This window comes from Burkholderia sp. AU38729, assembly GCF_020419725.1.
In the GTDB taxonomy this organism is placed as follows: domain Bacteria; phylum Pseudomonadota; class Gammaproteobacteria; order Burkholderiales; family Burkholderiaceae; genus Burkholderia.
The window spans coordinates 1-115343 of the sequence record NZ_JAIZQO010000002.1 but is presented as its reverse complement, the minus strand read 5'-3'; the positions used below and the strand labels follow the sequence as shown (position 1 = coordinate 115343).

General features: G+C 67.0%; 96 protein-coding genes and 4 pseudogenes (1 of these 100 running past the window's edge). 64 read left to right on the top strand and 36 right to left on the bottom strand.

The features are described from left to right. On the bottom strand, positions 1 to 54 hold the beginning of the coding sequence (locus LGM56_RS05585) for a hypothetical protein (protein WP_089496995.1). 381 nt of this gene lie to the left of the window's left edge; the window shows 54 of its 435 coding nt (coding positions 1–54); its start codon is at positions 52 to 54; its stop codon lies beyond the left edge, outside the window. 525 nt (positions 55 to 579) lie between these two features. On the opposite strand from LGM56_RS05585, the gene LGM56_RS05580 reads away from it, so the two are divergent. Both LGM56_RS05580 and LGM56_RS05575 read left to right on the top strand, forming a co-directional pair. After that, entirely contained in the window at positions 580 to 834 is a 255-nt protein-coding gene (locus tag LGM56_RS05580) for a DUF3562 domain-containing protein (protein ID WP_124576801.1), read from the top strand. Between the two features lie 336 nt (positions 835 to 1170). After that, positions 1171 to 2970 (top strand): methyl-accepting chemotaxis protein, encoded by a 1800-nt coding sequence (locus tag LGM56_RS05575; protein ID WP_226203396.1) that lies wholly within the window; start codon positions 1171 to 1173, stop codon positions 2968 to 2970. 30 nt (positions 2971 to 3000) lie between these two features. On the opposite strand, the pseudogene LGM56_RS05570 reads toward LGM56_RS05575, so the two are convergent. Beyond that, positions 3001 to 4048, bottom strand: a pseudogene (locus tag LGM56_RS05570) (sigma-54 interaction domain-containing protein). A gap of 385 nt (positions 4049 to 4433) precedes the next feature. Here LGM56_RS05570 and LGM56_RS05565 point away from each other — a divergent pair. Together LGM56_RS05565 and LGM56_RS05560 are read left to right on the top strand one after the other, a co-directional pair. Further along, positions 4434 to 6425, top strand: coding sequence for an ATP-binding protein (locus LGM56_RS05565; protein WP_226203394.1), 1992 nt, complete (start codon positions 4434 to 4436; stop codon positions 6423 to 6425). Positions 6426 to 6531: 106 nt separating this feature from the next. Then, positions 6532 to 7143, top strand: coding sequence for a DUF4142 domain-containing protein (locus tag LGM56_RS05560; RefSeq protein ID WP_226203391.1), 612 nt, complete (start codon positions 6532 to 6534; stop codon positions 7141 to 7143). Positions 7144 to 7156: 13 nt separating this feature from the next. On the opposite strand, the gene LGM56_RS05555 is transcribed toward LGM56_RS05560, so the two are convergent. The 3 genes from LGM56_RS05555 to LGM56_RS05545 form a co-directional block, all read right to left on the bottom strand. After that, positions 7157 to 7672, bottom strand: a complete 516-nt coding sequence (locus LGM56_RS05555; protein ID WP_226203389.1) for a PRC-barrel domain-containing protein — start codon at positions 7670 to 7672, stop codon at positions 7157 to 7159. 59 nt (positions 7673 to 7731) lie between these two features. Continuing rightward, positions 7732 to 8163 carry a CBS domain-containing protein gene (locus LGM56_RS05550; protein ID WP_089442497.1) on the bottom strand — a complete coding sequence of 144 codons (432 nt, stop codon included), beginning with the start codon at positions 8161 to 8163 and terminating at the stop codon, positions 7732 to 7734. A gap of 340 nt (positions 8164 to 8503) precedes the next feature. Further along, the gene (locus LGM56_RS05545; RefSeq protein WP_089427509.1) at positions 8504 to 8752 is read right to left on the bottom strand and encodes a hypothetical protein; all 249 of its coding nucleotides are present in this window, start codon (positions 8750 to 8752) and stop codon (positions 8504 to 8506) included. A gap of 143 nt (positions 8753 to 8895) precedes the next feature. On the opposite strand from LGM56_RS05545, the gene LGM56_RS05540 reads away from it, so the two are divergent. From LGM56_RS05540 to LGM56_RS05520, 5 genes are all read left to right on the top strand, one after another. Continuing rightward, positions 8896 to 9195, top strand: coding sequence for a hypothetical protein (locus tag LGM56_RS05540; RefSeq protein WP_226203388.1), 300 nt, complete (start codon positions 8896 to 8898; stop codon positions 9193 to 9195). A 323-nt stretch (positions 9196 to 9518) separates the two neighbouring features. Further along, positions 9519 to 9830, top strand: a complete 312-nt coding sequence (locus LGM56_RS05535) for a hypothetical protein (RefSeq protein WP_226203386.1) — start codon at positions 9519 to 9521, stop codon at positions 9828 to 9830. A 205-nt stretch (positions 9831 to 10035) separates the two neighbouring features. Further along, positions 10036 to 10914: a MipA/OmpV family protein gene (locus LGM56_RS05530; RefSeq protein ID WP_226203384.1), complete on the top strand. Its 879-nt coding sequence runs from the start codon at positions 10036 to 10038 to the stop codon at positions 10912 to 10914. A gap of 96 nt (positions 10915 to 11010) precedes the next feature. Then, complete coding sequence (locus tag LGM56_RS05525) at positions 11011 to 12705, top strand: VRR-NUC domain-containing protein (RefSeq protein WP_226203382.1); 1695 nt, start codon at positions 11011 to 11013, stop codon at positions 12703 to 12705. Then, positions 12702 to 15002: an ATP-dependent DNA helicase gene (locus LGM56_RS05520; RefSeq protein WP_226203380.1), complete on the top strand. Its 2301-nt coding sequence runs from the start codon at positions 12702 to 12704 to the stop codon at positions 15000 to 15002. Before LGM56_RS05525 ends, LGM56_RS05520 begins: the two co-directional genes overlap by 4 nt. Positions 15003 to 15107: 105 nt before the next feature. On the opposite strand, the gene LGM56_RS05515 is transcribed toward LGM56_RS05520, so the two are convergent. Further along, positions 15108 to 15881, bottom strand: coding sequence for an IclR family transcriptional regulator C-terminal domain-containing protein (locus tag LGM56_RS05515; RefSeq protein WP_226203377.1), 774 nt, complete (start codon positions 15879 to 15881; stop codon positions 15108 to 15110). Between the two features lie 162 nt (positions 15882 to 16043). Between LGM56_RS05515 and LGM56_RS05510 the strand changes: the two genes are divergently transcribed. The 3 genes from LGM56_RS05510 to LGM56_RS05500 all read left to right on the top strand — a co-directional run bounded on the left by LGM56_RS05510 (position 16044) and on the right by LGM56_RS05500 (position 17379). Then, a complete protein-coding gene (locus LGM56_RS05510) occupies positions 16044 to 16277 on the top strand; it encodes an AbrB/MazE/SpoVT family DNA-binding domain-containing protein (RefSeq protein ID WP_089462651.1) in 234 nt (77 codons plus the stop codon). Beyond that, the gene (locus LGM56_RS05505; protein ID WP_226203375.1) at positions 16264 to 16677 is read left to right on the top strand and encodes a PIN domain-containing protein; all 414 of its coding nucleotides are present in this window, start codon (positions 16264 to 16266) and stop codon (positions 16675 to 16677) included. Before LGM56_RS05510 ends, LGM56_RS05505 begins: the two co-directional genes overlap by 14 nt. 213 nt (positions 16678 to 16890) lie before the next feature. Continuing rightward, a complete protein-coding gene (locus tag LGM56_RS05500) occupies positions 16891 to 17379 on the top strand; it encodes a hypothetical protein (RefSeq protein WP_226203373.1) in 489 nt (162 codons plus the stop codon). An 87-nt stretch (positions 17380 to 17466) separates the two neighbouring features. On the opposite strand, the gene LGM56_RS05495 is transcribed toward LGM56_RS05500, so the two are convergent. Both LGM56_RS05495 and shiA read right to left on the bottom strand, forming a co-directional pair. Next, the gene (locus tag LGM56_RS05495; protein ID WP_089496984.1) at positions 17467 to 18768 is read right to left on the bottom strand and encodes a UDP-N-acetylglucosamine 1-carboxyvinyltransferase; all 1302 of its coding nucleotides are present in this window, start codon (positions 18766 to 18768) and stop codon (positions 17467 to 17469) included. A 217-nt stretch (positions 18769 to 18985) separates the two neighbouring features. Then, positions 18986 to 20292: pseudogene (gene shiA, locus LGM56_RS05490) on the bottom strand (shikimate transporter). Between the two features lie 355 nt (positions 20293 to 20647). On the opposite strand from shiA, the gene LGM56_RS05485 reads away from it, so the two are divergent. Next, entirely contained in the window at positions 20648 to 21775 is a 1128-nt protein-coding gene (locus LGM56_RS05485; RefSeq protein ID WP_226203370.1) for a 4-hydroxyphenylpyruvate dioxygenase family protein, read from the top strand. A 66-nt stretch (positions 21776 to 21841) separates the two neighbouring features. On the opposite strand, the gene LGM56_RS05480 is transcribed toward LGM56_RS05485, so the two are convergent. Next, positions 21842 to 23077 carry an NADH:flavin oxidoreductase gene (locus LGM56_RS05480; RefSeq protein WP_089496980.1) on the bottom strand — a complete coding sequence of 412 codons (1236 nt, stop codon included), beginning with the start codon at positions 23075 to 23077 and terminating at the stop codon, positions 21842 to 21844. A 265-nt stretch (positions 23078 to 23342) separates the two neighbouring features. Here LGM56_RS05480 and LGM56_RS05475 point away from each other — a divergent pair, with 265 nt between their 5' ends. Continuing rightward, complete coding sequence (locus LGM56_RS05475; RefSeq protein WP_226203368.1) at positions 23343 to 24527, top strand: DUF2252 family protein; 1185 nt, start codon at positions 23343 to 23345, stop codon at positions 24525 to 24527. 26 nt (positions 24528 to 24553) lie between these two features. On the opposite strand, the gene LGM56_RS05470 is transcribed toward LGM56_RS05475, so the two are convergent. The 4 genes from LGM56_RS05470 to LGM56_RS05455 form a co-directional block, all read right to left on the bottom strand. Beyond that, positions 24554 to 25888 carry a type II toxin-antitoxin system HipA family toxin gene (locus LGM56_RS05470; RefSeq protein ID WP_226203366.1) on the bottom strand — a complete coding sequence of 445 codons (1335 nt, stop codon included), beginning with the start codon at positions 25886 to 25888 and terminating at the stop codon, positions 24554 to 24556. A 2-nt stretch (positions 25889 to 25890) separates the two neighbouring features. Then, entirely contained in the window at positions 25891 to 26319 is a 429-nt protein-coding gene (locus LGM56_RS05465) for a helix-turn-helix domain-containing protein (RefSeq protein ID WP_226203364.1), read from the bottom strand. Between the two features lie 152 nt (positions 26320 to 26471). Then, the gene (gene ribBA / locus LGM56_RS05460; protein WP_226203362.1) at positions 26472 to 27596 is read right to left on the bottom strand and encodes a bifunctional 3,4-dihydroxy-2-butanone-4-phosphate synthase/GTP cyclohydrolase II; all 1125 of its coding nucleotides are present in this window, start codon (positions 27594 to 27596) and stop codon (positions 26472 to 26474) included. Continuing rightward, positions 27593 to 28531, bottom strand: coding sequence for an alpha/beta hydrolase (locus LGM56_RS05455; protein ID WP_226203360.1), 939 nt, complete (start codon positions 28529 to 28531; stop codon positions 27593 to 27595). The genes ribBA and LGM56_RS05455 overlap by 4 nt, the downstream gene beginning before the upstream one ends. Before the next feature lie 281 nt (positions 28532 to 28812). Between LGM56_RS05455 and LGM56_RS05450 the strand changes: the two genes are divergently transcribed. Beyond that, positions 28813 to 30003, top strand: a complete 1191-nt coding sequence (locus LGM56_RS05450) for a helix-turn-helix transcriptional regulator (protein ID WP_069251570.1) — start codon at positions 28813 to 28815, stop codon at positions 30001 to 30003. Between the two features lie 182 nt (positions 30004 to 30185). Here LGM56_RS05450 and LGM56_RS05445 read toward each other — a convergent pair whose 3' ends face one another. Together LGM56_RS05445 and LGM56_RS05440 are read right to left on the bottom strand one after the other, a co-directional pair. Next, complete coding sequence (locus LGM56_RS05445; RefSeq protein ID WP_226203358.1) at positions 30186 to 30851, bottom strand: cation diffusion facilitator family transporter; 666 nt, start codon at positions 30849 to 30851, stop codon at positions 30186 to 30188. A 201-nt stretch (positions 30852 to 31052) separates the two neighbouring features. Continuing rightward, positions 31053 to 31583 (bottom strand): hypothetical protein, encoded by a 531-nt coding sequence (locus LGM56_RS05440; protein WP_144023107.1) that lies wholly within the window; start codon positions 31581 to 31583, stop codon positions 31053 to 31055. Positions 31584 to 31997: 414 nt separating this feature from the next. Here LGM56_RS05440 and LGM56_RS05435 point away from each other — a divergent pair, with 414 nt between their 5' ends. The 6 genes from LGM56_RS05435 (at position 31998) to LGM56_RS05410 (ending at position 39759) form a co-directional block, all read left to right on the top strand. Further along, positions 31998 to 34538 (top strand): hypothetical protein, encoded by a 2541-nt coding sequence (locus LGM56_RS05435; RefSeq protein ID WP_226203356.1) that lies wholly within the window; start codon positions 31998 to 32000, stop codon positions 34536 to 34538. 237 nt (positions 34539 to 34775) lie between these two features. Beyond that, complete coding sequence (locus LGM56_RS05430; protein WP_226203353.1) at positions 34776 to 35849, top strand: hypothetical protein; 1074 nt, start codon at positions 34776 to 34778, stop codon at positions 35847 to 35849. 103 nt (positions 35850 to 35952) lie between these two features. Next, positions 35953 to 36426 (top strand): GNAT family N-acetyltransferase, encoded by a 474-nt coding sequence (locus LGM56_RS05425; RefSeq protein WP_046548532.1) that lies wholly within the window; start codon positions 35953 to 35955, stop codon positions 36424 to 36426. A gap of 679 nt (positions 36427 to 37105) precedes the next feature. Beyond that, positions 37106 to 37903, top strand: a complete 798-nt coding sequence (locus LGM56_RS05420) for a response regulator transcription factor (protein WP_089496970.1) — start codon at positions 37106 to 37108, stop codon at positions 37901 to 37903. 106 nt (positions 37904 to 38009) lie between these two features. Continuing rightward, positions 38010 to 39269, top strand: a complete 1260-nt coding sequence (locus tag LGM56_RS05415; protein WP_226203351.1) for a hypothetical protein — start codon at positions 38010 to 38012, stop codon at positions 39267 to 39269. Between the two features lie 58 nt (positions 39270 to 39327). Continuing rightward, entirely contained in the window at positions 39328 to 39759 is a 432-nt protein-coding gene (locus LGM56_RS05410) for an outer membrane protein assembly factor BamE (protein WP_179254895.1), read from the top strand. Positions 39760 to 39796: 37 nt separating this feature from the next. Here the strand turns inward: LGM56_RS05410 and LGM56_RS05405 are convergent, their stop codons facing one another. Further along, complete coding sequence (locus tag LGM56_RS05405) at positions 39797 to 40426, bottom strand: GNAT family N-acetyltransferase (RefSeq protein ID WP_226203349.1); 630 nt, start codon at positions 40424 to 40426, stop codon at positions 39797 to 39799. A 223-nt stretch (positions 40427 to 40649) separates the two neighbouring features. On the opposite strand from LGM56_RS05405, the gene LGM56_RS05400 reads away from it, so the two are divergent. Next, entirely contained in the window at positions 40650 to 41504 is an 855-nt protein-coding gene (locus tag LGM56_RS05400) for a methionyl-tRNA formyltransferase (protein WP_089458199.1), read from the top strand. A gap of 49 nt (positions 41505 to 41553) precedes the next feature. Here the strand turns inward: LGM56_RS05400 and LGM56_RS05395 are convergent, their stop codons facing one another. The 11 genes from LGM56_RS05395 to sctU form a co-directional block, all read right to left on the bottom strand. Continuing rightward, entirely contained in the window at positions 41554 to 42009 is a 456-nt protein-coding gene (locus LGM56_RS05395; RefSeq protein ID WP_046547806.1) for a CesT family type III secretion system chaperone, read from the bottom strand. 123 nt (positions 42010 to 42132) lie between these two features. Further along, positions 42133 to 42336, bottom strand: a complete 204-nt coding sequence (locus LGM56_RS05390; RefSeq protein ID WP_046547807.1) for a hypothetical protein — start codon at positions 42334 to 42336, stop codon at positions 42133 to 42135. 93 nt (positions 42337 to 42429) lie between these two features. Then, complete coding sequence (locus LGM56_RS05385) at positions 42430 to 42660, bottom strand: hypothetical protein (protein WP_046547808.1); 231 nt, start codon at positions 42658 to 42660, stop codon at positions 42430 to 42432. A 30-nt stretch (positions 42661 to 42690) separates the two neighbouring features. Next, positions 42691 to 43800: a secretion protein gene (locus LGM56_RS05380; protein WP_226203347.1), complete on the bottom strand. Its 1110-nt coding sequence runs from the start codon at positions 43798 to 43800 to the stop codon at positions 42691 to 42693. Positions 43801 to 43964: 164 nt separating this feature from the next. Beyond that, entirely contained in the window at positions 43965 to 44786 is an 822-nt protein-coding gene (locus LGM56_RS05375; protein ID WP_226203345.1) for a hypothetical protein, read from the bottom strand. A gap of 12 nt (positions 44787 to 44798) precedes the next feature. Next, complete coding sequence (gene sctS, locus LGM56_RS05370) at positions 44799 to 45062, bottom strand: type III secretion system export apparatus subunit SctS (protein WP_046547810.1); 264 nt, start codon at positions 45060 to 45062, stop codon at positions 44799 to 44801. An 11-nt stretch (positions 45063 to 45073) separates the two neighbouring features. Next, the gene (gene sctR, locus LGM56_RS05365; protein ID WP_089458202.1) at positions 45074 to 45724 is read right to left on the bottom strand and encodes a type III secretion system export apparatus subunit SctR; all 651 of its coding nucleotides are present in this window, start codon (positions 45722 to 45724) and stop codon (positions 45074 to 45076) included. Then, a complete protein-coding gene (sctQ, locus tag LGM56_RS05360; protein WP_226203342.1) occupies positions 45708 to 46874 on the bottom strand; it encodes a type III secretion system cytoplasmic ring protein SctQ in 1167 nt (388 codons plus the stop codon). Before sctQ ends, sctR begins: the two co-directional genes overlap by 17 nt. An 80-nt stretch (positions 46875 to 46954) precedes the next feature. Continuing rightward, entirely contained in the window at positions 46955 to 47605 is a 651-nt protein-coding gene (gene sctP, locus LGM56_RS05355; protein ID WP_089496963.1) for a type III secretion system protein SctP, read from the bottom strand. Between the two features lie 9 nt (positions 47606 to 47614). Further along, complete coding sequence (gene sctV / locus LGM56_RS05350) at positions 47615 to 49708, bottom strand: type III secretion system export apparatus subunit SctV (RefSeq protein ID WP_226203340.1); 2094 nt, start codon at positions 49706 to 49708, stop codon at positions 47615 to 47617. 8 nt (positions 49709 to 49716) lie between these two features. Continuing rightward, the gene (gene sctU, locus LGM56_RS05345) at positions 49717 to 50778 is read right to left on the bottom strand and encodes a type III secretion system export apparatus subunit SctU (protein ID WP_089496961.1); all 1062 of its coding nucleotides are present in this window, start codon (positions 50776 to 50778) and stop codon (positions 49717 to 49719) included. A gap of 311 nt (positions 50779 to 51089) precedes the next feature. Here sctU and LGM56_RS05340 point away from each other — a divergent pair, with 311 nt between their 5' ends. The 10 genes from LGM56_RS05340 (at position 51090) to sctC (ending at position 60640) form a co-directional block, all read left to right on the top strand. Further along, positions 51090 to 51662, top strand: coding sequence for an HrpB1 family type III secretion system apparatus protein (locus tag LGM56_RS05340; protein ID WP_226203338.1), 573 nt, complete (start codon positions 51090 to 51092; stop codon positions 51660 to 51662). Positions 51663 to 51680: 18 nt separating this feature from the next. Then, positions 51681 to 52073, top strand: a complete 393-nt coding sequence (locus LGM56_RS05335) for a type III secretion protein HrpB2 (RefSeq protein WP_046547815.1) — start codon at positions 51681 to 51683, stop codon at positions 52071 to 52073. A gap of 72 nt (positions 52074 to 52145) precedes the next feature. Beyond that, a complete protein-coding gene (gene sctJ, locus LGM56_RS05330; RefSeq protein ID WP_089496959.1) occupies positions 52146 to 52928 on the top strand; it encodes a type III secretion system inner membrane ring lipoprotein SctJ in 783 nt (260 codons plus the stop codon). A gap of 3 nt (positions 52929 to 52931) precedes the next feature. After that, on the top strand, positions 52932 to 53702 hold the full coding sequence (locus tag LGM56_RS05325) for a type III secretion protein HrpB4 (protein WP_226203336.1): 771 nt from the start codon (positions 52932 to 52934) through the stop codon (positions 53700 to 53702). Beyond that, positions 53687 to 54535 (top strand): type III secretion system stator protein SctL, encoded by an 849-nt coding sequence (gene sctL / locus LGM56_RS05320; RefSeq protein ID WP_226203333.1) that lies wholly within the window; start codon positions 53687 to 53689, stop codon positions 54533 to 54535. The genes LGM56_RS05325 and sctL overlap by 16 nt, the downstream gene beginning before the upstream one ends. Next, entirely contained in the window at positions 54532 to 55878 is a 1347-nt protein-coding gene (gene sctN, locus LGM56_RS05315) for a type III secretion system ATPase SctN (RefSeq protein ID WP_046547818.1), read from the top strand. The genes sctL and sctN overlap by 4 nt, the downstream gene beginning before the upstream one ends. Next, positions 55878 to 56393, top strand: coding sequence for a hypothetical protein (locus LGM56_RS05310; protein ID WP_047849990.1), 516 nt, complete (start codon positions 55878 to 55880; stop codon positions 56391 to 56393). Before sctN ends, LGM56_RS05310 begins: the two co-directional genes overlap by 1 nt. Before the next feature lie 6 nt (positions 56394 to 56399). Beyond that, positions 56400 to 57227, top strand: coding sequence for a type III secretion system export apparatus subunit SctT (sctT, locus tag LGM56_RS05305; protein ID WP_226203331.1), 828 nt, complete (start codon positions 56400 to 56402; stop codon positions 57225 to 57227). 134 nt (positions 57228 to 57361) lie between these two features. Beyond that, complete coding sequence (locus LGM56_RS05300) at positions 57362 to 58825, top strand: helix-turn-helix transcriptional regulator (protein ID WP_089458214.1); 1464 nt, start codon at positions 57362 to 57364, stop codon at positions 58823 to 58825. Between the two features lie 39 nt (positions 58826 to 58864). Beyond that, a complete protein-coding gene (gene sctC / locus LGM56_RS05295; protein WP_226203329.1) occupies positions 58865 to 60640 on the top strand; it encodes a type III secretion system outer membrane ring subunit SctC in 1776 nt (591 codons plus the stop codon). A gap of 57 nt (positions 60641 to 60697) precedes the next feature. On the opposite strand, the gene LGM56_RS05290 is transcribed toward sctC, so the two are convergent. Continuing rightward, entirely contained in the window at positions 60698 to 61990 is a 1293-nt protein-coding gene (locus tag LGM56_RS05290; protein ID WP_226203327.1) for a hypothetical protein, read from the bottom strand. On the opposite strand from LGM56_RS05290, the gene LGM56_RS05285 reads away from it, so the two are divergent. Further along, on the top strand, positions 61962 to 62807 hold the full coding sequence (locus tag LGM56_RS05285) for a phage tail tip lysozyme (RefSeq protein WP_226203325.1): 846 nt from the start codon (positions 61962 to 61964) through the stop codon (positions 62805 to 62807). The two genes, LGM56_RS05290 and LGM56_RS05285, sit on opposite strands and share 29 nt — an antisense overlap. Positions 62808 to 63317: 510 nt before the next feature. Continuing rightward, complete coding sequence (locus LGM56_RS05280) at positions 63318 to 64340, top strand: DNA-binding protein (RefSeq protein WP_089496950.1); 1023 nt, start codon at positions 63318 to 63320, stop codon at positions 64338 to 64340. A gap of 124 nt (positions 64341 to 64464) precedes the next feature. Here LGM56_RS05280 and LGM56_RS05275 read toward each other — a convergent pair whose 3' ends face one another. Next, positions 64465 to 66036: a hypothetical protein gene (locus LGM56_RS05275; RefSeq protein ID WP_226203323.1), complete on the bottom strand. Its 1572-nt coding sequence runs from the start codon at positions 66034 to 66036 to the stop codon at positions 64465 to 64467. A 306-nt stretch (positions 66037 to 66342) separates the two neighbouring features. Here LGM56_RS05275 and LGM56_RS05270 point away from each other — a divergent pair, with 306 nt between their 5' ends. From LGM56_RS05270 to LGM56_RS05235, 8 genes are all read left to right on the top strand, one after another. Next, positions 66343 to 66963, top strand: coding sequence for a TetR/AcrR family transcriptional regulator (locus tag LGM56_RS05270; RefSeq protein WP_226203321.1), 621 nt, complete (start codon positions 66343 to 66345; stop codon positions 66961 to 66963). Positions 66964 to 67197: 234 nt separating this feature from the next. Then, on the top strand, positions 67198 to 68256 hold the full coding sequence (locus LGM56_RS05265) for an NADP-dependent oxidoreductase (RefSeq protein WP_226203319.1): 1059 nt from the start codon (positions 67198 to 67200) through the stop codon (positions 68254 to 68256). A 100-nt stretch (positions 68257 to 68356) separates the two neighbouring features. Beyond that, entirely contained in the window at positions 68357 to 68656 is a 300-nt protein-coding gene (locus tag LGM56_RS05260; protein ID WP_226203317.1) for a putative quinol monooxygenase, read from the top strand. Positions 68657 to 68791: 135 nt separating this feature from the next. Further along, positions 68792 to 69247 (top strand): (2Fe-2S)-binding protein, encoded by a 456-nt coding sequence (locus LGM56_RS05255; RefSeq protein ID WP_226203315.1) that lies wholly within the window; start codon positions 68792 to 68794, stop codon positions 69245 to 69247. Between the two features lies 1 nt (position 69248). Then, positions 69249 to 71471, top strand: a complete 2223-nt coding sequence (locus tag LGM56_RS05250; RefSeq protein WP_226203313.1) for a xanthine dehydrogenase family protein molybdopterin-binding subunit — start codon at positions 69249 to 69251, stop codon at positions 71469 to 71471. A gap of 15 nt (positions 71472 to 71486) precedes the next feature. Continuing rightward, entirely contained in the window at positions 71487 to 72785 is a 1299-nt protein-coding gene (locus LGM56_RS05245) for a c-type cytochrome (RefSeq protein WP_226203311.1), read from the top strand. Positions 72786 to 72938: 153 nt separating this feature from the next. Continuing rightward, positions 72939 to 74384 carry an NAD-dependent succinate-semialdehyde dehydrogenase gene (locus LGM56_RS05240; protein WP_089427485.1) on the top strand — a complete coding sequence of 482 codons (1446 nt, stop codon included), beginning with the start codon at positions 72939 to 72941 and terminating at the stop codon, positions 74382 to 74384. Between the two features lie 378 nt (positions 74385 to 74762). Next, positions 74763 to 76241 carry a diguanylate cyclase gene (locus LGM56_RS05235; protein ID WP_226203309.1) on the top strand — a complete coding sequence of 493 codons (1479 nt, stop codon included), beginning with the start codon at positions 74763 to 74765 and terminating at the stop codon, positions 76239 to 76241. A 54-nt stretch (positions 76242 to 76295) separates the two neighbouring features. On the opposite strand, the gene tagH is transcribed toward LGM56_RS05235, so the two are convergent. Beyond that, complete coding sequence (gene tagH / locus LGM56_RS05230) at positions 76296 to 77768, bottom strand: type VI secretion system-associated FHA domain protein TagH (RefSeq protein WP_226203307.1); 1473 nt, start codon at positions 77766 to 77768, stop codon at positions 76296 to 76298. Positions 77769 to 77812: 44 nt separating this feature from the next. Next, positions 77813 to 78199 carry a TssQ family T6SS-associated lipoprotein gene (locus LGM56_RS05225; protein WP_089442474.1) on the bottom strand — a complete coding sequence of 129 codons (387 nt, stop codon included), beginning with the start codon at positions 78197 to 78199 and terminating at the stop codon, positions 77813 to 77815. A gap of 58 nt (positions 78200 to 78257) precedes the next feature. Between LGM56_RS05225 and LGM56_RS05220 the strand changes: the two genes are divergently transcribed. From LGM56_RS05220 to LGM56_RS05130, 19 genes are all read left to right on the top strand, one after another. Then, positions 78258 to 78752: a hypothetical protein gene (locus tag LGM56_RS05220; protein WP_226204242.1), complete on the top strand. Its 495-nt coding sequence runs from the start codon at positions 78258 to 78260 to the stop codon at positions 78750 to 78752. Between the two features lie 77 nt (positions 78753 to 78829). Next, positions 78830 to 79345: a type VI secretion system lipoprotein TssJ gene (tssJ, locus tag LGM56_RS05215; RefSeq protein ID WP_226204199.1), complete on the top strand. Its 516-nt coding sequence runs from the start codon at positions 78830 to 78832 to the stop codon at positions 79343 to 79345. Then, complete coding sequence (gene tssK, locus LGM56_RS05210) at positions 79342 to 80760, top strand: type VI secretion system baseplate subunit TssK (RefSeq protein ID WP_226203305.1); 1419 nt, start codon at positions 79342 to 79344, stop codon at positions 80758 to 80760. The genes tssJ and tssK overlap by 4 nt, the downstream gene beginning before the upstream one ends. 15 nt (positions 80761 to 80775) lie before the next feature. Next, positions 80776 to 82098 carry a DotU family type VI secretion system protein gene (locus tag LGM56_RS05205; protein ID WP_089496940.1) on the top strand — a complete coding sequence of 441 codons (1323 nt, stop codon included), beginning with the start codon at positions 80776 to 80778 and terminating at the stop codon, positions 82096 to 82098. 2 nt (positions 82099 to 82100) lie between these two features. After that, entirely contained in the window at positions 82101 to 85727 is a 3627-nt protein-coding gene (gene tssM / locus LGM56_RS05200) for a type VI secretion system membrane subunit TssM (RefSeq protein WP_226203303.1), read from the top strand. Beyond that, positions 85709 to 86404, top strand: coding sequence for a type VI secretion system-associated protein TagF (tagF, locus tag LGM56_RS05195; RefSeq protein ID WP_226203301.1), 696 nt, complete (start codon positions 85709 to 85711; stop codon positions 86402 to 86404). Before tssM ends, tagF begins: the two co-directional genes overlap by 19 nt. A gap of 83 nt (positions 86405 to 86487) precedes the next feature. Continuing rightward, entirely contained in the window at positions 86488 to 88884 is a 2397-nt protein-coding gene (locus tag LGM56_RS05190; protein ID WP_226203299.1) for a serine/threonine protein kinase, read from the top strand. Beyond that, positions 88871 to 89986 carry a type VI secretion system protein TssA gene (gene tssA / locus LGM56_RS05185; RefSeq protein WP_226203298.1) on the top strand — a complete coding sequence of 372 codons (1116 nt, stop codon included), beginning with the start codon at positions 88871 to 88873 and terminating at the stop codon, positions 89984 to 89986. The genes LGM56_RS05190 and tssA overlap by 14 nt, the downstream gene beginning before the upstream one ends. A gap of 73 nt (positions 89987 to 90059) precedes the next feature. Continuing rightward, entirely contained in the window at positions 90060 to 90614 is a 555-nt protein-coding gene (gene tssB / locus LGM56_RS05180; protein ID WP_226203296.1) for a type VI secretion system contractile sheath small subunit, read from the top strand. After that, the gene (gene tssC / locus LGM56_RS05175; protein ID WP_226203294.1) at positions 90607 to 92115 is read left to right on the top strand and encodes a type VI secretion system contractile sheath large subunit; all 1509 of its coding nucleotides are present in this window, start codon (positions 90607 to 90609) and stop codon (positions 92113 to 92115) included. The genes tssB and tssC overlap by 8 nt, the downstream gene beginning before the upstream one ends. Positions 92116 to 92186: 71 nt before the next feature. Then, positions 92187 to 92678 (top strand): Hcp family type VI secretion system effector, encoded by a 492-nt coding sequence (locus LGM56_RS05170; RefSeq protein WP_027791618.1) that lies wholly within the window; start codon positions 92187 to 92189, stop codon positions 92676 to 92678. A gap of 16 nt (positions 92679 to 92694) precedes the next feature. Continuing rightward, entirely contained in the window at positions 92695 to 93261 is a 567-nt protein-coding gene (gene tssE, locus LGM56_RS05165; RefSeq protein ID WP_226203292.1) for a type VI secretion system baseplate subunit TssE, read from the top strand. Between the two features lie 4 nt (positions 93262 to 93265). Then, positions 93266 to 95137, top strand: a complete 1872-nt coding sequence (gene tssF, locus LGM56_RS05160) for a type VI secretion system baseplate subunit TssF (protein WP_226203290.1) — start codon at positions 93266 to 93268, stop codon at positions 95135 to 95137. An 8-nt stretch (positions 95138 to 95145) separates the two neighbouring features. Then, entirely contained in the window at positions 95146 to 96225 is a 1080-nt protein-coding gene (gene tssG / locus LGM56_RS05155; RefSeq protein ID WP_413226753.1) for a type VI secretion system baseplate subunit TssG, read from the top strand. Positions 96226 to 96237: 12 nt separating this feature from the next. After that, positions 96238 to 98901: a type VI secretion system ATPase TssH gene (tssH, locus tag LGM56_RS05150; protein ID WP_226203286.1), complete on the top strand. Its 2664-nt coding sequence runs from the start codon at positions 96238 to 96240 to the stop codon at positions 98899 to 98901. Then, positions 98898 to 101102: a type VI secretion system tip protein TssI/VgrG gene (tssI, locus tag LGM56_RS05145; protein ID WP_226203284.1), complete on the top strand. Its 2205-nt coding sequence runs from the start codon at positions 98898 to 98900 to the stop codon at positions 101100 to 101102. The genes tssH and tssI overlap by 4 nt, the downstream gene beginning before the upstream one ends. 15 nt (positions 101103 to 101117) lie before the next feature. Beyond that, entirely contained in the window at positions 101118 to 102383 is a 1266-nt protein-coding gene (locus tag LGM56_RS05140) for a hypothetical protein (protein ID WP_175238653.1), read from the top strand. Between the two features lie 15 nt (positions 102384 to 102398). Next, positions 102399 to 107042, top strand: coding sequence for an RHS repeat-associated core domain-containing protein (locus LGM56_RS05135; RefSeq protein ID WP_226203282.1), 4644 nt, complete (start codon positions 102399 to 102401; stop codon positions 107040 to 107042). 41 nt (positions 107043 to 107083) lie between these two features. Further along, complete coding sequence (locus LGM56_RS05130; protein ID WP_226203280.1) at positions 107084 to 107428, top strand: hypothetical protein; 345 nt, start codon at positions 107084 to 107086, stop codon at positions 107426 to 107428. Between the two features lie 399 nt (positions 107429 to 107827). Here the strand turns inward: LGM56_RS05130 and LGM56_RS05125 are convergent, their stop codons facing one another. Beyond that, positions 107828 to 108853, bottom strand: a complete 1026-nt coding sequence (locus LGM56_RS05125) for a DUF262 domain-containing protein (RefSeq protein WP_226203277.1) — start codon at positions 108851 to 108853, stop codon at positions 107828 to 107830. 1 nt (position 108854) lies between these two features. Next, the gene (locus tag LGM56_RS05120; RefSeq protein WP_226203275.1) at positions 108855 to 109442 is read right to left on the bottom strand and encodes a hypothetical protein; all 588 of its coding nucleotides are present in this window, start codon (positions 109440 to 109442) and stop codon (positions 108855 to 108857) included. A gap of 884 nt (positions 109443 to 110326) precedes the next feature. Between LGM56_RS05120 and LGM56_RS05115 the strand changes: the two genes are divergently transcribed. Continuing rightward, positions 110327 to 111580, top strand: a complete 1254-nt coding sequence (locus LGM56_RS05115) for a PIN domain-containing protein (protein ID WP_226203273.1) — start codon at positions 110327 to 110329, stop codon at positions 111578 to 111580. 82 nt (positions 111581 to 111662) lie between these two features. On the opposite strand, the pseudogene LGM56_RS05110 reads toward LGM56_RS05115, so the two are convergent. Continuing rightward, a pseudogene (locus LGM56_RS05110) lies at positions 111663 to 112599 on the bottom strand (phage portal protein). Between the two features lie 164 nt (positions 112600 to 112763). On the opposite strand from LGM56_RS05110, the gene LGM56_RS05100 reads away from it, so the two are divergent. Together LGM56_RS05100 and LGM56_RS05095 are read left to right on the top strand one after the other, a co-directional pair. Continuing rightward, on the top strand, positions 112764 to 113441 hold the full coding sequence (locus LGM56_RS05100; RefSeq protein ID WP_226203271.1) for a hypothetical protein: 678 nt from the start codon (positions 112764 to 112766) through the stop codon (positions 113439 to 113441). Between the two features lie 217 nt (positions 113442 to 113658). Beyond that, positions 113659 to 114159, top strand: a pseudogene (locus LGM56_RS05095) (IS3 family transposase); the annotation flags it as partial. A 59-nt stretch (positions 114160 to 114218) separates the two neighbouring features. Here the strand turns inward: LGM56_RS05095 and LGM56_RS05090 are convergent. Next, entirely contained in the window at positions 114219 to 114578 is a 360-nt protein-coding gene (locus LGM56_RS05090) for a hypothetical protein (protein WP_175238652.1), read from the bottom strand. Between the two features lie 115 nt (positions 114579 to 114693). Continuing rightward, positions 114694 to 115161: an IS21 family transposase gene (locus tag LGM56_RS05085; protein ID WP_226203269.1), complete on the bottom strand. Its 468-nt coding sequence runs from the start codon at positions 115159 to 115161 to the stop codon at positions 114694 to 114696. Positions 115162 to 115343: the final 182 nt, after the last annotated feature.

Here is a 115343-nt window from a genome sequence, read left to right as displayed (position 1 = left end):
TTTGCCCGACGCGCGTCGCTGGCCGTCCCGGCCCGGTAAGTTGCGATGTGCCATGGTTGGTCTCCTGCGCCAGGCCCCGCATGCCGGCTCGACGGCCGGCTGAGCGATGACCCGTATGAACGTTTCGTCCATGTCACCAGTATCGTGTCGCGCCCGTGCGCTGCCAAGCAGCGCGCGCTGAAGTCGCTGTCAGGTAATGCGCGGCACCTATAGGAATCCGCTGACACGCCGGCCCGTTCGTTCGGACGAATGGGGCGCGCGCGGAGGGGATCGCTTGACGCATGATTTCGGCCGGTCTAACTTGGCCAGTGCATCGGCGTCGGGCAACGTTCCATCGTTGGCCTGTGTCAGCCGGTGCCGCGCCCCGGGGTGGCGTGGCAGGGTTTCCAGTCTCGTTCGCGGGCAGTTTGCGCCGCGAATCTTGCGCGGCCGGTTCGGGGACGGATCGGCACGGCGGCACGCAACGTGCCGTTGATCGCGCACAAACATGCGCCGGCGCATCGCACGCCGCGCCGCCGTTCAGTCTTTAAGCTTCCGGTACCTTCTTCTTTTCGTTCCTCGACCGTCAGGAGTCCGTCGATGTCCAAGGACAGTTTGCTCGATTCACTCAAGGAAGCCGCCAAACAGCGTGCGATCGGTTCGGATCAGTTGCGCGCGATGCTCGACGACGAAGTCCGCGCGCTGTCGTCCGACGCGCGGGTGCACGACTACATCCACGTATTCGCGATCCGGCACCTGCGCGAACGGATGCGCCGGCAGGACGATCTCCACGACGACTCGCGTGCCGATGCGCCGCCCGCGGACGCCGATCCGCGTCCGAGCCATCGCCTGTGACGGGCGAGCGGCGCGGCGGATGCGCGGACGTGACACGATCCGTGGCCGGGGCCGGATCCTGATCGACATTCATGAGTCGGTCGGCAGCAAACCGGCCTGTTCCAACGCGCTTGTTGATCGCCGTGCCCGGGATCGACGGGGCCGTCGTCGCTTCCGCAGGCGGTGCGCACACGGCGCCGCACAGCACAGTCATCCTGACGATCCGCTAACAACCTGCCTTACGTTTCGTCATACTTTCACTGAATTGTCACGGCGGTCTCAAGTAAGTGGCGCGATTGCCGTTTACCCGGTGAATTCGTCCACCGGGCGTTCGCGCTCCCTTACCGAGTCGTTGCCATGCTCTCGTCCATCCGCGCCCGCATCCTCGCCGCGTGCGTCGCCATCGTCGTATTCGCGCTGGTCGCCACCACGCTCATCAACTATTTCATCGCGCGCTCGTACAACGACGACGCGATCGACCGCAACCTGACCTCCGTCGCCAGCGGCCACGTGGTCGGGATCGCCGACTGGGTCGCCACCCGGAGCCGGATGATCGCGTCGCTGCAGGATGCCGCGCTGACGCCCGATCCGCTGCCGGTGTTCAAGCAGATGGCCACGGCCGGCGGTTTCACGAACGTCTACGCGGGCTACGCCGACAAGGCGTTCCACTTCTCCGACCCGACCGGCATTCCGCCCGACTACGATCCGACCGGCCGCCCGTGGTACAAGCAGGCCGCGCAGGCCGGCAAGCCGGTCGTCACGCCGCCGTACGTCGACGCCGGCACGGGCAACCTCGTCGTCACGTTCGCGGTGCCGATCCTGCGCGATGGCGCGGTCAAGGGCGTCGTCGCGGCGGACGTCTCGATGGACACCGTGATCGCGAACGTGAAGACGATCCACCCGACGCCCGCGAGCTTCGGGATGTTGATCGACAGCAGCGGCCACGTGGTTGCCCACCCGGACGCGAAGCTCACGCTGAAGCCGGTCGCCGACGTGTCGCCCGAACTCGGCGCGACGAACGGCGCGACGATCGCGGCCGCGGCCGCGCCCGTCGAGGTGACGGTCGGCGGCGACGCGAAGCTGGTGCGCGCGCGCCCCGTGCCGGGCACGGACTGGTACGCGCTGGTGCTGCTCGACAAGAACGAAGCGACGGCCGGGATGCGCTCGCTGCTGACCGCGTCGCTGATCACGCTGCTCGTGATCGTCGGCGTGGCGTCGCTGATCATCGGCGCGATCACCGCGACCGCGTTCCGCCGCCTGTCGCAAGTGCGCCAGGCCATGGCCGCGATCGGCTCGGGCGCCGGCGACCTGACGCAGCGCCTGCCGGCCGACGGACGTGACGAAGTGGCCGACATCGCCCGCTCGTTCAACAGCTTCGTCGACAAGCTGAACGACGTGATGCGACAGATCCGCGATGCGAGCGAATCGGTGCGCACGGCCGCGAACGAGATCGCGGCGGGCAACCAGGACCTGTCGTCGCGCACCGAATCGGCGGCGGCGAGCCTCGAGGAAACGGCCGCGTCGATGGAAGAAATCACCGCGACGGTGGGCCAATCGGCCGCCGCCGCCGGCCAGGCCGACGAACGCGCGGCGGCCGCGTCGCGGATCGCGTCGCACGGCGGCGTGGTCGTGTCGGACGTCGTTGCGACGATGGAGAAGATCGAGGAAGCCTCGGGCCGCATCGGCGACATCATCGGCGTGATCGACGGGATCGCGTTCCAGACCAACATCCTTGCGCTGAACGCGGCCGTCGAAGCGGCGCGCGCGGGCGAGCAGGGCCGCGGCTTCGCGGTCGTCGCGCAGGAGGTGCGCAGCCTCGCGCAACGCAGCGCGCAGGCCGCACGCGAAGTGAAGGTGCTGGTCGAATCGACGGTCGCGAGCGTGTCGGCCGGGTCCGGGCAGGTGCGCCAGGCGGGCGACACGATGCGCGAGATCGTGTCCAACGTGGCGAACGTGACGACGATCATCTCCGAGATCACGCACGCGGCGAACGAGCAAACGCGCGGCATCCAGGAAGTGAATCGCGCGGTCACGCAGCTCGACGAAATGGTGCAGCAGAACGCGGCGCTCGTCGAACAGTCGACCGCCGCCGCGACGGCCTTGCAGTCGCAGGCGAACGCGCTGGCGACCACCGTCGGGCGATTCAAGGTTGCTTGACGCGGTGCGTGGGAAAGACGGCCGCGCCGCTCAGGAGTGGCCGTTGTCGCGCATCAGCGCGAGCCGGTTGTAGAGCGTTTTCAGGCTGATCCCGAGCGCTTTCGCGGCGCGCGGCTTGTTGCCGTCGAAGTGGCGCAGCGTGGCCGCGATGAAGCGCTGCTGCGCATGGTGCAAGGTCGCGCCGAGCGGCAGCGCCATCGTGTTCTCCGACAGGCGCTCGGGCGGCATCGCCGGCTTCGGCAGCGTGACGTCGATGCCTTCATCCGCCAGGATGTACGCGCGCTCGATCGTGTTGTGCAGCTCGCGGACATTGCCGGGCCACGAATACGCGCGCAGCGCGGCGATTGCCGCGTCGGTCAGCCGCTTGTGCGCGTGGTGCCGCGCGTTGAGCGCGTCGACGAATTCCAGTGCGATCGTCTCGATGTCGCTGTCGCGCTGGCGCAGCGGCGGCACGTACAGCGCAAACGCGGCGAGACGATAGAACAGGTCCTCGCGCAGCCGGCCGTCGCGCACGGCTTCGGCCGGGTTGTGGCGCGTGGCCGACACGATGCGCACGTCGAGCGCAATCGGCTCGGTGCCGCCCACCCGCACGATCACGTTCGATTCGATCGCCCGCAGCAACTTCACCTGCAATGACGCGGGCATTTCCGCGATCTCGTCGAGCAGCAGCGTGCCGCCGCGCGCGGCTTCGAAGAAACCTTCGCGCTGCGCGATTGCGCCCGTGAAACTGCCTTTCTCGTGCCCGAACAATTGCGATTCCGCGATATCGGGCGGAATCGCGCCGCAGTTCACGGGGACGAACGGGCCGTCGCAGCGGGCACTGAGATCATGCAGCCGGCGTGCGACGATATCCTTGCCGACCCCGCTTTCGCCGGCAATCATCACGCTGGCGCGGGTCGGGGCGATCTTCTCGATGCGGCCGAGCAGCGTGCGCATCGCGGTGGACCGGCCGGACAACCGGCGGCCGTCCGCACGTTGCTTCGACCGGTTTGCGGTTTCTCCCATTGGCATGGATCGGCATGGGTGGGGCCGTTTTGAAAATCGGCACCACACGCTCCGTTGATTGCAATATTTTCATCGACAGCGAAACGACCACGAAGGTGCCGCGAAATAGAAATTTTCAATGTACGCGGCGGGGACGGAAGAAACAGGCCATCGATTCCTGACACGCACCGCGGCATCGCAGTGCCATCCAGGGTCGTATCGGTGCTTTTTTACAGAATTCCGATGAAAAATCCGGTCGTGACCATTTTGCGTTGATGCGGCGCCCGACACCGGCCGGTGCTCAACCTGTTACGGCGCACCCGACAGCCGCGGAGTCAGGCCGGCGGCCATCCACGGCCCGCGCCGGGCATGCCGCTTGCGGATGCCATCAGGCTCGCCCGGCACGCTCGACGGCAGGCCGGATGGTCGACTTGCGGCATGACGCCGTGCGACCGGAGCCGGCGCGAGGCAAGGATGCAATGAGGACCCTGACCCGTGAGCTGTTACGGCAGGGTGCATGGATCGTGCTGGCCGTCGGGCTGGCGTCCGCGCTGCAGGCGTGGGCGGTTCGCGTCGTCGGCGAGCACGCGCCATTTGCGCCGCTGCCCTTTTATGCAGGCGTTGCGGCTGCCGCCTGGCTGACGTCGTTCGGCGGTGGGCTGGTCGCGGCCGCGTTGAGCGTGGCCGTGATCGGCACGCTGTGGTGGCGCGATGCGCCGCTGGCCGCGCTGCTCACGCAAGCCGGTGCGTTCGTCGCGATCAGCTTCGTCGAGTGCGTGCTCGTGATGGCCGTGAAGCCGCTGCTCGCGAACGATCGCCTGCGCGAACCCGATGACAGCGGCGATGCCGACGCCCGCGAGCCGCATCGCGAACCGGCGCCGGTCGCACCTGTGCCGGTACCCGACGACCGCCTGCTGCGCCGTGTGGTCGACGCTTCGCCCGATGCGATCGTCGGGGTCGATGCCGCACGCCGGATCACGAGCTGGAATCCGGCCGCGCGGCGGATCTTCGGCATCGACGCGGCGCAGGCCGCCGGGCGCGACATCGCCGCGATGATCGCGCCGCGCTGGTTGCGCCGCCATCCGTTGCCCGCATCGTTCGCGAACCTGCACGCGCCGGTCGGTCCGCTCGACGTGCTGTGCGTGCGACGCGACGGGAGCCGTTTTCGGGCGACCTTCGCCGCCTCGCCGATGGTCGATGCGCAGGGCAACTGCACGGGCCTGTCGATGACGCTGCGCGACGCGCACGAACGACGCCGCGACGAGCGGCGCAACCTGCGCTCGCTGCGCGGCGCACGCGACGCACGCGCCCAGGCGGACACGTCGAACCGGCTGAAGGACGAACTGCTGGCCACGGTGTCGCACGAGCTGCGCACGCCGCTGAACGTGATCTACGGCTGGGTCGAGGTGCTGCGCAACATCGACGGCCAGGGGCTCGCGCAACAGGCCGTCGACGCGATCGATCGCAGCGCGCGGTCGCTGTCGCACATGGTGGCCGACCTGCTCGACGCGTCATCGCTCGCGACCGGCCGGTTGCGTCTCGAGCGCGTGCCGGTCGATCTCGTGCGGATCGTGCGCGATGCCACGCGTGAACTCGACGCGACGGCACGGGCGAGCGGGCTCGAGCTGTCGACCCACTACGCGATGCCGACCTGCGTGATTCCGGCGGACCGCGAGCGCGTGCGCCAGCTCCTGTCGAACCTGTTGTCGAATGCGATCAAGTTCACGCCGCCGGGCGGGCGCATCGTCGTGTCGCTGGCCCGGGCAGGCGAGCGCGTGCGGCTGTCGGTCGCCGATACGGGGCAGGGCATTGCGCCAGAATACCTGCCGCACCTGTTCGAGACGTTCAGCCGGCCCGAACGCGCATTCGCGTCGCCGGCGCGCGGCCTCGGGCTCGGCCTGTCGATCGTGCGCCACATCGCGCAGCTGCACGGCGGCGATGTCGTGGCGACGAGCGCGGGCACCGGGCGCGGGACGACCGTCACGGTCACGCTGCCGGCTGGCTGGGACATCGACGATCCGGCCGACAACCTGCTGCAGGCAGCAGGCACGCCGGAGCCGGTGACGCTCGACGGCCAGCGCGTGCTCGTCGTCGACGACGACGCGACATCGCGCGCGAGCCTCGCCGCGGCCCTCGAAACGATGGGCGCTCAGGTATCGACCGCGCAGTCGGGGCACGACGCGCTCGACGCGGTGGAGCGGCAGGCGCCGAACGTCGTGCTGTCGGATCTCGCCATGCCGGACGGTGACGGCTTCTGGCTGCTCGACCGCATCCGTCATTTGCCGGGCAGCAGCGGGCATCTGCCCGTCGTCGCCGTCACGGCCCACGCCGGCAACGCCGACCGGCACCGCGTGATGGCGGCCGGGTTCGACGCGTATCTGCGCAAGCCGGTGGACATGCCGACGCTGGCGAGCGTGATCGCCGATGTCGCGCCGGACGCCGCGCACGATCGGAAAGGGCGCGGCCGCTAGCAGCCGGCGTGGCGGCTCGCCCGGTCATGACGAAGGGAGGCGGCGCGACGGACGCAACGGCAACCCGCGCGGCCGGGCCGCCCCGTCGCGACACACGGAGGTTCGGATGAAAACGAATCGACTGCATCGGCCGGCGGCGATCGTGCTGGCCGCGACCGTCGGCGCATCGATCGCCGTACTCGCTCATGCGCAGGCGTTACCCGCTTCGTCGGCCCAGGTCGCGCCGGGCGTCATCCGCCCCGGCACGACGCCCGACGAGGCCGGCATGACTCAGCGGCCGACCGGCATCGATGTCGAATTCATCGACAAGGCCGGCATGATCGGCAAGGCGGAGCGGCAGGCCAGCCAGCTCGCGCTCGATCGCTCGTCGAACCCCAACGTGAAGGCGTTCGCGCGCCGGATGGTCGACGATCACGAACGGCTCGCAGCCGAATTGCGGGAGCTTGGCGCGACCAAGGGCGTACCGGTCCAGTCGCGGATGCTCGTCGATCCGGCCGTGACCGCGTTGCGAACCAAGGAAGGTCATGCGTTCGACACGGCCTATGTCGCGCTGGCGGGCCCGCGCGCGCATGAAGAAGCGATCCGGCTCTACGAAACAGAGGCGCGCAACGGCCGCGATCCGCAGCTTCGCGCGTTCGCGGCCAACGCGTTGCCGATGCTGAAGGCGCACCTGACCGCCGCCCGGCAACTCGCGCAGACGGTGGCGGCCGCACACTGAGCGCCGATCCGCGCTACCGCTTGCCGCCGTCAGGGCTTTCAGGGGTGTCGGGGCCACCCGGCGACGCCTCGTACGGCGGCGAGTCGAGCGCTGTTTCGCCTTCCTCGATCAGCCAGTACGGCGAACTGCCGTAGTACGCATGCAGCGCCTCGGCCCACGCCGGATCGGCCATGGCGGGCCAGCGGTCCCTGTCGAAGCCGGGGGCTTCGCGCACGCGTCCGGTGGCGACGGGCAACACGAAGCAGCGGCGCTCGACGTCGAGCACGAGCACGTTCCACGGCACCGCGAGCAGCTTGTCGCCGCTCCCGGGCGGGTTGCCCGCCGACACGACCGCGTACGCGATCCGGCCGGAGCGCACGTCGAGCATGATGTCGGCGATCTGGCCGATGTCGTCGCCGTCCATCGTCAGCACGCGATCGCCTTCGAGCGTGCGGGCGGCCATCACGTCGGGCCCCGGCCCGCCGCCGGTCGTGCGGCGATTGCCGCCGACGATGCGCGTGTCGTCACGCGACGGTCTGTCCGTTGTCATCGAACACCTCCTGGTCGAAGCGGCACCCGGGCGGGCCACGCGGTATCAACGGGCGCCGGTCAACGCCGGCGCGGCAGCGACACGTCCTCGAGCGTATTGGCCAGCTCGTCGCGCTCGGGGCCGCCGGCGCGCGTCGCGATGTCGCCGAGCGACACGATGCCGACGAGCCGCCGGTTGCGGTCGAGCACCGGCATCCGATGCAACTGCACGTCGGCCATCCGCTGCTGGACGTCGCCGACACCGTCGTCCTCGACGCACCACTGCACGGGTTGGGACGCGACCGCCTGCACGGGCGTATCGGACGAATGGCCGTGCGACAGTCCGCGCACCGCGAGGTCGCGGTCGGTCACGATCGCGACGAGTTCGGCGCCGTCGCAAACGGGCAGCACGCCGATATCGAAGCGCCGCATCAGTTCGGCCGCGTGGCGAATCGTGTCGGTCGGCGCGACGCACACCACGTCGCGCGACATGATCTCGGTGACGCGATACATGAACGTCTCCTTCGTGAGCAAGACTATCGGGGAGCAGAAGGCGTGCCGCGCGCGGGCCGCACACGCCGGGCCTGGCCGGCGAGGCGACGGAGAAATTTGCCAGCCCGCTTGTACATCTTCCACGGCGACAGCCGCGAGCGGGCGGGGCAGGACCTCAGTGGCCGATGCCCGTCATCGCGACGATCGCGAGCACCACCGCGCTTTCGATCGCCGCCAGCGCGGCGACGCCGGCGGCACCGCTGACTTCATGCCATCTGCGTTCAAGGCGTTTCATCAGATCAACTCCGGATTGCTCCGGCACGCCGCTGCGCCGCCGCGCAGCGCGGGCCGGTTGCCGCCGTCAGCCGTGATCGCGGGGCGGTGAAGGGACGTCCGGCGAGCGGCGTTCGTGCTTGCCGGATGGCTTGGCAGGATCGATACGGGTCGCGCCGCCCACGGCGGGCGGGTCGCTGGCCGGAAACGTCTCCTCGAGGCCCTCGTCGATGCGTTCCTCCGTCTTGTCTTTGGACGGCGGACGCGACGTGGCGAGCCAGAGCAGTCCGGCAGCCGGTGACACGGCGTCGTGGCGGCCGGGGGCGTGAACGGTCATGGTCGAACCTCCTTGGTCATGGATAGAGGCGCAAGCGCCATGCCTGCGCGGGCCGACGGCACGACGGCACGACGGTTGCGCGTTGGCGAAACCGCACGCTGCGCAGCCACGCGCGCCGTCGGCGTGGACGAGAGGACATCGTGATGAATGCATCCAGAGAAAGAATACGTTACGACGCGAACGTATGCGGCGGCGATTTCGCCCACGTGCGCGAGCGTTTCGACACGTGGAAGCGCGAGTCGCTGGTCTATCGGCCCGAGCGGCGCATGTTCGACGGCAAGGACGAGGTACGCGAACTGAACGACACCGTCTACGACGGCCCCGAGCGCGCGCAGCGGGCGCTCGTCGCGGAATGCAGGCCGTCCGACCGGTTCGCGCTCGCGGCACGGCTGACCGCGGAAGGCCGCACGATGTGGCTGGTGATGGCGGCCTACGACGACTGAGTGCGCGGCAGCGTCCAACCGGAGCGGGCAACCGGGCGCGCAGGAGCGGGCACGCCGCTTGCGCGCGATGCCGGCGCCATCGAGATGCGCGCGCCGACGCGCAGGAGAGACATGAATACGCCATCCATGCTGCACCGCCCCGAGCCGACGACGCCCGATGTCGACCCGGATCCGCCGCCGCCCGGGCACGACGATCCCGTCGATCCGCCCGTGCCAGAGGGGCTGCCACAGGGCGACCCGCCGTCGCAGCCGCCACCGATGCGGATGCCGGGAGACGGTGCGTCACAACCGTCCGCGCGAACACTGAAAAAAGGAGGACCCTCATGGACATTCACGTGCAATCGCCAGACAAGCGCGCGATCGCTCAGGTGCTGGGCCGCTACTTCGAATCGCGCTCGTTGCGCTATCACATCGAGGAATTGCCGGGCGGCGTGCTGCAGATCGGCTTCCGCGCCAGCGGCCGCCCGGCTGCCGTCACCGTGTCGTTCGACGATGCCGCGTACGACGCCTATACGCACTGGGATGCGAGCCAGAAGCAGCTTGCGCTCGGTCGGCTCGCCGACGGCTTCTCGCGGATGATGTCGACGCGCAGCCCGGCCGCGCTGGCCGGTGACTATCACGTCGAGCGATTCTGATTCCATCCCGCTTCACCGGACTGTCCCGCGTACGGCAAAGTGCCCGCACGCAGCGGGCGCTTTGCGTCCGCGCGCGTGTCGCGTAGGATGTCCGTTAATTCAGCGCACGCTACGTTCGCGCCGCAGGCTGCCAGCCGCTGCAGCCGAAGAGGTGCAATGCGCTTCTTCACTTCGGGTTCGTTTCGCGCAACCGACGGGGACCTTGATGACTGTTGCTCGCCCTTTGCTGTCACCCGGCGCACGCCGGTTCGTTTCCGGGGTGTCGGCCTGCGCGGCGCTCGCCGCGGCCGGCGCCCGCGACGCGTCGGCCCAGACGCCTTCACCGCTCGGCGAGTGGCAATACTCGGCGGGCGTGCCGCTCCAAAAGCTGTTCGAGCCGAATGTCTCCACCTGGGATATCAGCATGGGCGCCGCGATGACGCTGCAGCCGCGCTATGCGGGCTCCGATCGCTATCGCGTGATGGGCGGCCCGACGGTCGATATCCGCTATCGCGACCTGTTCTTCCTGTCGACCGGCGAAGGGCTCGGCGCGAACGTGCTGCGCGGGCCGAACTGGCGCGTGAGCCTGTCCGTCGGTTACGACCTCGGGCGCCGCTCGGCCGACGACATCCAGCACCTGAACGGCCTCGACAACATCAACGCGGCACCGGTGATGAAACTGGCGGCCGATTACGTGATCTCGAAGGAATTTCCGCTCGTGCTGCGCGCGGATATCCGGCGCAGCATCGGCGGCTCGAATGGGTGGGTCGGCGATTTCTCCGCATACATGCCGCTGCCGGGCAGCAACGAGCATTTCTTCTGGTTCGCGGGGCCGACCGTGTCGTTCGCCGATTCGCGCTACATGAACAGCTGGTTCGGCGTGAGCCAGGGCGCCGCCGCGCGCTCGGGGCTGCCGGCCTATTCGTCGGGGGCCGGGCTCAAGTCGGTCGGCGCGGGCGTGACGATGGCCTGGTTCGTGAACAAGCACTGGTTCATCACGATCGACGGCGCGCTCGAGCAGCTCGTCGGCCGCGCCGCGCACAGCCCGATCACGCAGCAGAAGACCAACGGCGTGTTCGACATGTCGGTGAATTACCAGTTCTGAGTGGGGCCGTGGAGTCGATCGCCGACGGGGCGTGCGGCAGTTGCCGTCACATTTGATATGATTCCGACCTGTACAAATGTACAGTGATGGATCCCCGTGACGCCTGCATCGCCGACGCCCCCGGCGTTTTACTACCTGACCAATTTCGAACGCGCGCTGGCCTGGCTCGGCGCGCGTTACGACGACCTGTTCGACGCACACGAGCACGCGTTCGTTCGGCAGTTCGCCACGCTGCCGCAGGCGTCGCGCGCGCTGCTCGTGCGGATGCTGATGCGCAACGGGTCCGACTTCCGCGCCAGCAAGCTCGTCTACGACGAAATCGGCTGCACGCTCGACGCGGTCGCGCCGCTCATCGCACTCGGCTGGGTCGATCCGGCGCCTGCGCTGACGCTCGACGAACTGTTCGCGCTGTCGACCAAGGCCGATCTGCTGCGCATCTTCCCGACACTCGCCGCGCATGCCGGCGAGCGCAAGCCCGAATGGCTCGAACGGCTGCGACCCGCGCACGACGTCGCGCAACCGCTCGACGCGTGGTGCGCGCAGGCCGGCGACCGCGTGCTGCGCGTGACGGTCGGCGCGCTGTGCGACCGGCTGCGCCTGATGTTCTTCGGCAATCTCCATCAGGACTGGAGCGAGTTCGTGCTCGCCGATCTCGGCGTGTTCCAGTACGAAAGCGTGCCGATCGCGCCGTCGTCGCGTGCGTTCCAGCAGCGCGGCGACGTCGACGCGTACCTTGCGCTGCAGATGTGTCGCGACGCGCTCGACGCGTGGCCCGACGATCTGCCGTTCGACGACCTGATGCGCGCCATCGACGCGGTCGGCTGCACCCAGCCGTGGCTCGTGACGCGTCGCGCGAAGCTGCTGTTCGCGCTCGGGCAGACGTGTGAGCGCCGGGCCGACTGGGACGGCGCGCTCGACGCATATGCACGCAGCGCATGGCCCGGCAGCCGCCATCGGCGCATCCGCGTGCTCGAACGCTGCGGGCGTGACGACGAGGCGCTCGCGCTGGCGCTCGATGCGCGCGGCGGCTTCGAGAGCGACGAGGAGCGCCAGCGTGTCGAGCGGATGCTGCCGCGCCTGCAGCGCCGGCTCGGCCAGCGCGTCGAACGTGCTGCCGCGGCGGCGGACGTGCCGCGCGAGACACTCGTGATTGCTCGCCCGGATGCATTCGTCGGTGTCGAATTCGCGGTGCGCGACCATCTTGCGCAGCCGGCTTCGCCGGTCCATTACGTCGAAAACACGCTGATCAATTCGCTGTTCGGGCTGCTGTGCTGGGAACCCGTGTTCGCCGCGGTGCCCGGTGCGTTCTTCCACCCGTTCCAGCGCGGCCCGGCCGATCTGCACGCACCCGATTTCGTCGCGCGTCGTGCGGAAGCGTTCGCCGCGTGCTTTGCGCAGCTCGATTCGGGCGCGTATCGCGACACGATCCGCCGGCATTTCGCGACGAAGGCCGGGCTGCAATCGCCGTTCGTGTTCTGGGGCGTGCTGACGGACGCGTTGCTCGACGAGGCGCTCGCGTGCCTGCCGCCCGAGCACCTGCGGCTGTGGTTCACGCGCCTGCTCGCGGATATCCGCAGCAACCGCTCGGGGTTGCCCGATCTCGTCCGCTTCTGGCCCGGCGAGCGCCGCTACGAGCTGATCGAGGTGAAAGGCCCCGGCGACCGCCTGCAGGACAACCAGACGCGCTGGCTCGCGTACTGCGTCGCGCACGGCATCCCGGTGCGCGTGATCGATGTCGAGTGGGCCGGCGAGGGCGTCGCGCACGCCGAAGCGGCGGGGCTGTCCGCATGAGCTACGTCGTCGCGGTGCGGGCGATGTGCGAGTTCACCGCGCGACGCGGCGACCTCGACCTGCGCTTCACGCCCGCACCGACCGCGCTCGAAGGCATCGCCGGCCACGGTGCGGTCACGTCGAATCGCGGCGCCCGCTACGAAACCGAGATCGCGCTGACGGGCACCTGGGGCACGCTCACCGTGCGCGGCCGCGCGGATGGCTACGACCCGGTGGCGAACCGTCTCGAGGAAATCAAGACCTATCGCGGCAGCCTCGATGCGATGCCCGACAACCACCGCGCGCTGCACTGGGCGCAGGCAAAGGTCTACGCGCACCTGATGTGCGACGCGCGCAGCCTCCCGGAAATCGACGTCGCGCTCGTCTATTTCGACATCGTGTCCGAGCGCGAGACGGTGCTGACGCAAACGCTGGGCGCGGCCGAGCTTGCGACGTTCTTTGCCGAGCAGTGCGCGTGCTTCGTCGGCTGGGCCGAGCGCGAGACGGCCCATCGGGCGGCGCGCGATGCGGCGCTGCGCGCGCTGGCGTTTCCGCACGATCAGTTCCGCAGCGGCCAGCGCGAGCTGGCGGTGGCCGTCTATCGCGCGGCGCGCGACGAGCGGTGCCTGATGGCGCAGGCGCCGACCGGCATCGGCAAGACGCTCGGCACCGTGTTTCCGCTGCTGAAGGCCTGCGGCGAGGGCGAGCTCGATCACGTGTACTTCCTGACCGCGAAGACGCCCGGCCGCGCGCTCGCGCTCGAAGCGGCGACGACGCTCGGCGCCGGCACGCCCGTGCTGCCGCTGCGCGTGCTGGAACTCGTCGCGCGCGACAAGGCGTGCGAGCATCCGGACAGCGCATGCCACGGCGAATCGTGTCCGCTCGCGAAAGGCTTCTACGACCGGCTGCCGGCCGCGCGCGATGCGGCGATCGAGGCCGGGCTGCTCGACCGCGAGACCGTGCGCGCAGCGGCGCTCGCGCACGACGTGTGCCCGTACTACCTGTCGCAGGAGCTCGCGCGCTGGTCCGACATGGTGATCGGCGACTACAACTACTACTACGACGGCAGCGCGATGCTGCACACGCTCGCGCAGCAGAACCAGTGGCGCGTCGGCGTGCTCGTCGACGAAGCGCACAACCTGCTCGATCGCGCGAGGAAGATGTACAGCGCATCGCTCGATCCGTTCGCGTTCGCGGCGGCCCGCGAGATTGCGCCCGCGGCGCTGCGCAAGGCGTTCGACCGGCTCGCTCGCGCCTGGGGCTCGGTCAGCCGCGCGCAGGCCGAGCGCTATGCCGCGTATCCGGAGATCCCGGGCCCGATCGTGTCGGCCGTGCAGAACCTCGTTGCAGCAATCGGCGAACACCTGGCCGACGCGCCGCGCGCGAACGGCGATGCACTGCTGCGGTTTCATTTCGAGGCGATCCAGTTCGGCGTGCTGGCCGAAGCGTTCGACAGCGCGTCGATCTTCGACGCGACGCTGCACGGCGAACCGATGCCGCGCCAGCCGGCGCTGGACGGCGTGGCGTCGGCCGGCCGCCGGCGCCGCGTCCAGTCGACGCTGTGCGTGCGCAACGTGATTCCAGCCGGCTTTCTTGCGCCGCGCTACGAAGCCGCGTGCGCGACCGTGCTGTTCTCGGGCACGCTGAGCCCGTTTCATTTCTATCGCGACACGCTCGGGTTGCCCGGCGACACGGGCTGGCTCGACGTCGACGGGCCGTTCCGCGCCGAGCAACTGACGGTGCGCGTCGCGAGCCACGTGTCGACGCGCTGGCGCGACCGCGACCGTTCGCTCGAACCGATCGCCGACCTGATCGCCGCGCAATACGCGACACGGCCCGGCAACTATCTCGGCTTCCTGAGCAGCTTCGACTACCTGGGGCGCGTGGTCGCGCTGATGCAGACGCGGCATCCGGACGTGCCCGTCTGGGCGCAGGCGCCCGGCATGGCGGAAAGCGAGCGCGACGCCTTTCTCGCCCGCTTCGACGCAGGCGGGCGCGGCGTCGGCTTCGCGGTACTGGGCGGCGCGTTCTCGGAAGGCGTGGACCTGGTCGGCGAGCGGCTGATCGGCGCGTTCATCGCGACGCTCGGGTTGCCGCAGGTCAACGACGTCAACGAGCAGATGCGGCGTGCGATGGACGCGCGCTTCGGCAACGGCTACGACTACATGTACCTGTACCCGGGCTTGCAGAAAGTCGTGCAGGCGGCCGGGCGCGTGATCCGCACCGAGCACGACGAAGGCGTCGTGCACCTGATCGACGACCGTTACCGGCGGCGCGAAGTGCGCGACCTGCTGCCGCGGTGGTGGAGGATCGGGTGAGACGGACGAGGCGCTGCCGGCAGACTGCCGATTCGGGCAGGTGAGCGCCATCCGTCGCGTAGCGAGATCGGGCGGCCGCAGACGCGGCCTGGGTGAGTGCTGCCGCTACAGCACATTCAGCATCGCGAGCGCGGTTTCCTGCAGATGCGGCAGGACGCGCCGCACGGCCGCGTCGGTCGTCTCCGCGCCGATCGGCATGTTGGTGCTCAGCGCGGCGACCACTTCACCGTGACGGTTCTTCAGCGGCACCGCGATCCCGCGCACGCCGACCTGCAATTGCTGTTCGATCGCCGCGAAACCGGCGTCGCGTGCCTGGTCGACCTGTTCGAGCAGGCGCGCCTTGTTGGTGATCGTGTGCGGCGTGAACGGCGGCAGTTCGGTGTCGTCGAGCCACGCGCGCACGGCTTCGCGATCCGGATGATGAGCGAGCAGCACGACGCCGGGCGACGTCAGCGGCGCCGGCACGCGCGCGCCGAGCACGAAGCCGGTCGTCATCACCCGCGACACGCCGTTGCGCGCGATGAACACGAGCTCCCAGTCGTCGAGCACGCTCACGTACGCCGACTCGTTCAGCGATGCGCTCAATTGCTGCAGATAGGGCTGGACCGTGCGCGGCAGGCGGGCCGAATCGAAGTACGACCAGCCGACCCGCAGCACGCGCGGCGTGAGACCGTACAGCTTACCGTCGGTGTACACGTAGCCGAGTGATTCGAGCGTCAGCAGGTAGCGCCGCGCGGCCGTGCGCGTGAGGCCGGTGCGCGCGGCGGCCTGGGTGGGCGTCATGCGCGCATGCTGGCTGTCGAACGCCTCGAGGATCGCCAGGCCTTTTTCGAGGCCGGCTATCCAGTCGCGTCGGTCGAGTTCGGGCTTTTTCGTCATCGTGAGCAGGCGTCGGAATGCGCGGTCATCGCGCGTGAATGGGCGATTATCGCGCACCTTTTTAGGTGGATGGCGTGCGGAGGACGGGATCCCCCATTTGGCCAGCTTTGCCGACGGGAGACTGGGATATACAATTGAAGACGTATATCCAAGGAGGTCCATATGCAGGTTGCAAAGTGGGGCAATAGTCTGGCCGTCCGCCTTCCGGCCAGTGTGGTCGACGCTCTGGAGCTTCGCGAAGGTGACGACATCGAAATCGTGGTCGATAGCCCTCGCGTTTTCGCCGTGAGTCGCAAGCCCAGGCCCGAAGAGCTTCTGCAGCGGTTGCGGCGTTTCCGTGGCAAGTTGCCCGCCGATTTCAAGTTCAGCCGGGATGATGCGAATGAGCGGGACTGATGCGACGCGATCGTTCGTCGACAGCAACGTCGTGCTTTATCTGTTGTCCGAGGACGATCGCAAGGCGAACCTGGCCGAGTCGCTCCTGCTTCGGCGGCCGACCATCAGTGTCCAAGTATTGAACGAGGTAGCCAGTGTCTGCAGTCGCAAATTGCGGATGCCGTGGATCGACGTGGGGCAGTTTCTGGAGCCGATCAGGGGTTTGTGCCGTGTCGTGCCGATCTCGGTCGATACACACGACCTGGGGCGAAAGCTGGCGGAGCGGCACGGCTTGTCGTTTTACGACGCGTGTATCGTTGCAAGCGCTTCGATCGAGGGCTGTGAATACCTCTACACCGAGGACATGCACGACGGCTTGTGTGTGGAGGGCGGGCCGGTGCTGAAAAATCCGTTCGCGTGAGTACCGACGGTTTCAGTTGCCCGCCCCGCGCGTCTGTCAGCGCAGGCGAACATGACATCGGGCCAAACCCGGCATCGACTTGAACTGGACATGAAAATCCGACAATCCCTGTTTATCGCGTACACCGCGTTCGTGCCGTTACTTGCCGCTGCCAACTCCTCGGCTGACACGTCATTGCCGCGTCCGACCGCCGACATCCGCGCGTGGCCGCGCATGACGTCACCGAAATTCGGCTGCTACGTCGAAACGTCCTTCGGCTACCGTGACAAGCGCTTCAATTGCGCGCTGAAGCAGTACCGGAACACCGGCGACGCGTGCAAGAACACGAAGGCCTACTACGAGGGCCCGGCGTTCCCCGACCGGCTCGCGGCCAGCGTGCATCCGCTCGCGACGAAGGTCGATCTCGACTGGGAGCAAGGCAGGCTGCAGATGGTCACCGTCACGCTGAAGGGAACATGGAACGAAGCGGACGTGCGCAAGGCGTTCGGGCTGCCGCGCGCGGAAGGGAGCAAGCTGACCGAAGCGGAGCTGCGCTCGGAGCCGGGCAACCTGATGGACACGAGTGTCCAGTATCCGTCGTCTCCGCTCGATGAAGGCCTGGCGAAACGCCCGAGCAACCCCGCGCGCGGCACGACGGCCGTGATGCTCTACGGGTTCGACCACATGGGCGGCGGCGATGTCGATTGCGGGGGAGGCGAGTAAAGCAGGAGGGAGCGGCCGGCGCAGGCGCCGGCCGGGTGGGGAGGATGGTACGGCTGTTCGCAGCGCTTGCGCCGTACCGTCAGGGCTTTACTCGCTGCTCGTCCATTCGACGTTCGCGCCGACCGAGCGCAGGTTCTCGACGAAGTGCGGGTGAGCACGGCGGATCGGCAGCGCGTTCATGATTTCCGAGCGGCCTTCGATACTCGCGGCCACCATCAGCAGCGCGATCGCGACGCGGATGATGTACGGGCTCTCGACGCGCGCCGGCGTCAGCTGCAGCCCGCCGAACGTGATCAGCCGGTGCGGATCGGACAGCAGCACGTGCGCGCCGAACTTCGACAGTTCGCCGGACCAGCCGAGCGCGCCGTCGTACACCTTGTTCCAGAACATCGCGCTGCCTTCCGCACGCACGCCGAGTGCGATGAAGATCGGCAGCAGGTCGACCGGCAGGTACGGCCACGGCGCGGCTTCGACCTTGGTGAGGATGTTCTGCGTGAACGGCCGGCGCACGCGCAGCGGGCCGTCGCGTTCCGCGCGCGACCAGCCGTCGCGGTGCGTGACGGTCACGCCGAACTTCGCGAACGTGCGATCGATCAGCGGGAAATGTTCGGGCGACGAGTTGCGCACCGTGATGTCGCCGCCGGTGATCGCGCCGAGCGCGAGGAACGTCGCGATCTCGTGGAAATCCTCCGCGAAGCGGAACTCGCCGCCGCCGAGCTTGCGGCCGCCCGTCACGCACAGCCGCGACGTACCGATGCCCTCGATCGCGACGCCGATCATCGCGAGGAACTGGCAGAACTCCTGCACGTGCGGCTCGGACGCGGCGTTCATCAGCGTCGACGTGCCGTTGGCGGCTGTCGCGCAGAGCGCGAAGTTCTCGGTGGTCGTGACCGACGCGTAGTCGAGCCAGTGGTCGTTGGCCGTCAACGGGCCGTCGGTACGGACGATCAGCGAATCGGGCGTGCGCTCGATGTGCGCGCCGAAGCGCTCGAATACCTCGACGTGCGGATCGATCTCGCGCACGCCGAGCGTACAGCCCTTCACGTCGTTCTCGAGGCGCGCGACGCCGAAGCGCGCGAGCAGCGGGGGGATCAGCATGATCGACGAGCGCATCGCTTCCGGCAGCCGGTGAACGGCCGGATCGAATTTCGTGTTGCGATGGTGGAGTTCGAGCAGGCCCGTCGTGAAGTCGACCGACACGTCGCTGCCGAGCGTGCGGAAGATGTCGAGGATCTTGCGCACGTCGGTGATGTCCGGCACGCCGATGAGGCGCAGCGGCTGATCGGTCAACAGGGTGGCGCACAGAATCGGCAGGACGGCGTTCTTGTTCGCGGACGGCTTGATGTCCCCGCGCAGCGGAGTGCCGCCGTGGACGATGAGATTCGACATGATATGGGGGCGTATCGGTGACTGACGTAGGCCCATATGATGCCATTGGTCGGCACGCGGCGTGGCATGTTCAGCGGGGAAAAGGGCGAATCGACGCGTGTAACTGACAGTGTTTGACGTCGTGCGCTCGAACGCGAGGCAGTGGCGCCATTGCAGGTCATCGTCGAGCCACGCGGGATGGCCGGCCGCGCATCGGGCCGGCCATCCGGTCAGCGTGTTACTGCGCCGCCCGCATCCGCGCGGCGACCACCAGCGAGATCAGGCAGCCCACCGCGAGATAACCGGCGACGAGGTGCCACGAGCCGCCGGCCACGCTGACGAGGCCGACCGCGATGAACGGCGTGAACCCGCCGCCGACCACGCTCGCGAACTGGTAGCCGACGCCCGCGCCGCTATAGCGGTACTCGGCGCCGAACAGCTCGGTGAACAGCGGCTGCTGGACGCTCACGACCATGTCGTGCGCGGCGTTAGCGAGCAGGATCGAGAAGATCACGATCCATGCGAGCGACCGCGCTTCCAGCGCGACGAAGAACGGCACCGCGGACGCGAGGCCGATCAGCGCGCCGATCAGGTAGATGCGGCGCAGGCCGTAGCGGTCGGCCAGCCACGCGAAGCACGGGATCGTCACGCAGCTCACCGCGCCCACCAGCAGGCCGATGTTCAGGAACAGGTCGCGCGACATGCCGAGGTTCGTCGTCGAATAGCTGAGCGCGAACGCGGTGACGATATACATCGTGAACAGTTCGGCCAGGCGCAGCGCGATGATCAGCAGGAATGCCTTCGGATGACGCGTGAGCGCTTCCAGCACCGGCAGGCGCAACTTGCGGTTGCCGTGTTCGACCTTCTCGACGAACTCCTGCGATTCGTCCATGTTCTTGCGCACCCACAGCCCGATCAGCACGAGCACGATGCTGAACACGAACGGCAGGCGCCAGCCCCACGACTTGAACGCGGCCTCGCCGAGCGTGTGGCTCAGGATCGACACGATGCCCGTGGCCAGCACGAGGCCGACGCCGTAGCCGACCTGCACGCCGCTGCTGTAGAACGCCTTCTTCTGCTTCGGCGCGCTCTCGACGGCCATCAGCGCCGCGCCGCCCCATTCGCCGCCGACCGCGAAACCCTGGATCGCGCGCATCAGCACCAGCAGCACGGGCGCCACCAGCCGATCGTCGAGAACGCCGGCAGCAGGCCGATCGCGACCGTCGACAGCCCCATCAGCATCACGGTCAGCACCAGCATCCGCTTGCGGCCGAGCCGGTCGCCGTAGTGGCCGAACACGACGCCGCCGAGCGGCCGGAACAGGAAGCCGACGCCGAAGGTCGCGAACGCCGCGAGCGTGCCCATCGTCGGGCTGACTTTCGGGAAGAACTCGGAATTGAATACCAGCGCGGCGACGATCCCGTACAGCAGGAAGTCGTACCAGTCGACGACGGCGCCCACGAAGCTGCCGATCGCGGCCTTGCGGGCCTGGCTGCGTATGCGGGCGCCGGCTGCGGCGTCGAGGGTGTCGAAGGTTGGGGTCATGGCGATGTCTCCTGGCACGGCGCATCGTGGAATCGTGGCGGCGCCGCGTCCGATGCTGCATTGAAGTCGATGAGTGAACGGAGAATAGGGCGCGCGCCGCACGGCGGCAATTGGCCAATCGGACAGAGTGCGCGATTAGCGTTCAAGTCCGTGCGATTATCGAACGCTTTTCGGGTTTGCACTAGGCGGCGGGACGATATCCCGTTTGGCCAGGGTGTGCCGCCGTGAACGAACTGGTTAAAATTGGCGCATTGAAAACTCGCCTGTTCGGAGCGGACGCGCGGTCGCCACCCTGGCCGCGCCTTCCGCACGCAACGAGCGCCATCCCCATCGACGCATGCCCCCGGAGACTGGAATGCCCGGCAATTCCCACCCCCTGTCCTGCGATACGCCGCCCGCTGCCGATCCGGCTGCCAATCCGCTCGGGATGGCCGGCCTCGAGTTCGTCGAGTTCGCGGCGCCGGTACCGGAAACGCTCGCGCAGCGCTTCGAGCAGCTCGGCTTCAAGGCGATCGCACGCCACGTCAGCAAGAACGTCACGCTCTACCGGCAAGGGCAGATGCACTTCCTGATCAACGCCGAGCCCGACTCGTTCGCCGCGCGCTACGCGGAGGAATACGGGATGGGCGTCTGCGCGATCGGGCTGCGCGTGGCCAGCGCCCGGCGCGCGTTCGAGCGGGCGATCGAACTCGGCGCGTGGGCGTTCGAGGGCGAGAAGGTCGGCGTCGGCGAGCTGAAGATTCCGGCGATCCAGGGCATCGGCGATTCGCACCTCTATTTCGTCGACCGCTGGCGCGGGCGTGACGGCCAGCGCGGCGGCGTCGGCGATATTTCCATCTTCGACATCGATTTCCGGCCGATCGACATCGCAACCGCACATACCGACCTCGACTGCGTGGGTGTCGGGCTGCAGCAAGTCGATCATTTCACGCAGACCGTCGGCGCAGGGCGCATGCAGGAGTGGCTGGATTTCTACCACGACCTGCTGCATTTTCGCGAGATCCACGAAATCGATGCGCACTGGCACGTGTCGGAGGAATCGCGTGTGATGGTGTCGCCGTGCGGCGCGGTGCGGATTCCGGTCTATGAGGAAGGCACGCGGCGCACCGAGCTGATGCATGCGTACCTGCCCGACCACCCCGGCGAGGGCGTGCAGCACGTCGCGCTGGCCACCGACGACATCCTGTCCTGCGTCGATGCGCTGCGGGCGAACGGCGTCGAATTCGTCGAGCCGCCGGCCCGCTATTACGACGACGTCGACGCACGGCTGCCGGGGCACGGCGTCGACCTCGATGCGCTGCGCCGCCGCGCGGTGCTGGTCGACGGGGAGATCGGCAGCGACGGCGTGCCGCGCCTGTTCTTCCAGACCTTCGTCAAGCGCCGGCCCGGCGAGATCTTCTTCGAAATCGTGCAGCGCAAGGGGCACCACGGGTTCGGCGAAGGGAATCTCGCGGCACTCGCCCGCGCACGCGACGCCGGCTGAGCGGCCGCGGCGCCCGCATCAGGCATCAGGCATCAGGCGTCGGGCATCACGCGTTCACGTCAAACCTCAGATGCCTGCGGCCGGCACGCGGTTCGGCGCGGGGTCGTTCGGCTCGCGCAGCACGCACGCGGTGCCGCCCGGCGTGTACATCGACACGACACAACGGTTGCACGACGTGCAGCCCGACTGCGCGAGCCGGCCGTCGCGCAGCCCGTTGACGAAATCCGGTTCGAACACGAGCGCACGTGCGAGCGCCACCGCATCGAACCCTTCGCGCATCGCCCGCTCGACGTTCCCGCGTGAACGCACGCCGCCGAGGTAAGCGAGCGGCATCCTGACGGCCGCGCGCACCTTCCTCGAGTGCTCGAGGAAATACATCTCCCGAAACGCGCCCATCTTCGGCTCGGTGAGCTTCTGCAACGCCATTGCCGCGCGCACGATCGCGTTGTCGGCATTCGCGCGGGCCTCGCCGGGCAACGGGCTGCCGAACAGCTGCCACACCGATTCGACGTTCATCCCGCCGCTGAGCACGAGCAGATGCGCGCCTTCGGCTTCGAGCCGCCGCGCGACTTCGCAGGCATCGTCGGCCGTACCGCCGCCGCGCACACCTTCGGTCACGCCGATCTTGCAGACGACGGCGAGGTCGCGGCCCACCGCATCGAGCACGCGGCGCAGCACCTCGGCCGGGAACGCGGCACGCCGCGCCGCGTCGCCGCCATACGCATCGCGGCGGCGGTTGTACAGCGGCGACAGGAACTGGCTGAGCAGATAGCCGTGCCCCATGTGGATCTCGACTGCGTCGAAGCCGGCGTCGCGCGCATGGCGTGCGGCCTGCGCGAATTCGTCGGCGATGATCGACATCTGGTCACGCGTCATCGCCTGCTTCAGGAAGCGGCCGCTCATCACGCCGACCTTGTTGAAGCCGCCCGACGCGCTCAATGGCCGCTTGGTCGACAGCGACGGCAGGAACGTGAAGCAGCCGCCGTGCGTGATCTGCGCGGATGCGGCGGCGCCGTGGCGATGGACGGCATCGGTCAGCGCGCGGAACTGGCGGACCGTCGGCGCGTCGAGCCGCGCCTGGTCGACGAACGTGCGGCCGTCGTCGCTGATCGCGCAGTACGCGACGGTCGTCAGCGCGGCGCCGCCTTCGGCGATGCGTTCGTGAAAGCGGACGAGCGCGCGCGACGGCACGCCGTTCGGCGTCATGCCCTCGTTGGTGGCGGACTTGATCAGGCGGTTGCGCAGCGTCAGCGGGCCGATCTGCAGCGGGCTGAACGCGGGAGACAGTTCGGTGGGTTCCATGTCGGGAAGACGTCGGGAATGGGTTCGACGGTCATTGTGCGCAACCCGCACCGGCGCGCATCGTCCAGGTGGATGGCCCCGATCCGGCCGAATGAAGCATGAGACGGCAGGCCGGGGGTTCGGACTTTGGCGACGCTGCCGGTTTGCAGAATGGCATCGATCAATGGCATCGTGACGAAGCGGCATGCCGCACACACGACAGGAACATCCGGAGAACCGAATGAGCAGCCAGTCACAGCCGAAGCAGAAACAAAAGCAGACTCGCATGCCGAAACCCGCCGGGCGCCAGGCGATCCTCACCGAACAGCGCCGTCGGAAGATGGCGCGTTCACCCCACGCGTACGTGCGCGGCAATACGGCGCGTTTCTACGAATGGCTCGTCGAAACCAACGGCAGCGCACTGCCGCACGGGCCGTCGATCTGGATCTGCGGCGACTGCCATACCGGCAATCTCGGCCCGGTCGCGAACAGCGAAGGGAAGGTCGACGTGCAGATCCGGGATCTCGACCAGACGGTCATCGGCAATCCCGTTCACGACCTGATCCGCCTCGGGCTTTCGCTGGCGACGGCCGCGCGCGGGTCCGCACTGGCGGGCCTGACGATCGTGCACATGATGGAGGCGATGACGGCGGGTTATACGTCGGCATTCGGCAGCCGCCACGCGAAGCTGCCCGAACGCCCCGAACCCGTGCACCTCGTGATGAAGCAGGCCATGCGCCGCTCGTGGCGGCAACTCGCGGTCGAACGGATCGAAGGGCTCGCGCCGACGATTCCGCTTGGCCGTCGCTTCTGGCCGCTGAGTGCGAAGGAATCCCGTGCGATCGGCAAGCTCTTCGGCGACGATGCGATCGCGTCACTCGCGACGAGCCTCAAGGGCCGCAAGGACGGGGGCAAGGTCGACGTGCTCGACGCGGCGTACTGGGTGAAGGGCTGCAGTTCGCTGGGACGGCTGCGCTACGCGGTGCTGCTCGACATCGACGGCGACGTGAGCGACGGCGACGACCTGTGTCTGATGGACATCAAGGAGGGCGTGGCGGCCGCTGCACCGCGCGACGAAACGGCCGCGATGCCGCGCGACAACGCCGAGCGCGTCGTGGAAGGCGCACGGCATCTGTCGCCGGCCCTCGGCGAGCGGATGCTGGCTGCCCGCCTGCTCGATCGCGCGGTCGTGATCCGCGAACTGCTGCCGCAGGACCTGAAGCTCGACATCGATCTGCTCGCCGAGGACGATGCGCGTGACGTCGCGCGCTATCTCGGTGCGGTGGTCGGCGTGGCCCACGCGCGCCAGATGGACAAGCCGACACGCGCGGCGTGGCGCACCGAACTCGGCCGCAACCGCGCGAAGACGATCGATGCCCCGATGTGGCTGTGGAACAGCATCGTCCAGCTCGTGAGCAGCCATGAAGCGGGGTATCTGGAGCATTGCCGGCGCTTCGCCGCCGGCGCGTAGCGTATCGCCGCGGGCGACGGCCGAGGCTACCCGGCCGCGTCCAGCTTGCGGGCCTGCCGTCGCATGCCCTCGAAGATCGCATCCGCCACGTCCGCCGGAAACGCCGCCGGGATCTGCGCTGCAGCCTCGGTGATCGCGGGTTCCGTGCGCGCGACGACGGCTGCCATCGCGGCGTGCACGTCGTCTTCGGTCAGGCCGACACGCCGGCCCTGCGCGATCCAGTGGCGCGGCTGGATCTCGCCGATCACGTAGTGCCGGTTATTCCCGCACACGGCCATCGCGAGCCGGGCGCGGCGCGGCGGAAGCTGGTTGCGGCGCGTGCCGATGATCGGATGCGCGGACAGGACGTCGTACAGCGGCGTGCTGCGGTAGGTGTTGCCGGGCAAATGCGCGATGCTGAAGTTCTTCGCGTGGCCATCGATCGCCGCCAGCACCCAGAACACGAGCTGCGCGACGAAGAAATTCATCCGGTCGCGCGCAGCGTCGGCCGAATTCGCGAGGATGCCCATGATCGTCTCGATGCCGGGGCCGCCGTCGGATTCGTATTTCGCGCCTGCGGGCGTGCCGGTCGCCTGGCACATGTCCTCCTGCGGCAATCGCAGGATCCACGTGCGGTCGCGCGATGGACGCCGGTCGAAGCGCTCGACGATCAGCGCTTTCTGGTCGTCGAACCGGCCGATCTCGCACGGTGCGACCGGCAGGCCGTACGCGGCGACGAGCGTCGAGCATAGCCATTCGTTTTCGACGGACGTCCGCATGTCGGCCTGCATGTTCCCGACGCGTCCGAGCGGCAGCTTGAAGATGTGCGTCGTCGGCGTGCTGCCCAATGGCCGCAGCCAGCGGTTTCCCTGACGCAGCAACGCGGTCTTTTCCTGCGCGCCGGCAATCGACAGGCGCAGGTCGCTTTCCAGCTCCGCGCGGCCGGGCAGCGGCGTGGCGGTCGCGTGGCGCAGCACGTCGGCGACGTCCGCGTCGTCAAGCGTCATGCCGTCGATCGCCTCGAGATCGACGGGCGTCTCACCGGGCGGCAGCATCTGGATCGCGCCGACGCAATCGCGGCCGATCGACGCGAGCAGCTCGAACGGCGCCGTCGAGCGGAGCCGGTAACGCTGCGCGATGCGACGGCGGATCGGCTCGCTGTCCGGCAGCAGGTTGTCGAAGTAATCGGCGACGATCGCGCCCCGGTGCGGCTGGTTGCCGGGCGTGAAGGGCAACGACAGCGACAGCGGCCGCCCCTGTGGATCGTCGAGCCATTCAGGCAGGTAGACGAGGCGCTCGATGCCGCGCCGGACTTCCCAGTAGCCGACCGGAATGCCGTTCATCCACAGGTCGAGCCGGTCGTGGCGGCCACGCGTGGCCATCGTCACCAGTCCTCCCGCTTCGAAACCCGGGGCTTGCCGGGTGCTGCGTCAGTGGGCCGCTTGCGCTTGGCGCCGGTTGCAGGTTTGGCTGGATTCTTGGCGGGCGTGGTGCCGCGGGCCGTTTCCTGCTTGCGCTTGCTCGAGGTCGGTTTCCGAACCGCCGGCGCGGCATCGGGCACCGGCACGGGATCGGCCGATGCCGCCGACACGTCCTGCTTGCCCAGTGCGAGCGTCATGTGAACGCCGAGCGCGTTCAGCACTTTGAAGAGCCGCTCGATGCTGACCGCCGACGGGTTGGCCTCGAGTTGCGCGTAGGATTGTTGCGTGACGCCCAGACGGGCAGCCAATTGCGCCTGCGTGAGGCCCGCGGCTTTCCGGAAGCCGACGAGTATCGGACGCAGTTGGGTCAGGGTCTGGACAGGAAAAGCCATCGGGCGCTCCGCAGGATGACAAGCGGTCGTTTGTAATCTGAAAATACAGCCTATGGTATGTATTGTCAAAATACAAATGATAGGCTGTATTCAATAAAAACAAACGATAGACTGTCAAATGAAGACCCCGCCGGCCATCCCGCGTCGACACCTCACGCCGCCCGCAGCGGATTCGCCTGCACGCTCCGCGCGCTTTCCGGATCGTCGTCGCCGAGCGGAATGAACGCCATGATCTCGAGGTCATGCCCCGACAACGCCGGCAGCCGGAACGGGCTCGACAGCACGTTCAGCCGCCGCACGCCGAGCTCGCGCAGGATCTGCGAGCCGATCCCCGTCACGCGTCCGTCGCGGCGCGCATGGCCGGTCGGCACCCGCGTCGCGTCGCCACGCATGTCGCAGTCGAGCAGCACCGCCACCCCGCAGCCGGCCGCGTCGATCCGTTGCAGCGCGGCGTGCAGCGGCCACGAGTGCGCGGACGGCTCCGCATCGAGCAGGTCGAGCAGCGAATGGCATTCGTGCACGCGCGTCAGCACCGGCGTCGACGGATCGGGCTCGCCGCGCACGAGCGCGAGATGCGGCGCGCCGTGCACCGTATCGCGATACTCGATCGCGCGGAATCGTCCCCAAGGCGTATGCAGCGGCCGCTCGCCGATGCGCTCGACGAGCGACTCGTGTTCGCGTCGGTAATGGATCAGGTCGGCGATCGTGCCGATCTTCAGCCCGTGATGCGCGGCGAACGCCTTCAGCTCGGGCAGCCGCGCCATCGTGCCGTCGTCGTTCATCACCTCGCAGATCACCGACGCGGGCGTGAGCCCCGCGAGCGCCGCGAGATCGCAGCCGGCCTCGGTGTGTCCCGCACGCACGAGCACGCCGCCGGGGCGCGCGGCGATCGGGAACACGTGGCCGGGCTGCACGAGATCGTCCGGGCGGGCGCCGGCCCGCACCGCCGCGCGGATCGTGTGCGCGCGATCGGCCGCCGAAATGCCGGTCGTCACGCCGTCGGCCGCCTCGATGCTGACGGTGAACGCGGTGCCGAACGGCGTGCCGTTGTGATCGGCCATCGGCGGCAGCTTCAACTGCTCGCAGCGCTCGGCGGTCAGCGTGAGGCAGATCAGCCCGCGCCCGAAGCGCGCCATGAAATTGATCGCGTCGGGCGTCACGTGATCGGCCGCGATCACGAGATCGCCTTCGTTCTCGCGATCCTCTTCGTCGACGAGCAGGACCATCCGGCCCGCCCGCAGTTCGTCGACGATCTCCAGCGTGCCGGCGAGCGTCATCGTGCCTCCGTCAAATCGAACGCGCGACGCAGCGCGTCGGCGCCGAAGGTCAGCACGCGGTCGGCTGCATCGATCGCGCCGAGCATGCTCGCGAAACCATGAAGCTGGCCCGGCCAGCGCACGAGCGCCACCGGTGTGCCGGCCTGCGCGAGGCGCAGCGCATACGCTTCGGCCTCGTCGCGCAGCGGATCGAATTCGGCGCTGACGATCGTCGCCGGCGCCACGCCGGCGACGTCCGGCGCGGCGAGCGGGCTCGCGAGCGGCGACGCGCGATCGGCGCCGTCGTCGAAATAGTGGTGCTTGAACCAGCGCATCGCGTCCGCCGTCAGGAAATAGCCGTTGCCGAGCGTTTCGTACGACGGATGCTCGGTCGCGCAATCGACGACCGGATACAGCAGCAACTGGTGCGCGATCGCGATGCCCGAGCCGCGCAACTGCAGCGCGGCGACCGCCGCGAGATTGCCGCCGGCGCTGTCGCCGGCCACGGCGATCGCCCCGGCGCGCGCGCCGAGATCGCGCGCACTGGCGGCGGCCCAGCGCACCGCGTCGCATGCGTCGTGCGCGGCCGCCGGGAAGCGTGCCTCGGGCGCAAGCCGGTAGTCGACCGACAGCACGAGCGTGCGCGCCCGGGTGGCAAGGCTGCGGCACAGGTTCGCATGCGTATCGATCCCGCACGACACGAAGCCGCCGCCGTGGAAGAACACGGTCAGCGGCAACGGCCCATCAGTGGCGGGCCGATACAGCCGTGCGGACAACTGACGGCCCGACAGCGGAATCCGCCAGTCCTCCTCGGCGGCGACGGCATCGCCCGGGGCGAACGCGCCGCCGGCGGCAAGGCTTGCGCGATACGCGGGAACGGTCAGCTGCGCGAAATCGATCGCGGGTGCCTGGGCAAACGCGGCGAGCAGCGCCTGCGCCTGTGGGTCGAGCGGCATGGGGACTCCTGTCTGAATCGGATGCGTTTTGAATCAGGTAAACCCGTGTCGCGGTTTTCCCTGAGTCCGCGCCGGACGCTTGCCGGCACGGCCTGACGGGCATTCCAGCGCAGCGGGCAGGGCGCCACATCATCCGATCGGACGATGGTTCGTTCGCACGGATGGCCAATTCTCACCATTCAGTGAATCTCCCGATGACGCCGGAATTTAGACGCGTCTTAATCATGGCGGCGCGGTTGGGTCGCGCCGGAAACATGCCGTATGGAGGATGGAGCGTGCTGATGGAGACGAGATGGGCTCCGCAAGAGAGCCAGGCAACCAGTGACGAGGCCGACATCGGCGTCGCGGATTTCAGCGAACTGATGGCGCGCATCTACCAGGGGCCGCTGGAGACGCCGCCATGGGCCGGCGCGCTCGAACTGGTCCGCCGTTGGCTGCAGGCGAACTACGTGACGCTGATCCTGCGCGCGGCCGCCAGCGACCGCCGCGCGCCGCTGTCCGTGCACGCGTCGGAATTCGGCCCAGTGGTGCCGGGCGACGGCGAGGCGTCGTACAACAACTACTACTATTCGCTCGACCCGTTCGTCGGCCTGCCGGCCGATCGCGTGGTCACGGTCGACGACGTGTTCGGCGACACGGGCTGGTTGTCGAGCGAGCTGTACAAGCAGTTCCTGAAGCCGCAGGACGTGCGTTATATCCTCGGCGCCGACCTGCGCACGGCGTCGGGCGTCGAGTGCCGCTTCCGCGTGTGCCGCAACCATGCGTCGAAGCAGTTTTCCGCGCGCGACAAGGCGATCTGCGCGCTGCTGCTGCCGCACCTGAAACGCGCGGTGGAATTGCATTCGCGGCTCGACACGGCCGAGGTCGAACGCTCGATCTATGCGAATGCGATCAACCGGATGCAGATCGGCACGATCACGCTCGACGAGAACGGCACGATCATCGACCTGAACAGCGTGGCCGACGAGATCCTCAAGCAGAACAACGGTCTGACGATTGCGCGCGGCACGATCGAGGCGACCGATGCGCAGGAGAACCGCACGCTGAAACGGCTGATCCGCCATGCGGTGATGGGGCACCACGGCACGGCCGCGGCGACCGTCGAGGCGATGCCGATCACGCGCAGCTTCGACAAGCCGCGCCTCGGGCTGCTGGTGCGCACGGTGCTGCTGTCCGACTGGTCGGAGGACAACAAGCGGCGGCCGGCCGTCACGCTGTTCCTGCGCGACCCCGACCGCAAGCCGCAGGGCGCGCAGGAAATCATCCGCAAGCTGTTCGACCTGACGCCCGCCGAGACGTCGCTCGCGCTGCTGCTGACGAACGGGTTGACGCTCGAGGAAGCCGCGGAGGAATCGGGGATCAGCAAGAACACGGCGCGTACGCACCTGCGCGCGATCTTCTCGAAGACAGGAGTCACGCGCCAGGCGACGCTCGTGCGGATTCTGCTCGGGAGTGTCGTGCCGCTCGGGTAAGCGACCATCAAGGTCGATCCATCGGAACCGGCCGCATTCGTCTGGCGATACATCGACAGGGGGCGACGTGTCGCGTATGGCACGATGCGGGCGGCGACGTCATGCAAAAGAGGCTCGCACCGCGCGAGCCTCTTCTCCATTCATCGCCGATAGCGGCTAATGCAGGGCGATGCCCGCTGCGTTCACGAGCCGCGCGTCGACCGATCGGCCCATGCCGACAGCGCCGGCCACTGTACACAGCCGCGCCGGATGAAACCCACACCCGTGCGGATCACGAGTGCGCCGATCGCCAGCGCGGCCAGATCGTCGAGACGACCGAAACCGACCCATGCCGCGCTCATCGCGAGCGCCGCCAGCAGCGACGACAGCGCATCGGTCCGCACATGCCAGCCGCTCGCCTCGAGCAGCGCGGAGCCGGTCTCGCGCGCCTTGCGCAGCATCCAGTGCGACAGCCCGGCCTTGCCGACGAGCGTGAGCGCGACGAGCGCGAGCGCCGTCGCGCCCGGCTGCACGACGGGCGGCGTGGCAAAACGGTTTGCCGCGTGCCAGATCATCTGCGCGCCGGTCGCAACGAGCAACGCGCCGAGGCCCGCGAGCGCGAGCGGTTCGTAGGTCGGGCGCCGCGCCGGCGGCAGGCGCGCGTCGAGCCGGCACGCGACGAGAATCAGCGCATCGGCGGCGAGATCGATCGCCGCGTGGGCGACGTCCGCGAGCAACCCCGACGAATGCGCGGACCACGCCGCGACCGTCTCGACAGTGAGCAGCAGCAGGTTGATCGCGAGGCTGACGGCGAGGGCGCGGGACGTGGCCGCATAGACGTGGGGCGTGGCGCGCGACGTGCGCTGCATGGCGAATCCGTCTGTCGATAGCGTGGGTCAGCCCCGAACGCTACCGGTCGACGGTGGCAGATCGGTGACAGCGGTGCAATCGCGGGAACGGCCACGCGCAACGGTGTTGCCGTGTGTCAGGCGCGTCGCCGTCAACGCGCCGATCTGCTCGCCGGCGCTGCCCGACCGGATCGGGCAGGGAACCGGTTGCCGGTACGCGGCTTACTTGTCGTACCAGGTGTGGATTTTCGATGCACCCTGTTGCTGCAGGTATTGCTGAAGCTCCTGCTCGTTGCGGACCGATGTGGTCTGGTTGATTTGACGGTCGGTGATGTCGAGACGGTCGCCGACCCGTTTCGCGGACACCAGGTGACCGATGCCCGAATCGCGTTGCATGCCGAGCGCGAACTGGTGACCTTCGGGGAATTGCGCGAGCCCCTTGACGAGATCGTCGGCGGTGCCCTGACGATGCTCGACGTTGCCGTTGTTGATGTGCTTGAACGCGGCGGTCACCGTATCGGGCTGCATGCCGTGCGCGCTGATGTCTTTCACGTCCTGCTCCGACAGCCCGAGCTTCTGCACCACGGTGGGTTCGGACCAGCCGGTGAGGGACGCGATGGTATGCAGGCCGCAATCGTTCTGCGTGCCGGCGTGAAACGGCGTCGTGCCGTTGTCCGCGCCCATCGTGGCACCCGTTGCACCTGCGCCGCGCTTCGGGCGCGCCATCGACGACAAGTCGGATAGCTTTCCCAACGATGCTGCAGGCGCCCGCGGCTTTCCCGCGGAAGGCTCGATCGGGCTGTCCTGCGTGTGTTCGGAAACGGCACCGTTGCGGGCAGACGAAATTTTCATGGTGGAAATGCTCCAGGGAGAATCGGGAGGACGCCGGCGGCCCCGGTCAGGCAACGGTGTTCCGGGGAAGATGCGACGGTCGCCGGACAGGTCGAATCGAGTGTAGTGGATGCGTCATGCCTGAAACCGTGACGCATTCGGATCCCCGAACGTCTTTTCGCATTCACCGCGCAACGCGCAGCGCCGCTGTCGGCATCCGTGCGCGGACGAGCCTGAACGGCCTTCGCGAAAGTGGCGCTCGCTTCGTATCGCTGCCGGATCCGCGCCCGCACTATGCCAACGTAGCGCGCAATACGATCCTGCCGCGAGATCCCCATGTTCCGAAAGATCAGCAATGCCGTGCTCGAGCGGCGGCAGCCCGAGCCCTCGACGACGTCCGGCGAACGCAAGGCGAAGCAGAAGGCTCCTCCGGTCGCGACGCCGCCACCGCAGCTTGCCGGGCTGGATACGCGCTCGCCCAGGAAGTCGGCGGAGACGCCGCGGGAATCGCCGTCCGACTGGGGCGCGGAAACGCTGAAGGCGCTGGATGGCGTCGCGCGGCCCGGCGCGCTGCCGGGCCGCGAGCGCGCGACGGGCTTCACCGTCAGGAAATCGCCGTCGCTACGCTCGAACACGTCGCTCGCTTCGCTGAAATCGAAAAGCCGGCCCGCATCGATCACCGACAAGACGAGCGAGGTCGAACCGTCCGAGCCCCGGCATGTGCCGGCCGTCGTCGCGGCCACACTGCACGAGACGGAGACCGGGACGACACCGGTCGCGAAGGCCGCCAAGACGCCCGAGACCGCGGATCCGTCCGCAACGGGCGACCATGTGGCGCGTCTCGGTCGCGTATTCGACACGTATTTCGGCGAAGCCGCCGGCGTCGACACGCCGGCCGTCACGCCGCCGTCCGTCAAACCGCCTTCCGGCAAGGACAAGCACACGCCGGTGGTCGCCGATGTGCCGCAGGCAGCGCGCAACGCACAACTCGACGCGACTCGCGCGTCCAACGAGCGCTTCGAGCGGTCGCTGGCCGGTCAGGACATGCAGCCGATCCGCAACAGCGGCCGCGACAACAACTGCTCGATTTACGCGCTCGTGCAGTGCGCGAGGCCGGACCTCGACGGTCCGGCGCTGGACCAGGCGGTGAGCGAGATCCGCGCCGGCTTCGACGCGCAGCACCCGGACGAGAGAGGCAGGATGCTGCTGCTGGACACCAACGAAGGCGGACACGGCGCGGCACTCGTCTCGCTCGTGAACGAGAAGTTCGGGGTCGACATGCAGGTCGGTGTCGTGCAGGCGGGGGTCGACGACACGCATCCGGTCACGACGCTCGGCCAGTTTCACGGCAGCCAGCATCGCGCGGGACAGGTGCCGACGCACCGTGTCGTCGTCTGGGACCAGCACGGGCACTTCGAGGCGATTACCAGTACACCGGGCAAGGCAGCCGGCAGCGGGATCGACGCGACGAAACCGAAGCCGGCGTCGCCGACCCCGACCGTCACGACCCCGCCGCCGGCCGACCTGGCCACGGGCAAGCGCGCCGACGACCCACCCAAAAAGACGGACGGAACGACGAACACCGGCAAGAAGGAAGCCGCGCCGCGCCCGCATGGCGAAGCACTGGGCCAGCTCGTGCCGAACGCCTCCGTCGGCGCGAAGGCGCTACGCAGATTCGGGCGATGGATCAAGGTCGACAACGAGAACGCGCTTCCCCAACTGCTGAACAGGACGAAACCGGAAGGCGGGATCGTGCAGGGGCTGACGAAGGCGCATCTGACCGCCTCGCCGGCGTCCGCGCTGGCCCTGGCGCACGAAGGCGTGAATACGGTCTACGCGGCGCAGGAGCTGGGCTCGTCCGCGCTGCGCAAGAGCCGCTACCAGAAGCAGTTGGGGAACTGGCCGGCTTCCGCCGACGAGCCGAAGGTCGCGACGGGCGGCCACGAGGTGCCGTTGTCGGAAGTCGCGGGAAAGACCGACTTCCAGTCCCGCTACGATCTCAAGGTGGCGATCCTGAATCAGCCCGAGGGCCCCCAGCGGGAGAAGATGCTCGACGTGCTGACCGGGCGCTACATCGCCGAGGTCCAGGGCAAGAACCGCGTGGTCCGGTCAGCGATCAAGACGACCATGTCGGCCGTGGGGATCGGGGCCGGCGTCGGTCTCGCGGTCGGCACGCATGGCGCCGCGCCGGCGGCGATCGCAGGCGGCGCGATCCTGTCGGGGCGCGACCTGCTCGACAACCGCAAGGCCGCCCACTCGCTCAAGCAGCACTACCGCGACAAGAAGATGGCGGCCATCGCCGATGGCGCGATGCGCAACCGGCTGGAGAAACAGTTCGACGGCGAGCCGGGCGCGACGGAAAAGGGCGATTGGGACGGCATTCGCGACACCGTCAACCAGCAGCGCATCGGGCGCTTCCTGCCGCTCAAGTTCGACCTGTTCGACGAGAACAAGTCGACCGACAACAAGAAGCAGGAAGTCGACCTCGTGAAGAAGCATGCGGCCGCGCGCGTGGTCGGCATGCTGGAGGAAAGCCACGGCCGCCAGTCGCTGGCGCCCGCCTATCTGCAGGCGAGCGGCGGCGTGCGTCACAAGGAGTTGAAGGCGTTCTATCGCAAGGCGGTCGACGACGACCGGCGAGCCGACGGCGGCAGCGACATCGCATCGGCATTGCAACTGATGCGCGATCTCGGGATGTCGAAGATGGAGGCGATCGCCCACCTGCGGACCGCGGCCGGCGGTGTCGCGCAGAAGCCGCTCGACGAGGATCAGGCCAAGCAGATGAAGGACGATCCCGATCCGATCGTCAGGCTGATGGCGCAGTCGCCAACCGACCGTCTCGAATCGGCACTCGGTTCAGCGATGGGGCGGCGCTAGCGGCGCGGCAATCGCCGGCGATCGGCGAAGAAGCCGGCAATTGCAGAGGGAGCGGTCAATTTTTCATGATCGCGATTTTGAGTCAGGTAATTATGACGCGTTGCAATCGATATTTCGCTTCGTATTTATGCGCGTCGATACGTGCCGGTTCCCGTGTCGGGTCATCCACTCACCTATATTGACCGCACGAAATGCAAGCCGGGTAAATACTTCCAATCAAAGACAGGAGTGTCCGATATGGCCGCGAATATCACGATTACCGTCAGTCCGTCGACGACCACGCCGACCGACTTCGGCAATTCAGGCGCCAATGGTGCATCGTCGGCGAATCAGCCGGTGAACCTCACGCTGGACGCCGGTTCGCTGGCCGCGCTCCTGAAGCCGCCGGCCGGCGGTAACAATGGCGTGAACGGCCTCGGTGGCGCGGGCCAGGGGCTGCACAACGTCAAGCTGAGCTCGGACAAGGGTACCGTGCAGGTGCAGATGGACAGCCAGGGCAACCTCTACGACAAGAGCGGCAAGAGCATCGGCAAGCAGAACCCGGACGGCTCGTTCACCTTCGACAGCGGCAAGAGCCCCGAGGCCGAAATCCTGAATACCGGCTCGGCGAACGGCAAGCACCAGCCGCAAGGCCGTGAAACGATGGATGCGTCCGACGTCAGCGTGTCGGCGGGCGATCTCCGCGGCCCGAACGGCAACGGAAACGGCAGCCCGGACGCCGGTTCGACGATCCCGGTGAGCTACCCGCAAAACAACGGCGGCAACAGCGTGCCCGGTGGCGGCCAGAACGCCAACTTCGGCATGGGCAATGCGCCGACCGGCGGCCAGACCATCACGATCACGCTCGGCGACGGCGCGTCGCCGAACGGCAGCGTGCCGCCATCGGGCAACTCGCCGTATGCGAACGGCGGGCTACCGGTCGGCCTGAGCGGCTCCGGACAGGCCGGCCAGGGGCTGCACAACGTGAAGCTGAGCACCGACAAGGGCACGGTGCAGGTGCAGATGGACGATCAGGGCAATATCTACGACAAGAGCGGCAAGAGCATCGGCAAGCAGAACGCGGACGGCTCGGTCACGTTCGACAGCGGCAAGAGCACCGCAGCCGAGATCCTGAACACCGGCTCGACGAACGGCAAGCATCAGCCGCAGGGCCGCGAAACGATCGACGCGTCCGATGTCAGCGTGTCGGCGGGCGACCTGCGCGGCAGCCAGGGCGAAGCGCAGGATGCGGCGACCGGCAAGGAAGTCGAAAAACTCAGCCAGTTGGGGCTGGGACCGGTGGATCCGCAAGGGCAGACGGTCACCGTCTGACGCAGCGGGCACGGCCGGACCGGCAGCGGCAATCCGCCGGCCCGGATACGACGGACGACGCGGCGGGCGCGACGCGCCTCGCCGCATGGCACTCGCAATTGGCATGAGACGGCTCATTCTGGATCGAAGCGAGGACGTGATGCAGTTCGTGGCGTCCTTGACGGGGGAAGCGCGTTACCCCAACTACGACGACGCGATCGGCCTCGAGAAAGATGGCCGACTCGTGGCCGGCGTCGTGTATCAGGCCTACAACGGCCCCAACGTGGCGATGCATTTCGCGGTGGCCGGCTCGCCGCACGTCATCACGCCCGGATTCGTCTGCGCGGCGTTCCGCTTCCCGTTCATCCTGTTGCGCTGCAACCGGATCAGCGGCTACGTCCGCGCCGACAACCCGGCCGCGCAGCGGCTCGACGAAAATCTCGGCTTCCGGCGCGAAGGGGTGATTCGCGAGGGGGCGTCCGACCGGACCGACTTCATCCTCTACGGCATGCTGAAACACGAGTGCCGGTTCCTCGACGGCCGCTACCTGGCGGCGATGAACCGCGACCTCGCACAACCGGAAGCGGTCGTGCCTTGAAACGGGTGAACCGATACCATCAATCGACGCGCGATGAATGGAAGGCGCACTTCATGAAAAATCGGCATAAATCGACACAATGGAATCATTGCGGATTTAATCGAATCGACATAAAAGATTGTCGCCAGCGCAATCGGTCGATATTAATTTGTTTACACATCAAGATAAACAAATCAAGGCGAAATAAGCAAGGGAAGCCTCATTGACAATTCGTTACAGATAAGCGCAATACGAAAGTTTGCCGGATGCAGCATAATCTCATCGCATTGCGGTTTTCCTGGGGTCCGCATAACAATTTGCGCGACACGATCAACTCATTTTTCATTGATTTGTTTACCGATTAAGCTAAACGAATTCAAGCGAATTCAATGATGGGAATGGCATTGAAAATCAATACCAATGTTTCCCACGTGGCTATTTTTCAGGTGACGCCATTTGCGTATAGCTGCGGCGTATTCCGCTGATTTCGCCTGACATTCTCCGCTTACCGATCCGGCTCCCTTGCCCGGGGTCGTATGTAGCATTCATCGCATCCGCCTTCGACGATGCAGCCCGTCGCCGTCGCCGGAGCATCCAGTTGCCGCAGTCGGAACCATGACATCGCTCCTCGCATGAAGCCGCCCGCCGGCCGGCATGGACGACGCCTTTCCTGCCTGCTCATACAGGGAACGAGCTGATAATGAATCTTGCGGTTTTCTCCAAAGACATGACGCGGCGCGATGCAATCTGCAGCCATCTCGCCGCGAACGGCATCGCCGTCGACCGGTTCGACGACGAAACGACCTTCGCCCGCGCGCTCACGCGTCGCGAGTTCGATGCGATCCTGATCAGCATGGAGCGGGGCATCGATCCGCAGCATCCCGTGCTCGTCCATCGCGCGTGCCACGGCGTCCAGCGCGCGCCGCTGATCCTGATCTGCTCGCCGGGCGACAGCATGGACGCCGTGGACCTGCTGGATTACGAAACGGACGAGATCGTGCTCGCGCCGATCAGCCTGCCGGAACTGTTGCTGCGTCTGCGCCTGACCAGCCGCCGGCTCCAGTGCACGCGCAGCAGCGTGGACCGCGAACGCTTGACGTGCGGCCCGTACCGGCTGGATCGCCACGCGTCGGCGGTCAGCGTGGCCGGCGACGTGATCCGGCTCACGTCGCGCGAGTTCGCGATCGCGTGGATGCTGTTCTCGCAGTTCGACAAGTACGTCGCCCGCGGCGAGATCGCACGGACGGTGTGGGGCAGCCCGGAGGACGTCGTCAGCCGCTCGCTCGAACAGCACATCTACAAGCTGCGCAAGAAGCTCAGCCTGAACGGCGAGCACGGCGTCTACCTGCGCACGATGTATGCCGTCGGCTACCGCATCTTCATCCAGACGAGCGAACACCGCGTCGCGCCGGTACGGCAACGCACGACGATGCCGGTGCCGGCGTATGCCGACGACATCGATGCGCCGGTCGCGCGGCACGCGGCCGCCGGGCGCTGACGCATGACACGGGCACGCGCGACGATCGATCGAGCCGCGGCACGTTGCCTGCCGTGGCTTCGCCGGATGGAAGCGCGCGCCATCCCGTTCGCCCCGGTTCGCTCCCATGTCTTCGCACATTCCATCACACCGCACGGCAACTGAGGCCGCCCGGACCGACGACACGCGCGGGCCCGACGGCGCGACGCCGGATGCCGCGCGCGATGCGGTGCAGCTCGACGGCGATGTCGTGCTGAGCCTGCTCGCGGTGATCGGCGGCGGGGGCGCGGAACTGAAGGACGCGGCCGGTGGCGGGCAGGGCCAGGGGCGGCCCGCGGACACGGCGCCCGCGCCGGCACGTGACGGCGTACCGTGGCCGCGCACGGCGTCCGGTGCGCCCGGTGCGCTTGGTGTGCCCGGCATACGCGGGGGCGCGACAGGGCCGGTGGCGCCCGGCACGGGCCCGGCACTCGCTGGAAGCGCGCAGGCAGGTGGCAACGCGGTATCGGGCATCGTGCCCGACGAAGGCGGCGACACGGCCCAGCGGCAGGAACCTGAGCTGGCCGCGCCCGAAGGCGCGCTGCCACTTCCGTCGGCACCGGAGGGCGACCTGTCTCCTCGGTCCGGTGCAGGTAACGCCGGGGCATCCGCGGCCGATACGCAGCCGGCGCTGCACTCCGCAGGTCGGGACGACGTCGGGCCGCACGCCGGCGGCGCGGCCGGCGAAACGGTGCGGGGGCTGGCCGGAACGCCGGTTTTTGCCGGACCGGCAGGGCCACTCGCAACGCCACCGCGTGCCGGTGCCGGCGCCGTCGCGCAAAACGAGCCGTTCACTCCGGCACGCGGTCATGCACTGCCCGATACGGAACCGCGAGCGTCCACGCTGCCCGTCACCACCACCGCCACGACGCAAATGCCTACGGCGCGACGCGGCGAAGCGGCACCGACGGCCCGCTCCGCCCACGACGTCATCGCCGATGCAGCCGGCACGGCCGGCCGCTACGCGAGCGCGACCGTGCGCCGCGCAGGCACGCTCGCGGCCGCCACGGGACGTTCGCTGGCCGCGCACGGCGCGGCGCTGCCGGGCGTGCGCGCGCTGGAGGCCAACCTCGTCGAACGCGGGTGGCTCGCCCGTCGTACGCGGTCGTCCGTGCCATCGGACGAAGCCGGCATCGGTACCGGTGCCGGCACGGATGCGGGCGATCCGTCGTCCGTCGCGTCGGGCAACGAAGCCGCCGGCGTGGTGAACGTCGTGCGGTTCGTGGTGCAGGCACGCGAATGGCTGGACGAGCGACGCCCGCGCACGCCGGCGGCCGGCTGCCCGCATCGCCGCAGCCTGCGTTGCCGCTGGCACTGCCGCGCGGGATGCACACGGCGCGGCCCATGAGCGAGCACCGCCTCGTTCCTTTTCAACCGACCAACCGACGGGGATGACCCGCTTCGACATGAGAATCGACACGATGCAGGGCGCGGCGATCGCGCTGCTGGGCAGCATGCTGCTCGCGGGTTGCAGCACGCCCGCACCCTCCGCGGCAAACGGCACGCCGGTGTTCCCCGATCCGGGTGCGGCATGGGTGGCCGGCGGCGCCCGGGTCAGTGCGCGCGACCTGCGGCAGGTCGTGCCCGGCATCACCGAGAACCAGGTGTACCTGCTGATTCATGAACCGCATTTCAGCGAAGGCACGTACGGCGTCCGCGCGTGGAACTACCTCTTCAAGCTGCCGACCGGCCGCCCCGGCGAATACGCGACGTGTCAGTACCAGGTGCAATTCGACGCGCACCGGCTGGTCCAGGCGACGCACTGGAAAGACCCGGTGTGCGCGCAATACGCGACGCCGGGCGCGACCGCGGCGGCGATCCCGGCCGACGCGCCGTAGTGCGGCTCAGGCGGCGCGGCGGAGCGCACCGCCTGCGTCACAGGCGCGCGCGGCCGCCGGACGAATCGCGCAGCAAGTCGCGCAGCCAGGTGCCGGCATCGGGCGCCGGCGCGGCTGGACAAGCGTGCCGGGTCAACACGTAAAGCAGGCAGTCCGCTGCGTCCAGATCGCGATTCGGCTGCGGCTCGTGACGTTTCAGCACCGCTTCGCAGCGGAAACCCAGGCGCTCGATGCAGTGACCGGCCGGGCTGCCGGCCACGCAACGCGCATGGATCCGTTGCACGCCGCGCTGGCCGAGCAGCCAGCCGAGCAGTTCCTGCAGCGCCATCAGGCACGCGCGCCGGCGCCGTGTGCCGCCGCGCTTCGCGATCATCACCGACAGGCGAACCCCGGGCAGGTCGGGGGTGAGTTCGATCACGCCCGCGAGCTGCCCGGTGGCGCGGCACTCGCACACATAGCGGATCAGCGTCCGGTTACGCCAGCCGCGGCGGGCTTCGGCGATATACGCGTGGGTTTGCGCGAGATCGCCGTGACGCCCGATCGGCAGGTACTTCATCGTTTCGGGGTCGCTCAGCATCTGCTCGAAGAGCGCGGGCGCATCGCCGGGCACCAGCGGGCGAAGTATCAGCCATTCGGTTTCGAGGTGGGTCAACGGGGGCAGTCGCATGATGATCGCTCGTCATCGATCGGTCGGATCAGTGTTGCGCAATGGCGTGCGCCGCGGCGCGAATGCGCGAACCTGCACGTGCGTCACGGAATGTCTTCGCATGGGTGGCGCCGGGTTCGTCGCACCGCACGGGTAGCGCGGTGCGTCGTGACATGCTGGCGGATGCGCGGCGCCGCGTGGCAGGCAGCACCGGCCGCCGCCGTTCCCTCGATGGAGATACCGCATGCGTTTCGCACTCGCAGGATTCGATCTGTTTCATGGGGTACTCGAGACATTCGCGAGCGCCGGATGGACACCCGTATCGCTGTTCAGCTTCGTGACCGACGACCGTGTGAATTCGAATGCGGAGATCGTGTCGCATGCGACGCGGCACGGGCTGCCGCTGCAGCTGTCGCGAATCGACGAAGCCGCGCTGCGCACGCTGCGCGATCTCGATTGCGACGTGCTGGTGGTGGCCGGGTATGGCTGGCGGATTCCGGACTGGACGCCGTACGTGCGGCACGCGATCAACTTCCATCCTTCGCTGCTGCCGCAGGCGCGCGGCCCGTACCCGCTGATGCGCGCGATCCTGGATGGCCATCGCGAATGGGGCGTGACCTGCCATCGGATCGCACCGGAATTCGACGCCGGCGAAATACTGGCCCAGGAGCGCTTCGCGCTCGCCGCCGACGAGTGCCACGAAAGCCTGCAGCTCAAGGTGCAGATGGCCGGCTGCCGGCTCGCGCAGCAGGTCGCGTACCGCTTCGACGCGCTGTGGGCCGCGCGCGTGCCGCAGGCGGGCGGCAGCCATTGGCCGATGCCGTCGCAAACCGACCGCACCCTCGATTTCACGCAGCCGGTGGATCGCGTGATGACGCAGGTCCGGGCCAACGGGCTGCACGAATGCATCGCGCACGTCGGCGGCAGCGTGCTCTACGTGCGGCGTGCGGTCGGCTGGCACGAACGGCATGCGTGGGAACCGGGCGCGATCGCGCACGTCAGCGGCCGCCGGTATGTGATCGCGGTGCCGGACGGTTTCGTCGCATTGCTCGAATGGAGCGCGCTGAGCTTGGCCCGTCGCGCGGACATCGGGCCGTGATCCGCTGCGCGCGGCGCGTACGGGCGGCGCGATTCGGCCGGTCACGGGGTCACGCCCGCAGCCAGAAGAATTCGCCGGAAGCGATGCCTTCGAACATCTCGTCGCTCGACTCGATGATGTTCTGCCGCCAGTAGCGGCCGTGGTCGGCATAGTGAACCAGCAGGTCCGCGAGATCGGCACCGCTGAAATCGGGATCGAAGGGCAGCCGCAGGATCAGGACGATCGAGCCCGTGTCCGCGTCGATGCCGAGTTGCGCCTGGTCCTGCGCGTAGATCAGCAGGTTGGCCTCGAGCATCAACCGGAAAATGTGCAGCGTGCGGCCCGCCGTGACGGTGCCGAAGTGGAAGTTCGCGTAGATCGCCTCCTGGTCGCGCTCGACGTGCTCGAGACGCACCTCGAACCCTTCGACCTCGACCGAACCGGTTTCCTGCACGTAGTCGACGTCGTGAAGCCCGACTACCGCGCAAAACTGGGCCACGAGTTCGAGATAGCGGGGATCGTTCATGAGCGGGACGACGCGACGAAAGCGGGAATGAGAAGAGGCCGGCGCGCCGGAGCCCGCCGGATGACCGGGTCGGGCTGGCCTGTCGCGCCGGCGGTGGCGCCGCGGTGCGGCGTGCGAAGCGCGTTACTGGTTCTTCGCGATGTCCTTGAGCGAACCGGTTGCCGAATTGGTGGCGTTGGCTGCCGCCGTCGCCGCATTCAGCTGGGCGTTGTTCGATGCCTGGGCGGTGGCTGCCGCCGAGCTCGCCTGCGTGATCGCGGTCTGTGCCGCCGTGGATTGTTCAATGCTCGCGACTGCTGCACCTGCACCTGCCAATGCGCCTGCCATGGTGATTCTCCTTGTGAAGTGACGACGGTTACTGCGGATAAACCGTTCTCGAGCGGCAAGGGCCGCAGCGGAACAGAACGGAAGCGGGGCGCGCTACGCCCGCCGGATCTGCTGGATCACGCGCGTGGCGGCCAGCAGGCCGCGGTAAAGCGTCGCGCGATTCCGGTTGTCGATCTCGGCGCCCGGCGTGGCGTTGTTCACGTTCTCAGCGATCTCGGCGAGCGCGCGCTGGATCCCGTCGATCGTCGGCGCCGCGTTCGGATCCCTGACGACCGCGGAAAGATTGTCGAACTGCTTGGCGTAGGGCGTAATCGGTTCGTACATGTCGGTGGTCCTGTCGAGGTCGGTGGAAAGTCAGGAGTCCGGCGCAGCCGGGCGGGGCGCGGCATGCACCTGCTCCGCGCTGCGCACGATCGTGCTGCTGTCGACGGACGGCAGCGCCGGGCCGGAGGCGACCGGCACGCCGGACGCCGGCACCGGATCAGCCGGCGCGTCCGTCATGTAGATGTGCTTGACGCCGTCCGGCGTCTGCGTGTACTGCACCGTGTCCGACGACACGATCTCCGAATACTGTCCGGTCACGGGCGCGGCGTGGCCGGGATGCTCGACCGCCTGCACGACGAGCCGCCGGATGTTCGAATCGAGGTCGGCGCGCACGCGCGTGACGGCCTTGTCGAGCGCGTCCTTGCTGTCGACCGTGCCGGTGATCGCGAACTCGCCGTTGCCGAGGTACTTGACGCGCACGCCCGCGATGCCGAGTGAATCCTCGATGCTGTGCACCGCGTTCTGCGCGACGTCGTAGCTGCGCACGACGTCCTTCGATGCGATCTTCGCGAGCGTCGAGCGGACGAGCTGATCGTCGGCGAGATTGGCGACCATGCCCGTCACGACGCTCGTGTTCCCGACCGTGCGCACCTGCAGCTCGGTCATGTGCGCGGCCGCGAGCGCGTCCTGGATGCGGGTGGTCCGGTAGTCGGCGCCGTGTCGCAGCGCGGCCTCGCTGTCGGGCGCGGTGGTCAGCAGCACGGCGGTGCCCGCGACGATGCCGATCGCGATGCACGCGACGAGTGCGCCGTAGTAGCGTCGCCGCTTGCGCCGCTCGGCATCGACCCGCGCATCGGCAGGCCGGGTCAGCAGCGTCGACAGCAGGTCGAGATCCGACGGCCACGGCACGTCGTCAGGACCCACGCACAGGATCGTCTCGCCGAACCGCATCGGCACGAAATCGACCAGGATCACCGTTTCCGGTTCGGCCGCGGTATCCGCGGGCGTGGCATCCGGCGCGTCGATACGCGTGATCGCACGCACGACGCCGGACGGATCGACGTCGAGCGTCACGTCCGGGCCGCTCCAGTCCGTCAGACGGATATCCGCATCGGCACCGCCATGAACCCGATGCTGACCCGGCGCGAGCTGCAGCATCGCGCCCGCATGGAATCCCGTCAGTATCCGTAGCTGTTTCATGAGCGAAGCGTTCAATCGATATCAGGTCCGTATGCCGAATCGGCGGTGCCGTGCACGACGGGCGCGCATCGTCCGTCTCGCTGTGAATGTAGAGGCTAAAAACGCGCTGCCGGCCCCGGATGCGAAGACTTCGCGTGTCGAACGAAGCATCGGGCGCCACCGCGCTACGGCATGCGCCGCAGCGCGCGCAACGTGTCGAGCGCGTCCGCGAACTGTCGCGGTGTGCGCGGGCGGTCGAACTGGCGCAGCAGCAGGCCGGCCAGCACGTTGAAGTCGCGTGCCGCTTCCGGCAGCGGTGCCGCCCCCCGCTGCGGCGGCTGCGTGCGCAGCATCTCGAGATCGGCCTCGGGCAGCGCGACGCCGGACTGCTGCACGCGCAGCCAGCGCGCCGACCACGCGTGCACGTGCGCGGCGACGCCGGCACCCGGCTGCGCGGCGAGCGCGCGTGGCAGCGCGAGCAGTTCGCGGGCGCACGCGTCGCGCAGCGCGCGCGGATCGAGGCCGGGCGCAGGGGCAGGTGGCGATTCCGCGGCGCGCGTCGACGCGGCCGGCCCGGCCGTGGGCCTGCGGCCGGTCTTGAACGTGGCCGTGGCGACGCGTTCCGTTTCGTTCGCATCGTCCTGCTCGTCGCCCTGGCTGTCGCGCCCGCCGCCGTTTCCGCCCCGGCGTTCGTGCTCGTCGCCGGATATCTCGAGTTCCGGCGGTTCGCCGGCGGTGTCGGCGCCGTCCGCTCCGTCGAGCGAACCGGCGCCACGTTTGCCGCGTGCGGTGCGGCGGCGCCGGGCGAGCCGCGCGGCCATTTTCTTCGCGCGCTGCATCTGCGCGGCATTCTGCTGTGCCTGCATGCCGCCGTGCGCGAAGCGCGTGCCGCGATACAGCGTCGCGAATTGCCCGGCCGGCTTCGTGCGCGACGGTTTCGCCGACTTCCGGTGCGCGGCCGCCGCCTGCTGGGCGAGTGCGGCGGAGTGGGGTCCGATACGTGTCATCGCGGCCTCGCGTCAGTTGGGAAACGCCGTTCGCATCATCTCGTTCGCGAAATGCAGGATCGCGGCGCAGGACAGCGGGGCGGCGATCACCAGCACGATCGTCACGGCGATCAGCTTGACCGCGAACGGCAGCGCCTGGTCCTGCAGGGACGTGATCGCCTGGACGAACGACACGGCGAGCCCGACCGCGGCGGCCGCGATCACGAACGGCAACGACACCGTCAGGCACAGCAGCATGCCCTGGGTGGCGGCGTGAACCAGCGAATCGACGTCCATGGCGGCTCCGGTCATTTGTAGGTCAGCACGAGCCCGTGGATCAGCGCCGACCATCCGTCCATCACGACGAACAGCAGCAGCTTGAACGGGATCGCGACGTTGGTCGGCGACACCTGGTTGAGCCCCATCGACAACAGCACGTTCGCGATGATCAGGTCGATCACGATGAAGGTCACGTACAGCAGGAAGCCGATCTTGAACGCGTCGGTGAGCTCGGTCAGCGTGAAGGCCGGCGCGAGCACGATCAGGTCGGTTTCCTTCAGCGACTGCGCCTCCTCCTTCGGCCACACGATCGACGCCGATCGCATGAAAAAGCGCTTCTCGCGCTCCTGCGTGTGCTTGATGAGGAACTGCCGGAACGGCTCGCGTGCCGCGTCGGCCGCCTGGATCACGGCCTGCGACGATTGCGGCGAGATCGTCTGGCTGCTCAGCGTCTTCGCCGCCATCATGCCGATGGGCGCCATCACGTACACCGACACGAGGATCGCGATGCCGTTGAGCACCATGTTCGGCGGCACCTGCTGCACGCCGAGCGCGTTGCGCAGCAGGCCCAGAACGACGACCACCTTCGCGTACGACGTCACGACCATCGCGACGAACGGCAACAGGCCGATCGCAACGACGATCAGCAGCAGGCCGGACAGGTCACCGTACTGAACCATGCTCGTGCGCCATGCGGAGAATGCGGATGCCGACGTGTTCGCCGATGCCGACCAGTTCGCCGTAGCCGATCACCTGGCCGTGCGCGACGAGCTTGAGCGTCAGGTCGGCGATCGCGGTCGGCAGCTCGATCACGTAGCCGGGCGCGAGCGACGACACCTCGTCGATCGTCAGCGCAACGGTATCGGCGACGAACTGCACCGGCAGCTCGAGTTCGCCCACTTCGACGGCTTGCTCGGCATCCGGGGCATCGAGCCCGGCGTCCGGCGTGTTCAGGACGGTGGTTTCCGTCATCACGGGTTCCTTCAACAAAGTGATCGTTCGGGTTTGCACGGCCACCGCGGCCCGGCCATGCGCGAGGCCCGCGCTGCCCCAGGTCGCGAAGGCGACGGGGTGCGGCGCGGGGTCCGCACGGGCGCCGGCGCCGTGCAGCCACGCGGCGTCGAGCGACGGATCGAACACGCGCAACAGGATGTCGCCGCCGCGCAAGCTCTGCAGCGTGTCGATCGACAGCGCCTTCACGCCGAGCACGAGGCTGCCCGGCACGCGCAGCGACGCATCAAGCCAGCCGGCGCGCGCGGTGCGCGCCAGGCACGCATCCAGCCACTCGATGCAACGGCCCGGCAACTGCACGAGCGCGTCGTGCCGCCGGTCGCGCAGCGTCAGCGACAGCGCGACGGTCACGCTGTGCGGGCGCGGCGCCGGCCACGCGCCGCGCCGGACCGCGACGACCTGCGCGCCGGTCAGGCCGAGCGTATCGAGACAACCCAGCAGCGGCGCGCACAGCACGTTCGCGACGGCGTTGCGCAGGGTCAGTTCGGGGCTCGTGCGCCGGTCGGCAGCCTGGGCCTCGGACCACGCGCAGACCGATAGTGCGGGGTAGCGTTCGAGATCGAGCAGCAGATGCGCGCTCACGGGGCCGGCCGGCGTGTCGATCCGCAGCTCCGCGACGGCCGGGTCCGCATGGTCCGGCGTGTCGACCGCGAAGCCGCAACGAAAATCGCGCACGCCGAGCGTGTCGTGCAGGAACACCGGCAGGCGCGCATCGAACAGCCGGCGCGACGCATGCGCGCGCGCCGGATCGAGCGGCGGCAGGACGAGCGGCGCGCACGGCGCGTCGCCGGGGGGGATCGAATGCCGAATCAGTTTCATCCGTGGCCGGAAAATGCCGCCGTTGGCCCGCGCAGGCCGCCCGCCGGGCGTCGTGCTCGAGGCAATTCACGCGGGGCCGGCTACCACACCGTGAGACGGACGGTCCGCGGCTGCCCCCATGCCCGCAGCATCGTGTCGAGTTCCTGTTCGAGCGCGACGCTGTGGGCCAAGAGTAACTGTCGTGCTTCGCGATCCTGTGTTTCGAACCGAAGCTGCAGGTCGAAATGCGAAAGCGACACGTGCAGTTCGGTGGCCGCGAGGATCCGGTCGCTCAGCACGACGTGCGCTTCCCACTGCCCGCCGGCCGCGACCGCGGGATCGCCGCAGAACGCCGCGATCTCGCGCGACAGCACGCCGAGCAGCCCGAGGTGGTCGCGCTGCTCCTGCAGCGTGACCGTCGCGATCGGTGCGGCGGCGCTGGCGATGCGCGCGGCGATGGCGCGACATTCGGCCAGTTCGGCGGGCGTCGGCGCCGGGTCGGAAGCGGGCGCGTCGCGCTCGTTCGAGATCAGCGGGAACGGCTCCGCACGGCCGGACGACGGATCGGCTTCATCGGACGGATCGTTCTGCTGGCGCGACGCGGGCGGCGCATCGGATACCGGGCGCGCCACGGTGCGGCGCGTGGCCAGCAGCGCCGCGTAGTCGAACCGGCGCGCGCCGCGCGCGGTCCGCGGGGGCGCGTCGTCCGGGGGCGGCAGCGCTCGCGCGTCGCGGCTGTCGATGCGGGGCACGGCGCGGCGTCAGACGGTGATGCGGCCGATCGGGCGCAGATCGACGTGCTCGCCCAGTTCCTGGTACGAGTACACCGCCAGCCAGTCGAGCTTCGCCTCGATCATCCGGCGCACGTAGCGGCGGATGTCCATCGACGTGACCAGCGCGACGCCGTCGGTCGGCTGCGGCCCGACGACCGCCTGGATCTTGTCGATCAGCAGGCCGATCTCGTCCGGTGCGAGCGCAAGGAAATTGCCGGTCGGCGTCTGCTTGATCGCCTGCCGGATGTGCTGCTCGATCGGCAGGTCGAGCAGCACGGCCGACAGCGTGCGCTGGCCGCGCGTCGCGCGATGCGCGATGAAGCGCGACAGGTCGCCGCGCACGTACTCGGTCAGCATCAGCATGTCCTTTTCCTTCGGCCCCCACGCGATCAGGCTTTCCATGATGGTCCGCACGTTGCGGATCGAGATCTGTTCCTCGAGCAGGCGCCGCAGCACGTCGGCGATCCGCTGCGGCGGCAGCACCTTCTGGACTTCCGCGACGAGCCCCGGGTGATCCTCGCCGAGCTGCTCCAGGATCCACTGCACCTCCTGGATGCCGAGGAACTGCGTCGCATGGTGGCGCATCAGCGCGACCGACGCGTGCGCGACGACCTGCTCGGGGCCCCACGCCGGGATCCGCGCCTGGGCCTCGTGTGCGTCGACCCAGTGGGTCGGCCGCCCGCCGGGATCGATCGGCGGCCGCGATTCGCCCTTCGCCACCAGCGCGTCGCGCTGCTGCACGTCCTCGGCTGACAGCGGGGTGCCCGTCGCGACGCGCTCCGGCTCCGGCAGCATGACCATGCCGGCCGGCAGCTCGACCAGCAGATGCGGCACGTCGTGAATCAGGATCTCGGCGTGCATCGCGGGCAGGCCCGCATGGGTCCACATCGTGATGCCGGGAAACGGCAGCCCCAGTTCTTCCTGCAGCCGTGCGCGCTCCGCGCCGAACGACTTGTCGAGCACCGGCAGCACCAGCCGCTGCATCAGGTCGGGGGCGACGCGCACGCCGATCGGGCAGGCGAACTGCGGCGCCCGCGTCATGATCGCGGGCGTATCGGCCTTCGCGCCCGAACGCTGCATCGCCTGCAATCCGTCCTGGGCCGGCCCTTGCTGCGGCTGCCGGTCGTTCAGCTTGTACGCGATGAACGCGAGGATCGCGGACAGCAGCAGGAACAGCACGACCGGAAAGCCCGGCACCAGCGCGAAGCCGAGCAGCAGCAGCGCGGCGAAATACAGCGCGCGCGAACTCGAGCCGAGCTGGCGGCCGATTTCCTCGCCGAGCGAGCGCGGCTTGTGGCTGCGCTCGTCCGCGACCCGCGTGATCATCACGCCCGCCGCGACCGACAGCAGCAGCGACGGAATCTGCGACACCATCGCATCGCCGACCGACAGCACCGAGAAGCGGTTCGCCGCTTCGCCCGCGCTCATGCCGTGATAGGCGACCCCGACCGCGATGCCCGCGACGATGTTGATGGTCGTGATCAGCAGGCCGGCGATCGCATCGCCTTTCACGAACTTCATCGCGCCGTCCATCCCGCCGTGCAACTGGCTCTCGATGGCCAGCGTCGCGCGGCGGTGGCGCGCCTCCTCGGGGCTCAGCAGGTTCGCGCGCAGGTCGGCGTCGATGCTCATCTGCTTGCCCGGCATCGCGTCGAGCGTGAAGCGCGCGCCGACCTCGGCCACGCGCTCCGAGCCTTTCGCGATCACGATGAACTGCACGGTCGTGATGATGATGAACACGACCAGCCCGACGACGAGGTTGCCGCCCACCACCAGCTTGCCGAAGCTGTCGATGATGTGGCCGGCCTCGGCGTGCAGCAGGATCGACTTGGTGGACGCAATGTTCAGCGACAGCCGGTAGAGCGTCGTGAACAGCAGCAGCGATGGAAACGCGGACAGCGACACGATGTCCGGCACGTACATCGTGACCATCAGCAGCGTGACGCTGATCGTGATGTTGATCGCGAGCAGGATGTCGATCAGCTCGGGCGGCAGCGGCAGGATCATCAGCGAGATGATCGCGGTCACCAGCAGCGCGATGCCGATTTCGCCGCCTGCCGGGAACTTGAGGGCCTTGAACATCGGAACGCTCAGTGAAGGGGTGGGGTGGAGGGCGAGCCGATCGCGTCGACCCAGCGCAGGATCGCGGCGACCGTCTCGAACAGCTCTTCCGGTATCGGCTGGTTCAGCGTGACCTTGTACAGCGCGCGCGCGACGGGCGGGTTGCCGATGATCGGCACGCCCGCGTCGCGGGCCGCGCGCCGCAGCGATGCCGCGTCCGCATCCATGCCCTTCGCGATCACGACGGGCAGCGGGTGTTCGTCGGGCGCATAGCGCACCGCGACCGCGAAGTGGGTCGGATTGACGACCAGCACGTTGGCCAGGCCGACGCGCGGCTTCGGCGGCGTGCTCGCCAGCTCGCGCGCGAGGCGGCGGCGCTCGCCCTTGAGTTCGGGGCTGCCTTCCTGCTCCTTGTGCTCGCGCTTCACCTCGTCCTTGCTCATCTTCATCTTCTTGATGAACAGGAAGCGCTGCAGCTTGATGTCGACGGCGCCGACCAGCAGGAAGATGCCGACGGAGATCGCGCCGAGCTTCGCCAGCATGTCCCAGAACATCAGCGACAGTCCGCCGAGCGGCTGGTAGATCGAGCCGACCACGAGCGGGAACAGCCACTTGATCGACTGCCACATCACCCAGCCGAGGATGATCGCCTTGACGACCATCTTCGCGCAGTCGATCAGGCTCTTCGCGGAAAAGATCCGCTTGATGCCGCTCGCCGGATTCACCGTCTGCAGGTTCGGCGTGACCGGCTTGGTCGCGATGCGGAAGCCCGCTTGCGCGACGGAGCCGGCCGTGGACGCCAGCGCGGCGGCGAACACGCATGGCACGATCAGCTTCAGCGCGGTGGCGCCGAGCCGGAACAGGTCGGCGTGCATGCGCTCCAGCGTGCGGTCCTGCGCGACGAACGACAGCGGGATCGACACGAGCTCGTGCAGCCCGTCGCGAAAGAGCGGCACCGTCGCGACCAGCGCGATCAGCGCGCCGGCCATCGACAACGCGTCGGCGAAGTCGGTGCTGCGCGCGACTTCGCCGTCCTTGCGCGCATCCTCGAGTTTCTTGTCGGTGGGCTGTTCGGTCTTTTCGTCGCTCATGAATGGGCCCGCGGCACATCTCGGCCGGATCGGATCAAAAGGGGCGCGCATTCACGCCGCTGCGATGACCTTAGCGCCCGCCGCACGCGGCCGGCGGGCGCGATGCGAAGCGGCGCGGCGCGTGCCGAAGCGAGCGGCCGGCCGGCGCGGCCCACCGGGCCCGCTTCGCCTCGCGCGTGCTGGCTTCGCATGCGCGCCGGCCGGCCGGGGCGGAATTGCTATGTTGGCAGACGTCGGCATGCATCCGGCGGCGAGCCGCCCGCCGCACGACCGGCCGGACCGTTTTCCTCTCATCGCAGGAGTGCATTGCCATGACCGTAGACACGCCGGAGTACCTGAACTGCAGCCCGGAATTCATTGGCGGGCTGATCGAGACCGTCTCCGTGGCGCTGCTGGACAATTTCCCGAATACGCCCGTCGACCTGTTCGACATCGAGCAGGTGATCGACGCGCTGCGGCTGCTGCGCCCGCGTGTGGTCGAGATCGATGCGCTGGACGGCCTCCTTCGCATGGCGAAGGGACAGTGGCAGGAAGCGAACCAGGTCCTGCTGCGGGTCATCGAGATGCGTCCGCAGTTCGGCTATGCGAAGGCGCTGCTGGCGTTCTCGCTGTCGTCGATGGGCGACCCGTCGTGGCGGCAGATCGCGACCGAGGCGCTCGCGGACGATCCGCACAACAAGGACACGCGCGCGCTGGTGCGGGCGCTCGAAGTGAAGGACGAGGTCGATCGCGCGATCCGTGAGCATCGTCCGGGCCAGCCGTTCGTCGCACCGGCGTCGCTCGAGGAAGCCGGCGCACGCACCGACGCACCGCAGGACACCGTGCAGCACGCCCCCGCGCCGGCGGCCGAGATGTTCCACGGCGGCGCCTTCCTGCGCGCGTGATTCAGAGGAGGCACCGAGATGTCCATCGATCCCGTCAGCCAGCTCGCACCGGCCGCCCTCGACGCAACGGCGGCGACGCCCGCGGCCGCGTCCCCCGCGACGACCGAGCTGGGCGACAAGTTCACGGCGCTGATGGCCCGCGCGCCGATGGCGCCGCCCGAGCACGCGGGCAGCCATCTGTCGTCGTCGGTATCGAAAGCGATTGAGGCGCAGGACGTGCAGTTCCGGCACACGATCGAGGATGTCGGCAAGCTGACGGCCGACCTGCCGGGCATGTCGATGACGGAGATGACCCAGCGCACGATCCAGATGATGTACGAGATGACCAGCATGCAGATGAACATGCAGGTCAAGATGAGCCTCGCGGAATCGTCGAAGTCGTCGGTGCAGACGCTGATGAAGAACCAATGAGCCCCGCGGTCCGCCGGCGTGCGGAGCGGAACGTCGCGAACGGCAGTGCCCGAAGGGCGGGTGGCAAATCTCATGAAGTCTAATCGTCGCGCGGCGCGCATTGCGGTCGTCGCGCTGTGCATCGCGCTGCTCGGCGGATGCAAGAAGGAGCTGTACGGCAGTCTCACCGAGCAGGACGCGAACGAGATGCTCGTCGCGCTGCTGGAGCAGGGCGTGTCCGCGAGCAAGGACAGCCCGGACGGCGGCAAGAACTGGACGCTGGACGTCGACGACGCGCAGGTCGTGCGCGCGATGGAGGTCCTGCGCTCGCGCGGGCTGCCGCACAGCAAGTTCAACGACCTCGGCGAACTGTTCAAGAAGGATGGCCTCGTATCGACGCCGACCGAGGAGCGCGTGCGCTTCGTGTACGGCATCTCGCAGGAGCTGTCGTCGACGCTGTCGAAGATCGACGGCGTGCTCGTCGCGCGCGTGCAGATCGTGCTGCCGAACAACGACCCGCTCGCGCAGGACATCAAGCCGTCGTCCGCCGCCGTGTTCATCAAATACCGGCCGGACGCCGACATCAACACGCTGATCCCGCAGATCAAGACGCTCGTGATGCACAGCGTCGAAGGGCTGACCTACGACCACGTGAGCGTCACGACGGTCGCGGCCGATCCGGTCGAGCTGTCGAAAGCGCCGCCCCCCGTGTCGAGCCCGTGGTGGATGATCGCGCTCGGCGCCGCCGTCGCGGCCCTGCTGGCGGGCGCGGGCTTCGCCGCGTACCGGTTCGGCTTGACACGCGGCGCACCGCCGCTGCAGGGCTGGCTCGACGCCTTTGCCGGGCGCTTCCGGCCGGCCCGCAAGGAGCCGTAGGCGATGGCGGGTTTCGCAGCGCCAGCCGGGCTCGAGGCCGGCGTGCCGGCCGTGCGCGTCGCGACGGCGCTCGACCGTCATCGCGAGAACGTCGATTGCGTCGCCGACTGGGTGCACCCGTCGTGGATCGCCGCATCGCTCGGCGTGCCCGAAGCGCACCTGCGCGACTGGCGGGCACTGCTCGCGGGGGCACCGACGAGCGCCGCCGTACGGTGCTCGCGCGCGCTGGTTCGCGCGCTCGGCGTGACGCCGCCGGGTTTCGTCGAATTGTCTCAGGGCGGCTTCGCCAGCATCGGTGCGGCCGTCGCGCCGCAGCCGAACGCGTGCCTGCTGGATGTCGCACCCGCGCCGCTGACGCTGCGGATCTGGCGGATGCGTGCGCTGCTGCTGCGCCGCGGCGAGGTGCGGCGGCTGATCGACCGGCATGCGCAACGGCGGCTCGCCGACTGGACGGGGCTCGACGTGGACGTGCTGATGCGCGGCCCGAACACCGACAGCGCGAACGACGCGGCACGTCTTGCCGCCGTCGCGATGCCGCCGCTCGCGTCGCTGGATGCGCAGGCGCTCGCGATCGAAGGGATGCTGCTGATGCTGCGCGACCTGAAGGGCGTGGCCGGGCTGCCGTTTCCGCTGTCGCGGCTTGCGTTGCCGCGCATGATCGACGTGCCCGCCTGGCTCAACGCGTTGCCGACGCAGCACGACGAAGCGGGTACGGCCCGGCTGTTTCGTCGTCTGCCTGAATTGCTTCGGGAGTGGGCATGGTTATTTGGCTGAACAGCAGCCGGCTGACGGCCGGCACCGGCGACGCGGGCGTGGACGGCCCCGCGGTGCGGTTCGGCGTGCATGGCGACGTGGTCCGGCGCGAGACGCTCGGCCATCTGCTGTCGATCGCGGACGCTTACGCGCAGCTCGACGCCGACCGGGCGCGGGTGCTCGAGGACGCGCAGGCCGAGGCCGCCGCGATCGTCGCGGCGGGCGAGGAACAGGCCGAGCTGCTGCTCGACGCCGCGCGCGACACTTACGAAACCGCTGAGCAGCGCGGCTACCGCGAGGGTTCGAACCGCGCGCTGTCGGAATGGATGGAGCGGCTCGCCGATGCGACCGACGCGCAGAGCCGCCTGCAGGTCCGCATGCGCGAGCGGCTGGCGGACATCATCGCGTCGGCGGTCGAGAGCATCGTGCACAGCATGGATCGCGAAGCGTTGTTCGAGCGCGCGCTGTCGACCGTCGACCGGATCATCGACAATGCCACCTACCTGCGTGTCGCGGTGAATCCGCAGGATTACGAAGCGGCGCGTGCCGCGTTCGACCAGCTCGCGGCGAAGTGGCGCGACCTCGGCCGGCCGATTCCGGTGTCGATCGTGGCCGACCGGCAGCTCGAGCCCGGCGCGTGCGTCTGCGAGACCGATTTCGGCTCGGTCGACGCGAGTCTCAACACGCAGTTGCGGGCGATGCGCAGCGCCGTCGCCCGCGCACTGAAGCGCTCGATCTACCTCGACGCGGCCGACGTGAACGGCGCGGCGGACGATCCCGATGATGCGGCGGCCGCCGGCACCGGCGACGAAGCGGAAAACGGCGATGCGGCGGCGGCCGAGGTGTCGCGATGAAGGACGGCTGGTTCGACCGGACGCTCGGCTTCGAGCGCCTGACCGACGAGATCGAGCGCGAGATCCTCGCGCGGCCGGGGGTGCTGCGTACCGGCAAGGTGATCGAGGTGATCGGCACGCTCGTGAAGGTCGGCGGCCTCGACGTATCGCTGGGCGAGCTGTGCGAGCTGCGCACGCCGGCCGGCGCGCTGCTGCAGCACGCGGAAGTGATCGGTTTCACGCGCGACTGCGCACTGCTGTCGCCGTTCTCGCGGCTGACGGACATCTCACGCTCGACCCAGGTGGTCGGGCTGGGCCGCTCGCTCGCCGTCAAGGTCGGCGACATGCTGCTCGGGCGCGTGATCGACAGCCTCGGCAATCCCGTCGACGGCGGCCCCGAGATCGAGTCCGACACGCTGCAGCCGGTGTTCGCGTCGCCGCCCGAGCCGATGAGCCGGCGCATGATCGATACGCCGATGGCAACCGGCGTGCGCGTCGTGGACGGGATGATGACGCTCGCGGAAGGGCAGCGGATGGGCATCTTCGCACCGGCAGGCGTCGGCAAGAGCACGCTGCTCGGCATGTTCGCGCGCGGCACCGACTGCGACATCAACGTGATCGCGCTGATCGGCGAACGCGGCCGCGAGGTGCGCGAATTCGTCGAGCTGATTCTCGGGCCGGCCGGCATGGCGAGATCGGTCGTCGTCTGCGCGACGTCCGACCGTTCGTCGATGGAGCGCGCGAAGGCGGCCTACGTGGCGACGGCGATCGCCGAATACTTCCGCGATCGCGGGCTGCGCGTGCTGCTGATGATGGATTCGCTCACGCGCTTCGCGCGCGCCGGGCGGGAAATCGGGCTGGCCGCCGGCGAGCCGCCGGCCCGGCGCGGCTTCCCGCCGTCCATCTTCGCGGAACTACCGCGCCTGCTGGAGCGGGCCGGGATGGGCGCGACCGGCTCGATCACCGCGCTCTATACGGTCCTCGCCGAAGACGAGAGCGGCAGCGATCCGATCGCGGAGGAAGTCCGCGGGATTCTCGACGGGCACATGATCCTGTCGCGCGAGATCGCCGCGCGCAACCAGTATCCGGCCATCGACGTACTCGGCAGCCTGTCGCGCGTGATGTCGCAGGTGATGCCCGCGCCGTACGTCGACGCGGCCGCGCGGGTGCGCGCATTGATGGCGAAGTACCGCGAGATCGAGATGCTGCTGCAGATCGGCGAATACAAGCCGGGCGCGAATGCGCTCGCCGACGAGGCGATCGCACGGCACGACGCGATCAAGGCGTTCCTGTCTCAGCCTACCGACGAAATCGTTGCGCTGGCCGACACCGAGGCGCGACTGCATGCACTGACGGCTGCCTGATGGCGGACGCGAACCGACACCGCATCGCCGCGCTCGCACACGCGAATGCGCGGCGCACGCGCGAGATCGATGCCTGGCGCGGCGCGCTCGCCGCGCGACACGACGAACGCGCGGGATTGCTCGCGCGCCGCGCGGCGAAGGTCGCGCAGATCGACGGCGAGACGCGGGTGATCGACGGCTACCAGGCCCGCGTCGCGCAGATGACGGGCGGCAGCGACGGCTTTTCGATCGACGCGTTCAACCAGTGCGTGCGGTACATCGGCGTCGTGACCGACCGCCGGCGCGCGATGGTCGCGGAACTGACCCAGCTCGACGGCCTGATCCAGGGCGTGGACAGCGAGATCGCGCGGATTCAGCGCGACATCGCGCGCAACACGCAGCGGATCGACCAGTGCAGCGAACGGATCGCGACGATCCGGCAGGCGATCGATCTCGCTCGCGAGGACGCGCAGGACGAAGAGAACGAGGAGATCGCCACGTCCCGGTTCATCCGGGCGCGTGCCGCCCAGGGATGACACCGGATGACCCAGACACTCGAACCGCTCGTCGGCCTGCATGGCCTCTTCATCGGCTACCTGACGGTGACCGGCGTCTGTTCGCTGAGGCTGTTCGTGCTGATGTTCGTGTTCCCGCCGACCGCGGACGGCGTGATCCAGGGCACCGTGCGCAACGCGATCGCGATCGTGTTCAGCGCGTATGTCGCCATGGGCCAGCCGATTGCGTTCATCGAAGCACTGCACGGCCTGTTCCTCGCCGAAGTGATGCTGCGCGAGGCGGCGATCGGGCTGGTGCTGGGCTATGCGGCGTCGACCGTGTTCTGGGTCGCGGAAAGCGTGGGCGTCTATATCGACGACCTGACCGGACACAACAACATCCAGATCACCAATCCCGCCAGCCAGGAACAGAGCACGCCCGTCGGTACGTTGCTGCAGCAAGTGGCGATCATGGCGTTCTGGGCGCTCGGCGGGATGACGTTCCTGCTCGGCACGCTGTACGAATCGTATGGCTGGTGGCCGGTATCGACCGGCGCGCCGATCGCCGGCGACATCGTGGCGTCGTTCGTGCTGCGGCAGACGGACACGCTGATGCAGTCGATCGCCAAGCTCGCCGCGCCGCTGCTGTTCATCCTGGTGCTGGTCGACGTCGCGTTCGGCTTCGTGTCGAAATCGGCGTCGAAGCTGGATATTTCCAGCCTGAGCCAGCCGGTGAAGGCCGCGGTTGCGATCGCGATGCTCGCGATCTTCATCGGCTTGTTCGTCGACCAGGTGCACGGACAACTGGCCCTGAATTCCCTCGAGGCGCAATGGAATGGAATTTTCTCAAATCGTGGGAAAGCAGATAATCATTAGTTTACTAATTCATTTCAAACTCAATCTTTCTCAAAAAATGACCAAAGATTAGATTAATTGAGTTTCTTCATACTTCATTCCATTACGCTGTTCTCCAAGGCGGCCTGACAAGCCGGCACGCACTGGAGTCAGTTATGTTTTCGACACTTTATTTCCCGCTTGCTGCCTATCTGGGAACCCCGGATTTCGCCGCAGGGCGCGAACGTTTCGGCGCCATGCTGTTCAACGGCGACATCGGCGTCGCTCGCCAGCTCGCGAGCCGCTGGGCGGACGAGGCCGATGCGCCGCGCAATCCGCCGTACGCGCTGCAACTGCACGCCGACATGCAGCTGCTCACCGGCGGCGACGTGGAAGCGGAAGAAACCTATCGGGCCGCGCAGCGCCTGAGCCACGCATCGCGCCAGGCAATGCGCGCGGAATCCTGCCGCAACACCGCATGGCAGGCGCTCTTCCGCTACCGGCTCAATACGGCGCTGGCCTGCTTCGGCCGCGCAGCGGACGAGGACGACATTCCGATCGACCGCGTGCTCGAAGTCCGCGTCGGCATCGTCTGCGTGCTCTACGAACTGGGCCGCGTGAGCGAAGCGATCGGCGAACTGGATGAACTGCGCGAACTGGCTCGCGAGGCACCGGAACCGACCATGCCGGCCTGGCATGAGCTGCTCGCGGCGCTGAAGCTCGACATCGCGATGCAGTGCACGCTGCGTTCGTCGGCCTCGCTGCAGGATCACGTCTACTGGCAGTCCGGCTTGATGCACGGCCGCTCCGCGCGGGCGTCGCTGCACGCGTACCTCGACAGCGCGCAAAGCAGGATCGATCTCGCGAGCGTGCATATTCCCGTGCTGCGCTCACGCGTCGATTACCTGTGCCAGTTGCGCGACGCGACCGGCGCCGACCGGAATGCGGTCGACGGACTGCTCAGGCACGTGAACTGGGCACGTGACCACAACCTGCGCGACTACCAGCGCACGCTGCGGCTCGAGATTGCGCTCGCGATGCTGGCATGCGATGCCGCCCAGGTCGCCGACATGATCCTCGAGCCGCTGTACGGCGCCGCGCAGTCGGGCGTCGGCGGACACCGGCAGATCGAATACCTGTACTGCGTGGCCAAGACGCGCCAGGCGCAGGGGCGGCTGAAGGACGCGCAGCAGTTCTACAGCCGCTATGCGCTGACCTCGATGGAGTGCCTGCGTGAAGCGCTGTCGGCACGCGTGCCGTTCCTCGAGCGCAAGATCCGCGAGACGTCCCAGCTCGACGACATCGGCGCGCGCTTGCCGGCCCGTTACCGGCGCGCCTACACCTTCTTGCTCGAGAACCTCGAGCACGCCGACCTGTCCGTGCGCGACATCGCCGCGGAAGTCGGCGTGACCGAGCGGGCGCTGCAAAGCGCATTCAGGAAATTCCTGAACATGTCGCCGACCGAGCTGATCCGCCGCCAGCGGATGGAGCGCATCCGCTCCGAGCTCGTGGACGGCTCGGCGTCCGACGGCGGCGTGCTCGCCACCGCGAGCCGCTGGGGCGTGCAGAACCGCTCGACGCTGATCAACGGCTATCGAAAGCAGTTCGACGAAGCGCCGTCGCACACGCTCGAACGATAACGAACCGAATTTTCCCTCCGTAACGGGTGTGCGACAGCGATGAGATCGAAGGCGATATTTTGCGCGGCGTGGGCCGTGTGGGTGATCGGCATGGGCGCGACGGCGGCAGCGCATGCGGACGCGGTGCGCTGGCGCAGCGGCGTCGCGCACGTGACGGCAGAAGGCAAGGATCTGAAGGATGTGCTGCGCGACCTGCTCGCGAGTCAGGGCGTGACGGCGTCGATTGCGGACAACGTCACCGGAACCGTGACCGGGCGCTTCGACATGCCGCCGCAACGGATCCTCGACACGCTCGCCGCGACGTTCGGCTTCGTGTGGTTCTACGACGGCAGCGTCATGTCGATCAGCAACGCGAACGACGTCACGCGCCAGATCGTCCGGCTCGACAACGCGTCGATCGCCGATCTCAACGCCACGCTGCGCGGCATGCGGCTCGACGACAAGCGTTATCCGCTGACCTACGACAGCAGCGCACGCACCGTGATCATCAGCGGGCCCCCGCAGTACGTGCAGATGGTGGCCGGCGTCGCGAAGCATCTCGACGAGAACATGCAGCGCTCGAACGGCACGGTGGTGCGCGCGTTCAAGCTCAGCAGCGCGTGGGCAGCCGACCACAAGGTGCAGCTCGACGGCAAGAACGTGGTCGTGCCGGGCGTTGCGACGGTCGTGTCGAAGCTCTATCACCCCGAGCAGGGCGGCTCGACGGGCAACCCGTCGGCGCAGACGATCGGCGGCATGCAGCGCCTGTCGCCGATGGCCGACGCGAGCGGCGGCACCACCGGCGGCTCGCCGGTACCGCCGCTGCCGCCGGGCATGGCGGGCGGCGACGCGTCGCGCAGCCTGGTCAGCGGGCTGTTCGGCGGCGGCCAGTCGGGCAGCGGCAAGAACGGCGCCGTGTCGGACGGCACGCAGGGCGGTGCCGCGGATCCCGGGCCGGGCGACCCAAGCCTGCCCGTCGTGGAAGCCGACCCGACCACCAACACGGTGCTGGTCCGGGACACGCCGCAACGCATCGGGCTCTATGCGCCGCTGATCGAGAAGCTCGATGCGCGCCCCAACCTGATCGAGATCGAGGCGCACATCATCGAGATCAACGACGACCTGCTGCGGCAGATCGGCGTGGACTGGCGCGCGCACAACAGCCACGTCGACCTGCAGACCGGCTCGGGCACGCTGCAGCAGAACGGCTACAACGGCAACATCAACCCGAACTTCGGCGTGACGACGCTGGCCGACGGCACCACGTCCGTCGCGGCCACGCCGGTCGGCGGCGCGATCACGGCGGTGCTCGGCAATGCCGGGCGCTATCTGCTCGCGCGGATCACCGCGCTCGAATCGACGTCGCAAGCGCGGATCGACTCGAGCCCGAAGGTCGCGACGCTCGACAACGTCGAGGCGGTGATGGACAACAAGACGCGCTTCTTCGTGCGCGTGCAGGGTTATACGTCCGGCGATCTCTATTCGGTGTCGACCGGCGTGTCGCTGCGCGTGCTGCCGATGGTCGTGCAGGACAAGAACGACGGCACGACGCGGATCAAGCTCGACGTGCACATCGAGGACGGCCAGCTCACCGGCGACAAGGTCGATACGCTGCCGGTCATCACCAGCAGCGAGATCAACACGCAGGCGTTCGTGGGCGAGGGGGAGAGCCTGCTGATCGCCGGCTACAGCACCGACAACGATTCGAACGGCGTCGCACAGGTGCCGTGGGTGTCGAAGATCCCGCTGCTCGGCGCGCTGTTCCGGAATACCGACCGGTCGCACAAGCACATGGAACGCGTGTTCCTGCTGACGCCGCGGATCATTCACTTCTGACCCGGCGGCTATGCGCGGCGCCGTCGATGCCGGCGCCGCCGCATGGGCGGGCGCTCGTCAGGCCGGGTTCCGGTCGGACATCACGATGTTGACCGTCTTGCTCGGATCGCCCGCGAGGCCCATCGCGGCCGCATCGTCGGTCGAATACAGGTACGGGCGGATCGCGTCGCCGTCGCCGGCGGTGCGCCCGTCGGACAGCGTCACGGTCATGTTCTCGTCGTGACCGGCGAAATCCTTGTCGCCGTCGACCTTGCTCACGTCCGGATTGCCCGCGCCGGACGCCTGCCCGTTGTCGGCCCCGCCGTCTTCGTACAGCACCTCGTCCGGATGCGTATTGCCGTTCGCATCGGATGGCGAGATCCGTACGCCGATGTCGTGCGAACCGCCGACGAAGGTGCCGGTCTGGCCCGGTGCGAGCGTGAGGGTCGCCTTGTTCTGGCCTTGCACCGCGTACGTGAACGACTCGGGCCGGTTCGTATTGTTGGTGACGTTGAAGGTCTTGTCGTTGCCCGTACCGGTGTGGACGGTTTGCGTCGACGTCGGGGCGATACCGTCGATCGCGCCGGCCTGCGCCACACCGCCCGCGTTGGTCGACAGTTTCGCCGAGCTTCCGGAGGGCGCTCCGCCAACCGGCGGATTCTGGTCGTTCCGGGTGCGCGGCGTGTTCGGATCGACCGGCGCATTCCGGCCGTTCGACGGTAATGTCTGCGGCTGGACCTCATGGTTGGCCAACGGCGGGGCGGACCGGCCCGTGCTTGCCACCGGTGGCGAGGAGGGCGAGTCGTTGCCGTTTTGCCCTGACAACAGGCTTTTGAGCTCCGCCATCAGTGCCTGGATGATCTGCGCGATCTGTTGCGAACCCGGGCTGTCCGCCGATCCGGCGTCGCGCGCGGGGTCGGTCCGGGAAATCGGGGCGTTGCCCTGGACGGTGATGGTGATCATGAGCGCCGTTCTCCGCGGGGAGTGATCGGGGGAGGCGCGCTCGTCGACCGGCGCGCGTCGCCGTTTGCGCCGGCCGGACTGCGTCAGGCCGGCGTCGTTTGCCGTTTGCCGTTGGTCGCTTGCCCCTGGCAGCATCGTAGGCCCTTCGACTGTATGCCTCGGCGCAGCGCCCGGGCGGCCCGACACGAAACACCGGCGCGCGACGCGAAGTGCCGAAGCGCAGCGTGGCGAAGCTGGCCGGTGGCGGCGCCGACCGCGCGCGGCGCCGTTCCGATTCGCAAACCCGTCGCCCGCTTCGCGCCGGCCGCACGCGTCATCCGCCATGCGGCCTATAGTCGGTCGAGGTGGCCCGTCCAGCGATTCCCGGAAGGAGGCAGTCATGTCCTTGACAGTGAGTTTGAATTCCACCGGGTCGACGAACTTCGACCCTTCGCAGGATTCCGGTTCGAACCAGGCGCAGATCACGCAGGTGCTGGCCCAACTCGAGCAGATCCTGCAAGCGGTGTTCGCCGCGCTCAAGCAGGCGTCGGCCGCTGACGGAACGCAGCCTGCCGGCGATGGAAACGGAGGCGGGATGCCGTCGATACGGCTGGCGAGCGGCGACGGCGGCGGCAACGACGGCACACCGCTTTCGTTCTCGCTGAACGGGCCGTCGTCGAACGACGCGCCGCCGGCCGGCAGCGCACCGCCGGCGAGCGCCGGTATCCCGCCAGGCGGGCAGAGCGACGGGCAGACGCATGGCCAGAGTGGGTCGACGCTCCCCGGGAACACGGGCGGCAGCATGGCACATGCGATCGCGGACGACCTGCGCAGCCGCTACGGGCTGAACGATACGCAGATCGCGGGCGTGCTCGGCAACCTGCAGCAGGAAAGCGGCCTGACGCCGAACGTCAACCAGGGCGGCGCCGAAGGCGCGCCGTCGGGTAACTTCGCGGACGACAACGCGAACGGCTGGGGGCTCGCGCAGTGGGGCGGCACGCGCAAGCAGGGCGAGATCGCGTATGCGCAGCAGCACAACCTCGATCCGGGCAGCCTCGACGCGAACATCGGCTACATGAACCAGGAACTCGACGGCCCGTACAGCAAGACGATTTCCGACCTGAAGAACACGACGAACGTGTCGCAGGCCGCCCAGGTCTGGGACACCGACTACGAGCAGGCGACCGATCCGCAGATGGACAACCGGCTCCAGTACGCACAAAACTTCCTGAACGAAGGGCTCTGAGCCGTATCCGCCGTCCGGCGCGTCAACGCGGGGCGGCGGCCCGCATTCCCGCTTGCCCCGTACCGCGGCCAGCGACGGCACACCTGCCGTTATCGCGACTGGCAGCGTGCCGGCGGCATGATGCCTGGGCGCGCATCGGCGCCGCACGACACATCTTCCGCATCGTCCGGTAGATCGGCGGCACGCGTCCGGACGGCGGGCGCACGCGCAGGGTCCCGCTCGACAGCGACGGGACGAATACGCGCCCCGGCGTCGCCCCCGGCGGTTCGACAGCGCCTCCCACACCGCCCGATCTTTCCCCTCGCTCGCCATCCCTGTCGCTACGGCAACATATGCCCGCACACGCCCCCGGTCCTGCCTGGGCCGGCGTCGTGCGCGAGTGCACCGTACGCGACATGGCGATCCATCACACTCGACATTATAGAAATAATGTCAAATTAAAAGGCACGATAAATTGGATATTCAACGGTTTACGTTATATTATTTACGAAATCACCAAGCCAACCTGCCATGTCCGATCTCGCTGCCGACGAATCCCGCCTGACCGCCGAAATCGAGCGCCTCAAGGCCGACTTCCCGAAAACCCGCGAGCTCTATCGCGAAGCCTGCGCGCTGCTGTTCTTCCGTTTCGGCATCACGCCCACCGCGAACCGCCTGTACCAGCTCGTCCGCAAGGGCAGCATGAGCACGCCGACGGCCGTCCTCGGCGAGTTCTGGGCCGAGCTGCGGGAAAAGAGTCGCGTGCGCATCGAGCATCCCGACCTGCCGGCCGATCTGCAGGCGGCCGCCGGTGAGCTGGTGGCGGCGCTATGGAATCGGTCGAGCGCCGACGCGGCCGGCGCGCTCGACGCATTGCGCGCGGAGGTCGAGGCCGAGCGGGTAGCGGCAAGGGCGGAAGTCGCGGCATTGCAGGCCGAACTGGCCCGCACCGAAACCGCGCTGGAGCAACGCACGGCCGCGCTGCTGGCCGCGCAGGTGCGCATTCAGGAACTGGAACAGGCGAGGGCGGCGGACGACGCATCGCGGCAAGCGCTGCAAGCGGACATCGAACGCCTCACGGCCGACAACGCGGAAGGCGACCGCGCACTTGCGCAGGCGCGCGCGGATTTCACCACCCAGCTCGACCGGCTGCGCGACGACGCCGGTCGGGCCGAGGAGCGCTTGCGCGCGTCGGAGAAGCGGGCGCTTCAGGAGATCGATCGCGAGCGGCTCGCGGCCGCGCGGCTGCAGAAGGAACTCGAGGCAGCAGCCTTGCGCATGGAGCAGCGCGATGCGCAGCAGCGCAAGGAAATGGCCGCACTGCAGACGCAGCTCGGCGACGCGCTCCACCGATGCGGCGTGCTTCAAGGGCAGCTCGACGGTGCGCAGGCGACCGAGGCGGCACGGGTCAAGGAACTCGATGCGCTGCGGCGCGAAATGACGGCGCTCTCGCGCCGGTCGGCGCTGCGTGGCGCCAAGGCAGCGCCCGCCGCACAACGGGACGAGCGGAGGGCGCGCACGCGAAAGCGCGCGGACGAAGCGCCGCCTCGTTGAAGTAGAAACCACAAGCGTGCGTCAGCCGAAGGCGACGCACGTCCGGAGCCCGGAAGCCTGAAGCGGCCAGGCAAGCGACCGAGCCCCTCACACCCCCGATCGCCCACCCATCCACCGATACCGATCAACTCGACACATACCGCGACGGCAACGCCGGCGCATCCGCCGGAATCGTGACGAGCGACGTATTGAGCCAGCCCTGCGGCGACCCATTCGACTGCGCATAGGCGCCGACGTACGGCATCATCCGCGTCGTCTGATAGACCTGCGGCGTCCACCCGGCGGGCGCGAGGAAAATCGACGTCGCGCGCTTCTCGCTATACGCGGACGCCCCATACGTCGAGATGTTCCACAGCGTCTGCTGATACGTCGCATAGTCGGCGTTGTGCCGCGAACCGCCGGCCTGCCAGCCTTCGAGCTGGATGAACGTGTTGTACGTGCCGGCGCCCGCGAGCAGGTTGTTCACCGTGCGCCCGTACAGGAACGACAGAATCAGCCCGCAGTTCGCCGGCGCGAAATCGCTGCCGACGCTCAGGTAATAGCGGCCCGTCGTGTTCAACACCGACGCGTAGTGCGAGTTGCCGATATCCGTCGACGTCGTCAGCCCGCTCGCCCCCATGAAGCTGTCGAACGCCTGCATCGTGACGCCCGCCGGCAGGTCGTTCGTCGCGCTGATCGCGACGATATGCGAGCCGGCCGCCAGCAGCGTCAGGAACGCGGACAGCGTGCTCGCGTTCCAGTTGCCCTGCGCATCGACGAACGGAAACGCGCGATAACCCGTCAGCGCGAACACGGCCGGATCGGAGGCGGCCTGCCACGCGATCTGCGGCACCCACATCGTCAGCGGGCCGGCGTTCGACGCGCCGGACACGTACTGCTTCAGCGCGTCGACGAGTTGCGCATCGGCAGCGGGCAGCACGCCATAGGCCGCGCCGCTCTGCCAGCGCTGCACCCATTGCGCGACGAAGCCCGCGAGCTGGCCGCCGGTGAAGTCGGCAGGCGGCACGTAGCCGAGCGGGCCGGTGCTTTGGTACGCGGACTGGATGGCCGCGGCCGTGCGCACGTTGCTGCCGAACATGCTGTTCGCGAAATCCTGGCAGTTGTTGGCCGGCGGCGTCGCGAGCTGCGCGAGCGGGACGACCCACGCGCCGTTCGCGGTCGCGACGCCGCGATACAGCGTGAGATTCGCGACCGAGTCGTGACCGGGAAACGTGGCGGCGTCGGCGCCCGACACGTAGCCGGCCGACGGCGTGACGCTGACGGTGGTCGGCTGCGCCCCGAACGGATGCGTGTACGAAATGGCAAACGATGCGTCGCCGCCGGCCAGGCTGAACGATCCCGTGCAGTCGCCCCAGCTGTTCGACGCGCTGACGGCGGTCGATTGCCCGGTGGCGACCTGCGCTTGCGACGCCTGCGGCAGCGAGCCGCTCTGGCTCGCCGCGTTGCCGTACGCGAGCGTCGTCGACGGGATCGCATTGACGACGTTGATCGTGATCGAGCGGTCGGCGATGCCGTAGCTGCGCGCGGAGGCATCCGCGGCGCCGGCGGCGGCGAACGACGACGCGGACGTCGGGCTGCCGTCGCCGCCGCAGGCAGCCAGCGAGCCGACGAGCGGCGACAGGGTCAGCGCGGCGCCGCGCTGGATGAAGCGCCGGCGGTTCGGCGCGGACGGGCGTTCGGGTTTCGAAGCGGTCATGGGCGTTCCTGGTCACGGTTTCGGGAGGCGACAACGACGATCCGGCGCATTGCACACGTGTGCAATGCCGGCCGAAATGACGCGATCGCCGGCACATGCGCCGCGCGTATTTATGCGGGAGATCGATGAAACGCCTGCGACGAAACCGAGTCGGGCGTGTGACGCCGCGCGCTCGGCGGAGCGGGAAGGAGGGGCGCATGCCGGCGCGACGTTTGGGCGCCGGGCGGGGATCGGGTAAAGTGCCGCTCAACATGCCGGCTCGACGTTACTAGACGACCGGTCTAATCGTTGCTACCATACGCCATCATGAATGCATCTTCGGGCGCGGAAGTCCGCCAGCACATCCTGAATATCGCCAAGCCGATCATGCTCCACAAGGGGTTTTCGGCGGTCGGCCTGAACGAGATTCTCGCTGCGGCGGGCATCCCGAAGGGCTCGTTCTACCATTACTTCGGCTCGAAAGAGGCATTCGGCGAAGCGCTGCTCGAATCGTATTTCGACGGCTATCTCGCGCACCTCGACAACCTGTTCAAGCATCAGGCCGGCACGGGCGCGGAGCGCCTGATGACGTACTGGCGCAACTGGCTGCACACGCAATGCGCGGACGATCCGGAAGGCAAGTGCCTCGCGGTGAAGCTCGGCGCGGAAGTGTCGGATCTGTCGGAAGCGATGCGCGCGGTGCTGCGGCAGGGCACGAGCCAGATCATCGAGCGGCTCGCGGGCGGCATCGAGGCCGGGCTGGCCGACGGTTCGCTGAGCGGGGTCGCCGATCCGTCGCATACGGCCGCGATCCTGTACGAGCTGTGGCTGGGCGCAACGCTGCTGGAGAAGATTCACCGCAATCGCAAGCCGCTCGAACGGGCGATGGTCGAAACGCGGCGCATGCTGAACCTGCCGCCGCTCGAGCCGGGCGACGGGCAGTCGTAACCCGGGCGCGCATCGGCGCGCCTTGTTTTTACCCTGATTCTAGACGACTGGTCTACTCAACCACGCATGACGAACGTGTCACACCGCGTTACGCTGTCCCGATTGATTCAACCGCATGCACGCAGCCGCGCCGGCCTGAGCGCCGATGCAGCCGCCCGCGTGCGTCTCCCGCTGGTCCATCCCTGATCCGATCGTGCCCACGAAGCACGTCCATTCCTGTTGACGGAGGCTCACATGCCACAAAGCAAGACCGCTAATCGCCAGATCATCCTGAATTCGCGCCCGGTCGGCGCGCCGACGCCGGGCAACTTCCGCGCCGAATCCGGTGACGTGCCGACGCCCGGCGCCGGCCAGGTGCTGCTGCGCACGGTCTGGTTGTCACTCGACCCGTACATGCGCGGCCGGATGAGCGACGCACCGTCCTATGCGCCGCCGGCCGAACTCGGCCAGCCGATGGTCGGCGGCACGGTCAGCCAGGTCGTCTCGTCGAACCTGCCGGCGTTCCGCGAAGGCGACCTGGTGGTCGCCGGCGCCGGCTGGCAGGACTATGCGTTGTCCGACGGCCAAGGTCTGATTCCGCTCGGCCGCGACTTCGCCCATCCGTCGTACGCGCTCGGCGTGCTCGGCATGCCGGGCTTCACCGCCTATACCGGCCTGCTGACGATCGGCGAGCCGAAGGCCGGCGAAACCGTGGTCGTCGCGGCGGCGAGCGGCGCGGTCGGCGCGGTGGTCGGCCAGATCGCCAAGCTGAAGGGCTGCCGCGTGGTCGGCGTCGCGGGCGGCGCCGACAAGTGCGCGTACGTGACCGATACGCTCGGCTTCGACGTGTGCGTCGACCACCGCGATCCGGCATTTGCCGCGAAGCTGAAGGAAGCGTGCCCGAACGGCATCGACATCTATTTCGAGAACGTCGGCGGGGCCGTGTTCGACGCGGTGTGGCCGCTGCTCAACGACCATGCGCGCGTACCCGTGTGCGGGATCATCGCGCACTACAACGACGCGGCTTACGACGACAAGGCCGTGTCGACCGGCCGCGACCGCGTGCCGGCACTGATGGGCACGATCCTGCGCAAGCGCATCCGGATGCAGGGTTTCATCATCATGGATCACTATGCAACCGGCTATGCGACGTTCATGAAGGACATGAGCGAATGGGTCGCGCAGGGCAAGGTGAAGACGCGCGAGGACGTCGTCCCCGATCTCGCCGATGCGCCGGAAGCGCTGATCGGCCTGCTGGCCGGCAAGAACTTCGGCAAGGTCGTCGTGCGCGTGGGCCCGGACGAACTGGCCTGACGCCTCGGCACGGCGACACACAACGGCTGCACGCTGGCGTCACGCGACGCCGGCTTGTGGCATGCTCGATTCCGCTATCGACGACTAGGAGAATGACAAGATGGCGCTTCACGTGATTGCTTCCCTGTTCCTGAAACCCGAACACGCGGCGGCCGCCGAGGCCGAGCTGCGCGGCATGGTCGCGAAGACGCGCACCGAACCGGGCAACCGGCGCTACGACCTGTTCCGCGAGCAGGACGGCTCGCCGAACCTGCACCTGTACGAGATCTACGACGACCAGGCCGCGTTCGACGCGCACCTCGCGAGCCCGTACTTCGGCGAATTCCGCACGAAGTCGGCCGACTGGTTCACCGCGCCGCCGGTCATCAAGGTGCTGTCGGGCATCGACGTCGCCGAGTAACGCCGCCGTACGCCCGTCGCGGCTCGCGCCCACCCGGGCCGCACGGCACCCGCCGCACAGCACGCGGCGGCGATGACAACACCACGCGGCGCATCGTTCGCGCCGCTTCCCCCATACACCGGCCCCGGAGGCTGAATGATCACCCTCAACATCAACGGCGAAACCCGCTCGGTCGACGCCCCCGACGACATGCCCTTGCTCTGGGTGCTGCGCGACGTCGTCGGTCTCACCGGCACGAAGTTCGGCTGCGGAATCGCGCAGTGCGGCGCGTGCACGGTGCATCTCGACGGCGTCGCCGCACGCTCGTGCGTGCTGCCGGTCACGGCGGTCGCCGGCCGCAAGATCACGACGATCGAAGCCGTCGGCGCGACGCCGGCCGGCCACAAGGTCCAGCAGGCGTGGCGCGCGCTCGACGTCGTCCAGTGCGGTTACTGCCAGTCGGGGCAGGTGATGGCCGCCACCGCGCTGATCGCGTCGAACCCGAACCCAAGCGACGCCGACATCGACGCGGCGATGGCCGGCAACATCTGCCGCTGCGGCACGTACAACCGGATTCGCGCGGCCGTGAAGCAAGCCGCCAAGGAGGCCTGATATGTCACGAGGACTGATCGAAGCCGGTCGGGCCGGCGCGGGCGTGTCGCGCCGTTCGTTCCTCAAGCTCGGCATGTCGCTGGGTGCGGCGGCCGGCGGCGGGTTGCTGCTCGGCTTCAGCATGCCGGCCGCGGGTGACGATGCGCGTCGTTCGGTGATCGGCGGCGACGCTGCTGAACCGGCTCAACCGGGCGTGTTCGCACCGAACGCGTTCGTGCAGATCGACCGCGCCGGCAAGGTCACGCTGGTGATGCCGAAGGTCGAGATGGGGCAAGGCGTCTATACGGCGCTGCCGATGCTGATCGCGGAAGAACTCGAAGTGCCGCTGTCGAGCGTGACGCTCGACCATGCGCCGCCGAACGAGAAGCTGTTCCTCGATCCGCTGCTCGGCGGCCAGCTCACCGGCGGCTCGACGTCGGTACGTTATGCGTGGGAGCCGCTGCGCCGTGCCGGCGCGACCGCGCGCACACTGCTCGTCACGGCCGCCGCGAAGCAATGGAACGTCGATCCGGCAGCCTGCCGCGCCGCGAACGGCGAAGTGCAGCATCCGCCGAGCGGCCGGCGCGCGTCGTACGGCCAGCTCGCCGATGCGGCGGCGAAGCTGCCGGTGCCGAAGGACGTCGCGCTGAAGCAGCCGGTGGATTTCAAGCTGATCGGCACGCCCGCGAAGCGGCTCGATTCGCCGGAGAAGGTCGACGGCACCGCGCAGTTCGGGCTCGACGTGCGCCTGCCCGGCATGCTGGTCGCGGTGATCGTGAACAGCCCGGTGTTCGGCGGCACGGTCGCGAGCGTCGACGACACGGCCGCGAAGAAGATCCCCGGCGTGCGCCAGGTCGTGCGCGTCGACAACGCGGTGGCGGTGGTCGGCGATCACACGTGGGCCGCGAAGCGCGGCGCGTCGGCGCTGGTCGTGAAGTGGAACGAGGGCGCGGGCGCGAAAGTCTCGACCAAGGATCTGTTCGCGGATCTCGCGCAGGCGGCGGCGAACGGCAAGGGCGCGGTCGCACGCAAGGACGGCGACGTCGACAAGGCCTTCGCGAATGCGAAGACGCGCGTCGACGCCGTCTACGAACAGCCGTTGCTCGCGCACGCGACGATGGAACCGGTGAACTGCACGGTGCACGTGCGCGGCGACGGCTGTGAGATCTGGGTCGGCACGCAGGTGCCGACGCGGGCGCGCGATACCGTGCAGCAGCTCACGGGCCTCGCGCCCGACCGGATCGTCGTGCACAACCACCTGCTCGGCGGCGGCTTCGGCCGGCGGCTCGAGACGGACATGATCGGCCAGGCCGTGAAGGTCGGCAAACAGGTCAACGCACCGGTGAAGGTAGTCTGGACGCGCGAGGAAGACGTGCAGCACGACATGTACCGGCCGTGCTACCACGACAGGATCTCGGCCGGCCTCGACGCGAACGGCAAGCCGGTCGCGTGGCAGCACCGGATCGTCGGCTCGTCGATCATGGCGCGCTTCGCACCGCCGGCGTTCCAGCACGGCGTCGATCCCGATGCGGTCGAAGTCGCGGCCGAGCTGCCGTACGACCTGCCGAACCAGCTGGTCGACTACGTGCGCCAGGAGCCGCGCCACGTGCCGACCGCGTTCTGGCGCGGCGTCGGCCCGACGCGCGGCACGTTCGTGGTCGAGAGCTTCATCGACGAACTCGCCGCGCAGACCAAGACCGACCCGGTGCAATACCGCCGCGCGCTGCTCGGCAAGACGCCGCGCGCGCTCAACGTGCTCGACGTCGCGACGAAGGCGGCCGGCTGGGGCGGCCCGGCGCTGCCGACGGGGCAAGGGCGCGGCGTCTCGGTGATGCACGCGTTCGGCAGCTTCTTCTCGATCGTCGTCGATGTGGCGGTGGACAACGGCGAAGTGCAGGTGAAGCGTGTCGTGTGCGCGGTCGATTGCGGGATGGTCGTCAACCCGAACACGATCGAGGCGCAGGTGCAGGGCGGCATCATTTTCGGGATCACCGGCGCGCTGTATGGCGAGATCACGATCGAGGAGGGCCGCGTCGTGCAGAGCAACTTCACCGACTACCGGATGCTGCGGATCAACGAGACGCCGCCGATCGAGGTCCATCTGGTGAAAAGCGGCGAGGCGCCGGGCGGCATCGGCGAGCCGGGTACGGCCGCGACCGCCGCGGCGGTGGCCAACGCGATCTTCGCGGCAACCGGCAAGCGGCTGCGCAAGCTGCCGGTCGGCGACCAGCTGAAGACGGCTTGAGGGGAGGAGACGACCATGCGAAACCTCACCCTGAAGACGCTCGGCACGTCGTTGCTCACCGTGTCCGCACTGCTGGCCGGCACGGCCGCATATGCCGCGCAGGCGGCGCCGGCCGACAGCGCGCTCGTCGCGCGCGGCGCGTATCTCGCGAAAGCGGGCGACTGCGTCGCGTGCCACACCGCACCGCGCGGCACGCCGTTCGCCGGCGGCCTGAAGATGGTCACGCCGATGGGCGCGATCTACACGACCAACATCACGCCCGATCCGGAAACGGGCATCGGCGGCTATACCGAAGCCGACTTCGAAAGCGCGTTGCGCAAGGGTGTCGCGAAGGACGGTCACAACCTGTATCCGGCGATGCCGTACCCGTCGTACGCGAAGCTGAAGGACGACGACGTGAAGGCGCTGTACGCGTATTTCATGCACGGCGTCGAGCCGGTGAAGCAGGCGAACCGGCCGTCGGATATCCCGTGGCCGCTCAACATGCGCTGGCCGCTCGCGTTGTGGAACAAGGTGTTCCTCGACACGACGCCTTACGCCGACAAGCCGGCCAAGGATGCGATGTGGAACCGCGGCGCGTATCTCGTGCAGGGGCTCGGGCACTGCGGGTCGTGCCACACGCCGCGCGGCGTCGGCTTCCAGGAGAAGGCGCTCGACGAAGGCGGCGCGGCGTTCCTGTCGGGCGCGCCGATCGACAACTGGTTCGCATCGAACCTGACCGGCGAGCCCAACACGGGGCTCGGCCGCTGGAACGAGGCCGAGGTCACGCAGTTCCTGAAGACCGGCGCGAACCGCCATGCGACCGCGTTCGGCTCGATGGTCAGCGTGATCAACCACAGCACGCAGGCGCTCTCCGACGACGATCTGGCGGCGATTTCGCGTTACCTGAAATCGCTGCCGGCGGCGGGCGGCACGGGCGCGCCGCCGTACAGCTACGATCCGAAGGCGACGCAGGCCGCGCTGGGCCGGCCGGCGGCCGATCCGGGCGCGAAGGTGTATAACGCTTACTGCCTGCATTGCCACGGCGCGGACGGGCGCGGTTACGCGCCGCTGCTCGCGCCGCTCGCCGGCAATCCGAACGTGCTCGAAGCCGATGCATCGTCGCTGATCAACGTGACGCTGAACGGCAGCGACACGCTCGTGATCGATGGCGTGCCGTCCGCGTATCCGATGCCGGCGTTCTCGAACCAGTTGAACGACCGGCAGATCGCCGACGTGCTGACGTTCATGCGCGCCGGCTGGAACAACGGCGCGCCGGCCGTGCAGGCAGCGGACGTCGCGAAACTCCGCAAGGCGACGGCGGCCGCGCGCTGAGCGCGGCCCCATGCGGAACGAGGGCGGGCCGGCGTGCCCGCCGTCACTGCCGCCGGGTGCGTGCCTGCCCCGACGGCGTGGCTTTTTCTGTCAACCGGCGCGCGGCCGTTCGCGGCAGCGCGCGTTTTATCGACGCAATGTAGGGGTGTCTGGATGGCTAACGTGACTTATACGGATACGCAACTGCTGATCGACGGCGAGTGGGTCGACGCCGCGAGCGGCAAGACGATCGACGTCGTGAACCCGGCGACCGGCAAGCCGATCGGCAAGGTGGCCCACGCGGGCATCGCCGATCTCGACCGGGCGCTCGCCGCCGCGCAACGCGGCTTCGAGGCCTGGCGCAAGGTGCCCGCACACGAGCGCGCGGCGACGATGCGCAAGGCGGCCGCGCTGGTGCGCGAACGCGCCGACGCGATCGCGCAGCTGATGACGCAGGAGCAGGGCAAGCCGCTCACCGAAGCGCGCGTCGAAGTGCTGTCGGCGGCGGACATCATCGAATGGTTCGCGGACGAAGGCCGCCGCGTGTACGGCCGGATCGTGCCGCCGCGCAACCTCGGCGCGCAGCAGACGGTCGTGAAGGAGCCGGTCGGCCCGGTCGCGGCCTTCACGCCGTGGAATTTCCCGGTCAACCAGGTCGTGCGCAAGCTGAGCGCCGCACTGGCCACCGGCTGCTCGTTCCTCGTGAAAGCGCCGGAAGAAACCCCGGCCTCGCCGGCCGCGCTGCTGCGCGCGTTCGTCGACGCGGGCGTGCCGGCCGGCGTGATCGGCCTCGTGTACGGCGATCCGGCTGAAATCTCGTCGTACCTGATCCCGCACCCGGTGATCCGCAAGGTCACGTTCACGGGCTCGACGCCGGTCGGCAAGCAGCTCGCCGCGATGGCCGGCCTGCACATGAAGCGCGCGACGATGGAGCTGGGCGGCCATGCACCGGTGATCGTGGCCGAGGACGCCGACGTCGCGCTCGCGGTGAAGGCAGCCGGCGGCGCGAAGTTCCGCAACGCGGGGCAAGTCTGCATCTCGCCGACGCGCTTCCTCGTGCACAACAGCATCCGCGACGAATTCACGCGCGCGCTGGTCAAGCATGCGGAAGGGCTGAAGGTCGGCAACGGCCTCGAGGAAGGCACGACGCTCGGCGCGCTCGCGAACCCGCGCCGGCTGACCGCGATGGCGTCGGTCATCGACAACGCGCGCAAGGTCGGCGCGAGCATCGAAACCGGCGGCGAGCGGATCGGCTCGGAAGGCAACTTCTTCGCGCCGACCGTGATCGCGAACGTGCCGCTCGAAGCGGACGTGTTCAACAACGAGCCGTTCGGCCCGGTCGCGGCGATTCGCGGTTTCGACAAGCTTGAAGATGCGATCGCGGAAGCGAACCGTCTGCCGTTCGGTCTCGCCGGCTACGCGTTCACGCGTTCGTTCGCGAACGTGCACCTGCTCACGCAGCGCCTCGAAGTCGGGATGCTGTGGATCAACCAGCCGGCGACGCCGTGGCCGGAAATGCCGTTCGGCGGCGTGAAGGACTCGGGCTACGGGTCGGAAGGCGGCCCGGAAGCGCTCGAGCCGTACCTCGTCACGAAGTCGGTGACGGTGATGGCCGTCTGACGGTCGTCGATCGATCGATCGCGTGCGCGGCGCTGTCGGCGTCGCGCACGCGATCGGCGCGGGCCGGGCGGGGCGCCCGGTCTCTCGCCGGAATCTCGCTCCCGCCGTGCATTCGAACGGCAGCCCCCTCGGCATTTCAATATGCGCGTCACCGCAGGTGGATTGTTTCAATTCCGTCACCGGCAACGACTCGCGCCGCGTCCCTCGGTGAATTGACGTCGGCACCTTCCGCCCGATACCGTTCAGCTCACGTGACCCGCAACCTGGCAAGTACGGACTGCCCCTCGTACCCGGGCGTCACACTTTTTGGTATAGCTTATTTCAGAAGAAACCATAACAACCGGTGCGTCAGCATCGGCCCAACCTGAGAGGACACGGATGCATCCGCGGTCGGCAGCGCCGTACTACGTTGTGCTGGCGGGGACCTTGATAGCGTGCGCGCTGATGGGCCTCTGCGTGTTGCAGTTGTTCCAGAGCCGTCACGACGCGCTCGATCGCGCACGCGAGACGTCGCGAAATCTGGCGCTCGTCGCCGAGCGCGACATCGAGCGCAATATCGAGCTGTACGGGCTGTCACTGGAGGCGGTGATCCAGGGCCTTCAGCGGCCGGACGTCATGGCGGCCACGCCGGCCCTGCGGCGCGGCGTCCTGTTCGATCACGCGATGACGGCGCAATTTCTCGGCTCGATGCTCGTGCTGGATGCGGCCGGCAACATCATCCTCGATTCGGCGAACGACGTGCCGCGCCAGGGCAATTTCGGCGACCGCAAATACTTTACGGTTCACCGGGACAATCCGAACGCCGGGCTCTACATCAGCGATCCGTTCGCGTCCCGCCTGCGCGGCGGCTCGCTCAGCGTGGCGCTGACGCGCCGCGTGTCGAATCCGGACGGCTCGTTCGGCGGCATTGCACTGATCGCGGTCAATCTCGAGTATTTCCACACGCTGTTCGCCGGCCTCGCGCTCGGCTCGCACGGCGCGATCTCGCTGGTCGGCCGGGACGGCATCATGTTCATGCGCCAGCCGTACGACGTGCGCACCATCGGCCGCGACATCAGCAAGGCGGCGACGTTTCGCCACTTCATGACGGCGCCGGAAGGCTCGTTCATCGAGACCTCGACGATCGACCACGTGCGCCGCCTCTACTACTTCAAGACGTTGCCGCATCTGCCGCTGATCATCATGGTCGCCGAGGCGGAGCAGGACATCTACGCGGCGTGGCGGCGGCGCGCGATCACGATCGGCGCGCTGGTGGCGACCTTCGGCGCGGCGTTCATCGTGCTGTCCTTCTTGCTGGGCACCCAGTTGCGGCGCAGGATGCGGGCCGAATCGGAGCTGGTGATGCTCGCGCGCACCGACGGCCTCACCGGGCTCAACAATCGCCGCTCGTTCGGGGAAGTGCTGGACCTCGAATGGCGCCGCGCCCGCCGTGCCCGTTCGGTGTTTTCGCTGCTGTTCGTCGACGTCGACCGCTTCAAGGCCTTCAACGACACGTATGGTCACCAGGCCGGCGACGACGCGCTGGCGGCCGTTGCGCGATGCATTGGCGAGAACATCCGGCGTCCCGCGGACACCGCCGCCCGCTATGGCGGCGAGGAATTCGTCGTAATCCTGCCCGATACGCCGGCCACGGGCGCGACCGAGATCGCCGAACGGATTCGCGCGGCCATCGACGGGCTCGCGATCGAACATGCGGAAAGCGAATTCGGACGCGTCACCGCGAGCATCGGCGTGGCAAGCTGGGCGCCCGGGCAGGAAGGGGAGGTCGAGGCGGTGATCAAGGCGGCCGACGAGGCGCTGTACCACGCGAAGGAAACGGGGCGAAACAAGGTGGCCTCGCATGAAACGGGCACCTGACACCGCCGCCGGCACGCACCGCCCGCCACCGCCGGCGGGCGTGCCGTGCGACGCTCAATGCCGGCCGCTGCCGCGGTAGCTTTCCACTTCCGCGTCGTACGCCGCCAGAAACGCCTTGCCGAACACCGACGCGAAATCGTCCTCGATCGCGAACACCGTGTCGCGATGGGTCGCCGCGTAGCGATCCCACATCCTCGCCTTGTACAGCACGGGCACGCGCTTCTCGTACCAGCGCATCGCGTCGTCGCGCTCGCGCAGCCGTTGCGGCGAAAAGCGCGTCAGCAGGTCCATCAACGCGGCGCGCATGCCGGCGACCATGCCGATCTGGTGCGCATGCAGATCCTGGAACGCGTCGCTCACCGCGCTCTGCGGCGACATGAAGCCCGGCAGCGGCAGCCCGAACATCTGCCGCAGCACGGCGCCGCCGTCCGGCAGCAGCTTCAGCGGGTTGTTCTCGCGATCGAGCAGCATCGTCATGTGCGCCTTCACCTCGCGCTTCAGGATGCTGCGCGACGACAGCAGCTCGACCGTGCCGTTCGCGAACAGCGCCAGCAACTGGCCCGCGATGTACAGCTGCTCGGCCGACCACTGATGCGACTCAGCGGCCGTATCGAGCCCCGCGCCTTCGAAGAACGCGCTCAGCAGTTCATCGGGCGTCGGCGCGCGCGCGGCATGCGGCGCCGGTTCGGCGGCCGGCTGCGGATGCGTATCGGCCGCGCGCGCGGCGGCGGGCTGCACCCGCACGTGTTGGGTCCACTCGGGCGCATGGTCGGCCTGGGTCGCGGACGACGCTTCGCGTTCCGTGTTGCCGCGGTCAACATGCGGTGCCGTGCCCGTTGCGCCTGATGTGCCTGATGTGCCGATACCGCCCGACGGCTGCGCGAACAGGTCGAGCGGATCGATCGACAGCTGGTGCAGGTCGCGCTGTGAAGGGGCGGGCGGTACGGTTTGCGCCGCGCGGTTCGCGGGCTGCGCAGCATCCGGCCGTACAGGGCCACCTGGTCGCGTACCGGTGTCCGCGGCCTTGCCGCGCGGCGCGAGACGATCCTGGAGCAGCCCCCACAGCCGGTTGCCGGCGCCTTTCGTATCGATCCGCGACGACGATGCGGGCGAGGGCGCCGCCGACGTTCGCGCCTGCGACGGCGGATCGACGTGCACGCCGGTATCGGTCGCCATGTCGATGACCGGTGCATCGTCGCCCCGGCCGCCATCGTCACGTTCGGCGCGCAGCACGTACGGCCCGATGCGGATGATGTCGCCGGTATTGAGCGGGCGCTCCTGCGCATAGCCGACCGGCTCGCGGTTCACCTCGATCGTCGAGACGCTGCTCAGGTTCTTCAGCAGGCACGCGTCGTCGCCGACCTGCAGCAGCGCCTGCAGCCGCGAGATCTGCCGGGTGTCGTCGCGCAACACGAGATGGTTGTCGCTGGCCCGGCCGATGGTGCCGCCGGGCGGATGAAACACGACGGCGTCGTAGGAGTCGTTTTCGACCGGCTCGCCGGCATGTTCGATCACGATCAGTTGCATGTCATACGTCGCTCGGTGAAGCGCTCGCGTGGAAACCGGTTCGTTCAGGATGACGACGCATGCCTGCGGCGCGCGAATTCGAACGCGGGCCCCCAGATCGGATGCCCCTTCTCGGCAGGGGACAAGTCGAAGCGCGGGTTGAGGTCGAGAATTTTCGAGAACTCGGCGCGGCACGGCGTGATGCGGTTCGTCACGCAATAGCTGAACGCGAGGAGCTTGTGCGCGGCCACCTGCGTGTCGGGGTCGGCGCCGTCGATCTCCTTCGCATGGCTCAGCAGTGCGATCGTGCGCCCGTAGTCGCCGCTGTCGTACGCGGCGCGCGCGCTGTCGAGCGTCGCGCGTGCAGCCGACTGTGTCGGGGACGTACTGCACCCGCCGGCCCCCAGCAACAGTGCGCCGAGAAAAAGAACGAGCGATGAACGACCTTTCATTATTGAAATTAAAGATTGGCGTAATTGGAAGGTGGCACACAAGCGCTGTTGGATTCTAGTGCCAATCATCGGCACCCAACCAGCTGTTACATTTTGTTTCATTTCGGCAATCCGTTTCCACCTGAATGCAGAATCGACTACGAATCTCCGTGCTTGTGAAACCGGAAAAACGGCCTATAGTTCGCTGTGTTTTTCGGATTCGTCAGTTGTTTGGTCAGCGCACGTCAATGCACGAAAAACGGTGCCGTCCGTTCGTGCGAAACGAATAGCCTGCCACACCACCTCCGTCGCGAGCGTCCGTTGCCCGGCGGGTGGCTGGCTTGCGCCCCGCGTCCATCCGACAGGTGTCCACGTCATGGAACCGGGCCGCCCGCGTGCACCGGCCGGATTAACTTTTGCCATTAATTTACCAATCCCGATTCAATTGCCCATCATCTCGCCAAAGCGGCTTTCAAAAATCATTAATGATATGACCCGGCTTTTTACAAGAATAATTTGCCGACACGAATTGCAATGGATGGATATGCCGGTTACACAATTACCGATCAATTAATTGTCCCTTTTTCAATCAGGTCATCCGGTTTCGAAGTCGAAAACCGGCGCACGGCTATTGGGTGGCGAGGGTGGAATATGCAATGGCGGTCGAGCAGTTTCATCGTATGGGGATGCGTGATGCTGTTGCCGGGGTGCGGTGCGACGGAGCACGCCGCGGCGGTGCCGTATGCGATCACCGTTGACGTTGCGCCGGACGTCAACCCTGACATGAACCGCAAGCCTTCGCCGATCGTGCTGAAGGTATTCCAGCTCCGCGCGGCGGCGTCGTTCGGCAGCGCGGATTTCTTCTCGCTGCAGGACAAGCCGGAAAACGTGCTCGGCGCGGACCTGCTCGGCACCGACCGCGTGATCCTGCGGCCGGGCGAGTCGCGCACGCTGCACTATCGCGGCAACGTCGAGGCCGGCGCGATCGGCGTGGTCGCCGAATACCGGATGCTCGACAAGAACCGCTGGCGGCTGACGGTGCCGCTGCCGCGCGCGAAGCAGCTCAATCTCTACAAGTTCTGGCAGACGTCGCCGGGCGAGCTGAAGCTGTCGATCGCCGTCCGCAATGGCGGCGTCGCGCTGAACGATGCGAAGGGGCGCCCATGACCGAACCGACGATGTCCGCGACGCCGGTCGCGGCGCTCCGCCAGCGCGTGGTGTGGACCGAGGGGATGTTCCTGCGGCCGCAGCATTTCCAGCAGCTCGAACGGCACTGGGAACGCTACGTCGCGCTGCGCTGCCTGCCGCTGCAAGGCTTCTACTGGGGCTTCGACACGCTGGAACTCGATCGCGAGCAACTGGCGCTCGGCAAGGTCGCGCTGCGCACCGCATCGGGCGTGATGCGCGACGGCACGCCGTTCGACCTCTCCCATCCGGACGATCTCCCCGAGCCACTCGACGTGCCCGCCGATGCGAAGGACCAGCTCGTCGTGCTCGCGCTGCCGCTGTGGCGTGGCGGCGGCGAGGAGGTGTCGTTCGGTGCGGGTGCACGTGCAAGCGGCGCCAATGCCGCGATCGGCGCAAGTGGTACGCATAGCAGCGCCGACGTCGCGCGCTACGTCGTTCGCGAATACGAAGTGGCCGACGCGAACGCGGTCGCGCTCGGCCCCGCGCTGCTGCAGACGGGCCGCCTGAACGTGCGGCTGATGCTCGAAGCCGAGCTGACCGGCGACTGGCACGCGCTCGGCGTCGCACGGATCGTCGAGCGGCGCACCGACGCGCGGCTGCTCGTCGACGACGGCTACATTCCGCCGCGCCTCGTCGCGCAGCACGACGCCGTGCTGCTGGCGTATGCGCGCGAGCTGCACGGGCTGCTCACGCAACGCAGCGAAGCGCTCGCTGCACGGCTGTCGGAGCCCGGGCGCGGCGGCGTGTCGGAAGTCGCGGATTTCCTGCTGCTGCAGCTCGTGAACCGCTATCTCGCGCTGACCTGGCACGCGCAGCAGCACGTGTCGACGCACCCGGAGGCGCTGTTCTGCGACTGGCTGAAGCTCGCCTGCGACCTGAGTACGTTCACGGCGGCCGGCCGGCGCCCGCAGTCGCTTGCGGTCTACGTGCACGACGACCTGCGCACGAGCTTCGCGGAGCTGATGACCGAGCTGCGCCGGTCGCTGTCGACGGTGCTCGAGCAGAACGCGATCCAGATCGAGCTGCGCGATGCGGGCAACGGCATCCGCGTCGCGACGCTGGCCGACCCGGCGCTGCGCGACACCGCCGGCTTCGTGCTCGCGGTGCGCGCGGACGTGCCGGCCGACAGCCTGCGCGCACGGTTTCCCGCGCAGGCGAAGCTCGGGCCGGTCGAACGGATCCGCGATCTCGTGCAGCTGCAGCTGCCGGGCATCACGATGCGCCAGCTGCCGGTCGCGCCGCGGCAGATTCCGTATCACGCGGGCCATACGTACTTCGAGATCGACAAGGGCAGCGACCTGTGGAAGCAGCTGGCGCGCTCCGGCGGTCTCGCTTTCCATTTCGCCGGCGAATTCCCTGGGCTCTCGATGGAGTTCTGGGCGATACGCGGGTAAGGGCGGGGCGACGCGATGAATTCCTCCTCCGATTCGATCTCCCCCGGCGCCGGCGGATTCGTGCCGCCGAATCCGGGCGGCATGCATCCGGCCGCGGCGGGCGCGGCCGGCCCGACCGCGACGCAGCCGCGCCCCGGGCGCTGGGCCGCGAGCGGCACGAACCCGCTCGTCGCGGCGGCGAATCCGTTGCTCAACCTGGTGCCGCAGATCCGCTCGACCGTCCATCACCCGAACCCCGCGTGGCTGCGGGAGCACCTGGTCGTCGAGATCCGCCAGTTCGAGGCGCGGGCGCAGGAGGCCGGCGTGCCGTCGGAAGCGATCATCGGCGCGCGCTACTGCCTGTGCACGGCGCTCGACGAGGCCGCCGCGCTGACGCCGTGGGGCGGCAGCGTGTGGTCGTCGCACAGCCTGCTCGTGTCGTTCCACAACGAGACGTGGGGCGGCGAGAAATTCTTCCACCTGCTCGAACGCCTGTCGCAGCAGCCGCGCCAGCATCTGGACCTGCTCGAGCTGCTGTATTTCTGTCTCGCGCTCGGTTTCGAGGGCCGCTATCGCGTGCTCGACAACGGCCATGCGCAGCTCGACGCGCTGCGCCACCAGCTCGCGCTGACGATCCGCTCGGTGCGCGGCGAATTCGAACCGGCGTTGTCGCCGCACTGGCGCGACGTCGTCACGCGCGATGTCGCGCGCCGCTTCGGCGTGCCGCTGTGGGTGTGCGTGGCGCTCGCGCTGCTGATCGGCTTCGGCGTGTTCGTCGGGCTGCGCATCGCGCTCGCCGGGCATTCGGATCGGCTGTTCGCGTCGATCGATGCGCTGCACGTGCCGAAACTGCAGCCCGCGCAGGCGCCGCCGCGCCCGGCGCAGGCACCGCGCATCGCGAAGTTCCTGGAACCGGAGATCGCGGCCGGCCTCGTGGCGGTGCGCGACCAGGCCGACCGCAGCGTGATCGTGCTGCGCGGCGACGGGGTGTTCAAGTCCGGCTCGACATCGGTGATCGACCGCTACGTGCCGGTGCTCGCGCGCGTGGCCGATGCGCTGAACAAGGTGCCCGGCAACGTGCGCGTGACCGGCTATACCGACGACACGCCCGTGCATACGGCGCGCTTCGCGTCGAATTGGGACCTGTCCCGCGAACGCGCGGAAGCCGTGCGCGGGATGATCGCCGCGCGGCTCGACCATCCGGAGCGGCTCGCGGCGGAAGGGCGCGGCACGCTCGATCCGGTCGCGCCGAACGATTCGCCGGCGAACCGCGCGCTGAACCGGCGCGTCGAGATCACGCTGCTGCCGGCGCCCGGCAGTGCCGCCGTCGGCGCGAGCGCCACGCAGGGAGCCAACTGACCATGAACCAGGCTGTCGCGCGTTTCGTCCGGCCGTTGCCGTCGCGGGAGATCTGGACCTTCGCCGGTCTCGTCGTGCTCGCGTGCTTCGTGTGGCTCGCGGGGCCGCTGTTCGCGTTCGCCGAGGTCCGGCCGCTCGAAAGCGGCTGGGCGCGCGGGCTCACGATCGCGGTGCTGTTCATCGCGTGGGGCGCACGCGTCGCGTGGCGCAGCTGGCGCGCCGGCCGCCTCAACGCGCAGTTGCTGAACCAGCTGCGCGAGGCCGCGCCCGGGCCGGCTGTCGCCGACGATCCGGCGAAAGCGCAGCTCGACGAGTTGCGCAGCCGCTTCGACGAAGCCGCTTCGCTGCTGAAGAAGGTGCGCTTCGGGCAGGCCGACACCGCGCGCAAGGGCTTGCCGCGCTGGTTCGACCGGATGTCGCGCCAGTATCTGTATCAGCTGCCGTGGTACGTGTTCATCGGCGCGCCGGGCTCGGGCAAGACCACCGCGCTCGTGAATTCCGGGCTCAGCTTTCCGCTTGCCGAGCAGTTCGGCCGCGCGGCGATCCGCGGCGTGGGCGGCACGCGGCATTGCGACTGGTGGTTCACGAACGACGCGGTGCTGATCGACACGGCCGGCCGCTACACGACGCACGAGGGCAATCGCGCGCTCGACGAGGCCGAATGGAAAGGCTTCGTCGACCTGCTGAAGAAGTACCGCACACGCCAGCCGCTGAACGGCGCGATGCTGACGATCAGCGTGGCCGACCTGCTCGGTGCGTCGGAAGCCGAACGCACGCAGCACGCGATGGTGCTGCGCAAGCGGCTGCTCGAGTTGCGCGCGCAGCTCGGCATCCGCTTTCCCGTGTACCTGCTCGTGACGAAGGCCGACCTGCTCGCGGGCTTCGCCGAGTATTTCAGCCACTACGGCCGCGCGGAATGCGCGCAGGTGTGGGGCTTCACGTTCCCGCTCGCGCAGAGCGAGGCGCCGGGCTTCGACCTGCGGGCGGCATTCGACCGCGAATACCGGCTGCTGCACCAGCGGCTGAACGACGGGCTGCCCGAACTGCTCGCCGCGCAGACCGACGCGCGCCAGCGCGAGATGACGTACCTGCTGCCGCAGCAGATCGCCGACCTGCAGGACATGCTCGGCCAGTTCGTCGCCGAGGTGTTTTCCGTGTCGAGCTACGAGCCGATGCCGATGCTGCGCGGCGTCTACCTGACGAGCGGCACGCAGGAGGGCACCGCGTTCGATCGCGTGATGAGCGGCATCAAGCGCTTCCTGAAGATCGAGGGCGTGCCGCCGGTCGCGCAGGTCGGCTCGACCGGGCGCAGCTTCTTCCTGAAGTCGTTGCTGCAGGAACACATCTTCCGCGAGGCCGCGCTCGCCGGCAGCGACCTGCGCTGGCACCAGAAGCGGCGCGTTTTGCAGATCGCCGGCTACGTGCTGCTCGCGCTGGTGTGCGTGGCCGTGCTGTTTGCGTGGCTGCGCAGCTATTCGAACAACCGCACGTATCTCGACCAGATCGCCGGGCGCGTGCCGGCCGTCGATGCGCAGATCGCCGGCGCGAAATTCTCCGATGCGGCCGACGTCGCGCGCCTGCTGCCCGTGCTCGACGCGCTCGGCAACCTCGCGAATGCGGGCGGCGTCGACCTGCAGCATCCGCCGCTCGCGTATCGGTGGGGGCTGTTCCAGGGCGAGAAGATCGACGAAGCCGTCGACGCCGTGTACCGGCGCGCGCTCGAAGACGTGCTGCTGCCGATCGCCGCGAGCCGGATGGAGGCCGCGCTGCGCGATGCACGGCCCGACGAGACCGAATACGCGTATGCGGCGCTGAAGGCCTACCTGATGCTGTACGACAGCGCGCACTACGATCCCGCGTTCGTGCAGGCGGTCGTCGACCTCGAGATGGAACGCGCGCTGCCGCCCGATTTCTCGCCGGCCGAACGCGCCGCGCTGCGTGCGCATCTTGCCGCGCTGTTCGGCAACCGGGTCGCGGTGTCGCCGTATCCGATGAACGAGCGGCTCGTGGCCGACGTGCGCGACCGGCTGCGCCAGGTGCCGTTCTCGCAGAGGCTGTACCGGCAGATGACGATGACGCTGCGGCCGGCCACCTCCGCGTTCGACTTCAGCGTGGCGCGGGCGGTCGGCCCCGACGCGTCGCTGGTGTTCCGCCGGCAGAGCGGCAAGCCGCTGTCGGAAGGCGTGCCGGGGCTCTACACGCGCAACGGCTATCGCAACGTGTTCGCGCCGCGCCTGGCCGGCGAGGTCGAAGCGTACGGGCGCGAGGAGGTGTGGGTGCTGAACCTCGGGCTGTCCGAGATTCCCGGCCCGAACGACGCGGCCGCGTGGGCGCGCGATATCCGCCAGCTCTACCTGAACGACTACCTGAAGATCTGGGACGACTATCTCGCCGACATCAAGTTGCAGCGCACCGCGACGCTCGCGCAGAGCATCCAGGTGGCGCGTGCGCTGTCCTCCGCCGATTCGCCGCTCACGCGGCTGATGGTGGCGCTCGCACGCGACACCGCGCTCGGCGACGCACCGGGCGGGGCGCGCAATCTCGCGGCGCGTGCGCAGGACAAGGTCGACGAGGCGCGCAGCTCGCTGTCGCAGATCTTCGCGGGCCAGGGCAGCAATTCGAGTGCGTCCGCGGCGGCGCCCGCGAGCGCCGAGCAGATCGTCGACAGCCACTTCGCCGGGCTGCGTGCGTTCGCGCCGGGCAGCGGCGACCAGGCGTCGGCATTCAACGACGTGCTGAAGTCGATCGACGCGCTGTACACGTACCTGACGGCCACCGACGACGCACTGAGGAGCGGCGCGCAGCCGCCGCCGTCCGATGCGCCCGCGAAGCTGCGTGCGCAGGCCGGCCGCCTCCCGACACCGTTCCGCGAAGTGCTCGACGACCTGTCGAACGTCGCGAACGGCAGCGTGGCGACCGTCGAGCAGCGCAGCGTCGCGACGCGGGCCGGCGCGAACGTCGGCGACTTCTGCCGGCAGGCGATCGCGGGCCGCTATCCGTTCGCGCGCGGCGCGGCGCGCGACGTCGCGCCGGCGGATTTCGCGCAGATGTTCGCGCCCGGTGGGCTGATGGACGACTTCTTCCAGAAGAACCTGCAGTCGATCGTCGATACGACGTCGCACCCGTGGCGCTTCGCGAACCGCAATGCGGACGCCGATCCGTCGGCCGCCGCGATGCTGGCGTCGTTCGAGAAGGCGGCGGTGATCCGCGACGTCTACTTCGGCGGCGGCGCGCGCACCGCCCAGCTGAAGGTACAGATTCAGCCGCTCGAAATGGACCCGTCGATCACGGAGATGGTGCTCGACGTCGACGGGCAGATCGTCCGCTACGCGCACGGTCCGCTCGTGCAGAGCGCGGTGAACTGGCCGGGCCCGCGCGGCAGCAACCAGGTGCGGCTGCAGGTGTCCGGGCAGGCCGGCGCGACCGACGGCTTCTCGACCGACGGGCCGTGGGCGCTGCACCGGCTGTTCGACCGCGCGGGGGTGTCGGCCGGGCGCGGCTCGGACCAGATGATTGCGCGCTTCACGGTCGACGGCAAACCGATCGTGCTGCAAGTGAATGCGGGCAGTGTCCGCAACCCGTTCAGGCTGCCCCAGATGGAGTCCTTTACATGCCCGCCGAAGCCATGAGCCCGACACCGCCGTTCACGCGTACCGACGGCGATGCGCCGGCCTGGTACGGGAAGATTCCCGGCGCCGGCGACTTCGTGAACAGCCGGCTGCCGCATGCGCTTGCGCTGTGGTGGGAGCGCTGGCTCCAGCAGGGCATGGCCGCGATGCGCCAGCGCGGCGCGGACGAGATCGAGCGCCACTACACGGTCGCGCCGGTCTGGAATTTCCTGATTCCGGCGGGCGCGGGGGCGTCGTGCATTCAGCCGGGCTGCCTCGCGCCGAGCTGCGACCGCGTGGGGCGCTACTACCCGGTGATCGTCACGCTGCCGATGCGCGCCACCGATTACTGGAACGGGCTGCCGGATGCCGCCGACACGTTCTACTGGCAGGTCGGCCAGGCGCTGCTCGACACGATCCGCCATGCCCGCGCGCCCGGCGATCTCGAGCAGATGCTGGCGCGCGTGCGGCTCACGCCGGGCGACGACACCTACGCCGACATCGTCGACGGTATGCCGGCGCCGCCGCCGGAACGGCCGGCCCCGGCCGCGTGGCCCGGGCTGTCCGGTTACTTCGATCCGCACGGCGGCACCAGTTTCTGGTGGACCAACCGCGCGGACGGATCGCCGCTGCGCACGCATGCGCATACGGGCACGCCCGACAACGCGCTGTTCCTGACGCTGTTCGGCGGCAGCTAGCGGCCCCCGGCTGACCGACGGCGGGCCGCCGGGCGCGGCGGATGCGGCGGGTGGAAAGGACGCGGTTTCGAGAGGTGGTGGAGATGAAGGACGCTGGATCGAGAGACAACGAGCACGACACGGCGACACGCGGCGACGCATCCGAATTCACGGTGCGGCCGCTGCCGCTCGGCCATCGCCTGGGCGAACTGCAGCTCGACGAGGTGCTGGGCATCGGCGGCTTCGGGATCGTCTATCGCGCATTCGACCGCACGTTGCGGCGCGCGGTCGCGATCAAGGAATACATGCCGTCGATGCTGGCGACGCGCGGCGGCGACTACACGGTATCGCTGCGCTCCGAGCGGTTCGCGCAGGCCTTCGACGCCGGCCGCGGCGCGTTCCTCAACGAAGCGCGCCTGCTCGCGCAATTCGATCATCCGGGGCTCGTCAAGGTCCTGCATTTCTGGGAAAGCCACGGCACCGCGTACATGGTGATGCCGTTCTATGAAGGGCGCACGCTCAAGCAGCTGCTCGACGGCGGGATGCGGATCAGCGAGACGCAGTTGCGCAATATCGTCGGCGCGCTGCTCGGCGCGCTCGACACGCTGCATCGCGCGCAGTGCTTCCATCGCGACGTCGCGCTCGACAACGTGCTGATCCGGCCGAACGGCAGCGCGATCCTGCTCGACTTCGGCGCGGCGCGCAAACGGATCGGCGACCTGGTCGACGACGGCGCGATGATGATCAAGCCCGGCTACGCGCCGATCGAGCAGTACACCGACGATCCCGCGTTCAGCCAGGGGCCGTGGACCGATCTCTATGCGCTCGGCGCGGTGATGCACGCGATGATCACCGGCGAGCTGCCGCCCGCGGCCGTCGTGCGCAGCATCAAGGACACGTACCGGCCGCTCGCGACGCGCGAACTGCCGGCCGGCGAGGTGTACAGCCCGGCGTTTCTCGCGGCGGTCGATCATGCGCTGCAGTTGCGGATTCCGGATCGGCCGGAATCGGTCGCGGCGTTCGCGGCGGAGCTCGGGTTGCGGGACGTCGGGACGGGTGGCGGATATGGCGCGGCGGTCGTGCCGCCGGCGGGTGAGGCAGGCAGGAGCGGGGAAGGGAAGGGGGAGGCTTCTGCTGCGTCCGGCGTCGCGTCGGCTGCTGCGGCGGCTTCGATCGGTGCTGGCGGGACCGCTTCGGGCAACGCTGCGGCGGATGGGCGGGCGTTGACAGCCGGTGGTGCGGATCATGTGTCTACACCCACGGACACGACGGCATCCGCATCGTCTGGCGTGTCCGGCGCCAAGCCGGAGGCCGATGCGCCTTCGACGTCCAGAACCATCGCGCAAGGCGCCGCCGTTGCGGCTGTGGGCTCGCTCGCAGCGTCTGTTGCATCGCATACGTCTCAATCGTCTGCGAAACCGGTTGAAAAACCGGTCGAATACGAAACGCCGAACGGAAACGTCGAACGCAAGCAAGAAGCGCCCGCTGCACGAACTGACACACACGACGCAGCCGGTACGCGATCCCCAACGACCGACAACGACGCCGGTACGCGATCAGCGAATACGGCCCCGAACATCGACGCGCAAGGTGCAGCCGGTTCCGGCAACGCGAACGCATCCGCGGCTGCCGGCGCCGCCGCTTCGACCGCACCGCATCCCGCCGCATCGGCGTCGGCCTCGTCATCGAGTGGCGCATCCGTGCCGACCGGCGCCCAACGCGGCCACGCTCCGCCTGGATCGCGCAATCGCCGCCTGCCTGTCTACGCCGGCAGCGCACTCGTTGCGTTGATCGCCGTCGGCCTCGCGGCGACTTATCTGTCGCGTCCCGCCCACGTCGCCGACGAAGCCGCACCGGTCGCGAGCCAGCCGCAGGCCGGCACGTCACCGCCCGCGAGCACGCCGGGCGCCACGCTGGCCCAGCAAGGGCCGACACCGACCGTCGTGCCGCCGTCCAGCCTGCCGGCCGGATCGTCCGCGCAGGTTCCACCGCCTGTCGCCGCCGCGCCGGCCAGCGCGCCTGCCGTCGAAGCCGCCACGCCCGCGCCGCAGGTTGCGACCACCGTGACGAACCCGGCTCCGTCCCCGTCGGGCTCCAGCTCGGGCATCGCCCCCGCCGGCAGCCTCGATTCGTCGGAACGCGTCGTCAACGTGCCGCCGTCGGAAGCGGCAACCACACCGGCGACTGCGCCCACACCAGCACCAAAGGCGCCGTCGGAGGCCGCGACTGCCGTCGCCACCGTCAACGCGCCAACGGCCGAGTCGCAGCCGCGTCCGCCGAAGGCCCAGGAAACCGTGCAGGTGCGTTTCAACGTGCGGCCCTGGGGCGACGTCTACGTGAACGGCGCGCGGCGCGGCGCGAGCCCGCCGCTGCGCTCGGTATCGCTGACGCCGGGCGTCTACGTGATCGAGATCCGCAACGGCACGCTGCCGCCGTTGCACCGCACCGTGGCGATCGACTTCGGCAGCAAACCGGTCAACATCGACTATGCATTCGAATGACGTCAGCCAGGCGGCGCTTGCCGCCGCCGCATATGCCACGGTGCCGCCCGGCCTGCCGGCGACGCCGCGCGCCGACCTGATCGGCCAGCTGCTCGCGGATGTCGCGCCCGATGCGCGGTGCGGCGCGAACCTCGAATACGACGCCGAGTTCCTGCAACTGCAGGAGCGCGCGACGCCGCGTGCCGAGCAGCAATACGGCGACACCGTGATCCCGGCCGAAGCGCCCGACTGGCGGGCGGTCGAGCGCCTCGCGCTGGCGCTGTCGGCGCGCACGAAGGATCTGCGCGTCCTCGCCTGTCTCGCGCGAAGCTGGACCGAGCAACACGGTATTCCGGGCTATGCGGACGCGCTCGCGCTCGTCGCAAACCTGCTCGAACGCCGCTGGGACGACCTGCATCCGCGGCTCGACGCGGACGGCGAACCGGACCCGACATTGCGAATGAACGCGCTCGCCGAGATAGCCGGCGCGCACGACTGCGCGCGCGCGGCGCGCCGCCAGTCGCTGTTCGACGGCGGTCCGAGCGTGCGCGACGCGGAACGGCTGCTCGACGGCCGCGACGACACCGGCAGCCCCGTGGCGGGCAGTCGCGACAGCCTGCTGGCTGCGCTGTCGGCCGCGCGCAGCGACGGCACGACGCCGCTCGACGCGGCGCGCGCGGCACTGCGGGCGCTGGAGGCGATCCGCGTGGGTGTGACGGACCGGCTGGGCCGCGAATGGACGCCCGACGAAGGCGACGCCGAGAAGGCGCTGCAACGGATCGTGCGCGAAGTGCCGCTGCCCGAGCCTCAACCGGGGTCGCCCGACATGCAGCAGGCCGCGCCCGGCGACACGGCACAGCCAGGCGCCGCCGCAACCGCACCGGGGGCAATACCGAACGCCCACACCTGGCGCGATGCCGAGGTCACGAGCCGCGACGACGTGCGCATCGGCCTCGACAAGATGTGCCGCTATTTCGAGCAACACGAGCCGAGCCATCCGGCGCCGCTGCTGCTGCGGCGCGCGCAACGGCTGCTCGCGCTCGACTTCTACGAAATCATCCGCGATCTCGCGCCGGAGAGCCTGCCGAAGCTGGACCTGCTGAGCGGCGAGCGGAGCGAATGAAACGAGTGAGCGCCGCCGCGATGCGGGCGGTGACGACGAACTGCGCAACCTGATCGATGTGAAGGAGTGGACGATGACGGACAGAACCAAGGCGGCAGGCAGCGGACAGAAGTTCATCGCGCGCAATCGGGCGCCGCGCGTGCAGATCGAGTACGACGTCGAGACCTACGGCGCGGAACGCAAGGTGCAGTTGCCGTTCGTGATGGGCGTGATTTCCGACCTGGCGGGCAAGCGTGCGGAGCCGTTGCCGGACTTGCCGGAGCGGAAATTTCTCGAGATCGACGTCGACAACTTCGACGAGCGGATGAAATCGATCGCACCGCGCGTCGCGTTCCAGGTGCCGAACACGCTGACCGGCGAAGGGATGCTCAACGTCGACATGACGTTCGAGCAGATCGACGATTTCTCGCCGGCCGCGATCGCGCGCAACGTCGACGCGCTGCGCCGGCTGCTGGAGGCGCGCACCGAGCTGTCGAACCTGCTGTCGTACATGGACGGCAAGCACGGCGCCGAACAGCTGATCGAGCGCGCGATCAACGATCCCGACCTGCTGAAAACGCTCGTGCGTAACCCGCACGACCCCGCGCAGGGCGGCGACGCGACCCAACCGGAGGCCCGCGATGAATGATCCCGTCCAATCCCGCGCGGATACGCGCGACGCCGCGCAACCGGCCGTCGCGCACGACGAATTCGCCGCGCTGCTGCAGAAGGAGTTCAAGCCGAAGACGGCCGAGGCGCGCGAGTCGGTCGAGCGCGCGGTGCGCACGCTCGCGCAGCAGGCGCTCGAACACACGGTCGGCATGACGACCGACGCGTACGGCAGCGTGAAGCAGATCATCGCGGAGATCGACCGCAAGCTGTCCGAGCAGATCAACCAGATCCTGCATCACAACGAATTCCAGACGCTCGAAGGCGCGTGGCGCGGGCTGCATTACCTCGTCACGCACACCGAGACCGACGAGCTGCTGAAGATCAAGGCGCTGCCGGCGTCGCGCAACGAGGTCGCGCGGATGCTGAAGCGCTACAAGGGCGTCGCGTGGGACCAGAGCCCGTTGTTCCGCAAGATCTACGAAGAGGAATACGGGCAATTCGGCGGTGAGCCGTTCGGCTGCCTGGTCGGCGATTTCCATTTCAACCACAGCCCGCCGGACGTCGAGATGCTCGGCGAGCTGTCGAAGATCGCGGCGGCCGCGCACGCGCCGTTCATCGCCGGTGCATCGCCGGAGCTGATGCAGATGGATTCGTGGCAGGAGCTGTCGAACCCGCGCGACCTGACGAAGATCTTCCAGAACACCGAATACGCGGCGTGGCGCAGCCTGCGGCAGTCGGAGGATTCGCGCTACATCGGCCTCGCGATGCCGCGCTTTCTCGCGCGGCTGCCGTACGGCGCGCGCACCAACCCGGTCGACGAATTCGACTTCGAGGAAGACACCGACGCCGCGAACCACGACCGCTACACGTGGGCGAACTCGGCGTATGCGATGGCCGCGAACATCAACCGCTCGTTCAAGCAGTTCGGCTGGTGTTCGTCGATCCGCGGCGTCGAATCGGGCGGGGCGGTCGAAGGGCTGCCGAGCCACACGTTCCCGACCGACGACGGCGGCGTCGACCAGAAATGCCCGACCGAGATCGCGATCAGCGACCGCCGCGAGGCCGAGCTCGCGAAGAACGGCTTCATGCCGTTCGTGCATCGGAAGAACTCGGATTTCGCGGCGTTCATCGGCGCGCAGTCGCTGTACCAGCCGGCCGAGTACCACGATCCCGACGCGACCGCGAACGCGCGGCTGTCCGGCCGCCTGCCGTACCTGTTCGCGTGCTGCCGCTTCGCGCATTACCTGAAGTGCATCGTGCGCGACAAGATCGGCTCGTTCCGCGAACGCGACGACATGGAGCGCTGGCTGAATGACTGGATCATGAACTACGTCGACGGCGACCCCATCAACTCGTCGCAGGAAACCAAGGCGCGCAAGCCGCTCGCGGCCGCGCAGGTGGTGGTCGACGAGATCGAGGACAACCCTGGCTACTACACGTCGAAATTCTTCCTGCGGCCGCACTACCAGCTCGAAGGGCTCACGGTGTCGCTGCGGCTCATCTCGCGGCTGCCGACCGCGAAGGCGGCCAACGAGTGAGCAGCGCAGCAAGCAACGATCGGCATTCAACGCGGCATTCATCCTGACATCGCACTGAAACGGAGACGGCAATGGGCGTGGCAATGTTTATGAAGGTGGACGGCGTGACCGGCGAATCGGCGGACGCGCAGCACAAGGGCTGGACCGACATCCAGTCGTTCACGTGGGGCGCGAGCCAGCCGGGCGCGATGGCGAGCGGCAGCGGCGGCAACGCGGGCAAGGCGAGCTTCAACGATCTCGTCGTCGCCGCGTACATGGACAAGGGTGCGCCCGCGATCATCAAGAACTGCGCGAACGGCAAGCACCTGTCGTCGGTCGAGATCTCCGCGTGCAAGACGGGCGGCACGCAGGTCGAGTTCATGCGCGTGACGCTGCAGGAGGTGCTCGTCACGTCCGCGCAGGTCGCGGGCATCGATCCGGGCGACGTCGCCGACCGGCTGATGATGCATTACGGCTTCCAGGCCGCGAAGGTGAAGAAGCAGTACTGGCAGCAGAACGACAACGGCGGCAAGGGCGCGGAGGTGACCGTCGGCTGGAACATCAAGGAAAACACCGAGATGTGACGGCGCGGAGATGACGATGGACGACCCGCGAACCCGAGACGGACGCGACGGACGCGACGGCAGGGAAGGCAGCCTGCGCGACCGGCTCCAGCCCGCGCTGCTCGACCGGCTCACCGACGACTCGCCGCAGCGCGCCGCCGAAGCGCCCGGCGCGCAGTGGATCGGCACCGAACGCCTGCGCGCGGCCGTGCTGCGCGATCTCGCGTGGCTGCTCAACACGCGCAACGCCGAGGACGGCTTCGTCGACTGGTCGGCGTTCGCGCACGCGCAGGCGTCGGTGCTCAACTACGGAATGCGGCCGCTCGTGGGCAAGCCGATGTCGGGCGTCGAGCGGATGTCGGTCGAGGCGTCGATCCGCGACGCGATCCTCCGCTTCGAGCCGCGCATCGCGCCCGACAGCGTCGAAGTGCGCAGCGTGATCGACGCCGCCGGCGGCCGCGCCGGCGAACGGCGCCACAACGTGCTGCTGTTCGAGATACGCGGCACGCTGTGGTCGATCCCGCATCCGCTCGAATTCGTGCTGCGCTCCGACCTCGATCTCGAGACGGGCGCGATGTCGCTGCAATCGGTGGCAGGGGCCTGACGCGATGGATACGCGCCTGCTCGACTACTACAACCGCGAACTCGCGTACCTGCGCGAGCTTGGCGGCGAATTCGCGCAGCAGTTCCCGAAAGTGGCCGCGCGGCTGCGGCTCAATGAATCGGGGCCGCCCGACCCGTACGTCGAGCGGCTGCTCGAAGGCTTCAGCTTCCTCACCGCGCGCGTGCAGCTCAAGATGGACGCCGAGTTTCCGCGCTTCACGCAGGCGCTGCTCGATGCCGTGTATCCCGGCTATATCGCGCCGCTGCCGTCGATGGCGATCGTGCGGTTCGCGCCGCTGCTGAACGAAGGCAGCCTTGCGCAAGGCTGGCGGCTGCCGGCCGGCACCGCGCTGCGCGCGCGTCCGGCCGCGTCCGAGCAGACCGCTTGCGAATTCCGCACCGCGCATGACCTGACGCTGTGGCCGCTCGAACTGACCGATGCGACCGTCACCGGTGCGCCGTCGTGGCTGCCGCGCGGCGCGTTCGCCGCGCGGCAGGACGTGCGCGGCGCGCTGCGCATCCGGTTGGAGGCGCGCGGCGGTGCCAAACTGTCCCAGTTGCCGCTCGACCGGCTGACGTTTCATCTCGCCGGCCCCGAACGCGACGCGCTGCACCTGCTCGAACTGATCGCCGCGCATGCGCTCGGCGTCGTGTGCCACGATCCGGCGCAGCCGCCGCGCTGGCTGCATACGCTCGATGCCGACGCGATCGTCCACGAGGGCTTCGATCCCGCCCAGGCGATCCTGCCCGACGACGGCCGTAGCTTCCACGGCTACCGGCTGCTGCGCGAGTATTTCGCGTTTCCGGCGCGCTTCCTGTTCTTCAGCATCGGCGGGCTGCGCGCCGCGCTCGCGCGCGCGACCGGCGACGCGTTCGAGCTGACCGTGCTGTTCGACCGCCATGACGCGGCACTCGAAGCGGCCGTCAGCGCGAAACACCTCGCGCTGAACTGCACGCCGGCCGTGAACCTGTTCGCGCGCCGCGCCGACCGCATTCCGCTGCAGCCGGGCGCGCGCGAGCACCATGTCGTCGTCGATCGCAGCCGGCCGCTCGACTACGAGGTCTATGCGGTGCAGCGGCTCGCGAGCGAGCAGCGCGACGATGGCCAGTCGCGCGAATTCCGGCCGTTTCATGCATCGTTCGCGAGCGACGACGGCAATCACGGCGCTTACTACACGGTGCGGCGCGAACCGAGGTTGGTGTCCTCTCAGGCACGTGCGAACGGCACGCGCACCGGCTACGTCGGCGGCGAAACCTACGTGTCGCTCGTCGACAGCCAGTGCGCGCCGTACGACGAAACGATGCGCTACCTGGCGGCCGACACGCTGTGCACGAACCGCGATCTCGTGCTGCTGCAGCCACCGGGCGACGCGAACACGTTCACGCTGCGCGTATCGGCCCCGGTCGAAAGCATCGTCGCGATCCGCGGCCCGTCGCGGCCGCGCCCGCCGATCGCCGATGCGCAAACCGCGTGGCGACTGATCCGCCATCTCGGGCTCGCACGCCACACGCTGACCGATCTCGACGACGACGAGGGCGCGCATGCGCTGCGCGAACTGCTCGGCCTGCATGCCGACCCGGCCGATGCCGCGATGCGCCGGCAGATCGACGGCGTGCTGCGCGTGGCGTTCTCGCCGGTGTTCCGCCGGCTGCCGGCGTCCGGGCCGCTGATGTTCGGGCGCGGCGTGCAGGTCGACGTGACCGTCGACGATCACGCATTCTCCGGCGACAGTCCGTTCCTGCTCGGCGCGGTACTCGAACAGTTCTTCGCGCGTCACGTGTCGATCAATGCGTTCGCCGAATGCGTGCTGACCAGTGCGCAGCGCGGCACGCTCGCTCACTGGCCGGCGCGCATCGGCAGGCGGCCCGCGATATGAAGCGCGATATGTCTCCGGCCGCCGGGCCGGCTGCCGAAGCCGCACGCCGCGACGCGTGGTGGGCACGCCTGCGCGCCGCGCCGCACGGTTACGACCTGTTTCAGGCGCTGCGCTGGCTCGATGCGCTGTCGCCCGGCCGCGCGCCGCTCGGCCATGCGACGCGGCCGCGTGACGAGCCGGTGCGGCTCGGGCAGCAGCCGTCGCTCGCGTTCGCGGCGTCGATGCTGGCCGGCGTGAGCGACGAGGGCAGCGGCATGCCGCCGCGCATCGCGATCCACGGGTTCGGGCTGTTCGGCCCGAACGGGCCGCTGCCCACGCACCTGACCGAATACGCACACGAACGCGCGGCGCAGCACGACGACCCGACGTTCGCCGCGTTCGCCGACCTGTTTCATCACCGGCTGATCCTGCTGTTCTACCGCGCCTGGGCCGATGCGCAGCCGACGGTGAGCCTCGATCGCCCGGAACGCGCACGATTCGACGGTTATGTCGCGAGCCTGATCGGGCGGGCGGCGCAGGGCGACAAGCCGGCCGCGAAAGCCGATACCGACATGCTTGCGCCGCATGCGCGCTTGTTCCACGCGGGCCATCTCGTGCGGCACACGCGCAACCCGGAAGGGCTCGTGCAGATCCTGCGCCGGCATTTCGGTGTCGAGGCGCGCATCGTCGAGCACGTGCCGCAGTGGGTCGCGATCGAACGTTCGCAGCGCTGCACGATCCGCGCGACGCGGCCGACGTTGCGAGTCGGCGCCGTCGCGCTCGGTGTGGCCGTGCGCGATGCGCAGTCGCGCTTCCGGATCGTGCTCGGCCCGCTGTCGCTCGACGCGTACCGCCGTTTCCTGCCGGACGGCCCGCACGCCCGGCAGCTCACGCAATGGGTGCGCGAATACGTCGGCATCGAGTTCGACTGGGACGTGCAGCTCGAACTGGCGGCCGACGCGGTGCCGGCGATCGCGCTCGGCGCGCCGCAGGGCATCGGCCGCACCGCGTGGCTCGGGCAACGGCTCGACCGCGGCCCCGCGCGCGACCTCGTCGTTCGCTACGACGTGCGGCGCGGCGGCGCCCCCCTTCATCGCGAAACCGCCTAAACGGGAACCGTCATGTCCGATATCGGCCGCGCCAACCTGTTCGGAAAGCTGAATCCGTTCCTCTACGAGACGCTCGAGCAGGCGACCGGCTTCTGCCGGCTGCGCGGCAATCCGTACGTCGAGCTCGCGCACTGGTTCAAGCAGATGCTGCAGCGGCCCGATGGCGACCTGCCGCGCGTGCTGCGCCACTTCGGCGTGGACGACGCCGCGCTCGACCGCGGGCTCGTTACCGCGCTCGACAAGCTGCCGCGCGGCGCGGGCTCGGTGTCGGATCTGTCCGTGCACATCGACGATGCGGTCGAACGCGCGTGGGTCTACGCGACGCTGAAGTACGACGCGACGCGTATTCGCGGCGCGGTGCTGCTGCTCGCGATCCTGAAAACACCGCAGTTGCGCAACGTGCTGCTGGCGATTACGCGCGAATTCGAGCGCATCGTGCCGGACGTGCTCGCCGACGAACTCGCGTCGATCGTCGAAGGCTCGCCCGAAGCGCCACCGGCCGGGCAGGCGGCGCCGGGCGGCGACATGACGATGCGCGGCGCGACCGCCGCCGCCTCCGACGGCTCGGCGCTTGCACGCTTCGCCGTCGACCTGACCGCCCGCGCGCGGGCCGGCGAGATCGATCCGGTGATCGGACGCGATCCGGAAATTCGTCAGATCGTCGACATCCTGCTCCGACGCCGGCAGAACAACCCGCTGCTGGTCGGCGAGGCCGGCGTCGGCAAGACGGCGGTCGCGGAAGGCTTCGCGCTGCGGATTGCCGACGGCGACGTGCCGCCGTCGCTGCAGGACGTTGCGCTGTACCTGCTCGACATCGGGCTGCTGCAGGCCGGCGCGAGCGTGAAGGGCGAGTTCGAGAGCCGGCTGCGCGGCGTGATCGACGAAGCGATGTCGTCCGAGCGGCCCGCGATCCTGTTCATCGACGAAGTCCACACGCTCGTCGGCGCGGGCGGGGCCGCCGGCACCGGCGACGCCGCGAACCTGCTGAAGCCCGCGCTCGCCCGCGGCCTGCTGCGCACGATCGGCGCGACCACGTGGTCCGAGTACAAGCAGTACATCGAGAGGGACCCGGCGCTGACACGACGCTTCCAGCTCGTGCACGTCCATGAACCGGAGGAAGCGGCCGCGCTGACGATGCTGCGCGGCCTCGCCGGGAAGCTCGAAAGCCATCACCGCGTGCTCGTGCTCGACGCTGCGCTGGAGGCCGCCGTCACGCTGTCGCACCGTTACATTCCCGCCCGCCAGTTGCCGGACAAGGCGATCAGCCTGCTCGATACGGCCTGTGCGCGCGTCGCCGTCAGCCAGCACGCGGTACCCGCGCCGATCGAAGATGCGCGCCGCCGCATCGACAGCCTGCGCGTCGAACAGGAGCGGATCGGGCGCGAATGCGCGCTCGGCACCGGTGATACGGCGCGGCGCGATGCGATCGAGCACGACATTGCCACCGCCCGGACCGAACTCGACCGGCTCGACACCCGCTGGCAAACCGAACGCGACGCCTTGACCGCGATCGTCGATGCCCGTGCGTTGCTGCTCGACGACGATCCGTCCCACGCACTCGATGCGGATGCACGCGGTGCGGCACAAACCCGTCTCTCGGCCGCGCAGCAGGCGCTGGCCGACCTGCAGGGCGATGCGCCGCTCGTGCTGCCCGCCGTCGACACCCACGCGGTGGCCGCCGTCGTGGCCGACTGGACCGGCATTCCGCTCGGCCGCATGGTGCGCGACGAAACGCAGGCCGTGCTGAAGCTCGCCGATACGCTCGGCGAGCGCGTCATCGGCCAGCAGCACGCGGTCGAACTGATCGCCGAGCGCATCCAGACCGCGCGCGCCAAGCTCGACGATCCGAAGAAACCGCATGGCGTGTTCCTGCTGTGCGGGCCGTCCGGCGTCGGCAAGACCGAGACCGCGCTCGCGCTGGCCGACACGCTGTACGGCGGCGAACACAACGCGATCACGATCAACATGAGCGAATTCCAGGAAGCGCATACGGTGTCGACCCTGAAGGGCGCGCCGCCCGGCTACGTCGGCTACGGGCAGGGCGGCGTGCTCACCGAAGCCGTGCGCCGCCGCCCGTACAGCGTCGTGCTGCTCGACGAGATCGAGAAGGCGCACCGCGACGTGCACGAGATTTTCTTCCAGGTATTCGACAAGGGCTGGATGGAGGACGGCGAGGGGCGCGACATCGATTTCCGGCATACGGTGATCCTGCTGACCTCGAACGTCGGCGCCGATCGCGTGATGCAGCTGTGCCGCGATCCCGAGCGCCTGCCCGACGTGCAGACGCTCGCCGATGCGCTGCGCGCGCCGCTGCTCGACGTGTTTCCTGCGGCGCTGCTCGGCCGGTTGACCGTCGTGCCGTACTACCCGCTCACCGACGCGACGCTCGCGCGGATCGTCGCCTTGCAATTGCGGCGGATCGCGCAGCGGATCGACGCGCACCACGGCATCCGGCTGCGCTGCACCGATGCGGCGACCGCGCTGGTCGTCGAGCGTTGCCGGACGATCGAATCCGGCGGCCGGATGGTCGACGCGATCCTCACGCACACCGTGATGCCGCGCATCGGCCGCGCGATCCTGCAGGCCACGCTCGAAGGCCGCACGCTGTCGTCGATCGAGCTGAGCGCCGCCGACGGCGAATTCACGTACCGGTTCGACGAGGAGGAAACGACTTGAGTCGCGTATTCACACTCGACAGCCCGCACGGCGACGGCCTCAAGTTCCATACGCTCGACGGCAGCGATGAACTCGGCCGCCTGTTCGAATTCCGGATCGAGGCGCTCGCCGACAGTCACAGCCTGTCGCTGAAGGACATGCTCGGCAAGCCCGTGACGGTCCGGATCGAACAGCAGGACCTGTCGACCCGCTACCTGAACGGCATCGTTGCGCGCGCATCGCTTTCCGGCCGGCGCGCCGAGCGCTACTACGGCTACGAGCTGATCGTGCGCCCGTGGCTGTGGCTCGCGACGCGCCGCTCCGATTGCCGGATCTTCCAGAACAAGACGGTGCCCGAGATCGTGCAGGAGGTGCTGTCGACGTACGGCTTTCCGATCGAGAACCACCTCGCCGAATCGTATGTGCCGCGCGACTATTGCGTGCAGTACAACGAGACCGACGCCGCGTTCGTGTCGCGGCTGATGGAGTTCGAGGGGATCTACTTCTGGTTCCGGCATGCGGAGGACACGCATACGCTGATGCTCGGCGACGCGATGTCGTCGCACACCGTGCTGCCCGGCTACGAGACGATTCCGTACATCGCGCGCGACCGCACCGCGATCGCCGACGAGGAGCACATCGACGGCTGGCTGCCCGCGCAGGCGGTGAGCGTCGGCCGGCACCAGACCACCGACTACGACTATACGAAGCCGCGCGCCGATCTTTCGTCGCAGAAGGTCGATCCGCGTGGGCACGATCATGACGGCTTCGCGTCGTTCGAATGGCCTGGTGGATATCGCGACGATGCGCCCGGAGCGCATTACAGCCGCGTGCGGCTCGAGGAACAGCAGGCGGAACATGAGCGGGCGAACGCCGATACCGATGTGCGCGGTGTCGCGCCCGGTTATCTGTTTACGCTCGAACATTGCCCGCGGGCGGACCAGAACCGCGAATACCTGATCGTGCGGTGCCAGTACCGGTTTCAGGAGAACGCGTATGCGAGCGACCAAGGTGCGGAGGCCGTCGTGCATCAGACGATGATGCTCGTGCAGCCGTCGAGCCTGCCTTACCGGCCGCCGCGCGAGACGCCGCGGCCGCGGACCAACGGGCCGCAGACGGCCACCGTCGTCGGGCCGCCGGGGGAGGAAATCTGGACCGACCAGTACGGGCGCGTGAAGCTGCAGTTCCGCTGGGATCGGTATGGGCAGAGCAACCAGGATTCGTCGTGCTGGGTGCGGGTGTCGAGTCCGTGGGCCGGAGGTGGGTTCGGGGGCGTGCAGATACCGCGGGTGGGCGATGAGGTGGTGGTCGATTTTCTCAATGGCGATCCCGATGAGCCGATCGTCACCGGGCGGGTTTTCAACGGCGAGAAGATGCCGCCGTGGGGGCTGCCGGGGAGTGCGACGCAGAGCGGGCTGTTGTCACGGTCGTCGCCGGGCGGGACGACAGACCACGCCAATGCGTTCCGGTTCGAGGACAAGAAGGGCGCCGAGCAGCTGTGGATGCATGCCGAGCGGAATTTCGATGCGGAGACGGAGCTCGATCATTCGCTTTCCGTCGGGAACAACCATACGCATACGGTCGGGAACGACGAAACGATGCAGGTGAAGAACAACCGGCAACGGAGTGTGGGGCAGAACGAGACGGTGAATATCGGGCAGAACCGGGTCGCGCAGATTGGGGCGAACGAGACGCATGGGGTTGTCGGCAACCGGACGCGGACGGTCGGGCAGAACGAAACGGTGACGATCGCCGCGAATCGTGACGCGACCATCGGTGGTGTGCATACCGAGACGGTCGCCAAAGCCAAGACCGAAACGATCGGCGAGGGCAAGACGTTGAGCGTCGCGCAGCTTTATCACACGACGTCTCAGGACATGAAGACGCAGGTCGCGTCCACGCATACCGAGGAAATCGGCACGCGAACGTCGACGATCGCGAACGCGCATACGCACACGGTCGGCGGCGAACACACCGTCAACGTCGGTGCGAACCATACGACAAACGTACAGCATCAGGTGACCGTCAACGCCGGCGACCAGCTTTCGCTCGTCTGCGGAATGTCCAGCATCGTGATGAAGCGCGACGGCACGATCACGATCCAGGGCGTCAATGTCGCGTCGACCGGTACGAACACCCACAGCGTGAACGGCAAGACGGTGACGTCGTCGGCGACCGCCGAGCACACGGTCGAAGGCGCCGTCCTGAAACTGAATCCGTGACGGAGGTTCGCACGAATGCAGAACTGGCAGCCGACCAATCCGGTGGAGCGCAGGTTCATGGATGCGCATACGGACTGGATGAGTTTCGCGAAAGAGCAGGACGCGCGACTGATGATCTGGCAGACCGACGAGACGGATGCGGCCCTCGTGCGGCTGTATTTCCAGGTTCAGGATGAAACGTCGTGCGCGGTAAGGACGATGCGTGCATCGTTCGTTAACGAAGCGGGTTATGCGAAGGCGCTGACCGGCGAGCTCATTGCGTTCTACGACAGCCGGCGGGAGGCATCCGATGCGCAGGGCATACGTGCGGATTGGCAGGCCCCGTACGACGATGGCAAGAATCCCTTGCTGTATCTGTTCGCGGTGATCGACAGCCTGATGCAGCACCATCCGGATGTTTTTCCGGCGATGGTGTTCGTGCTGGAACCGGTGAAAGTGCGCGATGACGCGGCATGGGTGCGCTGGATGGACGATTTGCTGTCGATCATCGCGGTCGCGCCGCAGTTGGCCGAGCGCGTGCGCTTCGTCGTGCCGCGTATCGAGATCGCGCCGTTTGCTGCGTTGCTGCAACGGCATCGGGCCGCGGTTCGCGTCGTGCACGGCAAGTATTCGATGGCGGGCGTGCCGCGCGAGTTACTGGCGGAATCGGGCGAGCGCGGGCCAAGCGGTGAATTCAGACGGCATTTCGTGATGCTGACCGAGATGATCGAAGGCAACAATCCTTCCCGCCTGGAGGAACTGCGTGCGGCCGCATTGAAGGTAGCTGAGCGCGAGCAGTGGTTCGATCAGTGCGTTGTCGTGCATCTGATTGCGGGGGCCGCCTATCTGAAATGGCGCGATCGCGAACGGGCAATCGCGGCTTACCAGAGCGCGGCCGGCAGCGGCACGCGTGCGGTTGAAGCCGGACATCCAGCGGGGCACAAGCTCGTGGCGAACGGGTTGTTCGGCGAGGCGAGCGTGCATCTGACGCACAAGGATTATGCACACTCGGCGTATTGCTACGAGCGCGCGGTGGCGTCGACTACGGCGGCGAAGGACGGGCTGATGACAGTCGAGGCCTGGCGGATGAGCGCGGTGTGCTGGGAGCGGGCAGGGGAGCGCGAGCACGCGCTGGAGGCCGGGTTCAATGCGCTCGATGCGGGGTTGATGATCGACGAGCCGATGCGGGCGAACAGCAGTCTGCCGATGGTTGTCGAGTGGATGGTGTCGCAACTGGGCACGCAGGACCGGCGGCGCAACGCGCTGAGCGAGAAGGTCGCGGCGTTGCGTGGCGGGCGCTGAGCGGGAGGCGAAACCGTGTCACTTCTCGCCGTCAAGCATCTCGATCCCGTTGTTGGCGTGGACGTTCATTCGGTGCTGGTCACGCCTGGAACGCCGCCGGTGTTCCTGCCGCATCCGCATGTCGGTTTCATGCTCGATCTGCGCGAATATATCCAGGCGGCGAAGGCCGTAGTCGGCTGCATTGCAATGATGATCGTGCAGGAGAAGGTGACCGAATACATCGAGGATCATCCAGAAGACGTGACGAAGCTGGAACACCTCGCCGATGAAGCGAGCCAGCAGGTCAATGAACTGATCGGCGGCGGCAAGCTACCGGACCTCAAGGACGACCCCACTGTCGCCGAGGGGATGAAACTGGCGAAAGCTGCCAACAGGATCAAGAACCGCATCAGCGACGATCTTGGCTCGAACGTCGGATCGGGTGGCGGCAGCGGCCGGCCGATTTTCGTGAACGGGATGATGCGGGCCACTGCCGGGACGCATGCGTATCACGTTCCAGGTTTGCATTTTCCGCTTGGCGAATCGTTCGCCCCGCCGCCGGCCGAGTTCGAACCGTCAAATGACGGGGAATCGTTCATGGGCAGCAAGACCGTGCTTGCCAACAACGATCCGCTGTCTTACATGGCGCTTGAAGCGTTGAGTTGCTGGTCGATCGGGATGGAGCCGCCTCCGCACAACAGCGCGCATACGGATCGAACCTATCCGTCGATGCCGAGTTCGGTGATGCTGCCGATTCCGGCGGGGCGGCCGGTGCTGGTGGGCGGGCCGCCGATCATGAACATGGCAGCGGCGGCGAAGGGTTTGTTCAAGGCGTTTCGCGGCTCGAAGTGGGCGAAGGCGCTGGCGGACAAATTGCATCTGAAGCCGGGATTCCTGAAATGCAACGTCCTGCATGCCGAGCCTGTGGATGTCACAACCGGCGAAGTCATCGTCGCGCAGCACGACTTCACGATTACCGGACATCTTCCTCTCGAGTGGAACCGATGTTACGCGAGCCGCGCGCACCGCCTCGGTACGGTTGGCGTCGGATGGAGTACGCCGGCAGACATCCATCTGAATCTCACTTCGCGCGACGACGGAATCGGCGCGGCGATCTACTTTGTCGATCATGCCACGGCATTCGACGAAGTTCCGACGCACGCGGGGTGGGCAACGCGTGTCACTGACTGGCAGTACGGCTATGCGCTGTACCTCCGTGACAACCAATTGGTATTGCGCACGGGCGAGGGCATCGAATACGGATTCCTGTTGCGGCATCCGTGGGACACGATCGTCAACAGGTTATCCGGGGAGGCCTCACTAACGCTGATGCTCGACTGGATCGGTGACCTCTACGGTCATGCGTGGCTGTTCGAGCGCGGTTCGTCGGGTCACGTGTCACGGATTGTCGAACATGGCGTCGAAGGACCGACGGGACGACTCATCGAATGTCGTTCGAATGTTGACGTAGATGGACACTGCGACCCGACAGCGGTGATGACACTGACCAACGCTGACGGACACGTGTATCCGCTGGTACGTTACGAACGCGATCGCGATCGGAACCTCGTCGCGGCATTCGATGCCATGGGTTATCCGCGCCGCTTCGACTATGAAAGCGGCAATCGGATGACTCGGCACGTCAGTGCCGGTGGTGTTTCGTTTCACTATGGCTATCGACGAAGTGTTGACGGCGAGTGGCGTGTCGACCATGCGTGGGGCGACGATGGGGTGCTCGACTATCGCTTCGAATACGACCTCGCTCGAAACCAAACTCGTCTTACCGAATCCATGGGACGCGTTGCCGTCGTTCAGATGAATGAACGTCATGTTCCGATCGCCGAAATAGATGTCCTCGGCGGTATGACCAGTTACCGCTACGACAGCCAGTGGCGTACCTGCGCCCAGACCGATCCGATGGGGCGTACGTCTCGGTGGGAATACGACGCGAATGGCAATCTGATTGCACAGATCATGCCCGACGGTCGATCGGTTCGCGCCGAATACGACAGCAATCACAAGCCGGTTTGCGTGACCGGGGCCGGGGGGCGTCAATTTCGATACGAATGGGATGCGCGCGGTCGTCTAGTGAGTCGCGCCACACCATCCCGGGCGACGTTCAGATATGCATACGACACATTCGGTCGCGTGACGTCCTGTGCTGGCCCGCAGGGTGACGTTACGACGTTCGGTTACGACCGACACGGCAACCTGACCACAATCGTCGATGCGCTTGGACACCGAACGCAATATGAACGCGACGCACGTGGCTATGTCATAAGCTCCCTCGATGCAGCAGGGCGCCAAAATCGTTACGAGAGGGATGCTTGCGGACGACTGGTACGCGCCATCGAATGGGACGGACGCGAGACTCACTGCAGCTATGACCCGGATGGCAATCTCTTGCGGTATCGCGACCCGGTCGGCAATGTGACGCGCCTTGCCTATACGGCGCTGGGAGAAATCGCGAAGCGGATCCAGTCTGACGGTACTGAAGTCCAGTATCGCTATGACACTGAAGGGCAGCTCGTCCAGGTCGTCAATGAGCGGGGAGAGTCCTATCTGCTCAAGCGCGACGCGCTCGGCAGGATCGTCGAAGAAATCGACTACTGGGGACAGTCGCGCCTTTACGAATACGGGTCGACCGCGGAACTCTTGCGTAGCGTCGACCCGCATGGCCGGGCCATCGAGTATCGATATGACGAAGTAGGGCGAATCGTCGAGAAGCGCATTCCTGATCCCGACCGGCAGGACGGTGTTCGGACTGACTGCTTTCACTACGACGAGCACGGCGATCTCATTCGCGCGTCGACCACATCCTCGCTGCTCGAATTCAGATATGACGACGACGGCAGGCTGGCCGAGGAACGACAGGGCGACGACTTTACGCTTTCCAATCGATATGACGCAGCCGGAAACCGGATCGAACGAAGAACGCGCCTCGTTGCGGGCAGCGAAATCGTCGAGCAGTCGATTCGTTACAACTATGACGCACTGAATGCGGTCGTCGGGATCGAGATCGACGGGCATGCGCCAATCGTCATCGAACGGGATGCACTTGGCCGGATTCGCGACGAACGCCTGGGTGACGCCCTGCGACGCGAAATGTCGTACGAAGCCAACGGACGTTTGTCCCGACAGGCGCTGCTTGCCGATACCGGAGAAATGTTCGCGATCGAATACGCGTACGACGCGAACGGCGACCTGATCGAGCGACGCGACTCCCGGACCGGCATCGAGCAGTTTCAATACGACCCTGTCGGGCAGGTCGTCGCACATATCGACTGCGCAGGCACGACACGCCGCTTCATGTACGACCCCGCCGGAGAACTGCTCAACACCCGGGTGTTCCGGTCAGGCGCGCGACGAGGCGAAGCCGGCTCGCCGGCATGGCGCCGGGAAGGCATGCACGAAGACACACACTACGTATTCGATCGTGCCGGCAATCTCGTCCACACGCGCGCGGCGCACCAAGAGATTACGCTGCGGTGGGACGCTGCAGGGCAGTTGGCCGAGACGCTCACGACTCGTCGCGCCGGGCAGGGCGACGCCAACGACGATCATCACCTCCGCGTACGGTACGAATACGACGCATTTCGCCGGCGCGTCAGGAAAATCACTTCGTCGCGCCAGCTCGAATCCAGCCACACCACGGTTCGTCAATTCTTTTGGGACGGCGACGTCCTCGCAAGCGAACTGCGCGCCGACCAGTCAGACGAGAAAAATGGCCTGACCCAAAGTGTTCAGATCCGACGGGACATACGGGACTGGATCCACTATCCCGATACGTTTCGGCCGCTCGCCGTGGTTCATCGAACCCTCGACTCGCGCATGCCTCCACGCGTGCCTGAGCATGCCGGTGTCGTGCCCGGAAGCGCGCCCTCACTCGATGAGAGACGGTCACCCAAGGCAATCGCCGACTATTCCGCTCCGAACGCGACGTCGACTACGCGCCGGCTGCCGGCGTCATATCGCCCCGTCAGCACGGTCTATTTCTTCCATAACGACCCAAATGGGGCGCCAGTCCGGGTTGTCGACGAGCGTGGCCGAACTGCGTGGGAAGCGAGTTACGCCACATGGTCGAGCAACACGCCGATACAACCGAAAGACGGGCCACCATTCGATCAGCCCATTCGGCTTCAGGGGCAGTATTACGACGAAGAAACCGGATTTTGCTACAACAGATACCGGTATCTCGACCATGGAATCGGGCAGTTCATCAGCCAAGACCCGAGCTGCATCGAGGGAGGTTCGGCACTCTATCGATATGCACCGAATCCGGCCGCCTGGATCGACCCTTACGGTCTTGCGAACACGATCGACGGTCACGGGAACACGGTCCCGATCGTCGCCCTGGGGATCCCCGACAAGTCCTTGTTCAAACCCAAATCCGGCATCACAACGGCGTACTCGCGCAATTCCCAATGCGGACCGACCACGGCGCAGACGAGGTCTGTGCAGGGGAAGCCATGCGTGGCGTGCAATCAGACGGCCACCACGATGGTTGCAGACCATATCGATGCGCTCGTGGTCGAGTATTATCGAACGGGAACCAACGACGTCACGGTGCAAACGTCAATCGCCGCGGTGCAACCACATTGCCCCGATTGTTCTCGATCCCAAGGGGGCAAAGCGTCGGGCTTTTCGCGGGCAATGAAAAAGGCCCTTCATCTCCCATGAAGAAGATTTTGAATATCTGAACGCACACCTGGAGTGCAAAGATGGAATCGCAACACGAAACAGCCATAGCGGACATGCAGCGCGAAGTATGCGACCGATACGGGTTGCCCGAAACCGCCGTGGAGGACATGGTCGCCTTCGCGACGTCGACCGTGGGGCAGATGCCGGTTTATGGCACGCGTCTGGAACGTCGCCCGGACGATAACATCAGCTGGTATTTCCATTGCGGCGAATACTCGGACGCCGATGACTTTTATCAGCCGGTGCATACGGAGCATCTTCAGCAAATGCTGCCGCTCGTCATCAAGTATCTTCGGTTGCCGCCCGGCACGCGTTTCATCGTCGATGACCAGGGATACGAAGATGTTTGGCAGGAGCCGGCCTGAACCTGCCGGCGGAGCAGCGTCGAGGGCGCACACGGAAATACCGCGACCCACGTCCTTGATTTCGCGCGGCCGAATCTCTGCGCTCCCATTTAAAGCGCCTATCGTGGCTGGCGTTTCGAAGGGGGCGATTACGAGCTTGTTACGCTGTTGCCTCGAGCGAGGAGCGACGCTTTGTTTGCCCGGATCATTACTGCATCTCCGCAAATTCTCCCGCCGTCCATTTTAAACACGACAGTCCGTTTCGCTGGCCAACCGGACGCTCGATCTGTGACAACGCAAATTGCACTACAACCGATCACACACATCCGCAGGCTTTCGTACCCAAGGTTGATCTATAGCTGATGTTTCTTATGCTGCAAGTACAGCGTCCGAAAAACAAGATGCCGTGGACCCAGAAATTTAAAAAATTCCCGATAACACTTTCTCTAGTTGCTGCTGACGCTGCTGTCTATTTGCCAGATCGGAAGCAGCACGTTCGACCGCACCTGTATAGCTCTTAACGGCGGTCGACGCCTGCGCCTTTGTAGACACGAATGAATCAATCTCCTCTCCGAAGGCGATTAATTTCTTAGCCGCTTGCGCGCGCTTCGTTTTGGTAAGTGGCAGTGATGATCTGTGATTTGCGAATACCAAAAATAGCGTATAAAAGTCAGACTTCTTTCGCCAGCGCGTCTTGTTGATATTCGGCAAAATTTGCCCTAACTCGCCCAATACATCGTGGAAGCAGGACTCTACCTTAGCCTGGTCTGGAAAACTTTTCTCATACGTGGCATACCATTTATCCAATTGACTTTTCTTGTTTTGCAATCCGTGCAAGTAGGCAATCACTAACTCGCTAATATACTCGACATCAATCATTCGCCGAATATCGTTCGCCGTAAATATGCCAATCTCCGACCATTGGTCGTAGTCACTAATTTTTTCAACGCAATTAATGAATTTACCCCAATATGTCGCATGCCGAAGTTCTTGCTGATTTAATGCAACAACGTTACGATTTAGGCGGCGAAATATTGCTCTTAGCTCATTGTCGCCAACGTCCGGCAGTTGGCGGACTATAAAGTTGTACCCCCACAACTTTTGTTTATCCGTATCCGATAGGTCATCAAACGTAAAATCCGCCCAATCAGGAGCTTCGTCCGGCGTCAGGCTTAGACTTCCTTCCAAAAATTCGAGACAAGCCCTAATACGTTGTTGCCCATCAACAATGGTAAATACCTCATTCCCTTTTGCATCAGTACTTTCCTGTACGTAAAGTTCAGGAATCGGATATCCCCTCAATATCGAGTCGATCAAATAGGACTTTTGAGAATCGGTCCAAACAGGGTTTCGCTGAAAGGCTGGCTTCAATTTAAGACGATTATCGTCAGCCGCTTTCTTGAAAGCGGAAATGCTACGTCTGGTGGAATTAAGATAGTCCTGCACTTTACTTTTCCTCTAGAATTTTTTTTGTCAAATTCCTAACGCCATCAACGTGATAAGCTCGTAACGCATCATAGTCGGCATACAATCGCGCATTAATCTCACGCCCCTCTGTTGGGTCCATCCCCGCCATATTTGATAGCGCAGGGACCCATTTCGACGCCAATGGCGTATGTTCCAATATTCGATCGGTTGCTATTACGCCCTTAAATAGGTACCGCTTCCGATGATCATCGATGGCCGTTTGTGCGTGAGCTGGAAGTGAGAGAGATGCCGTTCCAAGGGCTCTCATCCACCTCCATACTATATCAAAATGATGATGGGAAACTATCGCAACATCAATGTCAGACTTTTCATCAAAAGGCTTAAAGTTTTTGTTCGGATTAAAGCTGATGCCAATAGAGGCAGTTCCGACCAATGTTATGGCCCGTGGGTCAACGGAAATCAAATCACCCAGCGTATGCTTCCACGCAATATATTTGTCCAGATCTCCCCCAAATACATGCGGAACCGACTCAAAAATCCACTTTGAAACAAAATTTGCCGGAGGCAATTTGGAGATCGAGTTTTTTAACTCTTCAGGAATCGCCATATATATGGTTGCGCCGCATGCAATAGGATTCGAAATGACTCGATAATATACGCTGTTTCTATTAAAGTGAACATCTGTAGACTTAAACGCGACCGATTCTCGTTCGCGTTTCTGGGATGCTCGTCGGTTGGTCGCCGATGCACGGCCATCGCAGCCTAGACTTACAGCGGCATGTCGAATCGACGGCTGCGATGACCGCGCTGCCTAGTTGCGTGGACGTCTGGTGGCCCATTGGAAGCTGACTTTGACTATTCGACGTACGGAAGGGCCGAACTGGGTCGACAAGCGAGGTCCACGGAATTCCTTGCCTGATAGGCACTCGGAATACCCTACCAAGAAACCAGAATTCGCCCTGAGCGTCGCACGTCCGACTCCGCTAGGCGGTCGGCGGGGCCGCTCACAGGAATAACATCATATTTTTGCACCAAAGCGCATGAATTTATCACCATATGAAATCGCCGAAATCCCGCGCCAGCGGATGTTTGTGCGGTTAGCGCCGGGTGCATCAAAAACGCCCCCTTAGAGAGGCGGGCAGGCAGGGAGGGGACTACGATTTTCCGGGCGCGGGGTCAGATGTTCGCGCAGGGGCCCTGGCGGCAAATCACGGCCGCCGGCTCGATTTCCGAGCCTTTGCAAGGCTCGCCCGACGCTGCGAAGGTTCTTCGACCCTGCGGAATCCGGCGGCGCAGCGAGCCTATGCTGCGGTCGCAGCGAATCAACCGGCGATGGCAGATCATCGATATAAGTTGAAATCGCCAGGAAGCACGAAGTGTTCGGATGGGCAGCTCCCACATATAATGATCTGGTACAGATTTCCGATGATCGCCGAAAAGACAGTCGACTTTCACCGGAGCGGATCGTGACCAGAAAGAGAGGGGCGGGGCATGAAAGATATATTTCCAGGACACTATCGACCCGAACAAAAAGAAATCGAACAGATGTGGGCGGAAGCAATATTCGTCTTCGACGCTAATGCTCTGCTCAATCTCTATCGATATACCGAGGATACGCGAGAAACCTTCATCCAAACATTGGAGGCGCTGCGAGATCGGGTTTGGATTCCATATCAAGTGTGCTCGGAGTTTTTCCAAAATAAAACTCAGGTTATGAGCACAATCGCCTTGGGATACTCGAAGCTTCGAGAAGAACTTGGCAAGGCGCGAGCGGATTTAGGAAAAGTTCTGAATGGATTTCGCCGCCATCCCGGGATTGACGTGGATGACATCACGAAAGTATTGGACAAGACATTCTCGAAATTGAATGCCGATTTGGAGGCGAAGGAAGAGAAGCATCCAGACTGGATAACAAATCAAGATCCGATACTGGAGCGATTGACTGCTATATTTTCAGGAAAGGTAGGAGAGAGGCCGGAACCAGCTCAGTACAAGAAGATTATCGAAGAAGCAAAGAGTCGCTTTGATAATTCCAAGCCACCGGGTTTACGCGATAAAGAGAAGGGCGGCGTTCAGCAATATGGCGATGCAATTTTGTGGCTCGAGATTATACAAAGGGCATCGAATCCAAAGTCCGCAATTATTTTTATTACAGACGACGTTAAGGACGACTGGTGGCAACGGGTCGGAGGGAGAACTATCGGTCCACTGCCGGAATTGCGGCAGGAACTGTGGGATGCTGCGAAAGCGCCTCTTCACATGTATCAATGTGATCAATTTCTCAAGTACGCGTCGAAATTTCTAGATCGGCAATTGCCGGAATCGTCGATCGAAGAAGCAAAGGAAGTGCGAGACGAATTGCAGCACGAGACAAGCGAGTTACAGAAGTGGACGCTTTCCGATGTCGTCAAGGTAGGGTATCCATTGGACGGTCAATTTAAGCAAATCAAAGACGCATTGTGGCAATACGACTACGATTACAACGAGCGCCCCGCGCTCGTTGCTGATTATCGCGGGCCGACGCTGGCGATACAGGTCAAGAATCTCGTTGGTGAACGAAATCGACTCAGCAAGATGTTTTTGGAGCTTCGTCCGGACATGCAGGAATCTGAGTACGGTCGCGAGATTCGCAAAGCGATTTATTTCGTCGACAGGGAAATTAACGCGAAGACGGCATTTATTCGTCCGGGATCGGAAATGTGGGATATTGTTTTCGGACCATCCTCGGAAGAAAAGAAAAATTGATGTTAACGTTACGCAAGGGCGGCCGAGCACTGCATGTTCGGCCGGATATCATCATCCTCGTCTCAGATTTGCCTTGAACGTGTTATTGCGGCACAGCTAATTGCTCCGCATCAATACTGTAGGGACAGAAGCGCACAATCTCATCACCCGCCCCCTCATTGAACGCCGTGAACTGCGCCTGTGGCGGCGCGATTTCGTTACGGCCGAACACTCTGGCCGCCGTGTCAGCGGCGCCGAAACCGCCCGTGTTGCTCGGCACGATGCCAAGCGATTGCGGCGGCACACGATGCGCCGCGAGCAAGTCGTCGCGCGTGATGTTCTTGATGTTGAAGAACTCGTCTTTCGCGGCGACTTCCGACACGGGAATCAACTGCATTCCATCCTTGTTCCCGCCCGGCGCGTAGTAGAACAGGTTCCGGAAATTGCCCGGCCCCTTCGCACTCTTTAACGCATCGCGCAGCGCGCAGCGCGTCGATATCGTCCTGCCCGGCCTTGTCGTCGGTCAGGTACAGGATGAAGCCGGCATGACTGCCGTTCTCGTAGTAGCGTCGCCGGAACAGCGTTGATGACTCGTTCAGCATCGCCGCGTGAAGCGATCCGAGATATTCCGGCACGCCGTAAATCTCCTGATTCACGTCGGCTTCGATCAGGTGATGCAAGGCGCCAGGGTCGAATTCGTGCACGGCCCGCCAACCGTTCGTTTGCACATAGGTTTGAAGGTCGGTGCGTCGGCGCATGTACTTCGCAGGCGGCGGCTCGTATCGCATGACGCCGCCGACGCGGTTGCGCACGGGCGCCTGATAGCCGTTCCCGAAAATCAGCCAGTCGAGCGCCCATCGCCGGAACGATTCCCGGCTCATCAGCGGATGCGGGATGAACGTCGACGCGAGCACATTCCGTTTGAAGTAGATCGCCGACGCGTGATGCGTGCCGGATCGGAAAATTTTCGACAGGCCCGCGAAGCTCACGGGCGGCTCATACCATACGTTGATTGTCACAAGCTCGGCATAGTCCAGCAGTTCGGCCCCAGGTCACGCACACGATTTCCGGCGACGCAGGCTTTACGTCAGCGCTCGAACTGGAAGTGCGCGACGATCCGACGACGGATCGGCATCGCTCGCATTTCCGCAAGCGCGGCGGATAGGTCGTGCTGAGGTTCGCCGTGAATCGCGGGTAAGATCACGTGCAACGACAAGTGCACGGGGGCACGATTATGTTGACGACTGTTCAGAATATCCTCACAGCTTTGGGTGGTGTTACGGCTGTATTTCTTGTAATCGCTGCAGCATGCTGGAAGCTCATCGACTCAGGAATAACAACTTGGCTTACAAGGCGCGTTGGCAGGGCCTTGGAGCGTGACGCAGAGCGTTACAAGCATGAACTTTCACGTGATATGGAGACGTACAAAGACGAACTAGCTCGGTCGCAAGGCATTGAGCGGTTGCGGATCGAAATGAGAAAGGCTGTTGCTGAAAAGCTATTCGACAGACGATTGACTGCATATCACGAACTCTTTGTCGCGCTTTCTGAGATTCCGTCATATATTTTGTCCGGCGCTATGCAGCCTGTCGAACATCGAGTGCCGTTACAAGATGTCTTCGGCCGAGCACAAGAGTTTGCAAATACATTATCGCCTCATCAACTTTACTTGCCCCTTGATTTTAAGCAGGAGTACCGAGCTGTGTTGTCGAGGCTTCTAAGCTTGTTTACTGGAAATGATTGGAGTTTCAGGCCGGCACTCACGCAAGAAGATGCGGTGGTGTTAGAAATAAACAGAATGGTTGCGGCTCTCAATTTCAAAATTGATCAGTACTACAAATCGCTGCCGGATGATCTGGCGAATTCCATCATGCGAGCGTAAGCCTGCCGTTTTTATGTCGATCCGATAAAGGTCGTATTTGCCGAGGCGTGGCACTCTTCTACCCGCCTAGGCGAGACAGCCTCGCGTCCAATATCGAATGCGGCCGACCGACGCGGCGGGCCTCGTCGAAAGCCGCGACGGCCATTCCCGCGAGCACTGCCGCATGCGGAAACACAACGGGCTTTGCGTCTGCGTCGCTCCATCCAAAATCGGTGAGGCCACCGGCGCCAATCAGGAGTGGGCGACGGATGTGACCGAATTCAAGGTCAACGGCCAGAAGCTGTACCTGTCTCCGGTGATGGACTTGTACAACGGCGAGATCGTGGCCTATCAGATGGACAGGCGGCCGAGCTTCGAGTTGGTCAACAGTATGCTGAAGAAGGCGCTGGCTAAACTCCCGCGCAAGGACAAGCCGTTGCTGCATTCGGATCAAGGCTGGCACTATCGGATGCCGGAGTTCGGTCGAAAACTGGCGCGACGCGAGTTGACGCAGAGCATGTCTCGCAAAGGCAATTGCCTTGACTACACCGCGATGGAAAGCTTCTTCGGCACGCTCAAGTCCGAGTGCTTCAGGCAGCAGCGCTTCACTTGCGTGGAGCAATTACGCCAGACGCTGGAGCGCTACATCCATTACTACAATCACGAACGAATCAAGCTCAAACTGAAAGGACTGAGTCCCGTGCAATACAGAACTCAGTCCTTGGCGCCTAGCCTTTAACCGTCCAACTTCGTGGGGTCAGTTCAGGCGCGGGCTTCGTGATGTGTTTTCGCTGTGGCTTACTTGCTGCTGATCGCCTCTCGGTTCGTCCAGTATTCCTCTGTCTCGCCTTCGCGGCGGAGCTGGATCAAACCGCCAAAGATCGGCACATCGCCCAGGTAGACCGTTTGCCCGGCGCGGAACACGGTGCAATTTCCGGCCGCGATCGCGCTGAGGGCTGCTTTCCTGAACGCTGCTTTGTCGAAAGAAATGATCTTGTCGAAACGTTCTTTGGTATCGCAACCGAACCACGCCCCGGCCTTGTTGTCCTTGATGTGATACGCGGTCGGCCCGGCCACAGCGGCGGATTGAGTCAGGACCGCCGAAATGCAGGCTGCAGCAAACACGCCGCATGCGCGGCGTACCCCGGAAAAGGTCATGGATTGTCCTTTTTTGTTGTGATATTGAAAGCAGCAGCGTAACACAATGTTACGGTTAGCTTTCTTGGTGGTGGTATGCGGGCGGGCCGACGCCAGTCCATAACGGCCCGCTGCGTTACATACGCGGAAGCTCGATCGCCAAGACGCGCCATTGCGCGAGGACGGCCGCAAAAGTGCCTTCGCGCTTGGCTAGCCGAATCTTGTCGACGACATTCCAGCCCGGCACGTAGTGCGCGAAGCTCCGTTGGCTTGAGAGGAAATGCGCCGCGTGGACGCCGACCCACGCGAGCAATTCGTCGGGGGGGACGTCGGGTGATGCCGGGTCAGGCTCGATGTTCGCTACAACGGTCGGTTGGGTGGCAGTCGACGCAGCCCCAACAACGGTGGCTGGCGCGCTGGCTTCAGAAGCGAGCAATCGAAGAAGCTCGATACGATGCCACGGGATCGGCGAACGACCGGTGACGTAGTTCCGGACAGTGCGGGTGCAGCAGCGGAGCGACTGCGCGATTCGAGCGATGGACAGGCCGTCAGTGAGCGCGAGGAAATCGGACAGAGCGCCGTGACGGTGGTCGGCGGCATTCACAGGCGTTGTTGCTAGCGACTAGACTTTACATAACGTGAATTATCGACGGATTTGCTTGTAGTGGCTAGATTGAAATGTCCGCTTTTGGCTACATAGAAATGTCCGCTTTCGGGCCGCGTAAGCTGTTCGGTCGCCGGGTGTCCGGCGCCGGAGGCTGCGATGGCTGTAACGGAACGGATCAC

What these genes read in the sequence shown, in the direction of transcription:
- LGM56_RS05580 (WP_124576801.1), top strand. Translation starts at nt 580, where the DNA reads ATGTCCAAGGACAGTTTGCTCGATTCACTCAAGGAAGCCGCCAAACAG.
- LGM56_RS05575 (WP_226203396.1), top strand. Translation starts at nt 1,171, where the DNA reads ATGCTCTCGTCCATCCGCGCCCGCATCCTCGCCGCGTGCGTCGCCATC.
- LGM56_RS05565 (WP_226203394.1), top strand. Translation starts at nt 4,434, where the DNA reads ATGAGGACCCTGACCCGTGAGCTGTTACGGCAGGGTGCATGGATCGTG.
- LGM56_RS05560 (WP_226203391.1), top strand. Translation starts at nt 6,532, where the DNA reads ATGAAAACGAATCGACTGCATCGGCCGGCGGCGATCGTGCTGGCCGCG.
- LGM56_RS05555 (WP_226203389.1), bottom strand. Translation starts at nt 7,672, where the DNA reads ATGACAACGGACAGACCGTCGCGTGACGACACGCGCATCGTCGGCGGC.
- LGM56_RS05550 (WP_089442497.1), bottom strand. Translation starts at nt 8,163, where the DNA reads ATGTATCGCGTCACCGAGATCATGTCGCGCGACGTGGTGTGCGTCGCG.
- LGM56_RS05545 (WP_089427509.1), bottom strand. Translation starts at nt 8,752, where the DNA reads ATGACCGTTCACGCCCCCGGCCGCCACGACGCCGTGTCACCGGCTGCC.
- LGM56_RS05540 (WP_226203388.1), top strand. Translation starts at nt 8,896, where the DNA reads ATGAATGCATCCAGAGAAAGAATACGTTACGACGCGAACGTATGCGGC.
- LGM56_RS05535 (WP_226203386.1), top strand. Translation starts at nt 9,519, where the DNA reads ATGGACATTCACGTGCAATCGCCAGACAAGCGCGCGATCGCTCAGGTG.
- LGM56_RS05530 (WP_226203384.1), top strand. Translation starts at nt 10,036, where the DNA reads ATGACTGTTGCTCGCCCTTTGCTGTCACCCGGCGCACGCCGGTTCGTT.
- LGM56_RS05520 (WP_226203380.1), top strand. Translation starts at nt 12,702, where the DNA reads ATGAGCTACGTCGTCGCGGTGCGGGCGATGTGCGAGTTCACCGCGCGA.
- LGM56_RS05515 (WP_226203377.1), bottom strand. Translation starts at nt 15,881, where the DNA reads ATGACGAAAAAGCCCGAACTCGACCGACGCGACTGGATAGCCGGCCTC.
- LGM56_RS05510 (WP_089462651.1), top strand. Translation starts at nt 16,044, where the DNA reads ATGCAGGTTGCAAAGTGGGGCAATAGTCTGGCCGTCCGCCTTCCGGCC.
- LGM56_RS05505 (WP_226203375.1), top strand. Translation starts at nt 16,264, where the DNA reads ATGAGCGGGACTGATGCGACGCGATCGTTCGTCGACAGCAACGTCGTG.
- LGM56_RS05500 (WP_226203373.1), top strand. Translation starts at nt 16,891, where the DNA reads ATGACGTCACCGAAATTCGGCTGCTACGTCGAAACGTCCTTCGGCTAC.
- LGM56_RS05495 (WP_089496984.1), bottom strand. Translation starts at nt 18,768, where the DNA reads ATGTCGAATCTCATCGTCCACGGCGGCACTCCGCTGCGCGGGGACATC.
- LGM56_RS05485 (WP_226203370.1), top strand. Translation starts at nt 20,648, where the DNA reads ATGCCCGGCAATTCCCACCCCCTGTCCTGCGATACGCCGCCCGCTGCC.
- LGM56_RS05480 (WP_089496980.1), bottom strand. Translation starts at nt 23,077, where the DNA reads ATGGAACCCACCGAACTGTCTCCCGCGTTCAGCCCGCTGCAGATCGGC.
- LGM56_RS05475 (WP_226203368.1), top strand. Translation starts at nt 23,343, where the DNA reads ATGCCGAAACCCGCCGGGCGCCAGGCGATCCTCACCGAACAGCGCCGT.
- LGM56_RS05470 (WP_226203366.1), bottom strand. Translation starts at nt 25,888, where the DNA reads ATGGCCACGCGTGGCCGCCACGACCGGCTCGACCTGTGGATGAACGGC.
- LGM56_RS05465 (WP_226203364.1), bottom strand. Translation starts at nt 26,319, where the DNA reads ATGGCTTTTCCTGTCCAGACCCTGACCCAACTGCGTCCGATACTCGTC.
- ribBA (WP_226203362.1), bottom strand. Translation starts at nt 27,596, where the DNA reads ATGACGCTCGCCGGCACGCTGGAGATCGTCGACGAACTGCGGGCGGGC.
- LGM56_RS05455 (WP_226203360.1), bottom strand. Translation starts at nt 28,531, where the DNA reads ATGCCGCTCGACCCACAGGCGCAGGCGCTGCTCGCCGCGTTTGCCCAG.
- LGM56_RS05450 (WP_069251570.1), top strand. Translation starts at nt 28,813, where the DNA reads ATGGAGACGAGATGGGCTCCGCAAGAGAGCCAGGCAACCAGTGACGAG.
- LGM56_RS05445 (WP_226203358.1), bottom strand. Translation starts at nt 30,851, where the DNA reads ATGCAGCGCACGTCGCGCGCCACGCCCCACGTCTATGCGGCCACGTCC.
- LGM56_RS05435 (WP_226203356.1), top strand. Translation starts at nt 31,998, where the DNA reads ATGTTCCGAAAGATCAGCAATGCCGTGCTCGAGCGGCGGCAGCCCGAG.
- LGM56_RS05430 (WP_226203353.1), top strand. Translation starts at nt 34,776, where the DNA reads ATGGCCGCGAATATCACGATTACCGTCAGTCCGTCGACGACCACGCCG.
- LGM56_RS05425 (WP_046548532.1), top strand. Translation starts at nt 35,953, where the DNA reads ATGAGACGGCTCATTCTGGATCGAAGCGAGGACGTGATGCAGTTCGTG.
- LGM56_RS05420 (WP_089496970.1), top strand. Translation starts at nt 37,106, where the DNA reads ATGAATCTTGCGGTTTTCTCCAAAGACATGACGCGGCGCGATGCAATC.
- LGM56_RS05415 (WP_226203351.1), top strand. Translation starts at nt 38,010, where the DNA reads ATGTCTTCGCACATTCCATCACACCGCACGGCAACTGAGGCCGCCCGG.
- LGM56_RS05410 (WP_179254895.1), top strand. Translation starts at nt 39,328, where the DNA reads ATGAGAATCGACACGATGCAGGGCGCGGCGATCGCGCTGCTGGGCAGC.
- LGM56_RS05405 (WP_226203349.1), bottom strand. Translation starts at nt 40,426, where the DNA reads ATGCGACTGCCCCCGTTGACCCACCTCGAAACCGAATGGCTGATACTT.
- LGM56_RS05400 (WP_089458199.1), top strand. Translation starts at nt 40,650, where the DNA reads ATGCGTTTCGCACTCGCAGGATTCGATCTGTTTCATGGGGTACTCGAG.
- LGM56_RS05395 (WP_046547806.1), bottom strand. Translation starts at nt 42,009, where the DNA reads ATGAACGATCCCCGCTATCTCGAACTCGTGGCCCAGTTTTGCGCGGTA.
- LGM56_RS05390 (WP_046547807.1), bottom strand. Translation starts at nt 42,336, where the DNA reads ATGGCAGGCGCATTGGCAGGTGCAGGTGCAGCAGTCGCGAGCATTGAA.
- LGM56_RS05385 (WP_046547808.1), bottom strand. Translation starts at nt 42,660, where the DNA reads ATGTACGAACCGATTACGCCCTACGCCAAGCAGTTCGACAATCTTTCC.
- LGM56_RS05380 (WP_226203347.1), bottom strand. Translation starts at nt 43,800, where the DNA reads ATGAAACAGCTACGGATACTGACGGGATTCCATGCGGGCGCGATGCTG.
- LGM56_RS05375 (WP_226203345.1), bottom strand. Translation starts at nt 44,786, where the DNA reads ATGACACGTATCGGACCCCACTCCGCCGCACTCGCCCAGCAGGCGGCG.
- sctS (WP_046547810.1), bottom strand. Translation starts at nt 45,062, where the DNA reads ATGGACGTCGATTCGCTGGTTCACGCCGCCACCCAGGGCATGCTGCTG.
- sctR (WP_089458202.1), bottom strand. Translation starts at nt 45,724, where the DNA reads ATGGTTCAGTACGGTGACCTGTCCGGCCTGCTGCTGATCGTCGTTGCG.
- sctQ (WP_226203342.1), bottom strand. Translation starts at nt 46,874, where the DNA reads ATGAAACTGATTCGGCATTCGATCCCCCCCGGCGACGCGCCGTGCGCG.
- sctV (WP_226203340.1), bottom strand. Translation starts at nt 49,708, where the DNA reads ATGTTCAAGGCCCTCAAGTTCCCGGCAGGCGGCGAAATCGGCATCGCG.
- sctU (WP_089496961.1), bottom strand. Translation starts at nt 50,778, where the DNA reads ATGAGCGACGAAAAGACCGAACAGCCCACCGACAAGAAACTCGAGGAT.
- LGM56_RS05340 (WP_226203338.1), top strand. Translation starts at nt 51,090, where the DNA reads ATGACCGTAGACACGCCGGAGTACCTGAACTGCAGCCCGGAATTCATT.
- LGM56_RS05335 (WP_046547815.1), top strand. Translation starts at nt 51,681, where the DNA reads ATGTCCATCGATCCCGTCAGCCAGCTCGCACCGGCCGCCCTCGACGCA.
- sctJ (WP_089496959.1), top strand. Translation starts at nt 52,146, where the DNA reads ATGAAGTCTAATCGTCGCGCGGCGCGCATTGCGGTCGTCGCGCTGTGC.
- LGM56_RS05325 (WP_226203336.1), top strand. Translation starts at nt 52,932, where the DNA reads ATGGCGGGTTTCGCAGCGCCAGCCGGGCTCGAGGCCGGCGTGCCGGCC.
- sctL (WP_226203333.1), top strand. Translation starts at nt 53,687, where the DNA reads ATGGTTATTTGGCTGAACAGCAGCCGGCTGACGGCCGGCACCGGCGAC.
- sctN (WP_046547818.1), top strand. Translation starts at nt 54,532, where the DNA reads ATGAAGGACGGCTGGTTCGACCGGACGCTCGGCTTCGAGCGCCTGACC.
- LGM56_RS05310 (WP_047849990.1), top strand. Translation starts at nt 55,878, where the DNA reads ATGGCGGACGCGAACCGACACCGCATCGCCGCGCTCGCACACGCGAAT.
- sctT (WP_226203331.1), top strand. Translation starts at nt 56,400, where the DNA reads ATGACCCAGACACTCGAACCGCTCGTCGGCCTGCATGGCCTCTTCATC.
- LGM56_RS05300 (WP_089458214.1), top strand. Translation starts at nt 57,362, where the DNA reads ATGTTTTCGACACTTTATTTCCCGCTTGCTGCCTATCTGGGAACCCCG.
- sctC (WP_226203329.1), top strand. Translation starts at nt 58,865, where the DNA reads ATGAGATCGAAGGCGATATTTTGCGCGGCGTGGGCCGTGTGGGTGATC.
- LGM56_RS05285 (WP_226203325.1), top strand. Translation starts at nt 61,962, where the DNA reads ATGTCCTTGACAGTGAGTTTGAATTCCACCGGGTCGACGAACTTCGAC.
- LGM56_RS05280 (WP_089496950.1), top strand. Translation starts at nt 63,318, where the DNA reads ATGTCCGATCTCGCTGCCGACGAATCCCGCCTGACCGCCGAAATCGAG.
- LGM56_RS05275 (WP_226203323.1), bottom strand. Translation starts at nt 66,036, where the DNA reads ATGACCGCTTCGAAACCCGAACGCCCGTCCGCGCCGAACCGCCGGCGC.
- LGM56_RS05270 (WP_226203321.1), top strand. Translation starts at nt 66,343, where the DNA reads ATGAATGCATCTTCGGGCGCGGAAGTCCGCCAGCACATCCTGAATATC.
- LGM56_RS05265 (WP_226203319.1), top strand. Translation starts at nt 67,198, where the DNA reads ATGCCACAAAGCAAGACCGCTAATCGCCAGATCATCCTGAATTCGCGC.
- LGM56_RS05260 (WP_226203317.1), top strand. Translation starts at nt 68,357, where the DNA reads ATGGCGCTTCACGTGATTGCTTCCCTGTTCCTGAAACCCGAACACGCG.
- LGM56_RS05255 (WP_226203315.1), top strand. Translation starts at nt 68,792, where the DNA reads ATGATCACCCTCAACATCAACGGCGAAACCCGCTCGGTCGACGCCCCC.
- LGM56_RS05250 (WP_226203313.1), top strand. Translation starts at nt 69,249, where the DNA reads ATGTCACGAGGACTGATCGAAGCCGGTCGGGCCGGCGCGGGCGTGTCG.
- LGM56_RS05245 (WP_226203311.1), top strand. Translation starts at nt 71,487, where the DNA reads ATGCGAAACCTCACCCTGAAGACGCTCGGCACGTCGTTGCTCACCGTG.
- LGM56_RS05240 (WP_089427485.1), top strand. Translation starts at nt 72,939, where the DNA reads ATGGCTAACGTGACTTATACGGATACGCAACTGCTGATCGACGGCGAG.
- LGM56_RS05235 (WP_226203309.1), top strand. Translation starts at nt 74,763, where the DNA reads ATGCATCCGCGGTCGGCAGCGCCGTACTACGTTGTGCTGGCGGGGACC.
- tagH (WP_226203307.1), bottom strand. Translation starts at nt 77,768, where the DNA reads ATGCAACTGATCGTGATCGAACATGCCGGCGAGCCGGTCGAAAACGAC.
- LGM56_RS05225 (WP_089442474.1), bottom strand. Translation starts at nt 78,199, where the DNA reads ATGAAAGGTCGTTCATCGCTCGTTCTTTTTCTCGGCGCACTGTTGCTG.
- tssJ (WP_226204199.1), top strand. Translation starts at nt 78,830, where the DNA reads ATGCAATGGCGGTCGAGCAGTTTCATCGTATGGGGATGCGTGATGCTG.
- tssK (WP_226203305.1), top strand. Translation starts at nt 79,342, where the DNA reads ATGACCGAACCGACGATGTCCGCGACGCCGGTCGCGGCGCTCCGCCAG.
- LGM56_RS05205 (WP_089496940.1), top strand. Translation starts at nt 80,776, where the DNA reads ATGAATTCCTCCTCCGATTCGATCTCCCCCGGCGCCGGCGGATTCGTG.
- tssM (WP_226203303.1), top strand. Translation starts at nt 82,101, where the DNA reads ATGAACCAGGCTGTCGCGCGTTTCGTCCGGCCGTTGCCGTCGCGGGAG.
- tagF (WP_226203301.1), top strand. Translation starts at nt 85,709, where the DNA reads ATGCCCGCCGAAGCCATGAGCCCGACACCGCCGTTCACGCGTACCGAC.
- LGM56_RS05190 (WP_226203299.1), top strand. Translation starts at nt 86,488, where the DNA reads ATGAAGGACGCTGGATCGAGAGACAACGAGCACGACACGGCGACACGC.
- tssA (WP_226203298.1), top strand. Translation starts at nt 88,871, where the DNA reads ATGCATTCGAATGACGTCAGCCAGGCGGCGCTTGCCGCCGCCGCATAT.
- tssB (WP_226203296.1), top strand. Translation starts at nt 90,060, where the DNA reads ATGACGGACAGAACCAAGGCGGCAGGCAGCGGACAGAAGTTCATCGCG.
- tssC (WP_226203294.1), top strand. Translation starts at nt 90,607, where the DNA reads ATGAATGATCCCGTCCAATCCCGCGCGGATACGCGCGACGCCGCGCAA.
- LGM56_RS05170 (WP_027791618.1), top strand. Translation starts at nt 92,187, where the DNA reads ATGGGCGTGGCAATGTTTATGAAGGTGGACGGCGTGACCGGCGAATCG.
- tssE (WP_226203292.1), top strand. Translation starts at nt 92,695, where the DNA reads ATGGACGACCCGCGAACCCGAGACGGACGCGACGGACGCGACGGCAGG.
- tssF (WP_226203290.1), top strand. Translation starts at nt 93,266, where the DNA reads ATGGATACGCGCCTGCTCGACTACTACAACCGCGAACTCGCGTACCTG.
- tssG (WP_413226753.1), top strand. Translation starts at nt 95,146, where the DNA reads ATGTCTCCGGCCGCCGGGCCGGCTGCCGAAGCCGCACGCCGCGACGCG.
- tssH (WP_226203286.1), top strand. Translation starts at nt 96,238, where the DNA reads ATGTCCGATATCGGCCGCGCCAACCTGTTCGGAAAGCTGAATCCGTTC.
- LGM56_RS05140 (WP_175238653.1), top strand. Translation starts at nt 101,118, where the DNA reads ATGCAGAACTGGCAGCCGACCAATCCGGTGGAGCGCAGGTTCATGGAT.
- LGM56_RS05130 (WP_226203280.1), top strand. Translation starts at nt 107,084, where the DNA reads ATGGAATCGCAACACGAAACAGCCATAGCGGACATGCAGCGCGAAGTA.
- LGM56_RS05120 (WP_226203275.1), bottom strand. Translation starts at nt 109,442, where the DNA reads ATGGCGATTCCTGAAGAGTTAAAAAACTCGATCTCCAAATTGCCTCCG.
- LGM56_RS05115 (WP_226203273.1), top strand. Translation starts at nt 110,327, where the DNA reads ATGAAAGATATATTTCCAGGACACTATCGACCCGAACAAAAAGAAATC.
- LGM56_RS05090 (WP_175238652.1), bottom strand. Translation starts at nt 114,578, where the DNA reads ATGACCTTTTCCGGGGTACGCCGCGCATGCGGCGTGTTTGCTGCAGCC.